The organism is Streptomyces sp. NBC_00490 (genome assembly GCF_036013645.1).
GTDB lineage: Bacteria > Actinomycetota > Actinomycetes > Streptomycetales > Streptomycetaceae > Streptomyces > Streptomyces canus_F.
In genome coordinates, this window is the sequence record NZ_CP107869.1 from 7,394,855 (window position 1) to 7,509,363 (window position 114,509).

Genomic DNA, 114,509 nt, shown 5'->3' on the forward strand with positions numbered 1-114,509 from the left:
GCCGTCGGTATCGGCGTGGTGGCGATCGGGCTCGGCCTCCTGGCCCGCGACCTCAACGTCGCCTTCCTGGTGGGTCTCGCCTTCGCGGTCGCCGCGTCGGCCAACCTGCCGGTGCTGCTCTACTCGCTGTTCTGGCGCGGCTTCACCACCCGGGGCGCGGTGTGGGCGGTGTACGGCGGGCTGATTCCGGCCGTCGTCCTCGTGCTGCTGTCGCCGGTGGTGTCGGGAAGCCCCGCGTCCCTGTTCCCGGGTGTCGACTTCCAGTACTTCCCGTTGCAGAACCCCGGCCTCGTCTCGATCCCGCTGGGCTTCCTCGCCGGGTGGCTCGGCACGGTCACCTCCGCGGAGGTGGCGGACGAGGCCAAGCACGCGGAGACCGAGGTGCGGTCGCTCACGGGGGCGGGAGCCGCCTAGGCCGTCGAGACGAGGACGGGGTGCCATCCGTAAGAGGGGAGGGCACGGTTCCCTTCCCCCGCCCCCACGGGCCGTGCCCTCTCAGGCGCGGGTCGCCCACACGTAACGGTGTTCCGGGCGGCCCGCGTCGCCGTATTTCAGGGTGAGGCGGGCACGTCCTGTGCGTTCCAGGAGCTTCAGATAGCGCTGAGCGGTCTGGCGGCTCACTCCGGTCCGTTCGGCGATCTCCTGGGCCGACAGGGGGCCTTCGGCGTTCATCAGGGACTGGCGTACGAGCTCCGCGGTCGTGGGGGAGTGGCCTTTGGGCAGGTCCGGCTCCGAGGGTGCGGACAGGGCACCGAAGATGCGGTCCACCTCGGCCTGCTCCGCCTCGCCGCCGCCGTCGAGGGTGCGGCGCAGCTCCGCGTACGCCTCCAGCTTGGCGCGCAGGCCCGCGAAGGCGAACGGCTTGACCAGGTACTGCAGCGCACCTTGCCGCATCGCCGCCTGCACGGTGGTGATGTCGCGGGCCGCCGTCACCATGATCACGTCGGTCTGGTGGCCGCGGCGGCGCATCTCCTGGACGACCGACAGACCCGTCTCGTCGGGCAGGTAGTGGTCCATGAGGACCAGGTCGAGCCGGGGCAGCAGCTCCACCTGGCGCAGCGCCTCCGCCGCGCTGTGCGCCTCGCCCGCCACATGGAAGCCCGGCACCTTCTCGACATAGGCGGCGTTGACCCGCGCGACACGCGTGTCGTCGTCCACGACAAGGACCTCGATCATCACGACTCCTCCTCGACGACTGCGGGTACGGTGAGCGCCGGTTCCAGGCCGGGGCCCGCCAGGGCCTCCGGCAGGACGACGGTGAACTCCGCGCCCCCGCCGTCGGCCTCGGTCACGGTCGCGCTGCCGCCCTGGCGTTCGGCCAGCCTGCGCACCAGGGAGAGCCCGATGCCGCGCTTGCCGTGGGCCGGCGGCTTCTTCGTGGACCAGCCTTCGGTGAAGACCAGTTCACGCTGTTCCGCGGGGATCCCGGGCCCCGTGTCACGCACCCTGAGAACGGCCGTACGTCCCTCGGCGCGCAACTCGACCTCCACGCGCGCGTGCGGTGTGCCCGCGACGGCGTCCAGCGCGTTGTCCACCAGGTTGCCGACGACCGTGACGATGCCCCGGGGATCGATCAGCCGATCGGGAAGCCAGGTCCGGTCCGAGATCCACAGCGCGACCGCGCGCTCCGCCGCGACGGTCGCCTTGCCGACCAGCAGGGCCGCGAGCAGCGGGTCCCTGATCTTCTCCGTGACCTGCTCCGCGGTGGCGCGATGGTCGCCGACCACCTCTCCGACGAACTCCACGGCGTCGTCGTACATCTCCAGTTCGAGCAGCCCGAGGACCGTGTGCATCCGATTGGCGTGCTCGTGGTCCTGGGCCCGCAGGGCGTCGATGAGACCACGCGTCGAGTCGAGCTCCCGGCCCAGCTGCTCCAGCTCGGTGCGGTCGCGCAGGGTGGCGACGGCGCCGCCGTCGTCGGTGGGCATGCGGTTGGCGATCAGGACCCGCTGGCCACGCACCGTGAGCAGGTCGGTGCCGGTCACCCGGCCGGCCAGTACGTCGGTCGTACGGCCCTCGCCGAGCGCCTCGTCCAGGGAGCGGCCGACGGCCTCGTCGCCGATGCCCAGCAGACGCCGCGCCTCGTCGTTGAGGAGGCGGATGCGGCCGCCGCGATCCAGCGCGACGACGCCCTCCCTGATGCCGTGCAGCATCGCCTCGCGCTCCGCGAGCAGCGCCGAGATGTCGGAGAAGGCCAGGTCACGGGTCTGCCGCTGGACCCGCCGGGAGATGAGCCAGGCGGCGAGCGCGCCGACGGCCAGGGCACCGCCCGCGTAGGCGAGCAGCCCCGGGATCGCGTGGATCAGCCGGGCCCGCACGCTGTCGTACGCGATGCCCACCGAGACCGCGCCGATGATGTCGCCGTCGCTGTCGCGCAACGGCACCTTGCCGCGGGCCGAGCGGCCCAGGGTGCCGTCGTCGATCTCCATGACCTGCTCGCCGGCCAGCGCCCGCGCGGGGTCGGTGGAGACGATCCCGCCGATCTGCCGCGGGTCGGTGTGCGACCAGCGCACGCCCCTCGTGTTCATGATCACGACGTACTCGGCCTGGGTGGCCCTCCGGATCCGCTCGGCCTCCACCTGCACCGGGCCGTCGACCGAGGGCGAGGTGCTCTGCAGGTCCTTCGCGATCTGCGGCTGCTCGGCGGTCGTCTGTGCGATCGCGAGGGCCCGGCGCATCGCCTGGTCGTCCAGCTGGTCGCTCAGCGGCGCGAGGAAGAGCCCGGTCGCGAGCACCGTGACCCCGGCGGCGATCGCGAGCTGCATCAGCAGCAGCTGCGAGAACATCCGCCGCGGCAGACCGAGGCGGAGGCGTCGTGCGGGGGGAGTGGGGCTCATACCCATGACGGTACGCGGACGGGTACGAGCTGCTGTAGGGGTGTGGCGTGGATCTCTTGATCAACACATGAAGGCCGTACGACCCTCATCGCACGGAGTCGTACGCCCAGGTCAGCTCGCCAGCGCTGTCGACGGTGCCAGCTCGCGCACCGCCACCACGTCCATCCGCGCGGGCGAGCCCAGCACCGACGTCCCGCAGCTCTCCGCGCGGGGCGGCAGGGACGCGCTCTGGGCCACGGCGACCCGCCAGTGGCGCCCGTCGACATGCGCGACGGTCACCTCCCAGCGGGGAGCCGCGCCGTCCATCCGTACGACGGTCAGCGCGTCCGCCGTGTACTCGCCCGCCGCCGCGCGCACCGCCAGCTCCGCCGCCTGGCCGGGCCGCTCCCAGGCCGAGCCTCCGCGGCAGCCCTCCACGACGATCCGTCCGTCCTGGACGCTGTGCAGGATCTCCTTGACGGCATGGGCCCCTACCCGGCCGTACGCGTAGCCGTACGGCAGGACGAGCAGCGTCGGCGAGAAGCGATGTCCACCCAGATGGGTGACCTCCCAGACCCCGTCGACCCCGGAGGCGGACAGCTCGGCGGCCAGGGGCCGGCCGAGGAGTGCGCAGCAGCGGTCGCGCTTGCCGTTGGTGCAGACGAGCGCGAGCGGGTCACCTGTGTGGGGCCGCCCGTCGAGCGCCGAGCCGAAGCTGTCGTGGTCACCGGCGCCCAGCGCGGCGAAGTCGAGATCGAGCAGGCGCCGCGGGTCGTGGACCTCGGCGCTGTGCAGCCAGACGTTGCCGGGAGCCGTGTGGGACGCGTACACCCGGCGTACGGACGGTGTGCCGCAGTCCGCGTGCCGCCCGGGGCGGCGGATGAGCGCGATCCGCACGCCCGTGCCCTTCGCCGCCCGTTCCAGGGCTCGGCCCAGGGCGGGGTCCAGATGGCTCGAGGTGAGCGCATGCGCGCCCCACGGACCGGGCTGTTCGAGGAGCAGCCAGGTCTTCGCGGTCGCCGCGGTCCCGGAAATGGGCTCGTCGAGGTCGCGGGAGACGGATGCACACGTACTCACAGAGGTGAGCCTAACCTGACTTGGCTCGGGGCGACTTCCGGCGGTGCCGGTGTCCCGCTACGGCAGCGCTTGAGGCGGCTTGGTGCCCACGTAGAGACCGCTCGGCCGCATGCGCAGCGGGCGCTCCCCGTACTCCTCCAGGGTGTGGGCGATCCAGCCCGCCGTACGGGCGACAGCGAAGATTGTCTCGCCTGCCGTGGCGGGCATCCCGGAGGAGGCGGTGAGCACGGCGAGGGCGAGGTCCACGTTGGCGTGCAGCGGGGTGTGGCGGGCGGTGGTGGCCACCACGTCGCGGGCCGCGGCGAGGGCGGGTGCCGCGCGAGGGATCTCCTCCAGGAGGCCGAACAGGGCACGCGCGCGTGGGTCCTCGCCCGGGTAGAGCCGGTGGCCCAGTCCCGGGATGCGGCGTCCGGCCCGCAGCTCGTCCGCGATCACGGGGCCCGCGTCGCCGCGGTCGAGCACGTCCAGCAGCAGGCGGTGGGCGAGCCCGCTGGCCGCGCCGTGCAGCGGGCCCTCGAGCACGCCGAGCCCGGCGGAGACGGCCGCGTAGGCGTGTGCGCGGGCCGAGGCGGCGACCCGCACGGCGAGGGTGGAGGCGGCCAGGTCGTGGTCGACGAGCAGGCCCAGAGCGGTGTCCAGGGCACGCAGGGACGCCTCGTCGGGCTTGCGCGCGCTGAGCCGCGCCCACAGGCGCTCGGCCAGCGAGCCCTCGTCGCGGTGACCGATCCGCACCGGTGGCAGGGCGGCGACGAGGGTGGGGATGAGGATGCGCGCGGTGCCCAGTACGGCGCTCTCGGACAGGTCGAAGCGCAGCGGGTCCGCGGTCGCGGCGGCGATCGCCGCGACCCGCAACCGGTCGGTGGGCGAGGTGTGTTCGGGCAGCGCGTCGACGGCGCGTCGGGCGACGGAGACGGAGGTGTCGGGGGCCGTGAACGTCGTGCCGGGAAGCATCCGCCCCGTCCACAGCCACTCGGCGATCTCCTCGTAGGAATGGCGCGCGGCCAGTTCGGTCGCGTCGACGCCCCGGAAGTAGTACCGGTCCGTGTCGATGAGCGTGATGCGGGTCCGCACGGACAGCTCGCCGCCGGAGCCCGGACTCCCGCCGCTGTCCCGCCTGTTGCGCCGGGCGAGCGCCTGCACCTCCTTGGCGTCGAAGGTGCTGCCGCGGCCGCCGGACACCCGTCGGCTGCCGAGCTGACCGCGGCTCACATAGGCGTAGACGGTCTCGGGCTTCACGCCGAGCAGCTCGGCGGCCTCCTTGGTGGTCAGCCGCCGTCCCTCGAGGTCGGGAACGGGTTCGTGATCGCTCATGAGGTCACCGTATCGGCGCTGAGTGAATGTTGATTCAGTCAATAGTGACGACGGGTGAGTCATCCATGCACAGTCGAATCCATTCCAGGGGGAGACATGTCAGGCCATCGTCGGTACCGCCACCGGCGCTTCAGGCCCCACGTACCGCGCCGCCGGACGGATGATCTTCGAGTCCTCTGCCTGTTCCAGGATGTTCGCTCCCCAGCCGACCACGCGCGCCGCCGCGAACGTCGGGGTGAACATCTGCCGCGGCAGGCCGCACAGTTCCATGACCACGCCCGCGTAGAACTCGACGTTGGTGTGGAGTTCGCGGCCGGGCTTGAGCTCCGCCAGGATCGCCTCCACGCGCTGTTCGACCTCGGTCGCGAAGTCGACCAGCGGGCCGCCGAACTGTTCCGCGATGCCACGCAGCATGCGGGAACGGGGATCCTCGGTGCGGTAGACAGGGTGGCCGAAGCCCATGATGCGGTCCCCGGCAAGGACGTGTTGCCGGATCCACGGGTCGATACGGTCCCGGCTGCCGATCGCGTCCAGCGTGTCCAGCGCGCGGCTCGGAGCGCCGCCGTGGAGGGGGCCGGAGAGTGCCCCCACCGCGCCGGCCAGGGCGGCCGCCACGTCCGCCCCGGTCGATGCGATCACTCTCGCCGTGAACGTTGATGCGTTGAATCCATGGTCAATGGTCGAGATCAAGTACTGCTCGATCGCCCTCGCCCGGTCCGCGTCCGGTTCCGAACCGGTCAGCATGTAGAGGTAGTTCGCGGCGTACGGCAGATCCGCCCGCGGTTCCACCGGTTCGAGGCCCTGCCCGAGCCGGTACAGCGCCGTCAGCAGCGTGGGTACGGCCGCCGCGGCCGCGATGGTGTCCGCGCGCCGCTGGTCGGTGTCGATGTCGTACACCGGCCGGAACCCCTTGGAGGCCCCGAACAGGGACAGTGCGGTCCGTAGACCGGCGAGCGGGCCGGATGCGCCGCTCGCCGCGGCGAGGGCGGGCAGTACGGCGCGCACGTCCTCGGGCAGGCGGCGGAGTTCCGCTGTCTGCGCCGTGAACGCGGACAGTTGCGCAGCGTCCGGCAGGTCGCCGCCGTGGACCATCAAGTACCAGACGTCCTCGAAGCCGCGGGTCCGCGCGAGGTCGACTGCCGAGTACTGGCGATAGTGATAGAAGCCCTCCAGCCCTCTGACGTCCCCGAGTGCGGTGTCGGTGACGACGACACCCGCGAGGCCTCGCGGCACGTTGACGGTGGCGGACGCGGTCTGGTTGATCGGCATGTTCCCTCCTTGAACTTGATTCGACTGTCCATGCTTGACTGATTCTCTGTCAATATTGATTGAATCAATATACGGAGGGATGTCGGGCGACGGTTGTGCGATCATGGCATGGTAGTTGATGTAGCAACTAGATCCCTGGGAGGTGATCTCGGTGAGCAACGTGGAAGCCGAGTCGGCAGTGATGAGATGCGGGGCGCCGGTCGACGACGTACGGCCGGCCGGGGCGCCCCGGGTCGACGTGCTCTCCGCGCGGGACGTGCCCCTGGGGGGACCCCGGTCGATGACGGTGCGGCGGACGCTGCCGCAGCGGGACCGGACGCTGATCGGAGCCTGGTGCTTCGCCGACCATTACGGCCCCGACCAGGTCGCCGACAGCGGTGGCATGGCGCTGCCGCCGCACCCGCACACCGGGCTGCAGACGGTGACCTGGCTGTTCGGCGGGGAGGTCGAGCACCGCGACACGCTCGGCACCCACGCCGTGGTGCGCCCCGGCGAGATCAACCTCATGACCGGCGGATACGGCATCGCCCACTCGGAGGTCTCCACCCCGCGCACGACCGTCGTCCATGGCGTGCAGCTGTGGGTGGCGCTGCCGGAGGAGCACCGGAACGCCGACCGGGACTTCCAGCACCACGCGCCCGAGCCGGTGCGGATCCAAGGGGCCGAGATCAGGGTCTTTCTCGGCTCGCTCGCGGGTGAAGTCTCACCGGTGCGGACGTTCACGCCGCTGCTCGGCGCCGAGATCGTCCTCGAACCGGGTATGACGATCACCCTCTCCGTGGACGCCGAGTTCGAGCACGGTGTTCTCGTGGACAGCGGGGACGTCCGTGTGGCCGACACCCTGCTGCACCGGGCGGAGCTGGGCTATGTCCCGCCGGGCGCCGACGCGTTGACGCTGACGAACGAGTCGGACGCTCCGGCGCGGGCCATTCTGCTCGGCGGCACCCCGTTCGAGGAGGAGATCGTCATGTGGTGGAACTTCATCGGCCGCACCCACGAGGACATCGCCAAGGCCCGCGAGGACTGGGAGACCTCCTCCGAACGCTTCGGCACCATCGAGAGCTTTCCCGGTGGCCGCCTTCCCGCGCCCGCCCTGCCCAACGCCACGATCAGGCCGCGCCGCAACCCTCCGCGTCGCTGACCTCCCTCGGAAAGGTCCACTCATGAGCCAGCCTTCTGCCGACCCGGTCGTCGAGCGCGCGGACGCACACCATCGGTACGAGATCGTGGTCGACGGCAAGCGTGCCGGTCTGACCGAGTACCGCGACCACGGTGAGCAGCGCGTCTTCTTCCACACGGAGGTCGACGACGCCTACGCCGGACAAGGCCTGGCCGCGCAACTGGTGCGCCAGGCGCTCACCGACACGCGCGCCTCCGGCAAGCGGATCGTGCCGGTCTGCCCGTACGTGGCCAAGTTCCTGAAGAGGCATGACGAGTTCGCCGACATCGCCGACCCGGTGACTCCCGAGATCCTGCGGTGGCTGGAGGCTCACCTGGACTGACCGGTCGTCGTTGGCCGACCCCTGCCGAGGTTGATGTGTCATCAGAGTCGATGGGGCATGGATGACACATCAATCAAGCGGAGGTGAAGCCGATGCGGCTGAGGCGTTCCGATGCCTACGACGGCTCAGGCGCCGGTTCCGCGAGGGCGGCCCGTGCGGCGGCGACGGCCCGTCCGCGCTCCGACTCGGGGAAGCGGTCGAGCATCGCGCGCAGCTCCTCGGTGTCCGAAGGCGAGATCAGACATGGCTGGATTCCTTCGTGAGTAGGTGTTGTGCGTCAGGGGTGGCTGCGCGGCGCCAACGGTTGACGTGTCAAGGGTGGTCCGCTCTAATTGATGTGTCAACTAAATGGTGGTGAAGCGATAGAAGGGTCAACAAAATCGGAATGGGTAGGCGCCGGACGACACGGCGTACAGCTCACGAGGAGAAGCCCGGCGATGCGAAACGTGACCGTAGCCCAGCAGATGGTGGACATCCTGCGCCAGGCGGGCGTGGAGCGGATCTACGGAGTGGTGGGCGACAGTCTGAACCCCGTGGTCGACGCGGTGCGGCGCACCGACGGCATCGAGTGGGTGCACGTACGCAACGAGGAGGCCGCCGCGTTCGCCGCGTCGGCGGAGGCACAGCTGACCGGCAAGCTCGCGGTGTGCGCGGGAAGCTGCGGCCCCGGCAACACTCATCTGATCCAGGGCCTGTACGACGCGCACCGCTCCGGCGCGCCCGTGCTGGCGATCGCCTCGCACATCCCCTCGCACCAGATCGGCACCGGCTTCTTCCAGGAGACGCACCCCGAGCGCGTGTTCACCGACTGCAGCGACTACTGCGAGATGATCAGCACCCCCGAGCAGATGCCCCGCGTCCTGCGAATCGCCCTGCAGCGCGCCCTCGGGCACAGCGCGGTCTCGGTGCTCGTCGTCCCGGGCGATGTCACCCACGCCCAGGCGACCCAACCGACCGGGAGCAGTGACCTGGTCGCCGAACGCGGCCGGGTGATCCCGCCGGACACGCAGGTGCGGGCCCTGGCCGAGAAGCTGAACGCGGCGCGGAAGGTGATGCTGTTCGCCGGCGCCGGAGTCCGGGACGCGCACGCCGAGGTCATGGCACTCGCCGAGAAGGCCGCCGCCCCCGTCGGGCACACGCTGCGCGGCAAGGAGTGGATCCAGTTCGACAACCCCTATGACGTCGGCATGAGCGGACTGCTGGGCTACGGGGCGTGCTTCGACGCGATGCACGAGGCCGACCTGGTCGTCCTGCTGGGTACGGACTTCCCGTACAACGACTTCCTGCCGCAGGCGCGGACCGTACAGATCGATCACGACGCGGGGCGCCTGGGCCGCCGTACGGTGCTGGAGCTCGGTGTCCACGGCGACGTACGGGAGACACTGCGCGCGGTGCTGCCGCTGGTGGAAGCGGAGCGGGACCGTTCCTATCTGGACCGCAGTCTGCGCAAGCACGCCAAGTCCCTGGAGACGGTGGTCGGCGCCTATACGCGCGACGTCGAGCGGCACCTCCCGATCCACCCCGAGTACGCGGCCTCCGTCCTGGACGAACTCGCCGCCGACGACGCCGTGTTCACCGTCGACACCGGCATGTCCAACGTCTGGGCGGCCCGCTATCTGACCCCCAACGGGCGGCGCCGGGTGATCGGTTCCTTCCTGCACGGCACCATGGCCAACGCGCTGCCGCACGCCATCGGCGCACAGTTCGCCGACCGCGGCCGCCAGGTGATCTCGATGTCGGGCGACGGCGGACTCGGCATGCTGATGGGCGAACTGCTCACCGCGAAGTTGCACGACCTGCCGGTGAAGACGATCGTGTTCAACAACTCCTCCCTCGGGATGGTGAAGTTGGAGATGCTGGTCGACGGACTGCCCGACTACGAGACCGACCACGAGCCGGTGGACTTCGCGGCGATCGCCCGCGGCGCCGGCATCGAGGCGATCCGCGTCGAACGGCCCGAGGACGTCACCGCCGGCCTCAAGCAGGCCTTCGCCCACGACGGCCCCTTCCTGGTCGACCTGGTGACCGACCCCAACGCGCTGTCGATCCCGCCCCACATCTCGGCCGGTCAGGTGAAGGGTTTCGCGTTCGCGGCAGGTCGGACCGTGCTCGACGGAGGGGTCGGCAAGATGCTGGACCTGGCGCGCGCCAACCTGCGCAACATCCCCCGCCCCTGAAGCCCGCCCACCGTGGACCTGTGAGGAAGCGTCATGACGTCGACCAACCCGGCTTCCGCCCGCGGGGCGGCCCTGCTCGCCGACCCGCTGCTCAACAAGGGCACCGCCTTCAGCCCGCAAGAACGCGCCGAACTCGGCCTGGACGGGCTGCTGCCGCCCGCGACGGAGAGCCTCGAGGAACAGGCGGACCGGGCGCACAAGGCGTTCCTCGCGTACGACAAGCCGCTCAACCGGCACATCTACCTGCGCCAGCTCCAGGACACCAACGAGGTGCTCTTCTACGACCTGCTCACCCGCCACCTGGAGGAGATGCTGCCGGTCGTCTACACCCCGACGGTCGGCGAGGCGTGCCGGCGCTTCAGCCAGATCTACCGCAGGCCGCGCGGCCTGTTCCTGTCCTACGAGGACCGCCACCGCTTCCGGGAGATCCTCCGCAACCGGCCCAACCCCGATGTCGACGTCATCGTCGTCACCGACGGCCAGCGCATCCTGGGCCTGGGCGACCAGGGGGTGGGCGGCATGGGCATCCCGATCGGCAAGCTCAGCCTCTACACCGCCATCGGCGGCATCCACCCCGCGCGCACCCTGCCGATCCTGCTCGACGCCGGCACCGACAACGAGCAGCTGCTGACCGGCGAGCACTATCTCGGCCGCAGGCAGCATCGCGTCACCGGGGACGCCTACGACGAGATGATCGAGGCGTTCGTCTCCGCCGTGGAAGCCGAACTCCCCGGCACCCTCCTCCAATGGGAGGACTTCGCGACCGCGCACGCCCGCCCGATCCTCGGCCGCTACCAGGACCGGCTGCTGACCTTCAACGACGACATCCAGGGCACCGCGGCCGTGGCACTCGGCGCGCTGACCACCGCCACGAAGGTCGCCGGGACGCGGCTGACCGACCACCGCGTCGTGGTCCTCGGCGCGGGATCGGCGGCGATCGGGGTCGCCGACATGATCCGCACCGCGCTCGTCGAGGAAGGCCTCTCCGAGCAGCAGGCGGCCGACCGCTTCTGGTTCGTCGACATCGACGGCCTGCTGGTGAGCTCCCGCACCGACCTCACTCCCGAGCAGCGGGTCTACGCGCGCGACGACGCGGAGGTACGACAGTGGGGTGGGAGCGATCTGGCTCAGGTCGTGGACGAGGTGAAGCCGACGGTGCTGATCGGGCTGTCCACCGCGCACGGCGCGTTCACCGAGGAGATCGTGCGGACCATGGCCGACGCCTGTGACCGGCCGGTGATCCTGCCGCTGTCCAACCCGACCTCGAACGCCGAGGCCGAGCCCGCCGACCTCGCCCGCTGGACCGACGGCAGGGCCCTGATCGCCGCCGGTTCGCCCTTCCCGCCGCTGAAGGTGGACGGGCGGGAGGTGCCGGTCGCTCAGGCCAACAACGTCTACGTCTTCCCCGCCGTCGGCCTGGCCGTGGCCGCCTGCCGGGCCTCCCGGGTGACCGACCGCATGATGGTGGCCGCGGCGCGGGCCGTGGGGGAGTGCGCGGCACGAGCCGGCACGGACGAGGCCACCCCGCTGCTGCCACCGCTGGCGGGCATGCGGGAGGCGGCCCGCGAGATCGCTCTGGCCGTGGCCGAGGCCGCGGTGGAGGACGGGGTGGCCCCCCAGGCCACGGAGGCCGAGCTGCGCGAGGCGATCTCGGCGACACAGTGGACACCGCGATACGCGTCCTGACCACGAGGTCTCGGACGCCGTGCACGTGCTCGTGCTGGTGTTCGGTGGGTCGCCCTTCGTCAGCTGGATGACTTGTCAACTCCTCTACACTCGCTTGTATGGATGACGAGGTGCGGTGGTTGACGGCGGAGGAGCAGCACGCCTGGCGGAGCTTTGTCCGGCTGCACGAGCGGCTGGTGGGCCGTCTGTCACGCATGCTCCAGAGCGAGTCGAAACTCTCGGCCGCGGACTTCGCCGTACTGGTCAACCTGACGGATGTGCCGGAAGGCCGGCAGCGCTACCAGGATCTGTCCCGGGCGCTTGAGTGGGAGAAGAGCAGGATGTCCCACCACATCGCGCGGATGGCCGGGCGAGGGCTCGTGATCCGCGAGGAGTGCCCCGAGGACGCGCGAGGAGCGTTCGTGGTGATCACGGACGCCGGGCGGGCGGCGATCGCGGCGGCGGCTCCGATGCACGTCGAGGCGGTGCGGGAGCTGTTCCTGGACCATGTCACCCCGGCGGAGCTGCGGACGCTGGCCGACATCTCCGACCGGGTGGTGGCGAAGCTGGACGAGGACCCCGCCTGATCGACCGCAGGGCCTTCGTGGCATGACACGCGTGTGGCCTGGTGCCGTTCTGGCGCCAGGCCTCATCGAGGGAGATCGAGCAGGGACGGGGTGACGGGCTGCTCGCCGGTGGGCGCCCGGGACGCTTCTTGGTGAGGTGCGGCCGGGCGGGGCTCTTTCACGTGACGAGTCCGGTGCGGACGCGCGCCCGTGGTTCAGGCGTCGGGGATGTCCGCTTTGGCGCGGATCAGGGTCTCCCGGCTCACGATGACGATGCGTTCGTAGTCGGCACGGGAGGCATCGGCGGGGAGTTCACGCTCAAGCGCCTCGGTGGCTTCGGTTCCGATGACGGCGAAGTTGCCGTCGCTCAGCTCGAACACGTCCGGGCAGCTGGCGCCCGTGTTGGAGCCTCGGGCGCTTGGAGGCACACCGATGCGGCGCACGATTTTCAAGGGGTATCGGTCCTTCGCTGTGTGGGGCACAGTGCTGGCAGAACCGTACTGGGGTTGATGAGCGCTGCGCGTTCATGCGGCCAAAGTCGCAGGCTCGTGTTGGCGGGGCGCCTGAGCGGGATGATGCGGCGGGGCGGGCGGGGATCACTCGGACGGAGGGTTGCCCACCACCCACCACTCGTCGGTGTCCGCCTCGTCCAGGTCCCGTACGAGACCGTCGATCATGCGCCCGACGCGTGCCTCGTCGGACGACTGCTTCAGGTTCGCCCGCTGGGCCTTCGATGCGTCCCAGTACTCACGGAACAGCGGATTCTGCAGCAACTCGCGCATGGCTATGTACAGCTCCTCCTGGTCCAGGACCTCGGCCCGGAACAGATGGAACAGGTAGGCGTACCACGCGTTGGCGTAGAGGAACTGGCGACGCTTCGCCGCCGGGATGCTCTTGTCGTACGTGTCGATCACCGCGAAGAGGGTGGGGTCGTCGATCGCCCTGGACAGCAGCTCCCAGTGCATGCGCTGCTGATGCGCGTACCCCTTGCGCCGAACCGCCAGCGCTTGGAGCTCCAGTCGCCGCTCGTCCAGCCGGGTCGCGTCGAGACGCCGTTGGCGTGCTGCCATCGTCACCGTGGCGGCCAGGAGCGCGAGCGTGGCGGCGCTCATCCTCCCCGCGAAGTGCCTAAGTGTGGCCATGTCAACCCCCGAATCAGGCGGCCGTCCGCCGGTCGTCGGGGTGCGGGTCGACGGAAGGGGACCGGCGAGCGATGGGCGGCGCTTGCCGTCTCCCAGAATGCCGAGCGGCTCTGATCGGCGGGGAGGCGGAGAGGCGGCGCACGGAAGGAAGCGAGGGTCGCACGAACCGGCGCCTTGCCCAACGTCTGCCCCGCAAGTGCTGCTAACAATCGTTCACTTCGCGGTGATTCTTCCGGCTCGTATCCTGGTCCGGCATTCAATCCTCGTACGTGCGCCGGGCCCACGATCCGGTGCACGCGTCGGTGTCAGAGAGGTCGCACGTTGAGTCAGCCGAGTCACACCCTTCGGCAGATCCCGGTCGTCGTACTCGCCGGATTCCTCGGTTCCGGCAAGACCACCCTCCTCAACCATCTCCTGCACCGCAGCGGAGGCAGCCGTATCGGTGCGATCGTCAACGACTTCGGGGCCATCGAGATCGACGCCATGGCCGTCGCGGGCGCTCTCGGCGACTCCACCGTCTCCCTCGGCAACGGCTGCCTGTGCTGCGCCGTCGACGTCGGCGAGCTGGACGAGTACCTCGCACGGCTGGCCCGTCCGGACACCGGCATCGACGTGATCGTCATCGAGGCCAGCGGACTCGCCGAACCCCAGGAACTCGTGCGCATGGTGCTCGCGAGCGAGCATCCGGGGATCGTCTACGGCGGACTCGTCGAAGTCGTCGACGCCGCCGAGTTCGACGACACCCGCGCCAAGCACCCCGAGATCGACCGGCATCTCGCCCTCGCCGACCTCGTCGTGGTCAACAAGCTCGACCGGGCGGTCGACGGCGAGCGCGTCCTCGGACTCGTACGGTCCCTCGTCGACCGTGCCGCCGTGGTGCCCGCCGCCTACGGCCGCATCGACCCCGAGTTCCTCTTCGACTGCCGGCCCGGCGAGGAGCGGATCGGGCAGCTCTCCTTCGACGACCTGCACCACCACGAGGACGACCCGCACGACGGCCATCTGCACGCCGCGTACGAGAGCCTCTCCTTCGCCTCCGGGACGCCGCTCGACCCGCGCCGGCTGATGCGGTTCCTCGACAGCCGCCCCGAGGGGCTGTACCGGATCAAGGGGTACGTCGACTTCGGCGCGTACGACACCCGGAACCGTTACGCCGTCCATGCCGTCGGGCGGTTCCTGCGCTTCTACCCGGAACCCTGGCCGGCGGACGCCGAGCGCCTCAGCCAGCTGGTTCTCATCGGCTCCGGCATCGACGTGCCCGGACTCGGCAAGGAACTGGGGGAGTGCGCGAGCGACGCCCCGCACACCGCCGACGAGCACGGAATGTGGGGCGTCCTGCGCTACGTACAGGATCCCGAAGCGGACCTTCAGGACCCCGCGTTCTAGACCGGTCCCGCCACCACCGACACCGTCTTCGCCAGGGACACACCCGAACCGTCGCGGCGCGGGTCGATCTCCGGCAGGTCCGCCGGTGTGCCGTTCTTCTGCGCGGCGCGGGCCGGTACCGGACCCGCCCAGGCCAGGGACAGGCAGTCCTCGCCCTTCAGGAACCGCTGGCAGCGGACACCGCCGGTGGCGCGGCCCTTGCGCGGATACTGGTCGAACGGGGTCAGCTTCGCCGTCGTCTGGACGGAGTCGTCCAGCGTGCCGCGCGAGCCCGCGACCGTGAACACGACCGCGTCCACCGCCGGGTCCACCGCGGTGAAGGAGATGACCTTCGCGCCGTCCGTGAGCTTGACGCCCGTCATGCCTCCCGCGGGCCGACCCTGCGGGCGGACCTGCGAGGCCTGGTAGCGCAGCAACTGCGCGTCGTCCGTGATGAAGACCAGGTCCTCCTCACCGGTGCGCAGCTCGACCGCGCCGACGATCCGGTCACCGTCCTTCAGCGTGATGACCTCCAACTCGTCCTTGTTGGACGGATAGTCGGGCACCACACGCTTGACGACACCCTGCTCGGTGCCGAGCGCCAGACCCGGCGACGACTCGTCGAGGGTCATCAGGCAGACCAGCGTCTCGCCGTCCACCAGGGAGACGAACTCCGTCAGCGGAGCCCCTCCGGCGAGGTTCGGCGCCGACGCCGTGTCGGGCAGTTGCGGCAGGTCGATGACGCTGATCCGCAGCAACCGGCCGCTCGACGTCACCGCCCCCACCTCGCCGCGCGCGGTCGCCGGGACCGCCGAGACGATCACGTCGTGCTTCACGCGCCGGCTGTCCGCGTCCTCCGGGAAGGGCTCACCGTTCGCCGTACGGGCCAGCAGACCCGTCGAGGACAGCAGCACCCGGCACGGGTCGTCCGCCACCTGCAGCGGAACACCGGCCGCGGGGGCGACCGCGCCAGCCTCCAGCAGGACCGTACGCCGGTCGGTGCCGAACTTCTTGGCCACCGCGGCCAGTTCGGTGGAGACCAGCTTGCGCAGCTCGGTGTCCGAGTCGAGGATCCGGGTCAGCTCCTCGATCTCCGCGTTGAGCCGGTCCTTCTCGGACTCCAGCTCGATGCGGTCGAACTTGGTGAGACGGCGCAGCGGCGTGTCCAGGATGTACTGCGTCTGGATCTCGCTCAGCGAGAAGCGCTCCATCAGGCGCTGCTTGGCCTGCGCGGAGTTGTCGCTGGAGCGGATGAGGCGGATGACCTCGTCGATGTCGACGAGCGCCGTGAGCAGGCCCTCCACCAGGTGCAGACGGTCGCGGCGCTTGGTGCGGCGGAACTCGCTGCGCCGGCGCACGACCTCGAAGCGGTGGTCGAGGTAGACCTCCAGGAGCTCCTTGAGGCCCAGCGTCAGCGGCTGGCCGTCGACCAGCGCGACGTTGTTGATGCCGAAGGACTCCTCCATCGGCGTCAGCTTGTACAGCTGCTCCAGGACCGCCTCCGGCACGAAGCCGTTCTTGATCTCGATGACCAGACGCAGGCCGTGCGCGCGGTCGGTGAGGTCCTTGACGTCGGCGATGCCCTGGATCTTCTTCGAGCCGACCAGGTCCTTGATCTTGGCGATGACCTTCTCCGGGCCCACCGCGAAGGGAAGCTCGGTGATGACCAGACCCTTGCGGCGGGCCGTGACGGTGTCCACCGACACCGTGGCGCGGATCTTGAAGGTGCCGCGGCCCGTCTCGTAGGCGTCCCGGATACCGGCCAGACCCACGATCCGGCCGCCGGTGGGCAGGTCGGGGCCCGGAACGTACTTCATCAGGGTCTCGAGATCCGCGTTGGGATGGCGGATCAGATGGCGGGCGGCCGCGATGACCTCGGAGAGGTTGTGCGGGGGCATGTTGGTGGCCATGCCGACCGCGATGCCCGACGCGCCGTTCACCAGCAGGTTCGGGAACGCGGCGGGCAGCGCCACCGGCTCCTGCTCCTGGCCGTCGTAGTTGGGGGCGAAGTCGACCGTGTCCTCGTCGATCGACTCGGTCATCAGGCTCGTCGCCTCGGCCTGGCGGCACTCGGTGTACCGCATGGCGGCCGGCGGGTCGTCGTTGCCCAGCGAACCGAAGTTGCCGTGGCCGTCGACCAGCGGCACCCGCATGGAGAAGGGCTGGGCCATGCGCACCAGGGCGTCGTAGATCGACGCGTCGCCGTGCGGGTGCAGCTTGCCCATGACCTCGCCGACGACACGGGCGCACTTCACATAGCCGCGGTCGGGGCGCAGGCCCATCTCGTTCATCTGGTAGACGATGCGGCGGTGCACCGGCTTGAGGCCGTCGCGGGCGTCCGGCAGGGCGCGGGAGTAGATGACCGAGTACGCGTACTCGAGGAAGGAGCCCTGCATCTCGTCGACGACGTCGATGTCGAGGATCTTCTCCTCGAACGAGTCGTCGGGCGGCGGGGTCTTCGTGCTACGGCGGGCCATCGCTGCCGGCTCCTCTTTTCTGGTCGCTCGCCTTCGGGTCGCGCCCCTTCGGCTCACTCTTGCTGAAGCGTGAACGGGATCTGACGCGGACCATTGTGGACCGTGGCACTGACAACGCGGACGACGACCCGGCGTCAGCCGTCCCGCCGTGTGTTCACCCGTACGGCGCGCGGCCCCCGCCCGCAGGCTACGGGATCTCGCTGTCGGCGTACGACCACCGGGAACTTCACCGGCGCTCCGCACGCTTGCATACAGTGGCAGGACCGGCAGAAAAACGCGGTTCAGATCAACCGCACCGCGATCGAAGGGACGTACATGCCCATGGGTCACACGGCCACAGACCAGGCAGGCACCGGAGGCCTGACAGCAACGGAGCACCGCCTGGCCAACGGGCTGCGCGTGGTGCTCTCCGAGGACCACCTGACCCCGGTCGCGGCGGTGTGCCTCTGGTACGACGTCGGCTCGCGTCACGAGGTCAAGGGCCGTACCGGCCTGGCTCACCTCTTCGAGCACCTGATGTTCCAGGGCTCCGGACAGGTCAAGGGCAACGGCCACTTCGAGCTCGTCCAGGGCGCGGGCGGCTCGCTCAACGGCACCACCAGTTTCGAGCGCACCAACTACTTCGAGACCATGCCCACCCACCAGCTGGAGCTCGCCCTCTGGCTGGAGGCCGACCGCATGGGCTCGCTGCTCGCCGCCCTCGACGACGAGTCGATGGAGAACCAGCGGGACGTCGTCAAGAACGAGCGCCGGCAGCGCTACGACAACGTGCCCTACGGCACGGCGTTCGAGAAGCTGACCGCCCTCGCCTATCCCGAGGGCCACCCGTACCACCACACGCCGATCGGTTCGATGGCCGACCTGGACGCGGCCACGCTGGAGGACGCGCGCGCGTTCTTCCGGACGTACTACGCGCCCAACAACGCGGTGCTGTCCGTGGTCGGCGACATCGACCCCGAGCAGACGCTCGCCTGGATCGAGAAGTACTTCGGCTCGATCGCGTCCCACGACGGCAAGCCCGCCCCGCGCGACGGCTCGCTGCCGGAGATCATCGGCGAGCAGCTGCGCGAGGTCGTCGAGGAGGAGGTCCCCGCGCGCGCGTTGATGGCGGCCTACCGGCTGCCGCACGACGGCACGCGCGAGGCCGACGCGGCTGACCTGGCGCTCACCGTCCTCGGCGGCGGCGAGTCCTCCCGCCTCTACAACCGGCTGGTACGCCGCGACCGTACGGCCGTCGCCGCCGGCTTCGGCTTGCTGCGGCTCGCCGGGGCGCCCTCCCTGGGGTGGCTGGACGTGAAGACGTCCGGTGACGTCGAGGTGCCGGTCATCGAGACGGCGATCGACGAGGAGCTCGCCCGGTTCGCCGCGGAGGGCCCCACGGCCGAGGAAATGGAGCGCGCCCAGGCCCAGTTGGAGCGCGAGTGGCTGGACCGGCTCGGCACCGTCGCGGGCCGCGCCGACGAACTGTGCCGCTACGCCGTGCTGTTCGGCGACCCGCAGCTCGCCCTCACCGCCGTCAACCGGGTGCTCGAAGTGAGCGCCAAGGAAGTGCAGGCGGTCGCCAAGGCCTGCCTGCGTCCCGACAACCGCGCGGTGCTCGTCTACGAGCCCGTCTCCGCGGAGACCGCCGAGGACGCGGATCCCCCGGAGGACCCCGAGGCCGAGGCCACCGTCGAGGCCGGCGACAAGAACGAGGAGGCGGCCAAGTGACCGAGCTCGCCACGATGGAGTTCCACCCCCGGCCGCAGGCGGGCGAGGCGCGGCCGTGGGCCTTCCCGGCCCCCGAGCGCGGCACGCTCGACAACGGCCTGACGGTCCTGCGCTGCCACCGCCCCGGCCAGCAGGTCGTCGCCGTCGAGGTCCTTCTCGACGCCCCGCTGGACGCCGAGCCGGCCGGCCTGGACGGCGTCGCCACGATCATGGCGCGGGCCTTCTCGGAGGGCACCGACAAGCACACCGCCGAGGAGTTCGCCGCCGAGCTGGAGCGGGCCGGCGCCACGCTCGACGCCCACGCCGACCACCCCGGCGTACGGCTGAGCCTGGAGGTCCCGGCGTCGCGTCTGCCCAAGGCGCTCGGTCTGCTGGCCGACGCCCTCAGGGCGCCCGCGTTCGCGGACAGCGAGGTCGAGCGCCTCGTCACCAACCGCCTCGACGAGATCCCGCACGAGCTGGCCAACCCCTCCCGCCGGGCCGCCAAGGAGCTCTCCAGGACCCTGTTCCCGGTGGACCTGCGCATGTCCCGCCCGCGCCAGGGCACCGAGGAGACCGTCCGGAACATCGACTCCGCGGCCGTACGCGCCTTCTACGAGAAGCACGTCCGCCCGGCCACCGGCACCGTCGTGGTCGTCGGTGACCTCACCGGCATCGACCTGGACGCGCTGCTCTCCGACACCCTCGGCTCGTGGACCGGTTCCCAGGCCGAGCCGCGTCCGGTGCCGCCGATCACCGCCGACGACACGGGCCGTGTCGTCATCGTGGACCGCCCCGGTGCCGTCCAGACGCAGCTGCTGATCGGCCGGATCGGCGCCGACCGGCACGACCGGGTGTGGGCCGCGCAGGTGCTCGGCACGTACTGCCTCGGCGGCACCCTCACCTCCCGCCTGGACCGCGTCCTGCGTGAGGAGAAGGGCTACACCTACGGCGTGCGCTCGTTCGGGCAGGTCCTCAGGTCCGCCCCCGACGGGACGGGCGCCGCGATGCTCGCCATCAGCGGCTCCGTCGACACCCCGAACACCGGTCCGGCCCTGGAGGACCTGTGGACGGTGCTGCGCACCCTCGCCGCGGAGGGGCTGACCGACGCCGAGCGGGACGTCGCCGTGCAGAACCTCGTCGGCGTGGCCCCGCTGAAGTACGAGACCGCGGCGGCCGTCGCGAGCACGCTGGCCGACCAGGTCGAGCAGCACCTGCCCGACGACTACCAGGCCACGCTGTACCGGCAGCTCGCCGCGACCGGCACCGTGGAGGCCACCGCGGCGGCCGTCAACGCCTTCCCGGTGGACCGGCTGGTGACGATCCTGGTCGGCGACGCGTCGGCCATCAAGGCGCCCGTGGAGGCCCTCGGGATCGGTGAAGTGAGCGTCGTGTCCGCGGAGTAGCGGCACGCGCGTGAAGGGGCCCTGGTGACTGACGCGTCACCAGGGCCCCTTAATGTCCGAATTAGGGGAGAGGTTGCCTGTCTGCCCTGTGGCATGCGCTACAAAACCCCTGATCCGTTTGGGGATTGAAAGTCGTCCCGCTTAGCGTCATCCGGGCTGTTCGTCAGGCAGTGCGCCGCGCCCGCGGCACCGGACAGCCATCGCCGAGTCCCCGTACGGCGCGAGCCAGGGGAGCCGGGGACCCACATTCATGTAGTCCCTGGGGTGAATCGGACGCCCGCGCGCGCAGCGAGGGGGTCCGTAGGAGACCTTCCTGCTCCGAACCCGTCAGCTAACCCGGTAGGCGAGAAGGAAGGAAAGGACCAGCCACCACATGGCGTTCACGCGCGCCACCGGGAAGCACCGTCGTCCCAGCAGGATGAAGCGCACCACCGCCCACGTGGCGGGGGTCGCGGCCCTCACCACCACCGGCGTCATCGGCACCCTCGCTGCCCCGGCCCTCGCAGCGGAGCCCGCGGCCGAGCAGACCGGCCTCACCCCGGTCGTCACCATCGGCGACTCGGTCGCCGCCCAGATCGACGCCCAGGCCGAGGCCCAGCAGCAGGCGGCCATCGAGGCCGCCGAGCAGAAGGCCCGCCAGAAGGCCGAGGAGGCGGCGCTCAAGAAGGCCGCCGCCAAGGCCGAGAAGGAGCGCGAGGCCAAGGAGCGCGTCGCCCGCGCCGCCGCCGAGCGCAAGCGCCTCAACAGCTATGTCGCCCCGATATCCGGCTCGTACATCTCCACCGGCTACAAGGCCGGCGGCGGCGTCTGGTCCTCCGGCAGCCACACCGGCGTCGACTTCCACGCCGCCACCGGCACCTCCGTCCACGCGGTCGGCTCCGGCACGGTCGTCGAGGCCGGCTGGGGCGGGTCGTACGGCAACAACGTCGTGATCAAGATGAACGACGGCACGTACACCCAGTACGGGCACCTGTCGTCCATCGGTGTCTCGGTGGGCCAGACGGTCACCCCGGGCCAGCAGATCGGCCTCTCCGGCGCGACCGGCAACGTCACCGGGCCGCACCTGCACTTCGAGGCCCGCACGACCGCGGAGTACGGCTCGGACATCGACCCGGTCTCCTACCTGCGTTCGCATGGCGTGAACGTCTGACGACGGACCGCGAGATCTTCTGAAACCCCGGCTCACCGAGCCGGGGTTTTGCCGTTTCTGTCGCCCTGTTGTCCAAAAAATATCCATGGATTCCGGCCCGCCATCGGAAATTCCCGCTCTTTGCAATAGAGTCACTGAACACACGTCAATCATCGACGTTTCACGGGGATTAAGGCGGAGGTCGGTCATGCGTATTCCGGCGCACTCGGTATGCACCGCGATCAGGGACGACATCGTCGCCGGTGTCTACGAGCGCGGCAGCCGCCTCACCGAGGAACTCCTCGCCCGTCGCTACGGGGTCTCCCGTGTTCCCGTCCGGGAGGCGCTGCGCACCCTGGAGGCCGAGGGCTTCGTGGTGACGCGGCGCCACGCGGGCGCGTGCGTGGCCGAACCGACCGAGCAGGAGGCCGCCGACCTGCTGGAGATGCGGATGCTCCTGGAGCCCCTGGGCGCCTCCCGGGCCGCCCAGCGGCGCACCGAGGCGCACCTGAAGGTCCTGCGCGGTCTGGTGAGGCTGGGTCAGGAGCGGGCCAGGCGGGGCAACAGCGATGACCTGCGGTCCCTGGGCGGCTGGTTCCACGAGACGCTCGCCCAGGCCTCCGGCAGCCCCGCGCTGACCTCGATGCTGACCCAGCTGCGGCACAAGATCTCCTGGATGTACGCCGTGGACGCCCCGGTCAGCCCCGTCGAGTCCTGGGCGGAGCACGGCGCCATCGTCGACGCCGTGGCGCGCGGCGACGGGGAGCGCGCGCGGGCGGTCACCGCTCTGCACACCGAGCGCTCGACCGCCGCGCACCGGCTCCGATTCAACGGCGCGGGAGATCGGCCGGAGCGTGTGAGGAACTCGCAACATCCCGTAAACATGCCGAGCCTGCGGCATTAACACAAGAGCCGTATACAAAGAGGCAGTAATTCGCGGGGGACTATTTCCGCTGCCTGTGAACGGGAAATGCAAAGGGCTCGCCCGATAAATTCGGACGAGCCCTTCTGTGGTGCCGTGAATCAGTCGGCCCCGGTAAATCAGACGGTCTCGGGAAGCTCCTCGAGACCCTCGGAGACCAGCTTCGCCAGCCGGTCGAGGGCGGCGTCCGCGCCCTCGGCGTCGGAGGCGAGGACGATCTCCTCGCCGCCCTGGGCGCCGAGGCCCAGAACCGCCAGCATGGAGGCCGCGTTGACGGGGTTGCCGTCGGCCTTGGCGATCGTCACGGGGATACCGGAGGCCGTGGTGGCCCGGACGAAGATGGAAGCGGGGCGGGCGTGGAGACCCTCGGCCCAGCCGACGTTGACGCGGCGCTCAGCCATGTGATGCTGCCCTTCGGTGTTCAGGGTTGTCTAGACCAGTTTCCCACAACGTGAAGCTTCTCCGGAGCGGAGCTGCTCCCGTCCGGGGTGAGTCGCCGGACCGCGGCCTCGGTCCGGCTTCCGTCCTTGCGATCCTCTTGCGTTCTCCACAGACTGCCTCGCGCCGTTGTCGTACGCGAGCCGTAATCTGGGGCCCATGCAGACCTCGCCGGACCGGCACGAGTACCCCGCGCACTGGGAGGCCGACGTGGTGCTGCGCGACGGCGGCACCGCGCGCATCCGCCCCATCACCGTCGATGACGCCGAGCGCCTGGTCAGCTTCTACGAGCAGGTGTCGGACGAGTCGAAGTACTACCGCTTCTTCGCGCCCTACCCTCGCCTGTCCGCCAAGGACGTCCACCGCTTCACGCACCACGACTTTGTGGACCGGGTGGGACTCGCCGCCACGGTCGGCGGTGAGTTCATCGCCACCGTACGCTACGACCGCATCGGCACCGACGGAATGCCCGCGTCCGCACCGGCCGACGAGGCCGAGGTCGCCTTCCTCGTGCAGGACGCCCACCAGGGCCGGGGCGTCGCCTCCGCCCTCCTCGAACACATCGGGGCCGTCGCCCGCGAGCGCGGCATCCGCCGCTTCGCCGCCGAGGTGCTGCCCGCCAACAACAAGATGATCAAGGTGTTCAGGGACGCCGGGTACACCCAGAAGCGCAGCTTCGAGGACGGCGTCGTCCGCCTGGAGTTCGACCTCGAACCCACCGACCGCTCCCTGGCCGTGCAGTACGCGCGCGAGCAGCGCGCCGAGGCGAGGTCGGTGCAGCGGCTGCTGACGCCCGGCTCGGTCGCCGTGATCGGCGTCGGCCGCACCCGTGGCGGCGTGGGCCGCGGCATCTTCGACAACATCCGCGACGCCGGCTTCACGGGCCGGCTGTACGCCGTGAACAAGGCCTTCCCCGACAAGGAGCTCGACGGGGTCCCCGCCTACCGCTCGGTGCGCGACATCGAGGGGCCCGTCGACCTCGCGGTCGTCGCCGTGCCCGCCGAACACGTCCCCCAGGTCGTCACCGAGTGCGGCGAGCACGGCGTACAGGGACTCGTGGTGATCTCCGCCGGGTACGCCGAGAGCGGCCCCGAGGGACGCGAACGGCAGCGCGAACTCGTACGGCACGCGCGCGCGTACGGCATGCGGATCATCGGGCCCAACGCCTTCGGCATCATCAACACCAACCCGGACGTGCGGCTGAACGCGTCCCTGGCCAACGAGAAGCCCCGCCCCGGCCGCATCGGCCTCTTCGCCCAGTCCGGCGCCATCGGCATCGCCCTGCTGTCCCGCCTGCACCGGCGCGGCGGCGGCGTCACGGGGACCACGGGCGTGTCCACCTTCGTCTCCTCCGGCAACCGCGCGGACGTGTCCGGCAACGATGTCCTGCAGTACTGGTACGACGACCCGGACACCGACGTCGTCCTCATGTACCTGGAGTCCATCGGCAACCCGCGCAAGTTCACCCGCCTCGCCCGCCGCACCGCGGCCGCCAAGCCGCTGGTCGTCGTCCAGAGCGCCGGCGCCGCCCCCCAGGGGCACGCCGTCCGGGCCACCCGGCTGCCGCACTCGACGGTGTCCGCCCTGCTCGCGCAGGCCGGTGTGATCCGCGTGGACACGATCACCGAGCTCGTCGACACCGGCCTGCTGCTCGCCCGGCAGCCCCTCCCGGGCGGCCCGCGCGTGGCGATCCTCGGCAACTCCGAGTCCCTGGGCCTGCTGACCTACGACGCCTGCCTCTCCGAGGGGCTCAGCCCGCTGACCCCGCTGGACCTGACGACGGCCGCCTCGCCCGCGGACTTCCACACCGCCCTGTCGCGCGCGCTGGCGGACGACACCTGCGACGCGGTGGTCGTGACCGCGATACCCGCCGTGGGGGAGGGCTCCGCCGGGGACGCGGCGCTCGCCGAGGCGCTCAGGTCGGCGGCCGAGCGGGTGCCGGGCAAGCCGGTGCTGGTGGTCCACGTCGAGCTGGGCGGACTCGCGGAGGCCCTGTCCGCCGCGGCCAGCACGGCACCGCAGGCCGTCACGCCGAGCGCCTCCCACCCCTTCCGCGCCCTGGACCGCCTCGCCGCCAAGGCCCCCGAAGAGGCACCCCGCAACTGCTCCCGCCTCATCCCCGCCTACCCCGCCGCGGAGCGTGCCGTCCGCGCCCTCGGCGAAGCCGTGAAGTACGCCCAATGGCGACGCGACGCCGCCGAGCCCGGCAAGGTGCCCGAGTACATCGACGCGGCCATCGACGAGAAGGGCGCCGCCGAACTCATCGACGGCCTCCTCGCGCGCGGACAGGGCCTGACCCTCGGCACCGAAGAGACCTGCGAACTCCTCGGCACCTACGGCGTCCAGGTGCACCGGGCCCTGCCCGCACCCACCCCCGACGAGGCCGCCGGGGCCGCCCGCACCCTCGGCTACCCCGTCGCCCTCAAGGCCACCGCCCCGCACCTCCGGCACCGCGCCGACCTGGGCGGCGTACGGCTCGACCTCGCGGACGAGGAGCAACTGCGGCGGGCGTACGCCGAGTTGGCCGAGCTGTTCGGGACGCCCGAGGAGCTGCGCCCGGTCGTCCAGCGGATGGCGCCACGCGGCGTGGACACCGTCGTACGGGCCGTCATCGACCCCGCGGCCGGAGCCGTGCTCTCCTTCGGGCTCGCCGGGGCCGCCTCGCAGCTGCTCGGGGACGTCGCGCACCGGCTGATTCCGGTCACCGACCGTGAGGCGACCTCCCTGGTCCGCTCCATCCGGACGGCACCGCTCCTGTTCGGCTGGAGAGGCTCGGCGCCGGTCGACACGGCGGCCCTGGAGGAGCTGCTGCTGAGGGTGTCCCGCCTCGTCGACGATCACCCCGAGGTCGTCGCGGTGACCCTGGAACCTGTCGTCGTCGCCCCGCACGGCCTGAGCGTCCTCGGCGCGTCCGTACGCCTGGCACCCCCGCCCGCCCGCGACGACCTCGGCCCGCGGACCCTGCCCGCGTACTGAGAACACCCCTGAGCGGTGCCTCGCAGTCAGTCGCCCCCCGTAGGATGGGGGTCATGGCCAAGACCAGTACGACGACCCAGGGGCTGCGAGCGGCGATCGAGCGCAGCGGCTACTACCCGGCCCTCGTGGCCGAGGCGGTGGAGGCCGCTGTGGGCGGCGAGCCCATCCGGTCGTACCTGGTCCACCAGGAGACGACGTTCGACCAGAACGAGGTGCGGCGGCATGTGACCGTGCTCGTCCTCACCGGCAACCGCTTCATCGTCAGCCACACCGACGAGCAGGCCGCCGACACCACCTCCCCGACGCCGTACGCCACGACGTCCACGGAGTCCGTGAAGCTCGGCCGGATCTCCTCGGTCGTGCTCAGCCGAGTGGTCGCCAACCCGGAGCAGTACCAGCCGGGCACCCTGCCCCGCGAGGTCGTGCTCACCATCGGCTGGGGCGCCGTCTCCCGGATCGACCTGGAGCCGGCCGCCTGCGGCGACCCCAACTGCGAGGCCGACCACGGCTACACGGGCAACTCGACCGCCGACGACCTCAGCCTGCGGGTCAGCGAGGCCGGCGACGGCCCCGACACGGTGCGCCAGACCCTCGCCTTCGCCCAGTCCCTCTCCGAGGCGACCGCGGACACCGCGCACTGATGGCGCAGCCCACCGCCTGGGAGCCCTACCCGGAACCACTGGCCGTCGACTCCGCACCGCTGCCCGAGTACGGCAGCGGTTCCCTCGCTGACCTCCTGCCCACGCTCGCCGCGGGCATGGGCGTACCCGGCACGACCGCCACGATCACCGAGCTGACCCCCGCCGACCGGAACTGCGTGTTCCTGATCGACGGCCTCGGCTGGGAGCAGCTGCTGGCGCACCCGGACGAGGCCCCCTTCCTGGCCTCGCTGCTCGCGGGCTCGCGCGGCGGCACCGGCCGGCCGATCACCGCAGGCTTCCCGGCGACCACCGCGACCTCCCTCGCCTCCGTCGGCACCGGACTGCCGCCGGGCGCACACGGACTGCCCGGGTACACCGTGCGCAACCCCGACACCGGCGAGCTGATGAACCAGCTGCGCTGGCAGCCGTGGACGAAGCCGCACGTGTGGCAGCCGTACCCCACGGTCTTCCAGCTCGCCCAGGACGCGGGCGTGCACGCGGCGCAGGTGTCCTCACCGACCTTCGAGAACACCCCGCTGACCAAGGTCGCGCTGAGCGGCGGCACGTTCCTCGGCCGGCTGCCGGGCGAGGACCGCATGGACCTCGCGGCCGAGCAACTGGCCGCCGCCGACCGCGCGCTCGTCTACACGTACTACGCCGAACTCGACGGCGCGGGGCACCGCTTCGGCGTCGACTCCGACACCTGGCGTGGTCAGCTCATGCACGTGGACCGTCTGGTGCAGCGCCTCGCGGAGCAGCTCCCGCCGCGCAGCGCGCTCTACGTCACCGCCGATCACGGCATGGTCGACATCCCCTTCGACGAGCAGCACCGCATCGACTTCGACGAGGACTGGGAGCTGCGCGCCGGGGTCGCCCTGCTGGGCGGCGAGGGCCGGGCCCGCCATGTCTACGCGGTGCCGGGCGCCGAGAACGATGTCGTGACCTGCTGGCGCGAGGTGCTCGGCGAGCAGTTCTGGGTGGCCTCGCGGGACGAGGCGATCGCGGCGGGCTGGTTCGGCCCCCGGGTCGACGACCGGGTGTACGCCCGCCTCGGTGACGTGATCGCGGCCGCGCGGGACGACGTCCTGATCATCGCGTCCGAGCGGGAGCCCAAGGAGTCGGCGATGGTCGGCAACCATGGTTCGATGACCCCCGCGGAGCAGCTGGTCCCGCTGCTCGAAGTACGCTCCTGAAGCCTCCCTCTGCCGTCCTCCGTTGCCGAAAGGTGCTCAACTCCCCATGCCCGAGCTGGTGTTCTTCTCCGGAACCATGGACTGCGGGAAGTCGACCCTGGCGCTCCAGATCGAGCACAACCGCTCCGCGCGCGGCCTGCAGGGCATGATCTTCACCCGGGACGACCGCGCGGGCGAGGGCAAACTCTCCTCCCGCCTCGGCCTGGTCACGGACGCGGTGGAGGTCGAGGACGGCCAGGACCTGTACGCCTACCTGGTCGACCACCTCTCCCAGGGCGGCCGCGCCGACTACGTCATCGCCGACGAGGCCCAGTTCCTGGCCCCCGCTCAGATCGACCAGCTCGCCCGCGTCGTCGACGACCTGGGCCTCGACGTCTATGCCTTCGGCATCACGACCGACTTCCGCTCCAAACTCTTCCCGGGCTCCCAGCGCCTGGTGGAACTGGCCGACCGCGTAGAGGTGTTGCAGGTCGAGGCCCTCTGCTGGTGCGGCGCCCGCGCCACGCACAACGCCCGCACCATAGGGGGCGAGATGGTCGTGGAAGGCGCTCAGGTGGTCGTGGGGGACGTCAACCAGGCGGAGGCGATCGGGTACGAGGTCCTGTGCCGTCGCCACCACCGCCGCCGGATGACCTCGGCCACGGCACGGGCGGCGGCGTTGTCCCCCGACGTGCTGCCGGTCACTACCGGCTGAGGGCCCGGCACCACGCTCACCTGCTCGCCCGTCCCGGCTCACGCATGCCCTGACCGTCTCTCGAGTCGATCTCCAGCAATGCTCGGCGGATCTTCGAGAAGCCCCTCCTACGTTTGACCTGTCCCCGAAAACCCCAGGGGCCGCAGTCGACACAGGAGGTTCAGACATGGACGCCGAGCAGATCACCGAGGTCGAGGTCGAGACGGACGAGCTGGCCGAGGAGTTCGGTCTCACGGTCTCGGGCGTGGCCTACTACGCCCCGGCCGTCTGATCTCCGACATCAGGCGACCTGCCCTCCTGGTGACCAGGCGGGCTCGCGATGGCCGCAAAGGGCGAACTCCCTTTGCGGCCATCACGCTTCGTAGCGCGCACCCAGCGGATCACCACAGCTGATCAACGACAGCCGATCGACGACCGAGGACCACGACGGAGGAGCCGGCGGTGGAGAAGTTTCTGCGGACCAAGGGAGACGCCGGCGACCTGCCCCCGATGCAGGAGCCGCCGAGGGGCACCTTCGCACCGGAGCCGGCCCCCCGGTCACGTGAACTCCTCGCCTCGTACTTCGATCTGGAGAGCCCCGGCGGTCCCCTGCACGCCCAGTGCACCGCCGACGTCGGCCGCCGCCTCGCACAGGACCTCCCCGTTCCCGTGTACCAGATCGCCTCGCTCGGACTGCTCAGGCAGGCGCTGAGGACCGAGGAGCCCGGCCGGCCCCACCCGGACGACCCCCGCGACCTGCCCGTCTCCTCGAGGTCGGCCCGCTGGCAGCACCTGTGCGCCCTGACCGAGAACTGGTCCGCACTGTCCATCGGCGACCGGTCCCGCCTGGTGACCGCGCTGGCCAAGCTCGGCTTCTGGAAGACCATCGCGGCCCTCGTCCCCGGCGACCCGGCCGGCCGCGATCTGGACGCCCTGCGGCTGGCCTACTTCCGGCACAACGCCGACGCACAGCTCGCCGGGGACGCCCGGAGCGCGGCCGCGGCGTTCGTACGGGCCCGCGGTGTCATGGAGAGCATCGCCCGCACCGAGGAGTTCGACCCGGCCGTACGGTACGGGGCCGCCGCCCACATGATCGTGCTGTGCGCCAAGGGCGACAAGCAGAAGGCACTGGCCGACATGCGGTACTGGCTGGCCGCCGCCGACGAGGTGGCCGACCGGGCGGGCGTGGAGATGGAGCCGCTGCACACCTCCATCTACTGGCGCGGAGTTGCGTTCATACCGTTCTTCGAGGGTGACCACGCGGAGGTCGACCGGCAGCTGCGACTCGCCGAGAAATACGCCCTGGAGGCCGTGGCGCTCGCGGACGGGGACACCCGGCTCCTGGCGCTGGAGAACGTCCACCCGGTCCTGGAGACCTCTGGGCGGTCGGCCAAGGCCCGCGGGGACATCGAGGGCGCGGAGCGGTTCTACCGACGGATGACCGAGTGGGACCCGCTCGATCCCAAGGCGCACGTACGGCTGGCCGACTTCCTGATGGGGGAGAGCAGGGTCGCCGAGGCGCGCGAGGCGTACCGCACCGCCGCCGGGTTGGGCGCGCCGTACGCCTCCTACGCCCACTGTCAGGCCGCCCGCTGCTCCCTGCGGCTGGAGCAGCCGGACCAGGCCCACGGCGCCCTGGTCGCGTCGGCCTCCCTCGACCGGCAGGCGCTGTCCCCGCTGATCCTGCTGCGTGACATCTGCACCGACGGCGGGACCGGCCCGCTGCGCCAGTGGGCCGTGGACGAACTGGCCGTACGGATGCGGGCGGCCCGATGAGTCCGAACCCGCTTCTGGCGCCTCCCGCCGCCCACGGGATGCAGCCGTTCGCCGACATCCGCCCGGAGCACTACCGGCCCGCGCTGGAGCAGGCCATCGCCGAGCGCGAGGCCCGGGTCGACGCCATCGCCGCCGACCCGGCGCCGCCGGACTTCGCCAACACCGTCGAGGCGCTCGAGTTCTCCGGCACCCGGGTGCAGTACATCCACGACGCGTTCACCCACCAGGTGACCGCGGGCGGCGGGGCGGCACTGACCGACCTGGAGCAGGACATCGCCGTCCTGCTCTCCCGCCACGAAGGGCGCATCGTCCGCAACCGGCGTCTGGTCGCCCGTATCGACGCGGTGCACGCCGGGCGCGACCGGATCACCGACCCGCAGTCCCGGGCCCTGACCGTGCACTGGTGGCGTCGCATGCGGCGGGTGGGCGCCATGCTGCCCGCCGACGCCGCCCGGGAACTCGGCGAGGTCAATCGCGAGCTCTCCCGGGAGTGCGCCGCCTACCGGCAGACCCTGATCGAGGACGCCCACCGCCAGGCTCTGGCGGTGCCCGGACCCGACGCCCTGCGTGGTCTGCCCGCCGACCGGCTCGCGGCCGCGGCGGACGAGGCCGCGCGCCGGGGCAGGGCAGCACCCTGGCACGTTCTGCCGCTCGCCTCGTCCACCAGCCAGCCGGCGCTCGTGCAGCTACGGGACCAGGACACGCGGAGAACACTCTTCGAACGCTCGCTCGGGAGAGGGGCGGACAACGAGCAGCGGGCCGCCCGGATCGCCCGGTTACGCGCCCGCCAGGCCCGCATCCTGGGCTACCCGTCGTACGCCGCCTGGGCGACCGAGGATCAGACGACGGGCACCCCGCAGGCCGTGGAGGCGATGTTCCGGCGGCTTGCGGAGCCGCTCCTGCACGCGGCACGCACCGAGCGCCGCGCCCTGCGGGCCAGGGCCGGCCACCGGATCCGGGCCTGGGACTGGACCCACCACGCGGCAGCGCCACCCGCGGCCGACGGAGGTGAGGCCGGCGCCGAAGGACCCACCGCGGACGAGCTCCGCGCCCACTTCGAACTGGACTCCGTCATCACCCGCGGCCTCTTCCACAGCGCCCGCCTCCTGTACGGCCTCGAGTTCACCGAACGCCCTGACCTCACCGCCCACCACCCCGACGCCCGCGTCTTCCAGGTCACCGACGAACACGCCGGCGCGGTGGGCCTCTTCCTGATCGACGTCTTCTCCCGGCCCGGCAAACGAGGCGGCGCGTGGACGGGCATCCTGCGCCCCCAGGCACACACCACCGCGACCCGGCCCGTCGTGGTGAACACCTTCAACCTCGCCCCGCCCGGTGCCGGGCGCCCCTGCCTCCTCGACATGCCCGAAGTCGTCACCCTCTTCCACGAGTTCGGACACGCCCTGCACGCACTGCTCTCCGACGTCCGCTATCCGGCGCACTCGGCCCCCGGCGTCCCCCGTGACTTCTCCGAGGCTCCCGCCCAGGTCCACGAGACCTGGGCCTTCGACGAGCGACTCCTCGAGCACTACGCACGGCATCACCGCACCGGTCAGCCGCTGCCCCCGGACTGGATCAAGCAGGTGAGCGAGCGTCACAGCACCGGCGGAGTGCACCTGCTGGTGGAGATCCTGGGCGCGGCCGCGATGGACTGGTCCTGGCACACGCTTCCCGACGGACCCGACGACCAGGGCGGGAACGCGGACTGGGACGCCGCGCGGATCGAGGCGCGGGGCGCCGCTCGCTGGGGGCTGGACACCGTGCCCGAGATTCCGCCGCGCTACCGTTCCGGCTACTTCGACCACGTCTTCCACGGCCCCTACGGCGCGGGCTTCTACGCCTATCTCTGGTCCGAGATCATCGCCGCGAACCTGGTCGAGGCGCTGGAGAAGCGCGGCGGCCTCACCCGCGCGAGCGGCGAGGCGCTCCGCACGATGCTCGCCGCCGGCGGATCCCGCGCCGCGATGACCCTGTTCCACGAGCTCACCGGCCTGGACCAGCCGCGCATCGAGCCCTTCCTCCGCCGCCGCGGCCTGCCGGACGTCGCACCGTCGCCCCTCTCTCCGAACAGGACCTCACCATGACCACCACCGACTTCCTCGGCGGCCATCTGGCCCTCGCCGGGGACGACGACCCCGTCCTGCCCGCCTACGTGGCCAAGCTCCGCGCCTCCGTCCCGCGGGTCACCAAGCGGCTGGGGCAGCTCGCGGGCGAGCCGGCCGAGGCCGAACTGACCCTGTGGGGGCAGCGGTTCGCGGCGCTGGACGACGACTGCGCGCACCGGCTCCTGTCCCATCCGGTCTTCCCCTACCTGTGGCGGCAGTTGATGCTCGCGGCCCAGCGCAAGGACGCCGACTTCATCCGCGCCTGGTCCGCGCACTTCGCGCGGTTCGTCGCCCTGCCCCACGCCACCGGCCCCGCCGCGGACCCCGAAGGCACCGAACTGCGGCTGGCCGCGCCCGTCACCGAGGTGCGGTTCCCCCAGGTGCGCCATCACCTGGTCTTCGACACCCCCGTGCACCGGCTGGTGATCCGCGAGGACGGCGACGGCACCGTCCGCGACGGCTCCGCAGCCGTGCCCGCCTCCTACATGCACGGTGCGGGCGATCCCCGGCTGGGGAACGCCCGGCGTGTGCGGCGACCGGTCATCGCCGGAACCGACATCGAGATCGACAACGCCGGTCCCTGGATCGGGCGCCACTTCACGTCCATGAACTCCCATGAGCCGCAGCCCGGTTACCCCCGCTCCGACCTCGCCGTACGGGAGATAGGCGAGGACGACATCACCGACATCTCCCGGGCCTTCGCCCTCATTGAGGACGTCTGGCCCGAGCTCGCCACCGAGATCCGCGCCTACACCCGGGTGGTCGTCCCCTACGCCTCCGAGTTCCACTCCTCGTTCACCGAGGCGATCCTGATGGGCGCGGTGTTCCTGTCGGAGGCGGCTCAGCCGTTCAGCGCCACCCACTACACCGCCGAGCACCTGTTGCACGAGAGTTCACACCTTCGGCTGATGCTGCTCCTGGAACTCGACCCGCTGGTGACCGTCGCGGACGGGGCGACCTTCAACTCCCCGGTGCGCAAGGACCCGCGCCCCCTGTGGGGCATGCTCATGGCCGTCCACGCGTTCGCCCGCATCACCGCCTTCCACCGTCGCGCCCACGAACGCACCGGTCAGGAGATCCACCGCGAACTGACGCGGCAGAACGCGGATCTGCTCGCCAAGGGCCTAGACGAGATCGAGGGCGAGCCCACGGCGGAGTTCACCGAGGCCGGCAAGGTGCTGTGGGCGCAGATGCGCGCGGAGACGGATCGGGTCCCGCGATGACGACGACGACCACGCAGGTGCGCCAGGCGGGCTTCGCGGACCTCATCGGGGACCGGACGGTCCGCGTCCTGGCACTCTGCTCGCTGATCAACTCCTGTGCCTTCTTCGGCATGATGCCCTTCCTGGCGCTCTATCTCGCCGACATCACCTCGCTGCCGCCGGCCGCGATCGGAGCCTTCACCGGCTCCGTCGCCCTGGTCGGTGCGGTGGGGGCGCTGGCGGGCGGAGCCATCACCGACCGAGCCGGAGCCGGGACTCTCCTGCGCGCGGGGCTCGTCCTCTACACGCTGCTGGCCGCAGCCCTCGCCACCGTCACCGCGCCGGTGCTGGTGCTGCCCCTGATCGTGTGCCTGGGCGGCGCGCTGATGCTGGTCGGGCCGTCCTTGAAGAAGCTGATGAGCCTCGCCGCGGGCGAGGGCGGCGAACTGGTCTTCCGCATACGGTTCATGACCGTGTCGGCCGGCGCCGCGCTCGGCCCGCTCGCGGGTGCCGCGGCCTACAGCGTCTCCCACCGGGCGCTCTTCGCCGTCTCCGCGGCGCTGTTCGCCTGCTGCGTGCTGCTGGTCCATGCCCGGCGCGACTCCCTGCGGGTGCTGGACGTCCGTGTACCGGCCGCCCGTCAGGGGCGCTGGACCTGGACGCACTCCCTGCGCGACGGGCGGTTCCGGCTCGTGCTGGTCTCGGCCGTCCTGATCACCCTGGTCTTCGCCCAGCTCGAGTCGGTGATCCCCCTTTACCTCAAGGGAGAGTCCGGTGACCGTGCTCCGACGCTGTTCGCGGTGGTGTTCGCCGTGCACGCCGTCCTGGGCTTCGCCTACCAGTGGCCGGCCGCGTGGCTCGCCCGGCGGACCACGCTCCCGGCACAGGCCGGGGTGGGCTGCACCGGCTTCGCCGTCGCCTTCGTGTGCTGGGGCACCTCCGACGGCCGACTGTGGGTCCTGCTGGCCGGGGTGCTCGCCTGGACCGTCGGGGAGGCGCTCCTGATGCCGATGGCTGACCTCGTCACCCACCGCCTCGCGCCCGACGCGGAGAAGGGAGCGTTCTTCGGCGCGCTGGAACTGCGCTACCTGGGCTTCTTCGCCGGACCGATCCTCGGCGGCGCGCTGCTCGACAGCGGCACCTGGCACTACTTCGGTGTGATGGCGGCCCTGTCCTTCGCCGCCTGGCCGGTGCTCCGCGCCCGCTCCCTGGGCCTGGACGGCCGATGACCGTCGTCGGCCCGGTCACCGACCCCGCACACGTCCCGAGCCGGCGGAGACGAGCCTCAGCGAGGTACCTGTACCAGCGAGAAGCGTGCCCCCTCGGGATCCGCCACCGTCGCCACGCGGCCGTGGGGGCTCTCGTGGGCCGGTTTCAGGATGTGGCCGCCGAGGCCGGTGAGGCGGGAGAGGGTCTCGTCGGTGTCGGCCACCTCGAAGTACGTCATCCAGTGCGGGCCCCGGTCGCGGGGGAGGCAGTTGCCGACGCCGTGGACTCCGGCAACCGGGTGACCGGCGACTTGGAGGGTGACGTAGTCGAGGTCGGCGGAGACCACCGGCTCCTCGTCGTAGCCGAAGACCGTTTCGTAGAACTTGGTGACGCTCGCCGTCTCGAAGGTGAGCAGCTCGTGCCAGGCCGGTGTGCCGGGGACGCCGGAGATGCCCGTGCCGCGGTGCGCTCCCGCCTGCCAGATGCCGAAGACCGCGCCGGAGGGGTCGGATCCGATCGCCAGCCGGCCCGCGTCCTCCGCGTCCAGCGGGCCTACCCCGACCGTGCCGCCGCACAGCCGTACCGTCTCCGCGGTCAGGTCGACGTCGTCCGAGGCGAGGTAGGGCGTCCAGGCGACCGGGAGGTGGCGGTCGGGCGGAAGCTGGCCGATTCCGGCGACCTCCTCGCCGTCCAGCAGGGCCCGGACGTAGGGGCCGAGCTGCTTGGGACCGGGTTGGAACTCCCAGCCGAACAGTTCGCCGTAGAAGTCCTGGGTCGTGGTCAGTCCGTGCACCATCAGGCTCACCCAGCAGGGTGTGCCGGGGGTGTGCGTCTCGCCGGTCATCGTCACTCTCTCCTCGACCCCTCGCGGCGGCCGCGTCGCCGCCGCTCTCCGGAACCCCGTGCCGATGCTCGCACCACCCGTGGCACGGCGCGCTCCGGGCGCGCCGCCGCTCCGTGGCCCGTGTCCGCAGAATGCCCGGTGTGCGGTTTCCCGTCCGCTTCTGCGCGATTGCCCACAGGTGTCGATCGGCTGTACAGCATGTGCCCGATCCCGTACGCCTCGTGATCGGGCCTGCCCGGCGGAGCAGAGTAGCCGGACATGGGCGATGCGGCCACCCCGTACGCGAGGATGGTGGCCATGAACGCCATCATCTCCGCATCCGAACTCGTGAGCGAACTCGCGGGCGAGAACCCGCCAGTACTGCTCGACGTCCGCTGGCAGTTGAGCGTGGCCAAGGCGGCCGGGGAACCCCCCTTCGACGGCCGGGCCGAGTACGCGGCCGGGCACATCCCGGGTGCCGTCTTCGTCGACCTGGACAGGGAACTTGCCTCCGCCGCCGGTCCGCGCGGCCGGCATCCCCTGCCCGATGTCGCGGAGTTCGGCGCCGTGATGCGCCGGGCGGGTGTGTCGGCCTCCGTGCCGGTGGTCGTGTACGACGGGGGACAGGGCTGGGCGGCCGCCCGCGCGTGGTGGTTGCTGCGCTGGACGGGTCACCCGGACGTGCGGGTCCTCGACGGCGGGTTGCCGGCGTGGGAGGGGCCCCTGCAGTCGTCGGTGCCCGGTCCCGCTCTCGCCGAGGGCGACTTCCGGCCGATGCCGGGACCCGCGGGGCTGCTCGACGCCGACGCGGCGGCGGCGCTGGCGCGGTCCGGGGTGCTGTTCGACGCGCGGGCGGGGGAGCGGTACCGGGGCGAGGTCGAGCCGATCGACCGGGTCGGCGGGCACATCCCGGGCGCCGTGTCCGCGCCGACGAACGAGAACGTGGGGCCGGACGGGCGTTTCCTGCCCGCCGAGGAGCTGGGCGCACGCTTCAAGGCCCTCGGGGCGGGCGACGGCTCCGAGGTCGGGGTGTACTGCGGTTCGGGCGTCTCCGGGGCGCACGAGGTGCTGGCCCTGGCGGTCGCCGGGATCCCGGCGGCTCTGTACGTCGGGTCCTGGTCGGAGTGGTCGTCGGACCCGTCCCGGCCGGTCGCCGTGGGCCCCGACCCCCAGTGACCCGGCGCGAGGACTGAGCGGCCTCTTCAGCCGCCCGGCCGTACTCGTGCCGCACAAGCCGGAGGGCCCGCTGCCGATCGGCGCGGGCCCTCGTCCTCGTACGGCCGTCTCCAAGCCGTACGACCGGCTACTCCTGCTTCTTGCGGCGGGTGCCGAACACGATCTCGTCCCAGCTCGGGACCGCCGCGCGGCGGCCGGGGCGGACGCCGTCGGCCTCGGCCTGGCGGTCGGTGGAGCCGGTGAGGCGGTCGCGGTGGCTGCCGACCGAACGGGGCATGAGGACATCCGCGTAGGCCGAACCGGCCGAGGCCGCCGGGGCCGGGGGCTCCTCCACCTCGGGTTCGGCGGGGGGCTCCTCCATGGGCGGGGCGGGCTCCGGGGGGCGCTCCGGGACCACCAGGTCGCCCCGGAAGCTCGGCACCGCCTCCAGCAGGCTGGTCAGCGAGTCCCGCTCGGCCGTGGCCTCCTCGACCGGATCGGTCGACGGCACGGGCAGGCTCGGCCCCCGTTCGAGGGCGCGGTCCAGCGGACGGTCGCGCGGCAGCCGCGCGATCCGCGGGACGAACGGAAAGCTGGGCTCCGGCACGGCGAGGTCGTCGGACTCGCCGATCAGCGAGCGTGCTTCCTCGTCGACGGCCTGGACGAGCCGCCGAGGCGGGTCGTACGTCCAGCTCGCCGAGTGCGGTTCGCCCGCGACCCGGTAGACCAGCAGGACTTCCCAGGTGCCGTCGTCGCGGCGCCACGAGTCCCACTGGACGGTGTCCTTCTCGACGCCGCGCAGCAACAGGCGCTCCTGGACGGCCTCGCCGAGCTGGGGGCCCGCGTTCTCGCCGGGGCGGCGGACGGGTGTCTTGCGTGCCCGCTCGGCCATGAACGCGCGCTCCGCGAGCACAGGGCCCTCGAAGCGGCGTACGCGGTCCACGGGGATGCCGGCCATCTGCGCGACCTCTTCGGCCGTCGCACCGGCGCGTATACGTGCCTGAATGTCACGGGGGCGGAGATGGCTCTCCACCTCGATCTCGATCTGGCCGAGGCGGGGACGGTCGCCGCGTACCGCGGCGCGCAGACGCTCGTCAATCGGAAGCGTGTACTCCGTGCTGTCCGCAGCCTTCAGCACCAGCCGTGTGCCGTCATTCGAGACGGCCACGACACGCAGTTCGGGCATGGGGACCTCCCGGGTGGTGCCTGCCGACGTCACGTGCGTCGCTGCTTCCGCTAGTCGAGTGTGGCCTGCCCGGGTGCAGCCTGCCACAACCTTGCCGAGTTGCCCGGCGTGTCGGGCACGGGCCCTGGAACGCCGTTATGGCACGGTTACCTATTCGCAACGCTAAGTGACCAACTCCGTCACCCTGTGCAACTAGCCCCCTCCTGGCGGTCCTTGGAGCCATGGACGCCCTGGCGGGAGACCGGATCCAGGGCTCGCAACAGTACTCCATTTGGACCACGTGCGTGGATTGGCGCGCCGCCCAACTTCTGGCAACAGACCGGACTTGACGGCCTCCCGCGCGAATTCGGGGATCTTGAACGTGGCGCACTTCACGTAATCACCCGAAACGGAACGCGAAGTCCGGTGACGGCACGCTCACTTCACCCGGCCCCGAGATCCCGCCCGCCGCGCCCACCGAGCGCTACGGGCCCAACACCCTGCGCAAGTAGTCGTTCTGGAACCGGCGTTCAGGATCGAGCCGGTCCCGCAGCGCGGTGAACTCGCCGAAGCGGGGATAGACCCCGGCGAAGTACTCGGCGTCGCGCGTGTGCACCTTGCCCCAGTGCGGACGCCCCTCGTGCGCGGTGAAGATGCGCTCGGCGGCGGTGAAGTACGCCTGGTAGGGCGTGCCCTTGACCATGTGCACCGCGATGTAGGCGCTGTCGCGGCCCGACGCCGTGGACAGGGTGATGTCGTCGGCCGGCGCCGTGCGCACCTCGACCGGGAAGCTCACCTTGAGGCCGGAGCGCTCGACCATGGCCCTCAGCTCGCGCAGCGTCTCGGCGACGGCCGCGCGCGGGACGGCGTACTCCATCTCCACGAAGCGCACCCGGCGCGGCGATGTGAAGACCTTGTACGGGATGTCCGTGTAGGTCCGCGCGGACAGGGCCTTGCTGGAGATCCGGGCGATCGCCGGGATCGTCCCGGGCGCCGCGCGGCCGACCCACTGGGCGACCTGGAAGACGCCGTTGGAGAGGAACTCGTCCTCGATCCAGCCCTGGATCTGCGGCACCGGCTTCTCCGGGCCCGCGCTGCGGTTGTTGCGCTTGGTGTTGGTGCTGCCGGTGTGCGGGAACCAGTAGAACTCGAAGTGCTCGTTCTCGGCCCACAGTTCGTCGAACTCGGCGAGCACCCTGTCGAAGGGCATCGGCTCCTCGAGGGCCGTCAGCAGGAAGATCGGCTCCACGGCGAAGGTGATCGCGGTGACGATGCCGAGCGCGCCGAGGCCTATCCGGGCGGCCGCGAAGACCTCGGGGTTCTCCTTCTCGGAACAGCTGAGCACCGAACCGTCGGCCGTGACCAGCTCCAGGCCCTTGATCTGGGCGGCGATCGAACCGGACTCACGGCCGGTGCCGTGCGTGCCGGTGCTGGTGGCGCCGGAGACGGTCTGCTCCATGATGTCGCCCATGTTCGTGAGCGACAGGCCCTCCCGCGCGAGAGCGATGTTGAGCCGCTTGAGCGGGGTCCCGGCCTCCACGGTGACCGTCCCGGCCTCACGGTCGATGTCGCGGATACCGGTCAGCAGTTGAGGGCGTATCAACACACCGTCGGTGGCGGCGATCGAGGTGAAGGAGTGCCCGGTGCCGACGGCCTTCACCTTCAGGCCGTCCGCGGCCGCTTTCCGTACGGCGTCCGCGAGCTCCTCGACCGAGGCGGGCGTGACCTCCCGCGCGGGCCGGGCGGCGACGTTCCCACCCCAGTTACGCCACGTGCCGTTCCTGCCGCTCGCTGTGCTGCTCAACGGTGCCTCCCCGACCCGGAGCCGGCCCCTTGAGCCGGCGGTACCCCAGAAAACCGACCGCGACCGCGACGGCCCCGGACACCGCCGGGACCCCGTACCCGGCGCGCGCCCCGGCCGCGTCGATGACCCAGCCGGCCGCGGAGGAGCCGAGTGCGACCCCGACCGCCAGCCCGGTACTGATCCAGGTCATGCCCTCGGTCAGCTGCGCGCGTGGTACGTGCTGCTCGATGAGGGACATCGTGGTGATCATCGTGGGAGCGATGGCCAGGCCCGCCAGGAACAGCGCCACGGCCAGAAACGGCAAGTTTCCGACCAGTAGGAGGGGGATCATACTCACGGCCATCGCGCATATGCCCAGCAGCCAGCGAGGTTCGGGCGCCCCCTTGAAGTGCAGCAACCCGAAGACGAGGCCGGCCGCGCAGGAGCCCGCCGCGTACAGGGCGAGCACGATGCTGGCGGCGCCCTTGTGGCCCTGCTCGTCGGCGAAGGCCACGGTGACCACGTCGACGCCGCCGAAGATGGCCCCGGTCGCCACGAAGGTGGCCACCAAAACCTGGAGCCCGGCGGAGCGCAGGGCGCTGCCGCCGTCACCGTGCTTCTCGCGCGGGTGCGGCGCGGGCTCGGTGGCGCGCTGAGCGGTCAGCCAGAAGACGCCGACCGCCAGGAAGCAGGCGGCGAGCAGCGGGCCCGCCTCCGGGAACCAGGCCGTGGACAGCCCGATCGAGATGATCGGCCCGAAGATGAAGCAGACCTCGTCGATCACCGACTCGAACGAGTAGGCGGTGTGCAGCTGCGGCGTCCCGCCGTACAGCGCGGCCCACCGCGCGCGGATCATCGCGCCGATGCTCGGTACGCATCCGATGCCGGCGCTGAACACGTACAGCGTCCAGTCGGGCCACCGGTAGTGCGCGGCGAACAGCAGCCCGGCCGCCGAGGCGAGTGCGATCAGCGTCGCCGGGCGCAGCACCCGCCGCTGCCCGTGCTGGTCCACCAGCCGCGAGACCTGGGGGCCCGCCACCGCCGCGGCCAGCGCCATGGTGGCCGACAGCGCGCCGGCGAGCCCGTACCGCCCGGTGAGCTGGGAGACCATGGTCACCACGCCGATGCCCATCATCGACAACGGCATCCTGCCGAGGAACCCCGCGGCGGAGAAGCCCTTACTGCCGGGGGCGGCGAAGAGGGCGAGGTAGGGGCTCGGCACGAGGGTCTCCGGTCGGACGGGATCGGCGGTGGATGCCGACAGTCCAGTAAGGCGTGAAGGCAGCGGATACAGCTTACGAGTTAGGTGACCCTAATGCACCTGGCGGTCCGGCCCCGGAACTCCGTCCGGCACCCCGCCGTTTTCCGGCTGTCAGTACCGGATGACAGGATCGACCCATGCCAGACGCGCTCGATGCCACCCCCTACGACGCCCTGCTCCTGCTCTCGTTCGGCGGCCCGGAGGGCCCGGACGACGTCGTCCCGTTCCTGGAGAACGTGACGCGAGGGCGCGGCATCCCCAAGGAACGCCTGAAGGAAGTCGGGCAGCACTACTTCCTGTTCGGCGGGGTCAGCCCCATCAACGACCAGAACCGCGCCCTGCTGGACGCCCTGCGCAAGGACTTCGCCGAGCACGGCCTGGGCCTGCCGATCTACTGGGGCAACCGCAACTGGGCCCCGTACCTGACGGACACCCTGCGCGAGATGGTCGCCGACGGTCACCGCCGCATCCTGGTCCTGGCCACGAGCGCGTACGCCTCGTACTCGGGCTGCCGCCAGTACCGGGAGAACCTCGCCGACTCGCTGGCGGCACTGGAGGCCGAGGGCGTCGAGCTCCCCCGGATCGACAAGCTGCGGCACTACTTCAACCACGAGGGCTTCCTGGAGCCCATGATCGAGGGCGTCCTGCGGTCCCTCGCCGACCTCCCCGCGGACGTCCGGGACGGCGCGCACCTCGCCTTCTCGACCCACTCCATCCCGAACGCGTCGGCGGACACCTCCGGCCCCGTCGAGGGCCACGGCGACGGCGGCGCGTACGTGGAGCAGCACCTGGAGGTCTCGCGGCTGATCGCCGAGGCGGTCCGCGAGCGCACCGGCGTGGACCACCCCTGGCAGCTCGTCTACCAGTCCCGCTCGGGCGCCCCGCACATCCCGTGGCTGGAGCCGGACATCTGCGACCACCTGGAGGAGCGCCACGCGTCCGGCGCCCCCGCGGTGGTGATCGCCCCCATCGGCTTCGTCTCCGACCACATGGAGGTCCTGTACGACCTCGACACGGAGGCCAAGGCCAAGGCGGAGGAGCTGGGGCTGCCGATGCGCCGCTCGGCCACGGTCGGCTCCGACCCGCGGTTCGCCGCCGCGATCCGCGACCTGGTCCTGGAGCGATCCGCGGTCGAGCGCGGCCAGGCGGTCACGCCCTGCGCCCTCGGCGCACTCGGCGCGAGCCACAACCTCTGCCCGGTCGGCTGCTGCCCGTCCCGTGCCCCCCACCCCGCCGCCGCGGGCGCCGACAGCCCCTACGCGTGAGGAACCCCGTGACCGCCCCTCTGCACACGGAACTGCTTCAGCTCGCCCAGGAGGCCGCCCGCAAGGCCGGTGCCCTCCTCAGGGACGGCCGCCCGGCCGATCTGGCGGTGGCCGCCACCAAGTCGAGCCCCATCGACGTGGTCACCGAGATGGACATCGCGGCGGAGAAACTGATCACGGACCTGATCGCCTCCCACCGCCCCGACGACGGCTTCCTCGGCGAGGAGGGCGCCTCCAGCGAGGGCACCAGCGGCATCCGCTGGGTGATCGACCCGCTCGACGGCACGGTCAACTACCTGTACGGCCTGCCCACTTGGGCCGTCTCCATCGCGGCCGAGCAGGACGGCGAGACGGTCGCCGGAGTGGTGGCGGCCCCGATGCGCGGCGAGACGTACCACGCGGTGAAGGGCGAGGGCGCCTGGGCCACGGGCGCGTGGGAGGGCGAACGCAGGCTGGCCTGCCGCCCGGCACCTCCCCTGGACCAGGCGCTGGTCTCGACGGGCTTCAACTACGTCCTGGAGGTCCGGGCCCATCAGGCCGAGGTCGCCCGGAAACTGATCCCGCTGCTCCGGGACATCCGCCGCAGCGGATCGGCCGCGGTGGACCTGTGCGACGTGGCCGCGGGCCGCCTCGACGGCTACTACGAACGCGGCCTGAACCCCTGGGACCTCGCGGCGGGCGACCTGATCGCCCGGGAGGCGGGTGCCCTGACCGGTGGACGCCCCGGAGAGCGCCCCGCACGGGATCTGGCGATCGCCGGCACCCCGGGCGTCTTCGAGCCCCTCCAGCGGCTCCTGGAGGACTTCGGCGCCTGGCACGACTGACGGGCACCGACACCACGCAAGCCAGTGGGCCCCGGCGCTGGATTCACCGGGGCCCACGGTCGTGCTCAAAGCCGATCAGACGCTAGGCGCTGACCTCCACACCATGTTCGGCGGCAAGGCGGCGCAGGTCTTCGAGCTCGCCCTGCTCCACCTCGACGAGGAAGTCGTCGCCCTCGTTACGAGCCCGCGTCAGGTCGGTCTCGGTCGCCCTTATGCGCTGCAGAAGTCCTGCGGTGAATGCGTCCATGCTGCGCCCCCTCGTCCTGGGTCGTGGGTCGGTGGCACGGGGGTGTGCCGTTGGGAAGGGGCGATCACGCCTCCAGCAGATGCCCAGCGCTGCCCTGCTGGGCGGCGGCGGCGCCGGACACCCACGCCCGCTCTGCGGAAAGCGGATTGCGGTGCACCGCATGGTGCTGCGGCACATGCAGAGCGTGATCGCGGGGTGTAAAGCCGTCCTCCCCGCGCTCTCTTCCACGGAAACCTCAACCCGACGAGAAAATCTCGCATTCCCCGGCTTCACACCTGACCTTCACCCGGGCCCACACCTGGCCTTCAGACGGCCCTTCCCCGTCTTACAGCCGACTTATGACCGAAAAGGGCAGGATGGAGGTCAACACACTCACCAAGGCCCCTGCCCGCGTGCCCTTGCGGCGCTACGCGGGTGGACACAGGAAGGACAAGCGACGTGCGCGTACTCGTCGTCGAGGACGAGCAACTGCTCGCCGATGCGGTGGCCACCGGACTGCGCCGGGAGGCCATGGCCGTCGACGTCGTGTACGACGGCGCGGCCGCCCTGGAGCGCATCGGCGTCAACGACTACGACGTGGTCGTCCTCGACCGTGACCTCCCGCTGGTGCACGGCGACGACGTCTGCCGCAAGATCGTCGAGCTCGGCATGCCCACGCGCGTGCTGATGCTCACGGCGTCCGGCGACGTCAGCGACCGTGTCGAGGGCCTGGAGATCGGCGCCGACGACTACCTGCCCAAGCCCTTCGCGTTCAGCGAGCTGACGGCACGCGTGCGTGCCCTCGGCCGCCGCACCAGCATGCCGCTGCCGCCCGTCCTGGAGCGCGCCGGCATCAAACTCGACCCGAACCGCCGCGAGGTCTTCCGGGACGGCAAGGAGGTGCAGCTCGCGCCCAAGGAGTTCGCCGTCCTGGAGGTGCTGATGCGCTCCGAGGGCGCGGTCGTCTCCGCGGAGCAGCTCCTGGAGAAGGCCTGGGACGAGAACACCGACCCGTTCACCAACGTCGTCCGGGTCACCGTCATGACCCTGCGCCGCAAGCTGGGCGAGCCGCCGGTCATCGTCACCGTGCCCGGCTCCGGCTACCGGATCTGATCCGCCGTGGCCGCCGCTCCCGCGCCTCCCGGGGCGCCTCCGAAGCCCACCTGGGACCCGCGACGGGTCGAAGCGCCGTTCCCCTGGCTGCGCCCGACCATCCGCATACGTCTCACGCTGCTGTACGGCGGCATGTTCCTGATCGCCGGCATCCTGCTCCTGTCGATCATCTACCTGCTGGCCGCGAACGCGCTGAAGGTCGGCAGCGACCTGCCCTTCAAGATCGTCACCGGCACGGTGTCCAGCGAGAACTGCAACATCGTGTCCACCCAGCTGTCGGCGGCCGAGCTCAACCACGCGCTCAACGAGTGTGTGAACGAGCAGCGCCAGCACGCCCTCGACAACCTCCTCAGCCGTTCCCTCCTCGCCCTCCTCGGCCTCGCGATCATCGCCTTCGCGTTCGGTTACGCCATGGCCGGCCGGGTCCTGTCGCCGCTGGGCCGGATCACCCGGACCGCACGCGCGGTGGCCGGCTCGGACCTGGCCCGGCGGATCGAGCTGGACGGCCCGGACGACGAGCTGAAGGAGCTGGCCGACACCTTCGACGACATGCTGGAGCGCCTGGAGCGGGCCTTCACGGCCCAGCAGAGGTTCGTCGGCAACGCCTCGCACGAACTGAGGACGCCCCTCGCGATCAACCGCACACTGCTCGAGGTGCACCTCTCCGACCCGGGCGCGCCGATGGAGCTCCAGCAGCTGGGCAAGACGCTGCTGGCCACCAACGAGCGCAGTGAGCAGCTCGTGGAGGGCCTGCTGCTGCTCGCCCGCAGCGACAACCAGATCATCGAACGCAAGCCCGTGGACCTCGCCGAGGTCGCCGAGCAGGCGGTCGACCAGGTGTACGGGGAGGCCGAGGCGAAGGGCGTCGTGATCCGCGGTGAGCGGCAGTCCGCGGTCGTCCAGGGCAACGGCGTGCTGCTGGAGCGGATCGCGCTGAACCTCGTGCAGAACGCCGTGCGGTACAACGTGCAGAAGGACGGCTGGGTCGAGGTCACCACCGAGGTCCTGCACGGCCAGGCGGTTCTGGTCGTGTCGAACACGGGCCCGGTCGTTCCGGCGTACGAGATCGACAACCTCTTCGAGCCGTTCAAGCGGCTCCGGGGTGCCGATCGCACCGGCAGCGACAAGGGTGTCGGTCTGGGATTGTCCATCGTCCGCTCGGTTGCCCGGGCGCACGGCGGGCACATTTATGCACAGCCGCGAGAGGGGGGAGGCCTCGTGATGCGGGTCACCCTGCCGATCTGAGATCATGTCGCCGACACACGGGGATGTTCGCTTTGCGCGGAATTTTCTGGGCACTCGTCGAGCTGTCCCGTGTGTGATCGATCACAAGGGCGAATTTCCGGCCATCTACTGTCAGTGATCAGGAATGCTGTCGGAAAGCCGGGAAAGTCCGGGTTTTCGAGGGGCTTGATCACGGGAAGTACACGGTGAGACGCCTTTGAAGTGCGGCATTCGGACCGTGTACGGTCCCCATCGCCATCCCAGCCGATCACTCATGAGGAGTCCGGTTGGGTGTCGATTGAGTAACAGACCTTGATGTGAGGCAAAATCTCCGCCTCGGGTCGGGCACAAGTCCGGCCTCTCACGCGTTACGTGCGCTGGAGACACCGCAGACACCCAGAGGGGGAGAGCGACATGGCAACGGATTACGACACCCCACGCAAGACCGACGACGACGTCGACTCGGACAGCCTTGAAGAACTGAAGGCTCGCCGGAACGACAAGTCGACCTCCGCAGTGGATGTCGACGAGTTCGAAGCCGCCGAAGGCCTCGAACTGCCCGGCGCGGACCTCTCGAACGAAGAGCTGGCCGTCCGGGTACTGCCCAAGCAGCAGGACGAGTTCACTTGCATGAGCTGCTTCCTGGTGCACCACCGCAGCCAGCTGGCCCGAGAGAAGAACGGTCAGCCGATCTGCCGCGACTGCGACTGAGGGCGGGTCGGCCGTGACTGGCTCGACCCCTCCTTGGAAGCGCCGCTCCCCCCTGCCGGGAGCGGACCAAGGGCCGTCCGACGGCCCTCACGGTGCGCGTGACGACGAGCGGGGCTCATCAGGTACGGGAGCCTCGCTCGAACCCGCGGCCGGCCGGGGTGACTTCCCGGCGTCCGCGGACCATCCCGCGCCCGTCGCCAGGCGACGGGTCGCGGTGATGCGCGAGAAGGTCGGGGAAGGCGTCCGCAGAAGCGGCAGCCGCGCCAGGGCGGGCTTGGCGTACCTCGCCGACCGAATCATCGACAATGCCCCGCGGATCCCCGTACGCGACCTCCAGACGCTCCGCAGGCAGTTCCCCGGCCTCGGGCCCGAGCAGCTCGCCGACAAGCTCGTGGCGGGTGCCGCGAACGCCTCCTCGACCGTCGGAGCCGGGATCGGCGCGGCGGCGATGCTGCCTGTCCCGCCGGCCATGCCGACGGAGCTGGCCGCGGAGATCACCGGGGTCGCGGCGATCGAGCTGAAGCTGATCGCCGAGCTCCACGAGGTCTACGGCCTGCGGCCGCCGGGCGGTCTCAAGGACCGCAGCACCGTGTATCTGAACTCCTGGTCGGGGGAGCGCGGCATCGACGTGACCAAGCCGTCGACGATCAACTCCGCTCTCAGCGGCCCGATGAAGCAGCAGCTGCGGCAGCAGATCATGAAGCGGATGGTCCGGAACCTGCCGAACCTGATGCCGTTCATGGTCGGCGCCGCCGTGGGCGCGGTCATGAACCGCAGGGACACCAGGAAGCTCGCCGCGCGCATCCGCGCGGACCTGCGCAAGATCCAGGTGCCCTGGGACACCCTCGACGCGCTCCCGCCGCTGGAGGCGCCGGCGCACCCCCTGGAGATCGGGGACATCGCGAAGGAGCTCGGGCGGGGACACGGGGAGGACGGCGGAACCCGGTAAGAGTTCCGTGAGATTACGGGCCCGTCGGAAAACGGGTCAGTGCGGAGTGAAGCCTCGCGCGAACGTTCTAGGCGGCGTCCCGCGCCTGCTTGATCGCCTCCGCCAGCCGCTCCGGCTCCCGCGTCGACAGATACAGGTACGGCGTCGGGTCCTCGGGGTCCGTGACCTCCACGCGCAACGCCGTCGGGATGTAGGCGCGCAGCAGCAGGAAGGCGCGGGTGTCGGCCTTGTACGTGCGCCAGGCGCGCGCCTCCTCCGCGTCCAGTACCTCCGCCGCACCCAGCGCCGTGACCGGGATCTTCGCCTCGCCGGCGATCAGCGAGCCGCCGACCACGCGGATGCGGAGCGAGCCGTACGAGCTGGCGGCGACGGCCGCGACCGCGGTGCCGCCGACCAGGCCGCCGAGCAGCGGCAGCGTGCCGAACGGCAGCAGGATCAGAGCGAAGGAGACCCCCACCAGGAACGAGATGAGCCACCACGAGCGGGGGGCGGTGAGGCGTTCTTCGTAGGGGGCGGCGGAAAGCTGCATGAGGCCAAGCTTGGCACGGTGTGAGAACCGGGCCGCTGTCAGGGGGAGCCAGTGCGAAGCGCTGTCAGGCAGGGTGGCGGTGGGAGGCGGGCGGACGGGTAAGGTCTGCGGCTGTGAGTGGTAGTTCCGCAGCTCTTCAGCCTCCCGCCGACGCCGTGCAGCCGGTGCGTCACCCCGACGCGCCCGCACCCGGCGAGCTCCTCGGCGCGCACTACGGCCAGTGCTTCGGCTGCGGCGGCGAGCAGGCCCACGGACTGCACCTGGAGGCCCGGGCCGGCGAAGGGGTCTCGGTGACCGCCGAGTTCACCGTGCGGTCCGCCCACCAGGGCGCACCGGGCCTCGCGCACGGCGGCGTGCTCGCGACCGCCCTCGACGAGACGCTCGGCTCGCTGAACTGGTTGCTGCGGACGATCGCGGTGACCGGACGCCTGGAGACCGACTTCGTGCGGCCCGTCCCGGTCGGCACGGTGCTCCATCTGGAGGCCGAGGTGACGGCCGTCGCGGGACGGAAGATCTACTCGACTGCCACCGGACGGATCGGCGGCCCCGACGGGCCCGTCGCCGTCCGTGCCGAGGCGCTCTTCATCGAGGTGAAGGTCGACCACTTCATCGACAACGGCCGCCCGGAGGAGATCCGGGCCGCCATGGACGACCCGGACCAGGTCCGGCGTGCCCGTGCCTTCGAGGTGAACCCGTGAGCCGTGAACCCCTGAGCGTGCTGATCCGGCGCGTCGACCCCGACGTACCGCTTCCGTCGTACGCGCACCCCGGTGACGCGGGGGCCGATCTGCGCACCACCGAGAGCTGTGAACTGAAGCCTGGCGAGCGGGCCGTGCTGCCCACCGGGGTGTCTGTGGCGCTCCCGGCGGGGTACGCGGCCTTCGTGCACCCCCGATCCGGCCTCGCCGCCCGCTGCGGTGTCGCTCTCGTGAATGCCCCAGGGACGGTTGATGCCGGGTACCGTGGGGAGATCAAGGTGATCGTGGTGAATCTCGACCCGCGCGAGGTGGTGCGGTTCGAGCGCTTCGACCGGATCGCCCAACTGGTCGTCCAGCAGGTCGAACGGGTCCGCTTCCAGGAGGTCGCGGAACTTCCCGACTCGGCGCGGGCCGAAGGGGGCTTCGGGTCCACCGGAGGCCATGCCGCGGTGGCCGGGGCGAGCAGCACAAGCGGTCAGGCCGCCGACGGCGGCACAACGGGTGGGAATCGATACGCTTCGGTCGTATCCGACCGGGAAGGACAGTGACGTGTTCGGACGTCGCAAGAAGAAGGGTGCCGCCGAGGACGCGGCCGGCGAGGCCGAGCAGGTCGTCGACAGTGTCGACACTGAGGCGGACGACGAGAACGGCGCGCGCGAGCGCGTGAGGCTCGAGCCCGAGCCGCGGCCCGACGGGCCCTGGGACGACACCGAGGTGCGCGAGCCCGGCGAGGGCCGCGTGGACCTGGGCGGTCTCTTCGTGCCCGGCGTCGACGGCATGGAGCTGCGGGTCGAGGTCGCGGGTGACGCGATCGTCGCGGCGACCGTCGTGCTGCGCGACAGCGCCGTCCAGCTGCAGGCCTTCGCCGCTCCCAAGCGCGAGGGCATCTGGGGCGAGGTGCGCGAGGAGATCGCCACCGGCATCACCCAGCAGGGCGGCATCGTCGACGAGGTCGAGGGTCCGCTGGGCTGGGAGCTGCGGGCCCAGGTGCCGGTGCAGCTGCCGGACGGCACGGGCGGCTTCCAGGTCGTGCGGTTCGTCGGTGTGGACGGTCCGCGCTGGTTCCTGCGCGGTGTGATCTCGGGCCAGGGCGCGGTGCAGCCGCAGGCCGCGGGTCTTCTCGAGCAGATCTTCCGGGACACGGTCGTGGTCCGCGGCGAGGGCCCGATGGCTCCGCGCGATCCGATCGTCCTCAAGCTGCCGAACGACGCCCAGATGGTCCCCGAGGGCGTCCAGCAGCAGGAACAGGAGGGCTCCCGCTTCTCCGGCGGCATGGGCCAGCTCCAGCGCGGCCCGGAGATCACCGAGGTCCGCTGAGCGTCGTAGAACCACGAGGGCCGCACCCCCACCGGGGGTGCGGCCCTTTCTCGTGCGTGAACCCTTGACGGCGCATTGGTCTGTACCTACCGTCTCCGGCCAACGCGTCTGTTCATAAAGGCGCTTCGCGTTCATATACGAGAACGGAAGGCCCCCCACGTATGCGCAGAACCGCTCTCCTCGCCGCCGTCGCCGCGCTCGTCGCCGGCGCCCTCGTCCGGCCCGCCGACGCCGCTCCCGCCACCTTCGCCCATCCCGGAGTCACCGTCTCCCAGGGGCAGTTGGACTTCGCCCGAGCCAAGGTCAACGCCGGCGCCCAGCCCTGGAAGGGCGCCTACGACCAGATGATGGCGAGCAGGTACGCCGATCTGAACCGCACCCCCAAGCCCCGCGCGGTCGTCGAGTGCGGCTCGTACTCGAACCCCAACTACGGCTGCACCGACGAGCGCGAGGACGCCATCGCCGCGTACACACAGGCGCTCGCCTGGTACATCACCCGCGACGAGCGTTACGCGAAGAAGTCGATCCAGCTGATGGACGCCTGGTCGGCGGTGATCACGGACCACACCAACAGCAACGCGCCCCTCCAGACCGGCTGGGCCGGCTCCTCCTGGCCGAAGGCGGCCGAGATCATCAAGCACACGTACACGGGCGGCTGGGCCAACTCCGGGCGCTTCGCGACCATGCTCCGCGATGTCTACCTCCCGGAGATCATCAACGGCTCGAACTCCAACGGCAATTGGGAGCTGTCGATGATGGAGGCCGCCGTCGGCATCTCCGTCTTCCTGGAGGACCGGACGTCCTACGACAAGGCCATGGCGAAGTTCCGCACCCGCACCGCCGCCTACGTCTATCTCGCCTCCGACGGCGATCTGCCGAAGACCGTTCCGAGCCAGAACCTCGACACCCGGGACAAGGTCGTCAGGTACTGGCAGGGGCAGTCCACGTTCGTCGCCGGCCTCACCCAGGAGACCTGCCGCGACTTCACGCACACCGGGTACGGCATCTCCGCGATCTCGCACATCGCCGAGACCAGCCGCATCCAGGGGCAGGATCTGTACGGCACCGACGTGGGCGAGCGGCTGCGGCAGGCGCTCGGGTTCCAGGCCAAGTACGAGCTGGGTACGGCCGTGCCGAGCTGGCTGTGCGGCGGGTCGCTGCATCTGGGCCTCGGGCCGGTCACCGAGGTCGGCTACAACGCCCTGCACAACAGGCTTGGCATGGGCATGACTAATACGCAGACGCTGACCGAGCGGAACCGCCCGGCCGGCAGCAACAACCTGTTCGTGGCCTGGGAGACCCTCACCCACGGGGACAACCTGAGCTGAAACCGTTGATCGGCCGGGCGTCCGGTGGGGATACTGGCGCCCGGTCGAAGGCGTCACGGGGGAGCGGCAGATGAGCCAGGTGGTCACCGAGACCATGGTGCGGGTCGAGAACGTCCACAAGTCCTTCGGGCGCGGAGCGGGCATCGTCCACGCCCTGCGCGGGGTCTCCCTGGAGGTGCCGCGCGGTGAACTCGTCGCCCTGAAGGGACGGTCGGGGTCCGGGAAGACCACGCTCCTCAACATCGTCGGCGGACTCGACACCCCCGACGAGGGGCGTGTCGAGGTCGACGGCCGCGACCTCGCCGGGCTCGACGAGGACGGGCTGCTCGCCCTGCGCCGCGACAGCATCGGCTTCGTCTTCCAGTCCTTCGGGCTCATCCCGATCCTCACCGCCGCCGAGAACGTCGGCGTCCCGATGCGGCTGCGCCGGGCCGAGGCACGCGCGCGTGAGGAGCGCGTCGAGCTGCTGCTGTCCCTGGTGGGCCTCGCCGACCACGCGGCGCAGCGGCCCACCGAGCTCTCCGGCGGCCAGCAGCAGCGCGTCGCCATCGCCCGCGCCCTCGCCAACAGCCCCTCGCTGCTGATCGCCGACGAGCCCACCGGCCAGCTCGACGCGGAGACCGGACACGCCGTGATGGAGCTGCTGCGGGCCGTCGTACGCAGCGAGAACGTCACCGCGCTGGTCGCCACGCACGACGCGACCCTGCTGGATCTCGCCGACCGGGTGCTGGAGCTGGGCGACGGGGAGATCGTCGAGGTCTAGACGGGGAGACCGCGCAGGGCCGGCCGTCGCGGGTGTGCCGTCAGGGTTGCGTCAAAGACGGCTCCGGCGGCGCCCCTCCGCCCCGTTTGCCGCGATTGCTGGTCGTAAGGTCGACGCTGCGCAGGCAGTGATGACCGAAAGACAATGGGACCCATGGGACGCGGCAGGCTTCGGATCTACCTCGGTGCGGCACCGGGCGTCGGCAAGACGTACGCGATGCTGTCCGAGGGACACCGCAGGACCGAGCGGGGCACCGACTGCGTGGTGGCGTTCGTCGAGCACCACGGCCGGCCCCGTACCGAGGTGATGCTGCACGGTCTGGAGCGGATCCCGCGCCGGGAGCTCGCGTATCGGGGGAGCGCCTTCACCGAGATGGACGTGGACGCCGTACTGCGCCGCGCCCCCGCCGTCGCCCTGGTGGACGAACTCGCCCACACCAATGTCCCCGGCTCCCGCAACGCCAAGCGGTGGCAGGACGTGGAGGAGCTCCTCGCGGCCGGGATCGACGTGGTGTCCACCGTCAACATCCAGCATCTGGAGTCGCTGGGGGACGTCGTCGAGTCGATCACCGGGGTACGGCAGCGCGAGACCGTGCCGGACGAGGTGGTGCGGCGGGCGGATCAGATCGAGCTTGTCGACATGTCGCCGCAGGCGCTGCGGAGGCGGATGGCGCACGGCAACATCTACCGGTCCGACAAGGTCGACGCGGCGCTGTCGAACTACTTCCGGCCGGGGAACCTCACCGCCCTGCGGGAGCTGGCGCTGCTGTGGGTGGCGGACCGGGTCGACGAGTACCTCACGCAGTACCGCAGTGAGCACCGGGTGTCGAAGATCTGGGGTTCGCGGGAGCGGATCGTGGTCGGGCTGACCGGCGGCCCGGAGGGACGGACGCTGATCCGGCGGGCCGCACGGCTCGCCGAGAAGGGCGCCGGCGGGGAAGTGCTCGCCGTGTACATAGCCCGCAGCGACGGACTCACCGCCGCCTCGCCCAAGGAACTCGCCGTCCAGCGCACCCTCGTCGAGGACCTCGGCGGCACCTTCCACCACGTCGTCGGCGACGACATACCCGCGGCGCTGCTCGACTTCGCACGCGGTGCCAACGCCACCCAGATCGTCCTCGGGTCCTCCCGCCGCAAGACCTGGCAGTACGTCTTCGGCCCCGGAGTCGGCGCCACGGTCGCCCGCGAGTCAGGGCCCGACCTGGACGTCCACATCGTCACCCACGACGAGGTCGCCAAGGGGCGCGGACTGCCCGTGGCCCGGGGCGCCCGGCTCGGACGGGCCCGGAACATCTGGGGCTGGGCGGTCGGGGTGGCCGGCCCACCGGTCCTGGCCGTGCTGCTCAGCACCGTCGACCTCGGCCTGGCCAACGACATGCTGCTGTTCCTGACCGTCACGGTCGCGGCCGCCCTGCTCGGCGGACTGGCGCCCGCGCTGGCCTCGGCCGCCGTCGGCTCCCTGCTGCTGAACTACTTCTACACACCACCGCTGCACCACTGGACCATCGCCGACCCCAAGAACATCGTCGCCATCGCGATCTTCGTCGGCGTCGGTGTCTCGGTCTCCTCGGTGGTCGACCTCGCTGCCCGGCGCACACATCAGGCGGCGCGGCTGCGGGCCGAGTCGGAGATCCTCTCCTTCCTCGCGGGCAACGTGCTGCGCGGCGAGACCGGCCTGGAGGAGCTGCTGGAGCGGGTCCGGGAGACCTTCGCGATGGAGTCGGCGGCCCTGCTGGAGCGCGTGAGCGACGTCGAACCGTGGACCTGCGCGGGCCGGGCCGGGCTCGGGCGCCCGGTGGAGCGGCCGGAGGACGCGGACGTGGACGTGCCGGTCGGCGACCACATGGCCCTCGCGCTGACCGGGCGGGTGCTGCCCGCGGAGGACCGCCGGGTACTGGCCGCCTTCGCCGCGCAGGCGGCCGTCGCGCTGGACCGGCGGCGGCTCCGGGAGGAAGCCGACCGGGCCCGCACGCTGGCGGAGGGCAACCGGATCCGGACGGCGCTGCTCGCCGCCGTGAGCCATGATCTGCGGACGCCCCTGGCCGGGATCAAGGCGGCGGTGTCCTCCCTGCGGTCCGACGACGTGGCGTGGTCCGAGGAGGACCAGGCGGAATTGCTGGAGGGCATCGAGGAAGGGGCCGACCGGCTCGACCACCTCGTCGGGAACCTCCTCGACATGTCCCGGCTCCAGACCGGCACCGTCACCCCGCTGATCCGGGAGATCGACCTCGACGAGGTCGTCCCCATGGCGCTGGGCGGGGTTCCCGAGGACAGCGTCGAGCTGGACATTCCCGAGACGCTGCCCATGGTCGCCGTGGACCCCGGACTGCTGGAGCGGTCCGTGGCCAACCTCGTCGAGAACGCCGTCAAGTACAGCCCGCCCGGCCAGGCCGTCCTGGTGGCCGCCAGCGCCATCGCCGACCGGGTCGAGGTCCGGGTGGTCGACGGCGGCCCCGGCGTCCCCGACGAGGCCAAGGAGCGCATCTTCGCGCCCTTCCAGCGCTACGGCGACGCCCCGCGCGGCGCCGGGGTCGGGCTGGGCCTCGCGGTGGCCCGGGGCTTCGCCGAGGCGATGAGCGGCACGCTGACCGCCGAGGACACGCCGGGCGGCGGCCTGACGATGGTCCTCACGCTCAGGGCGGCAGGATCGCAGCCTGAGCCACAACCGGTCGTACAACCCGAAAGGCAGGTCACATGACCCGGGTGCTCGTGATCGAAGACGAGCCGCAGATCGTGCGCGCCCTCGTGATCAACCTCAAGGCCCGCAAGTACGAGGTCGACGCGGCCCACGACGGCGCCACCGCCCTCGAGCTGGCCGCCGCCCGCCACCCCGACGTGGTCGTCCTCGACCTCGGCCTGCCCGACATGGACGGCGTCGAGGTGATCCGCGGCCTGCGCGGCTGGACCCGGGTGCCGATCCTGGTGCTGTCCGCCCGGCACTCCTCCGACGAGAAGGTCGAGGCCCTCGACGCGGGCGCCGACGACTACGTCACCAAGCCCTTCGGCATGGACGAGCTGCTGGCCCGGCTGCGGGCGGCGGTCCGGCGGGCCGAGCCGGTCGGACCGGGCGAGGACGACGTGACGACGGTGGAGACCGAGGAGTTCACCGTCGACCTCGCCGCCAAGAAGGTCAACCGGGCCGGCAAGGACGTACGCCTGACCCCCACGGAGTGGCATCTGCTGGAGGTGCTGGTGCGCAACACCGGCCGTCTGGTCAGCCAGAAACAGCTGCTCCAGGAGGTGTGGGGGCCCTCGTACGGAACCGAGACGAACTACCTGCGGGTCTACATGGCCCAACTGCGCAGAAAGCTGGAGGCGGACCCCTCGCATCCCCGGCACTTCATTACCGAGCCTGGTATGGGCTATCGGTTCGAGGGCTAGTACTGCGGGTACGAACGTGTCAGTGCACCCCGGTACGCTTCACATATGAGTGCTGTTCCGCGTTCCGAAAAGCCGGTGGGCCGGTTCCGGCGCATGCTCGACAGGCTCTCCTCGTCGCAGGAGGACCTGGAGTCGGAGGAGCTGCGGGAGGACGCCGAGACCGCAGGCTGCATCAAGATCGGTGACTGCCACGACCGACAGATCGTGACCGTTACTGGTACCTTGCGCACGGTCACGCTGCGTCCCAGAGCCGGTGTCCCCGCGCTGGAGGCCGAGCTGTTCGACGGCTCCGCCGCACTGGACGTGGTGTGGCTCGGCAGGCGCTCCATCGTGGGGATCGAACCGGGGCGCAAGCTGATCGCATCGGGCCGGATCTCGATGAGCCGGGGCCGCCGGGTGCTGTTCAACCCGAAATACGAACTGAGACCCCTCGGTAGGGAGTAGCCGGTGACGTCGCTCGACAAGCCGACCGAAGACACTGAGCAGCACGACGCCCGGGCGGTGACCGAGGCCGCGCTGTTCGAGGCCTTCGGAGGCCTGCGGGGCATGGTGGAGACGGTGCTGCCGGGCCTCCTCTTCGTCACGATCTACACGATCAACAAGGACCTCCACATGTCCGCGATCGCCGCGCTCGCGGTGTCGCTGATCCTGGTCGTGGTCCGCCTGGTGACGAAGGACACCGTCAAGCACGCCTTCAGCGGCGTCTTCGGCGTCGCCTTCGGTGTCGTCTTCGCGATGATGACGGGCAACGCCAAGGACTTCTACCTGCCCGGCATGCTCTACACACTGGGCCTGGGCCTGGCCTACATCATCACCACGCTCTGCGGGGTCCCGCTGATCGGCCTGATCCTCGGCCCGGTCTTCAAGGAGAACCTCTCCTGGCGCACGCGCAACCCGGGCCGCAAGAAGGCGTACGCCAAGGCCAGTTTCGCGTGGGGCGCGATCCTGCTCGCCAAGTGCGCCATCCTCTTCCCGCTGTACTGGTGGGCCGACACGGCACAGCTGGGCTGGGTACTGGTCGGGCTGAAGATCCCCCCCTTCCTGCTCGCCGTCTGGCTGACCTGGGTCTTCCTGGCGAAGGCCCCGGCGCCCATCGACGTGTTCGCGGAGATGGAGGCGGCCGAGAAGGCGGAGGAGGAGCGCAAGGCGGCACGGGACGAGGAGCGCGGCGAGACGACCGGCGCCGCCCGGCACCGGCGCGACGCGTAGGTCGAGGACTTCCGTCACGACGAGGGAGGGCGCCCCGGGATTCCCGGGGCGCCCTCCCTCGTCGTCACGCCGGACGACGTCAGCTCGCGGTGTCCTCGCGGCGCACCGACAGCAGGTCCTCCAGCTGCTCCTCGCGGGCCGGGGCGGCCACGAAGAGGAGTTCGTCGCCGGCCTCCAGGGAGTCGTCCGGGGTCGGGGTCAGGACACGGGTGCCGCGGATGATCGTCACCAGGGACGTGTCCTGCGGCCACTCGACGTCGCCGACCTGGGTGCCGGCCAGGGCCGACTCCTCGGGCAGGGTCAGCTCGACGAGGTTGGCGTCACCGTGGCTGAAGCGGAGCAGCCGGACCAGATCGCCGACGCTCACCGCCTCCTCGACCAGGGCCGACATCAGACGCGGGGTGGAGACGGCGACGTCCACGCCCCAGGACTCGTTGAAGAGCCACTCGTTCTTCGGGTTGTTCACCCGGGCGACGACGCGCGGGACGCCGTACTCCGTCTTCGCGAGCAGTGAGACGACCAGGTTCACCTTGTCGTCACCCGTCGCGGCGATCACCACGTTGCAGCGCTGCAGCGCCGCCTCGTCCAGGGACGTGATCTCGCAGGCGTCGGCCAGCAGCCACTCCGCCTGGGGGACGCGCTCGACCGAGATGGCGGTCGGCGCCTTGTCGACGAGCAGGACCTCGTGGCCGTTCTCCAGCAGTTCGCCCGCGATCGAGCGGCCCACCGCACCGGCACCGGCAATGGCGACCCTCATCAGTGACCGCCCTCGTCTTCGGGACCCTTGGCGAATGACGCCTCGACCTTGTCGACCTCGTCGGTGCGCATCATCACGTGCACCAGGTCGCCTTCCTGCAACACCGTCTGCGAGCTGGGCAGGATCGCCTCGCCGAGGCGGGTCAGGAACGCCACGCGGACGCCCGTCTCCTCCTGGAGCCGGCTGATCCGCTGGCCCACCCAGGCGGCGGAGGTGTGCACCTCGGCCAGCTGGACGCCACCGGTGGGGTCGCGCCACAGCGGCTCGGCACCCGAGGGCAGCAGCCGGCGCAGCATCTGGTCGGCTGTCCAGCGGACCGTGGCCACCGTCGGGATGCCCAGACGCTGGTAGACCTCGGCGCGGCGGGGGTCGTAGATCCGGGCCGCGACGTTCTCGATGCCGAACATCTCGCGGGCCACCCGGGCGGCGATGATGTTGGAGTTGTCACCGCTGGAGACGGCGGCGAAGGCACCGGCCTCCTCGATGCCGGCCTCGCGCAGGGTGTCCTGGTCGAAGCCGACTCCGGTGACACGCCGGCCTCCGAACCCGGAGCCCAGTCGTCGGAAGGCGGTGGGGTCCTGGTCGATCACGGCGACCGTGTGCCCCTGTTGCTCCAGGGTCTGGGCGAGAGCGGAACCCACTCTGCCGCAGCCCATGATGACGATGTGCACGACCGTCCTTCCGGTGTCAAGAGATACTGCTCAGCCCCATCAGGGTCTCAGACCGTCGCCCAAGCTACACACGCACGGTAGGACGGCGGCACCCCTGTGCACGGTTGTCCCGGGGATCGGGACGATCAGCGGCGGCTGATGCTGCGGACACTCACCAGGGTCAGGATTCCGAGGCCGACGAGGGTGCCGGCGGCACCGATCAGCTCCGCGGTGGCGTGCATGGGACCTCCAGGGGGCGGCGAGAGGCAGGTACTGCCCGGGCGACAGACGGGTTTTTGTCATATAGGCATGCGCATCCGGCCACCTGCGGAATCCGCAGCCGGGGCGCCTCGTGTTTTCACCCGGAGGGCACAAGCGGGGTGGCGGGTGGTTGGGCACCCGTTCGAACGCCTACGATGTTCTGTCGTGTCCAAACTGACCGACGTGCCCAAGCGGATTCTGATCGGGCGCGCACTGCGCAGTGACCGGCTGGGGGAAACGCTCCTGCCGAAGCGCATCGCCCTCCCCGTCTTCGCCTCCGACCCGCTGTCCTCCGTGGCGTACGCGCCTGGCGAGGTCCTGCTGGTCCTGTCCATCGCGGGTGTGTCGGCCTACCACTTCAGCCCCTGGATCGCCCTCGCGGTCGTCGTGCTGATGTTCACGGTGGTCGCCTCCTATCGACAGAACGTCCACGCCTACCCGAGCGGGGGCGGTGACTACGAGGTCGCCAACACCAACCTCGGCCCCAAGGCCGGCCTCACCGTCGCCAGCGCCCTGCTCGTCGACTACGTCCTGACCGTGGCCGTCTCGATCTCCTCCGGCATCGAGAACCTCGGCTCCGCGGTGCCCTTCGTCGTCGAGCACAAGGTGCTCTGCGCGACCGCCGTGATCGTGCTGCTCACCGTGATGAACCTGCGGGGCGTGCGGGAGTCCGGCTCGCTGTTCGCGATCCCGACGTACGTCTTCGTCGTGGGCGTCTTCATCATGATCGCGTGGGGGGCGTTCCGCGGACTGGTCCTCGACGAGACCATGCGGGCGCCGACGGCGTCGTACGAGATCAAGGCCGAACACCAGGGCCTGGCGGGCTTCGCCCTGGTCTTCCTGCTGCTGCGCGCCTTCTCCTCCGGCTGTGCCGCCCTCACCGGCGTCGAGGCCATCTCCAACGGCGTCCCGGCCTTCCGCAAGCCCAAGTCGAAGAACGCCGCCACCACGCTCGCGGCGATGGGTCTGCTCGCCGTCACCATGTTCTGCGGCATCATCGCGCTGGCCATGGTGACCAAGGTCCGCATGGCCGAGAACCCGGCCGTGGACCTGCTGAAGGACGGCGCCGCCGTCGGCGCCGACTACGTCCAGAACCCGGTGATCTCCCAGGTCGCCGAGGCCGTCTTCGGCAAGGGCAGCTTCCTGTTCATCGTGCTGGCCGCGGCGACCGCGCTGGTGCTGTTCCTCGCCGCGAACACGGCGTACAACGGCTTCCCGCTGCTCGGCTCGATCCTCGCCCAGGACCGCTACCTCCCGCGCCAGCTGCACACCCGCGGCGACCGGCTCGCCTTCTCCAACGGCATCGTGCTGCTCGCCGGCGCCGCCGGACTGCTGGTGTGGATCTACGGCGCCGACTCGACCCGCCTGATCCAGCTCTACATCGTCGGCGTGTTCGTGTCCTTCACGCTGAGCCAGACCGGCATGGTCCGGCACTGGAACCGCCACCTGGCCGCCGAGAAGGACGAGGCCAAGCGCCGCCACATGGTCCGCTCCCGGGCCATCAACGCCTTCGGCGCCTTCTTCACCGGCCTGGTGCTGGTCGTCGTCCTGGTCACCAAGTTCACGCACGGTGCCTGGGTCGCCCTGCTCGGCATGGTGATCTTCTACGCGACGATGTCCGCGATCCGTAAGCACTACGACCGGGTGGCCGAGGAGATCGCGGCCCCCGAGGGCCCGAGCGACGACAGCGTACGACCGTCCCGCGTGCACTCCGTCGTCCTCATCTCCAAGATCCACCGCCCCACGCTGCGGGCCCTGGCGTACGCCAAGCTGATGCGCTCGGACACGCTGGAGGCCCTGAGCGTCAACGTCGACCCGGCGGAGACCAAGGCGCTGCGCGAGGAGTGGGAGCGGCGCGGGATCGACGTACCGCTGAAGGTGCTGGACTCGCCGTACCGCGAGATCACGCGACCGGTCATCGAGTACGTGAAGAGCCTGCGCAAGGAGTCGCCGCGGGACGCGGTGTCCGTGATCATCCCGGAGTACGTGGTCGGTCACTGGTACGAGCATCTGCTGCACAACCAGAGCGCGCTGCGGCTCAAGGGCCGGCTGCTGTTCACGCCGGGGGTCATGGTGACCTCGGTGCCGTACCAGTTGCAGTCCTCGGAGGCGGCGAAGAAGCGGGCCCGCAAGCGGCAGGACTGGAACGCGCCGGGTGCGGTGCGGCGGGGACCCGCGGAGGAGCGGGCGAAGGAGGCGTCGACGCCGAAGTAGAGTGGTGGGTTGTTGTCGGCCCATCCCGTGGGCCGGTCCCGTGGTCCATCCCTCACTCGATCGTTGTGGAGTCTCCCCGCCATGCAGGCAGAACCGAAGAAATCACTGGTGGGGGTCGACTACGAGGTCGAGGTCGGCCCCGTCGCGCACGGCGGGCACTGCATCGCCCGTACGTCCGACGGCCAGGTGCTGTTCGTCCGGCACACCCTTCCCGGTGAGCGGGTCGTGGCCCGGGTGACCGACGGCGAGGAGGGCGCCCGGTTCCTGCGGGCGGACGCCGTCGAGGTCCTGGAAGCCTCCAAGGACCGTATCGAGGCGCCCTGTCCCTACGCCGGGCCCGGCCGCTGCGGCGGCTGCGACTGGCAGCACGCCAAGCCCGGGGCGCAGCGCCGGCTCAAGGGCGAGGTCGTCGCCGAGCAGTTGCAGCGGCTCGCGGGGCTCACGCCCGAGGAGGCCGGCTGGGACGGCACCGTGCTGCCCGCCGAGGGCGACAAGCTCCCGGCGGGCCAGGTGCCCCAGTGGCGGACCCGGGTGCAGTACGCGGTGGACGCCGACGGCAACGCGGGGCTCCGCCGCCACCGCTCGCACGAGGTCGAGCCGGTCGAGCACTGCATGATCGCGGCGCCGGGCGTCAGCGAGCTGGGCATCGAGGACCGTGACTGGTCCGGGATGGCCTCGGTCGAGGCGATCGCCGCGACGGGTTCGCAGGACCGCATGGTGATCCTGGAACCCCGTCCGGGCGCCCGCCTTCCCCTCGTGGAGCTCGACAAGCCCGTCTCCGTGATGCGCGTCGAGGAGCACGACGGCGGCATCCACCGGGTCCACGGCCGCGCCTTCGTGCGCGAGCGGGCCGACGGCCGTACCCACCGGGTGGGCAGCGGCGGCTTCTGGCAGGTCCACCCGATGGCCGCCGACACGCTGGTCAAGGCCGTCATGCAGGGCCTGCTGCCGCGCAAGGGCGACATGGCGCTGGACCTGTACTGCGGCGTCGGCCTGTTCGCGGGCGCCCTCGCCGACCGGCTCGGCGACAAGGGCGCCGTCCTCGGCATCGAGTCCGGCAAGCGCGCGGTGGAGGACGCCCGGCACAACCTCGCCGCCTTCGACCGCGTCCGCATCGAACAGGGCAAGGTCGAGACCGTCCTCCCGCGCACCGGGATCACCGAGGTCGACCTCATCGTCCTGGACCCGCCGCGCGCGGGGGCGGGGCGCAAGACGGTCGAGCAGCTGGTGAAGCTGGGGGCGAGGAAGATCGCGTACGTGGCATGCGATCCGGCGGCGCTGGCGAGGGACTTGGGGTACTTCCGGGACGGGGGGTATCGGGTGCGGTCGCTGCGGGTGTTCGATCTGTTCCCGATGACCCATCACATGGAGTGCGTGGCGATTCTGGAGCCTGCCTCCAAGGGGCGCTGAACCGGGTCCTGGAAGCCCTCCCCTCCCCGGATCCGGGCGCGGGCCGCGTTGTCAGTGGTGACCTCTATTTTGGAATCACTGGGGATCGGCCGTCGCGGTCGACCGGGGTCTTGGGGAGGGGTGTGCTGTGTCCGCTGCGCAGGGACGACAGTCGGGGAGCACGACGTATCTGGAGCTGTCTCAGGAGAGCGGCGGTGCCCACAAGTTCTACGAGGTGACCGTCGAGGGGACCACCGTCTCCGTGCGGTACGGGCGGATCGGTGTGGACGGGCAGCGTCAGACCTCCGCGTTCCCGACGGTGGAGAAGGCGAACGCGGCGGCGGCGAAGAAGATCGCCGAGAAGGTGCGCAAGGGGTACGCGCCGGCGGTGCGGGGGCAGCGTGCGGCCCGGCCCGTGACGCGCCGTCAGGTGACGTCGGCGCCGTCCACGGCGCGGGCGACCGCCCCGGTGCTGTGGCGGTTCCGTACGGGCGCGTCGGCGTTCGGAATCCATGTCGACGAGGACCGCTGCTGGGTCGGCAACCAGCACGGCAGTGTCTACAACCTGAGCCACGACGGCGAGGTGCTGGCCCACTACTCCCTGCCCGACGGTGTGAAGTGCCTGGTGGCGGACGACTTCTGGATCTACGCGGGCTGTGACGACGGCCGGGTGTACGACCTCTCGGCGAAGGTCCCGTTCGCCGCCTACGAGATCGCGGCCGAGGTGGACATCTTCTGGCTGGACATCCACGCGGGCGTGCTGAACGTCTCCGACCGCAACGGTGGTCTGACCGTCATCGACCACGAGGACGAGCTCCAGTGGTCGCGCAACTCCTCCGGCGAGCAGGGGTGGATGGTGCGGGCCGACGACCGCGCCGTCTACCACGGGCACAGCAGCGGTGTGACGGCCTACGCGGCGAACGGCACCGGTCAGCTCTGGCACACCGCGACCAGCGGAAATGTGCTCTTCGGCTGGCAGGAGGCGGACGCGGTCTACGCCGGGACGGGGCGGCGGGTCGTGCAGCGGCTCGCGAAGTCCTCCGGGTGGGTCGAGGCCACCTACCAGTGCGATGCCGCCGTGTACTCGTGCGCCACCTCCCCCGGCGGGCGGTACGTCTTCGCGGGCGACTCCGCCTCCTCGGTCTACTGCTTCACCGCGGACGGCACCCGGCTGTGGAAGCTCGGCACGGGTGGTGGCTCGGCGCTCTCGATGCAGTACCACGACGAAAGGCTGTACATCGTCTCCACGGACGGCTCGCTCGCCTGCATCGACGCGAGCGAGGCCGCGATCAACGCCGCCCAGTCGGGCACCGTCCCGGTCGCCGCGGACGTCAAACTGGCGGCTGCCCTGCCGACGTACGCGCCGCTGACCACCGCCGCCTCCGTCGCCACGGTCAGCGCCGTGCCCGCGGCGGGGAGCGGAGTCGTCGTGGAGTGCGTCGAGCACGGAGGCCGTGTGCGGGTGCATGTGGTCTCCGAGGGCTACGAGCCGAGTTGGAACGTCCAGTTCCCCCGTGCGATACGCCAGCCCGGCGCACGGTATGTGGTGGACGCGCTGCACTCCTCCTCGGGCGGCTTCTACCGGGTGCGCGGAGAGATCAGGCGGCTGGTGTGACGGGTGGTTTGTCGCGGTCCGCGCCGGGCAGGCGGACCGAGTTCGCCTCGCGGACAGGCCCAATGCGTCGCGCGAACGGTGCTTTCCTGTAAGGCTCGCTCCTGTGACGTACGTAGTGACCGTGGACACCTGCATCCCGGAGGGCACTCCGGAGATGGACCCGCTTCAGCGTGCCGGAGCCGTGGCGATCGTCGAGGACGGATTCGATTCCGTCCGGGCGATCGAAGGGCCCGACGGCGTGGCGGTCGAACTGCTGGACACCATCGTGGCCGTCCACCCCGGTGGCGCGCTGCTGAAGGTGATCGTGGACGCTCCGGCACTGGAGTTCGCCGAGGACTCGGTGCGGGCGCTCGTGGACGAACTGCTGGAGCGCTCCGAACTGTTGGCGGACTGGACGATCGAGCGATGCGAGGTGGAGCTGCACCAGGACCTGGCGAGGAAGAGCCTCGACGCGGCCGAAGGCCCCGATGCCCCGCCCGACGATCCCGCCACCCGCAAGGCACGGCACACCGGGGGCCTCACGCCGGAAGGCGCCGGGGAGGCGTCCGACGGTGAGGCGAAGGCCGCCGCGGTGCGGAGCCGGATGCTGGGGGTGGCGGCCGAACTGCGGTCCTTTCCACCGGCCGTGTTCGGTGTGCCCGGCGAGGAAGGCGACGGGAGGGCGGACGGCGAGGGCGAGTTCACCGTTTCGCCGGCGAGCGCCGCACTCGCCGCCGGCGCGTTGGTCCACGCGATCGACATCCTGGTGGACGAGCTGTTCGAGGACGTGCAGGTCCTGACGCAGGAGGACGCCACCGTCGCGGAATGCGAGGGCCCCCTGTGGCACTTGGAACGCCTGCCCGACCGGTACGCGCTCCAGTACGACGCCCGCTTCGCCCGCCGCTTCCTGGTGACGGTGATCGCCATGACCACCCGCTTCACCGACGGGAGCTTCGAGCGGCTCAGCTGTGTCGCCGAGGAACTCGCCCTGCGGTTCCTCCTGAGCCGGGCCATCGTGACCCTGGAGCTGCACGGGCTGCTCGACGACGAGGTGTCGGCCGCCCTCGACGCGTTCGCCGGGAACGTGTACGAGGACATGGACCACGAGTGGCTCTACGACGGCGCGACGGACGGGATCGACGCCTCCGCCCTGGGGGTCGGGCTCGACGGCGCGCCCATCGCGTTCGGTTCGTGGTTCACCCCGTTCGGCGAGGACGGGTACGTCCACCCGTCCGCGACGGACGAACCCGAGGCGGCGGCACGCTGAGCCAGGGGGCGGACTTCCGGTGGGCAGCGTGGGGGAGGCTTCGGCCGCATGACAGCATCGGGTGGCATGAGTGCGTCCCTGGGGGTGCGGAGCCTGCGCGCGGCGGTGTTCGCCGTGCTGTGCGTGCTGCTGGCCACCGGAGGACATGCGCTGGCCGTGGGGGTGGCCCCGCCGGTGCCGGTGCAGGGCGCCGGGGGCTGGCGGTCTTCGTGGCCGCGCTGCTGCTGGGCGGGCGTGAGCGGTCGCTGGGCGGCATCGGTGGCGGGACGTCGGCCGCCCAGGGCGGGCTGCACCTCGCGTTCGGCGCCGCCCGGCCGCACACCGGGACGGTCATGCACGGCATGCGGATGGCTCCGCACCTCCATGCGTCGGCACCCCACGCCACCGCCGCCCACGTCGGGGCGGCGCTCCTGCTGACCTGGTGGCTGCGGCGCGGCGAGGCCGCGCTGTGGTCCCTGCTGCGGTGGGCGGTCGCCTTCGTGCCGGGGCTCGCCGCCTGGTGGCGGGCGGCCGATGGCTTCCGGGGCGTGCCGAGCGGACCGCAGCCCGTGCGCCGGGCCGGCGACCGGACGTGGTCGCCGCGGCAGGAGTGGCTGCGCCACGCCGTTCACCGGCGCGGGCCGCCCACCGGGATGTCGTACGCCGTCTGATTCCCGACATCCCTTCCGCAGTACGGAGATCCACTCAGCCATGTCCACCACCCCGCGCCGCGCCGGCGCCGTCGTCGCCCTCGCCGCGGTCGCAGTCCTCACCGCCGCCAGTGCCGCCTCCGCGCATGTCACCGTCCACCCGGAGAGCTACGCCAGGGGAGCCACCGACGGCACCCTGACCTTCCGCGTCCCCGACGAGGAGGACTCCGCCTCCACCACCAAGGTCCAGATCTTCCTGCCCACCGACCACCCCCTCCTCGGTGTCCTCGTCGCGCCGCGGGACGGCTGGACCGCGAAGGTCACCGACACCAGGCTCAAGACGCCGGTCAAGACGGACGACGGCACCATCACCGACGCCGTCTCCGAGATCACCTGGACCGGAGGGAAGATCGGAGCCGGGCAGTACGAGGACTTCGACGTCGCCTTCGGACAGTTGCCCGACGACGCCGGCCGGCTGGCCTTCAAGGCCCTGCAGACCTACTCCGACGGCAAGACCGTCCGCTGGATCGAGGAGGCCGCGCAGGGCGACGAGGAACCGGAGAACCCGGCGCCGGTCGTGAAGCTCACCGCCAAGGAGGGCGGTGGCGGTACCGCTGCCACTCCGGCGAAGGCCCAGGAGGCCGCCGCCGACAGCAGCGACTCGACGGCGCGCGGGCTCGGCGTCGCCGGGCTGATCGTGGGCGTGCTCGGGCTGGCCGCGGCCGCGTTCGCCGTCGTGCGGACGCGGTCAGCCGGATCCAGGGACGCGTGAGGCGCCTGCCCTGCCGGCGGAATCCCGTCGGCAGGGCAGGGCAGGGCAGGTCCGGCTCCGTGACGTGCGCGAACGGCGCGGCTTCGGGGCGTCGAGGACCAGCCTGCGGACGCCTCGACGGGTTCGGGCGTGTTTCGCATACGATCGGGACGAGGCTCCGACATATGTGCAGGATGCGCACTTGCGCAGAACTTAGGTAAGCCTTACCGTTCACAATCGCACCACTCAGGGCCCTGGCCGGAACACCGGCCCCGCCCGCGGCGAGCGCTTCACCGACGCAGCCTGGCCGTCCGATGCCGGAACTCGCTGCTCCCAGGACGCCCCCTTGAATCACAGCACCTTCGGTCTGTACGACCCTGCCCTCGACCACAGCGACTGCGGCGTCGGCTTCATCACCCGGCTCGACGGGACACCGAGCCACGACGTCATCCGCAAGGGCGACGAAGCGCTCCGCGCCATCCCGCACCGCGGCGGCAAGTCCGCCGAGGGTGTCGGGGACGGCGCGGGCGTGAACGTGGACCTGTCGGCGGAGTTCTTCGGCGCGATCACCGGCGAGGAACTGCGTGCCGGGCACTTCGGCGTCGCCAACTGCTTCGTGCCGGCCGACGGCGAACGCCGGGCCGCCGCGATCGACCTCGTGGGCCGGAGCATCGCCGAGCAGGGCTTCGACGTCCTCCTCGTCCGCGACGTACCCGTCGACCACGCCGTCGCCTGCCCCGCCGCCGAGCAGTACCAACTGCCCATCGTGCAGTGGGTGTTCCGGGCGCCCGTGAGCTGGGAGCGCGCAGACACCGACTCGGCCGCCAACCGTGCCCTGCTCGCCGTGGAGGCCGTGGCCTACGCCGACGAGGCGACGTACGCGGGGCTGTACGTGCTGTCGCTCAGCGCCCGCACCCAGGTGCTCAAGGGACGGCTCAACTCCGCGGAGGTCATCGGGTACTTCCGCGACCTCGTCGACCCCCGGCACTCCGTGCGCTCGCTCTACTTCCACACCCGGTTCTCCACCAACACCGAGCCGCACCCGACCATGGCCCAGCCGTTCCGGCTCATGGCGCACAACGGCGAGCTCAACACCGACCGCAAGAACCGCCTCAGCGACGAGGCCCTCGCACGGGCCCGGACCCGGAGCATCGTGCGCCCGCCGGGGCAGTCCGACTCCAGCCGGCTCGACCAGACCCTCCAGAGCCGCGTGTTCGACGACGGCCTGGACCTCGTCGAGGCGGTCGTGTCCCTCATGCCGCCCGCCTGGGAGAACGACCGCACACTGCCCGCGGCCACCCGGGACATGCTGGAGTTCTTCTCCCTGTACGAGGAGAAGAACGACGGCCCCGCCGCCCTCATCTTCAGCGACGGCGACGTCGTCGGCGCCCGCCTGGACCGGCTCGGCCTGCGCCCGCTGCGCACCGTGGAGACCGCCGAGTACCTGATGGTCGCCTCGGAGGCCGGCCAGGTCGCCTTCCCCGACGACGAGGTCGTGCACCGGGGCCGTATCGAGGCCGGCGGCATGCTCGTCGTCGACCACCGCACCGGACGCCGGCTGCGCACCCGCGAGGTGCTGGACGCCCTCGCCGCGCGCCGCCCGTACAGCGAACTGCTCACCTCCGCCCGGGTGAACCTCGACGACCTGCCCGCCCCCGACTACTACCGCGGCACCACGACACTCGGCTACGACGGCGACCTCACCCTCGCCGGGCGGTACGTGGCGTACTCGCTGAACCAGGAGAGCTTCCGGTTCATGCTCGACCCGATGCTCGCCGACGGGTCGGAGCGGATCTCGGCGATGGGCTACGGCAACGCCATCAACGCGCTCAGCGACACCGAGGGCGGCATGGCGAAGTACTTCTCGCAGCGCTTCGCCCAGGTGACCAACCCGCCGCTGGACAGCATCCGCGAGGCCGACGGCATGAGCATGCGGGTCGCGCTCGGCCCCAAGCCCGACGGGACCCCGCACAGCGCCGGCCGCCAGCTCGTCGTCTCCTCGCCCGTGCTCGGGCACCTCGACATGGTCCGGCTGCGGGACCAGCGGATCGTGCCGCTGAAGCGGTTCGCCATGCTTTACGAGCCGGTGGCCGGGGACGAGACCGCCAACGCCGACGCCCTGCGCACCGCGCTCGGGCAACTCTGCGACGACGTCGAGCGGTTCGCGTCCGAGCAGGGCGGCATCGCGCTCCTCACCGACCGCGCGGTCTCCTCGACGCGGGCGCCGCTGCCGGTCATCCTCGCCGTCGCCGCCGTCAACCAGCGGCTCATCGAGACCGGGCTGCGGCTGCGCGTCTCGCTCGTCGCGGAGAGCGGCCAGCTGGCCTCCTCGCACCACGTGGCGACCGCGCTCGGCTTCGGCGCCTCCGCCGTCTACAGCCTCAGCGCACGGCTGCGCGCCGAGGAGAAGTTCCCGAGCGCACCGGCCCCCGCCGGCGAGATCACCGCGACCGACCGGGCGCTGGCGAAGTTCCGCAAGGCCGCCGAGAAGTCCCTCGCCAAGACCATGGGCCGGGTCGGCCTGTGCACCGCCGAGAGCTACATCGGCGGCGAGTTCTTCGAACCCAACTACCTCGACACCCGCGACGACGTCTTCGCCCGGACCTTCCCGCACATGGACGCCCCGGTCGGCGGTGTCGGGTTCGCCCGGATCGCGCAGGCCGCCACGGACTGGCACGAGCGGGCCCGTACGGTCCAGGGCGAGCAGCAGATCCCGCTGCTCGGGCTGTTCAAGGAGCGCTCGGACGGCGCCGGGCACTCCTTCGGTGTCACGGCCGTGCGCGGCTTCGGCGACATGGTCGAGGAGAAGCCGGAGTTCGGGAAGCCCGAGGACTCCGACGCGCTCCGGCTGCTCACGCTCGGCCAGCTCGACGACGCGTTCGGCATCACCGACGCCGCGTACCGCAACACCGGGTACGACGCGCTCAGCGACGCCGAGATCGACGCGTTCCGGATCACCCCCGGGTACCGCGCCTTCCTGCGGACCACGCACGAGGAGCGCTCCCGCCGCCCGGCCGCGCTGCGGGACGTGCTCGCGCTGCCCGCGGACGTCACCGGACTGCGTACGGCCGAGGACTTCGCCCGGGAGCTGGGCCGGTTCTCGACGGACGGGAACGCGAGCGTCACGGTCCGGGGTGTCGCCGTCTCCCGAACGGAACAGGGCACCTTCCGACTGCGTCTCGCCGCACCGGACCTGGACCGTCACACCGCCCTCGCCGAAGCGCTCGCGCGCCTGGGCGAGGCCGAGATCCTCGCGGTGGGCGCCGACGGCATCGACGTGGCCCCCGCCGGTACCGAAGCCCGCCTCCTGGCCCTCCTCGACAGCGACAGCGCCCCCGCCGGCGTTCCGCTCGACGAGGTCCAGCCCGCGCACGAGATCACCCGGTCCCTCGCCTCCGGCGCCATGAGCCACGGCGCGCTCGTGGCGACCGCGCACGAAGCCGTCGCGCACGGCACGAACATGGTCGGCGGCATGTCGAACAGCGGTGAGGGCGGCGAGCACCACACCCGGTACGGCACCATCCGCGGCTCCCGGATCAAGCAGTTCGCGTCCGGCCGGTTCGGCATCTGGGCGGGCTATCTCGCCGACCCGATGCTCGAAGAGCTGGAGATCAAGATCGGGCAGGGCGCGAAGCCCGGCGAGGGCGGCCAGCTGCCCGCGCCGAAGGTCACCGTCGACATCGCGGCGGCGCGCGGCGGCACCCCCGGCATCGAGCTGATCTCCCCGCCCCCGCACCACGACACGTACTCCATCGAGGACCTCGCGCAGCTCATCCACGACTGCAAGGCGGCCCGGGTCCGGGTCGTCGTCAAGCTGGTGTCCTCGGAGGGCATCGGCACCATCGCGGTCGGTGTCGCCAAGGCCGGCGCGGATGTCATCAACGTCGCCGGGAACACCGGCGGCACGGGTGCCGCGGCCGTCACCAGCCTCAAGTACGCGGGCCGTTCGGCGGAGATCGGCGTCGCCGAGGTGCACCAGGCGCTCGTCGCGAACGGGCTCCGGCAGAAGGTCGTGCTGCGCTGCTCCGGCGCGCACCAGACCGGCGGCGACGTCGTCACCTCGGCCCTCCTCGGCGCCGACAGCTTCGAGTTCGGTACGACCGCGCTGATGATGCTCGGCTGTGTCATGGCGAAGAACTGCAACGTGAAGTGTCCCGCCGGACTCACCACGAACCCCGAGGTCTTCGAGGGCGACCCGCGCGCACTCGCCCAGTACCTGCTCAACATCGCCCACGACGTACGGCAGATCCTCGCCCGCCTCGGACTGCGGTCCCTGCGCGAGGCCCGGGGCCGCACGGACCTGCTCCAGCTGCTGGACCACCCCGCGAGCGTGGGCCGCCTGGACGTGCGCCGTCTGCTCGCGCGCGTGCCCGAGAAGGTCGTGGCGGACCCGGAGTACCTGGAGAAGAACTTCACCACCGACGACGCCCTCGTCGAGCGGGTGCGGACGGCGCTCCTCGACCGGCGCGAGCCGTCCCTGCTCGTCGAGGGCATCCGCCTCGGCAACAGCGACAAGTCGGTGGGCGGACAGCTGAGCATCGACATCGAGCGGCTGCTCAACCACGAGAGCGCCGCCGACGGACCCGCCGTCACCACCGACGACCGCGGCCGCCGCCGCCTCGTCGACGACGCGGTCCGCATCCGCACCACGGGGTCCGCCGGTCAGTCGTACGGCGTGTTCTGCAACGACGGCATCACCCTCGAACACACCGGCACCGCCAACGACGGCGTCGGCAAGAGCCAGAGCGGCGGCCGGATCATCGTCCGGGCTCCCGGCGGTGGCAGCGCCGAACGCGGCGGCAACGTGCTCATCGGCAACTTCGCGCTGTTCGGCGCGACCGGCGGGCGGACGTTCGTGCAGGGCGAGGCCGGTGACCGGTTCGCCGTGCGCAACTCCGGCGCGACCGCGGTCGTCGAGGGCGTCGGCGACTTCGGCTGCGAGTACATGACCGGCGGCACCGTGCTCAACCTCGGCGGTTTCGGCAAGGGCCTCGGCAACGGGATGAGCGGGGGGTTCCTGTACCAGTACGACCCCTCGGGCGAGCTGGCCGGACGGGTGAGCGCCGACTCGCTGCTGGTGTTCCCGGTGACGGACACCGCGCGCGGTGCCTTCCACGAGGAGGCCGTACGACTGCTGCTGACCTGGCATGTCGAGGCCACCGGCTCCGAACTGGCGGCCCGGCTCCTGCACGACTGGGACACCGAGCGGCAGCACGTGTACTGCGGGATGCCCCGCGCGCTGCTGCTCTACCAGGACTCCACGGAGATCCTCGCCGCGGCGACCCGGTCCCAGCTCCTCGACGAGCTGGCGACCTCCATCGCCACCGACAAGCTCCGCGCGTTCAAGGTCGACTACCGCGACCGCCGCACCGTCCTCGACGGCCGGGCCCCGGCCTTCGGCGACCAGGGCAGCGACGACATGTTCTCGCTGCTGTCCTCGTACACGGTGCTCGGCGTCGCGCAGGACCTCGCGCTCCAGCGGGTGCCGGGCGCGAGCGGACCGGAGGACCCGCGCATCGCCGAAGCCGTGCGCAACCTCGTGCTCACCGAGGACTTCTTCGTCAAGCAGCGCGTGGTGAAGTACCTGCGCGGCACGCTCGACCGCTTCGACGGCGCCGAACTCGCCACCCTCATCGCGATCAAGCGCCTCGACGACTACAAGCGCGCGCTCAAGCAGCGCAACAACCTCAGCGTGGACGCCCCCGGCACCTACGGCTGGATCATCCACCAGACCACCAAGAACGCCGGTCGCGTCCGCGCCGCCCGGTTCGACGAACTGCTCGCGAACGCCGCGCTGGAGGACATCGCCTCCCGCCGCGCCCCGCAGGCCCCGACCGAGGCGGTGACCGCATGACCGTCATGCCCCCGACCGGATCCCTCATCCCGGCCGACGCGCCCTTCTCCGCCCAGCAGGAGTCCTGGCTGGCCGGGTTCATCGCCGGCATCGCGGCCGCCGGACGCCGGGACAGCGCCGGCGCCGACGCGCCCGCGGCCACCGTCGACGTGCTGATCGGCACCCAGACCGGCAACGCCGAACTCGTGGCCGACGACGTCGTCGCCGGTGCCCGCGCCCGCGGACTCGGCGGCCGGGCCACCGCCCTCGACGACGTCACCCCCGAGGCGCTCGCCGCGATGTCCCACGTCATCGTCGTCACCTCGACGTACGGCGAGGGCGAGATGCCCGACAACGCCGGGCTGTTCTGGGAGGCGCTCCAGTCCGACACGGCCCCGCGCCTCGAAGGCGTGCGCTACTCGGTCCTCGGGCTCGGCGACCGCGGCTACGACGACTTCTGCCAGGCCGCCAAGCTCATCGACACGCGTCTGGAGCAGCTCGGGGCGACCCGGCTGCACGAACGCGTGGACTGCGACGTGGACTTCGAGGAGCCCGCGGGGCAGTGGACGGCCGCGGTCCTGGACCTGGTCGCCGCCGAGACCGGCGCGAAGGGCACGGGCGCCGCGGAGGCACCGAAGAAGCCCCGCTCCCAGTGGAACAAGCGCACCCCCTACCCGTCCCGGCTCGCCACCAACAGGCTCCTGTCCGCCCCGCACAGCGCGAAGGAGATCCGCCACTACGAGTTCGACCTCGGCGACAGCGGCATCACCTACGAGGCGGGCGACGCGCTGGCCGTCGTACCGGTGAACGACGCCGCACTGGTCGAAGCGCTGCTGGAGCACCTGGGCGCGAGCGGCGACCGGGAGAGCGCCGAACTGCTGCGCACCGAACGCGAGATCCGCACCCCCTCCAAGGAGTTGATCGCCGACCTCGTCGAGCGGGCGCCCGCGAGCGAGCTGGCCTCGGTCGTCGCCCACGGCGACCGGTCCGACCTCGACTCCTGGCTCTGGGGCCGGGACGTGCTCGACCTGCTCCGGGATGCCGGTCCGGCCGCCCCCGGCCTCGCCGAACTGCTGCCGTTCCTGCGGCCGTTGCAGGCACGCCAGTACTCGATCTCGTCGAGCCCGCTCGCCCACCCGGGCAGCGTCCACCTCACGGTGGCGTCGGTGCGGTACGGCAGGTACGAGGGCGTCACGTCGACGTACCTGGCGGACCGGGTCGGTGAGTCCCCGGTGGGCATCTACCTCCAGCCGAACGCCTCCTTCAGCGTCCCGGCGGACGACGACGCCCCGATGGTCATGATCGGCCCCGGCACCGGCATCGCCCCCTTCCGCGGCTTCCTGCACGAGCGGGCCGCGCGCGGCGCCTCCGGACGGAACTGGCTGTTCTTCGGGGACCAGCACCGCGAGACCGACTTCGTCTACGAGGACGAGCTGACCGAGCTGCGAACGCGCGGCGTGCTCACCGAACTCGACCTCGCCTTCTCGCGCGACCAGGCCGAGAAGGTCTACGTACAGACGCGGATGCGGGAGCGGTCGCGGGAGCTGTACGCGTGGCTGGAGGAGGGCGCGCACCTCTACGTCTGCGGCGACGCCTCCCGCATGGCGAAGGACGTGGAGACGGCCCTGCTGGGCGTCATCGCCGAGCAGCGCGGACGCGGGGACGACGACGCCGCGGAGTACCTCGCGGATCTGCGCCGGGCCAAGCGCTACGTCCGGGACGTGTACTGAGCATGACGGACCAGCACGGGTGCGCGTTCGAGGGCTGCCGCCCCCGGCGGAACACCGGCGCGCGGCTGATCGACCCGCGCATGCCGGAACTGGCGCGCTGCCTGACCCTCTTCCAGTACGTCCAGGCCGTCACCGGGGGACCGGTCGCGCGCATCGACCAGGCCGGCAGCTACGCCGTCCCGAGCCTGCGCGGCGACGCGTTCGCCGTGCACCCGGGCGAGATCGCGCTGCGTCTGGACGCGGACGGGGTGGACACGGCCGTCGTCGCGCGGGACGAGGGCTCGGTCGCCGTGCGCCTGCTCGACGCGCAGGGCCGGATCGTGCACGAGGGGCGGCTGCTCTCCGACGGGGACCGGCTGCTGGCCGGGCTCGCCCCCACGGTCCACGCCGGGTCGACGGCCGCGGCACCTTCCCCGGTCCGCGACGTACCGGCGTGGGAGAACGGCGACCAGCTCGCCCAGCTCGACGCGATCCTCGCGGACGGCGGGCTCGCCCGGCGTGCCGCGTTCGACCGCTACCGGGGCGAGCACCGGGACATCGACGTCGATGTCGTGCCCGCGGTCCTCGACCACGTCTGCTCCGTCGGACTGCCGATCGGCGTCGCGGTGTTCGCCCCCTCGGCCATGCAGGCATGCGCCGGCCGGGTCCACGTCACCGACCGGACCACCGGCGGGCGGGTGTTCGCGGCGATCGCGCGGAGCTCGGTGGAGATCGACCTCGCGGGCGTCCGGGCCTGCCGGCTGGTCCGCTCCACGGCGGCCCAAGGCCCGACCTCGGCGCTCGAACTCGACGACGCCGACGGCCGCTGCGCCGCGGTCGTCACCCAGTTCGGGATCGTGGGCGAGCAGGTGCACACGGCGTGGGAGCACCTCGCGGCGTCGCTGCCCGGCGCATAGCCCGGGCGCACGGAAATTCAGGATCAACTTCCTTTGTCCTCAGGTAGGTTCGGGCGCGACCAGTTGTTCGAAGAGAGGAACGCTGTCTTGCGCACGTCCCATCGCCGACTGACGACCGTTCTCGGGCTCGCCGCGGCCTCCGCATCGGCGCTCGCCCTCGGCATCGCCCCGGCCCAGGCCGCCGGCGAGGTCTACGAGGCCTCCAACTCCATCATCTCGTCGAACGTCACCGCGAAGACGTACTTCGCCGCCGACGGCGAGATCCTCACCGCCCTCGACATGGCGAAGGACGGCCACGGCACCGCCGCCCAGTGGCGGTACAACTCCAGCTCCGCCACCCACTCGTACTACAACGGCTCCGGCTACGCCGTCGCCCACGACTGGAACCTGTCCTTCGCGGAGGGCACCACCCTCCAGATCCGCGCCTGTCTCCAGGAAGGCTCCGACGGCACCCCGTACAGCTGCGGTGGCTGGGAGTACGCCAAGGCCTGAGCACCAGGTCCGACGGTCGCACGGCAGTGAAGGGGCGGGCCCGCGGGCCCGCCCCTTCCGTGACCGCTTAGGGTCGAGGCGTTCCGTCCCTCGTCGAGCCGGAGGTCGCCGCATGCGGATCTCGCAGCGGGCCCAGTCCGTCGCCCCGTTCTACGCCATGGAGTTCGGCAAGCATGCCGCCGCCCTGGAGGCCCAGGGCCACCACGTCGTCAAGCTCAGCCTCGGGGAGCCCGACTTCGGCGCGCCCCCGGCCGTCGTCGAGGCGATGCGGACGGCCATGGACGGGCGGCCCATGAGCTACACCGAGGCCCTCGGGATGCCGTCCCTGCGGCAGGCGATCGCGGGGTTCTACGGGGAGCGGCACGGCGTCGACGTCGACCCGGGCCGTGTCGTCGTGACCGCCGGGGCCTCGGCCGCCCTGGTGCTGGGCGCGGCCGCCCTGGTCGACGCCGGGGACGAGGTGCTCATCGGCGACCCGTCCTACCCCTGCAACCGGCAGATCATGGAGAGCTTCGGCGCCCGGGTCACGCTCGTCCCGACCAGCGCGGCCTCCCGTTTCCAGCTGGACGCGGAGTCCGTGCGGTCGCACTGGACGGACGGCACGCGCGGGATCATGGTCGCCACCCCCTCCAACCCGACCGGCACCTCCATCCCGGAGGGCGAACTGGCCGCGCTGTGCGACCTCGCCCGGGAGCGGGACGCGTGGCGGATCGTCGACGAGATCTACCTGGACCTCGGTGACCACGACGACCAGGGCCGGCCGCCGCGCAGCGCGCTGGCGTACGACCCCGACGCCGTCGTCATCAACAGCTTCTCGAAGTACTTCGGCATGACCGGCTGGCGGCTCGGCTGGTGCGTCGTCCCGGAGATCCTCGTACCGGCGCTGGAACGTCTGGCGCAGAACTACTTCCTGTGCGCCTCGACCCCCGCCCAGCACGCCGCGCTGGCCTGCTTCACCCCCGACTCCCTCGCCGTCTGCGAGGAGCGGCGCGCCGAGTTCGGGCGCCGGCGCGCGCTCGTCCTCGACGGCCTGGCACAGCTCGGACTGCCGGTGCCCGTGCCGCCCGACGGGGCGTTCTACGTCTACTTCGACGTCAGCGGAACCGGGCTCACCTCGTGGGAGTTCTGCGCCCGGGCCCTCCAGGAGGCGCATGTCGCGCTCACCCCGGGGCGGGACTTCGGGGTGGGCACGGCGGAGACGCATGTACGCCTGTCGTACGCGGCCTCCGCCGGGGAACTGCGCGAAGGGATCGCCCGCCTGGGGAAGTTCGTCGCGGCGCTGCGGTAGCGCGTCGCTTCACGGAACGCACACACACCTCACCCTTTAGCTTTAAAGTTCAAGCGATAGGCTCGACGCCAGTCGAGTGGGGGCGACGGAGCCCACGCGCCGCGCTGCTCACTTCCCCCCACATGCACAGGAGAGTCGTGTGAGCGACGGCGACGTAGTGGTGATCGGCGGCGGCTACGCGGGAGTCCGCCTGGCGAAAAAGCTGGACGGCACGGCGCGGGTCACGCTGGTGGACCGCAAGGAGGTCTTCTTCCACCGCATCGCCTCACTGCGCGCCGGGATCCGGCCGGAGTGGTCGGTGACGCCGTTCATCCCGTACGACCGGCTGCTGAACGGCGGCCGGGTGGTGCTGGGCAAGGCGCTGCGCATCGACACGGAGGCCCGGCAGGTCGTCCTGGCGACGGGGGAGCGGCTGCCGTACGACGTGGTGGTGATCGCCACCGGCGCCGACTATCCCGAACCGGCCCGCTTCAACGGCACCACCCCGGACGAGGCGGTGAAGGCCTTCGCCGGGCACCAGCAGGCGGTCGCCCGTGCCGGGCACGTCCTCGTGGTCGGCGGCGGGCCCTCCGGCGTGGAGCTCAGTGCGGAGATACGGCTGGCCCGGCCGGACGCCCGCGTCACGCTGGCCCACTCCGGGTCGGCGCTGCTGCACGGCACGGGCAGTGAGCGCGCCGGGCGCAGGGCGCTGGCCTGGCTGGAGGCGCACGACGTGGACGTGCGGCTGAACTCCTTCATGTCGCCCGGCTTCGACTTCGGCACCTATCGCGACGCGCACGGCAACGTCATGGAGGCCGACCTCTCCTTCTGGGCCACCGGCACCACCCCCAACACGCTCTGGCTACGACTCGGCGGCCACGGCGACTGGCTGAACCACTCCGGACACGTCAAGGTCGACCGCACGCTCCGGGTCGACGGGCGCCCGGACGTCTTCGCGGTCGGTGACGTCAACGACGCTACGGAGCTGAAGATCACCCCGGCCGCGCTGGCCCAGGCCGACCTGGCGTTCCACAACATCCGCGCCCACCTCCAGAGCGGCAGGCACCGCAAGGAACCCCGCTTCTACCGGCCTCTCCACCGCACCCCCCTCATCGTCCCCTTCGGCTCGGCCGACGGCATGACCCTGCTGCCGGTGCCGGGCGGGGAGAGCGCGGTGCTGGGAGGACGGACGTCGGTGCTGGCGAAGGCGAAGACGCTGATGACGCCTTATATGCGGCGGCAGTTGGGGTACACGGCGGCCTGAGGCGACGGAGCGGCCGGCCGGCCACCCGCGGAGGAACGGGGAACGCCCCGGCCGACCCGTGAGGGCCGGCCGGGGCGTCCCGGCGATCGGATCAGGCTCAGACCAGGTCGAAGCGGTCCGCGTTCGACACCTTGACCCACGCGGCGACGAAGTCCTTCACGAACTTCTCCTTCGCGTCGTCGCTCGCGTAGACCTCGGCGACCGCGCGGAGCTCGGAGTTCGAGCCGAAGACGAGGTCGGCACGCGTACCGGTCCACTTGACCGCGCCCGAGGCGTCACGGGCCTCGAAGTGGTTCTGGTCCTCGGAGGTCGACTTCCACTCGATGCCCAGGTCGAGCAGGTTGACGAAGAAGTCGTTGCTGAGGACGCCGGGGGTCTCGGTGAGGACACCGAGGGACGTCCCGCCGTGGTTGGCGCCCAGGACGCGCAGACCGCCGACGAGGACGGTCAGCTCGGGGGCGCTCAGGCCGAGCAGGTTCGCCTTGTCGAGCAGCAGGTACTCGGCCGGGAGGCGGTTGCCCTTGCCCTGGTAGTTGCGGAAGCCGTCCGCGGTCGGCTCGAGGGCGGCGAACGACTCGGCGTCCGTGTGCTCCTCGGTCGCGTCGACACGGCCCGGGGTGAAGGGCACCTCGACGGCGTGGCCGGCGTCCTTGGCGGCCTTCTCGACCGCGGCGGCACCGCCGAGGACGATCAGGTCGGCCAGGGAGACCTTCTTGGCGCCGGAGCCCGCGTTGAACTCGGACTGGACGCCCTCCAGGACCCGCAGGACCTGGGCCAGCTCGTCGGGCTGGTTGACCTCCCAGCCGGCCTGCGGCTGCAGACGGATGCGGGCACCGTTGGCACCGCCGCGCTTGTCGCTGCTGCGGAAGGTGGACGCGGACGCCCACGCGGTCGACACCAGCTGCGAGACGGTCAGACCCGAGTCGAGGAGCTTGGCCTTGAGGGCCGTGACGTCGGCGGCGTCGATGGTCTCGCCCTCGGCCTGCGGCAGCGGGTCCTGCCACAGCAGGGTCTCCGCCGGGACCTCCGGGCCGAGGTACAGGGACTTCGGGCCCAGGTCACGGTGGGTCAGCTTGTACCAGGCGCGGGCGAAGGCGTCCGCGAACTGGTCCGGGTTCTCGTGGAAGCGCTTCGAGATCTCGCCGTAGATCGGGTCGAAGCGCAGCGAGAGGTCGGTGGTGAGCATCGTGGGCAGACGCTTCTTCGACGGGTCGTGCGCGTCGGGGATGATCGCCTCGGCGTCCTTGGCCACCCACTGGTTGGCGCCGGCGGGGGACTGGGTCAGCTCCCACTCGTAGCCGAAGAGGATGTCGAAGAAGTCGTTGCTCCACTGGGTGGGCTTGGTGGTCCAGGTGACCTCGAGCCCGGAGGTGATGGCGTCGCCGCCCTTGCCGGTGCCGTAGGTGCTGGCCCAGCCGAGGCCCTGGGCCTCGATCGGGGCGGCCTCGGGGTCGGCGCCGACGTTGTCCGCCGGGCCGGCGCCGTGGGTCTTGCCGAAGGTGTGACCACCGGCGATGAGAGCGACGGTCTCCTCGTCGTTCATCGCCATGCGGCGGAACGTCTCGCGGATGTCGCGGGCCGCGGCGAGCGGGTCCGGGTTGCCGTTGGGGCCCTCGGGGTTGACGTAGATGAGGCCCATCTGGACGGCGCCGAGCGGGCTCTCCAGCTCACGGTCGCCGGAGTAGCGCTGGTCGTCGAGCCAGGTGGTCTCGGGACCCCAGTACACGTCCTCGTCGGCCTCCCAGACGTCGGCGCGGCCGCCGCCGAAGCCGAAGGTCTCGAAGCCCATCGTCTCCAGCGCCACGTTGCCCGTGAGGATCATGAGGTCGGCCCAGGAGATGGACTGGCCGTACTTCTTCTTGACCGGCCACAGCAGCCGGCGGGCCTTGTCCAGGTTGCCGTTGTCCGGCCAGCTGTTCAGCGGAGCGAAGCGCTGCTGGCCACGGCCGCCACCGCCACGGCCGTCGCTGATGCGGTAGGTGCCGGCGCTGTGCCAGGCCATCCGGACCATCAGCGGGCCGTAGTTGCCGAAGTCCGCCGGCCACCAGTCCTGCGAGGTGGTCAGGACCTCGGCGATGTCCTGCTTGACGGCCGCGAGGTCGAGGTTGCCGAACGCCTCGGCGTAGTCGAACTCCTCACCGAGCGGGTTCGCGACGACCGGGTCCTTCGCGAGGATCTTCAGGTTGAGGCGCTCCGGCCACCACTGACGGTTTCCGCCGCCCTGGGTGGGGTGTGCGGCGCGCTCGTGCGCGACCGGGCATTTACCTTCAGCGGCGCTGTTCTCGGACATGAGGGGTAATTCCTTCCGGGGTGTGGTGCTCAAGCCTTGCGGGCGGTGGAACAGGAGGGGCACAGGCCCCAGTAGATGACCTCGGCCTCGTCGATGGCGAAGCCCTGGTCGTCCGAAGCGGTCAGACAGGGCGCGTGCCCGACCGCGCAGTCGACGTCGACGACGGCCACGCACTCCCGGCAGACCAGGTGGTGGTGGTTGTCGCCGACCCGGCCCTCGTAGCGGGCGGGACTGCCCGGTGGCTCGATACGGCGGACGAGTCCCGCCGCGGTGAGCGCGTGAAGGGCGTCGTAGACGGCTTGTACGGAAATGTGGCCGACCCGGTCCCGGACCCCGGAGGTGAGGGCGTCGACCCCGAGGTGGTCACCTGCGCGGACGGTCTCCAGAAGCGCGACGCGGGCGGCCGTCACCCGCAGGCCGGCCCCCCGCAGATCCCCTGCGGTGGTCGGAGGCTGCGGTGAAGTCATGGGGGCCAACCTACCCCCACAAACACGAATGGTTCAAGAAATGGATTCGTTCCAACTCTGTGCCATGTCGTGTCGCCGTGCGTTCACCTTCCGGACCGGTCCCTCGCGGGCGTGAAGGCGGGCCTCAGCGCCGCGACCGGCGCACGAGTCCCGCCGCCGCCCCTGCCGCGGCCAGCCCGACGCCCGCCAGCGCGATGCCCTGCGCCCGGCGTCCTGGGGCCGCCGGCCGGGCGCCGGGGGCGACTCCGTACGCGCTGCCGTCCGCACCGGGCAACCCGCAGGCCAGCAGCTCCGCCAAGTGCACCGCCTCATGGCCCCCGCTGTCGAATTCGTGGATCTGGGTGCGGCAGCTGAACCCGTCCGCCAGTACCGCCGTGCCCGCGTCCGCCTCCCGCAGCCGGGGCAGCAGCACCCGCTCCGCGCACGCCTCGCTGACGTCGAGATGGCCGGGCTCGAAGCCGAAGTTCCCGGCGAGTCCGCAGCAGCCGGAGTCCAGCCGCTCGGCGTCGACCCCGGCGCGGCGCAGCAGCTCGCGGTCGGCGTCCCAGCCCAGGACCGCGTGCTGGTGGCAGTGCACCTGGGCGAGCGCCCGCGCGGAGCGGTCCGGCACCTGGGGCGGCTCGTAGCCGGGGGAGTGCGCGGTGAGGAGTTCGGCGAGGGTGACGGTCTGTGCGCGCAGCCGCCGTACGTCCGGGTCGCCGGGGAACAGGTCGCCCGCGTCCGAGCGGAACACGGCCGTGCAGCTCGGTTCCAGGCCGACCACGAGGCCGCCGTCGCGCAGATGCCCGGCCAGCCGGCGCACGGTACGGCCCAACACCCGCTCGGCGACACCGAGTTGTCCCGTGGAGATCCAGGTCAGCCCGCAGCACAGCGGCTCTTCGGGCAGCTCGACGCGCCAGCCCGCGTGCTCCAGCAACCGCACGGCCGCGCGGCCGACGTGCGGGTGGAAGTGGTTGGTGAAGGTGTCCGGCCAGAGCAGGACGCTGCCGCGCGCCCCGTCGCCGTACGGCTCATGCCCCGCGAACCACTGCTGCAGCGTCTGCCCGGCGAACAGCGGCACCTCCCGGTTCTCCACGCCCGCGACGGCGACGGCCGCCCGGGACAGCAGCGGCGTGTGGGTGAGGGCGTTGACGACCGGCCCGAGCCGGGCGCGGCCGACGGTCTGCGCGAGGAGCGGCAGCCAGCCCATGGACAGATGCGCGCGCGGCCTGCGCCACCAGCGGCCCTCGTAGTGGTGGGACAGGAACTCCGCCTTGTAGGTGGCCATGTCGACGTCGGCCGGGCAGTCCTTCTTGCACCCCTTGCAGGCCAGGCACAGGTCGAGCGCGTCCCGTACCGCCTCGGAGCGCCAGCCGTCCTGGATCGCGCTGTCGCCGTGCCCGTCGAGCATCTCGAACAGCAGCCGGGCCCGTCCGCGCGTGGAGTGCTCCTCCTCCCGGGTGACCTGGTACGAGGGGCACATCACGGAGCCCTTGGTCTCCAGCTGGCGGCATTTGCCCACGCCCACGCACCGGTTGGCGGCCGAGGCGAAGGAGCCGCCGTCCTCCGGGAAGCCGAAGTGCAGGTCGAGGGGGTCGTACGGGGTCCAGTCGCCGCCGAGGCGCAGGTTCTCGTCGAGCCGGTACGGGGCCACGACCTTCCCGGGGTTCATCCGGTCGCGGGGATCGAAGACCGCCTTCAACTGCCCGAAGACCGCCACCAGTTGCTCCCCGAACATCCTGGGGAGCAGCTCGCCCCGGCTCTGGCCGTCCCCGTGTTCGCCGGAGAAGGAGCCGCCGAACTCGACGACGAGGTCGGCGGCGCGTTCCATGAACCGCCGGTAGGCGGCGACCCCGTCGGCGGAGTACAGGTCGAAGGGGATCCGGGTGTGCACGCACCCCTGCCCGAAGTGGCCGTACAGGCTCGGCCCCGCGTCGCTCTGGTAGCCGAACTCCTCGTACAGGCCCCGCAGTCGGCGCAGGTAGTCGCCGAGCCGCTCGGGCGGCACCGCCGAGTCCTCCCAGCCCTCGAAGGTGTCCGGCCGGTCGGGCACATGGGCGGTGGCCCCGAGCCCGGCCTCCCGCACCTGCCACAACTCCGCCTGGTGCGCGGGTTCGTCGAGGAAGGCGACCTCCGGGTCGTGCTCGGACTCATGGAGCGCGTCCAGCATCCGGTGCGCCCGTTCGTCCACCTCCCCGACGGTGTCGCCGCCGAACTGCACCATCAAGTAGGCGCCTCCCTCGGGGAGTTGGGCGCGCGCCTTGGGGTTGAGGTGCTTGAGCTGCTCGTCGTGCAGGAGGTAGGAGTCGAGGCCCTCCAGGGCGATCGGCTCGTACGGCAGGATCTCCGGTACGGCGTCGGCGGCCCGGTCGATACCGGGGAACCCCAGGACCACCAGCGCGCGTTCCTTCACCACCGGCACCAGTTTCAGTTCCGCCCGCAGGACGGTGACGAGCGTCGACTCGCTGCCGACGAGGAGCCCGGCGACGTCGAAGCCGTGCTCGGGGAGCAGGGAGTCGAGGTTGTAGCCGGAGACGCGGCGCGGGATGTCGGGGTAACGGCGGCGGATCTCGTCGGCGTGGGCGTCGCGCAGGGCGCGCAACTGCCGGTAGACCGCGGCCCGCAGATCACCTTGCCGCTCGATCTCGGCGTACTCCTCGTCACTCGTCCTGCCGCACCAGAACCGGGTGCCGTCGTAGAGCAGCACCTCCAGACGGGCGACGCCGTCGACGACCTTGCCGTACGCCTGTGCCGTGGCTCCGCAGGAGTTGTTGCCGATCATGCCGCCGATCGTGCAGTTGGCGTGGGTCGCGGGCTCGGGTCCGAAACGCAGTCCGGTCGGGGCGAGTCGCCGATTGAGCTCGTCGAGGACGATGCCGGGCTGGACGACACAGGTACGGGCTTCGGTGTCCACGGACTCCAGCGTGTTGCCGTACTTGGACCAGTCGATCACCACGGCCGTGTTGGTGCACTGCCCGGCCAGACTGGTCCCCCCGCCCCGCGACAGCACGGGCGCGTCGTGCTCCCGGGCGACGGCGACCGCCTCCACCGCCGCCTCGGGTGTGTGCGGCACGACCACCCCGATCGGTGTCTGCCGGAAGTTGGAGGCATCGGTGGAGTAGGCGGCCCGGCTCCCGTCGTCGAAGCGGACCTCACCGTCGACACGGTCGCGCAGGGCGGCCTCCAGGGACCTCGCGTCGACCCTCGCCCCTCGTCGTACGACGGGAGCGGGCAGCTCCGACCCGCCCATGATCGCCTCCTCCGCTGCGGCCCGCGACAAGGTGCGCCACGGGTACCCGGCGCGGTACGGGGCAATCAGCGGACGGTGATCACCGGCCCTGGCAGGCCCGGGAGCGGAAGCCCTCGACGGACCCCGTCTCGCAGCCGCCGCCGGCCGTGTCGAGCGGCCAGGTCGCGGATCCCTTCACGGACACGTCGCCGCTCCACCTCCCGACCTCGACCGACCTGCTCGCATCCGAGTCGGCGGGCTTGCTGTCGGTGTACAACGTGGCGCCGTCGATGTGATCGTGACAGACCATCAGCACCCCCATCGGCGAGATCCGGGAACAGGCCCCGCGCCCGCGACTACTCCGGTGCCGCGCCCTCGGCGAAGTCGGGCATCAGCGCGCCCATCGCCTCGCGCTGGGTGGGTCCCATGATGCGGGCCAGCGCCTCCTTGACCGTCTGCGCCAGGACCCCCGAGGCGTCCTTCAGCAGGCCCCGGGCCTTCTCGGTGAGGGCGACCTCGATGCCGCGCTTGTCGCCGCAGACCGATTGGCGGGTGACGAGGCCGGCGTGCTGGAGGCAGGCGATCTGGTAGGTGAGGCGGGTCTTGGGGCGGCCCAGGAGTTCGGCGATCCGCGTCATGCGCAGACCTTCCGAGGGGTTCCCGGCCAGCAGACACAGGACCAGGAACTCGTCGTGCGAGACGTCCAGCCGCTCCTTGACCACGGAGCGCAGCTCCTGCTCGACGGCTCCGGTCGCGGCCAGCATCAGCATCCAGGCGTGCAGCTCTGCGGGCAGGAGCCCGTCACCTGCGGTGGAGGGGCAGTCGGAGTGGTCGGCCATGACACCCAGTCTACCTGTTGTCCAATTTTGAATCAGATGACTCGGAGGGGTTGTTCATATTTGGATGACCCGATAGCGTGAGGTCATTCAAATTTGGATGACCTCTGGACATGAACATCAGCACGAAGGAGACCCCGCCATGACCGTCGCCGTGGAAACAGGCCTGTGGCAGCTCGACACCGCCGCCTCGACCGTCGCGATCAAGCACAAGTCGATCTGGGGGCTCGTCACCGTGAAGGGCGCCTTCACCGCCGTCACCGGCCAGGGCGAGGTCCGCCCCGACGGATCCGCCGTCGGCACCCTGACCCTGGCCGTCGCGTCCCTGGACACCAAGAACCCCAAGCGCGACACCCACCTGAAGGGCCCCGACTTCTTCGACGCCGACAACCACCCCGAGCTCACCTTCGCGGTCCGCAGCGCCGAACTCCGCGACGGCGACCAGGTCCACGTCGTCGGCCAGCTCACCGCGCGCGGCATCAGCCGCCCCCAGACCTTCACCGCCCGCCTCACCGGCGCGGACGCCGACGCCCTCACCCTGGACGCCGAATTCTCCGTGGACCGCAACCAGTTCGGGATGGGCTGGAACCAACTCGGCATGATCGCCCGCCTCACCACGGTCACCGCCACCCTCCGCTTCATCCGGACGGCAGCCTGACGTACACGCTCGACAGCGTCTGCGGTACGGCGGTGAAGGCCCGCAGCCGGATTCGCGCGCCCGCGCGGGGCAGCCCGTACCCCCCGGCGGGCGGCCGGAGTTCATAACGCGCCGTGGCGTGGGCGGGCAGCGTCGCCGGCCCCCGGACGACCGTCCAGTACCGGCTCATGCCCTGTCCCACGGTCAGCATGAAGTGGGGCGTGAGGGCGCTGTCGGCCGTGTTGACGACCCGGATCGTCAGCCGGGAGCCGTCGGCAGGCCTGGCCCGCTGCAACCCGGTGACCCGCATCCGCAGCGGCGGCGTGCCCGTCACCGCCAGGGCCGCGCTGACCAGCGCCGGCGACAGCACGAGCAGGGCCACCGCGATCCGTGCCGCACGGGAGCCCGGTCGCGGGCCCGGCTGCCACGCGTCCGCGAACTCCGACGCGGGGGCGGTGACGGCCGCCGCCAGCCACAGCGGCGTCATCATCAGGTAGTAACCGTCCTGCGAACGCGTCGCCAGGAAGAAGGCACACCACGGCAGCACGGTCGCGGCGGGCCCCAACCGCCGTACGAACAGCACGAACAGCACCAGCAGACCCGCCGCCAGCAGCATGCTCGCGTGCCCGTACCAGTCCAGCCGGTCGCTGCCGCCCGTGAGATACGCGGACACGTCCACCAGGCCCTGCCCGTGCAGCACCGCGCCCTGGGTCAACGGCAGGGCGACACCGGTGAGCCAGGGGCCCGGCTCGCTCACGAGGAAGTACGTGTCGATCAGCAGCCACACGGTGGCGGCGACCCCGACGACCCGCAGCACGACCAGCGCCGCGCCCCGGCCGCCGAGCTCCCCGCGGCGCACCGCGTAGATCCCGGCCAGCAGGAACGGCGCGAGGAACCACGGCAGTTGCTGCGCCGCACACGCCGCTCCCAGGCACACGGCCCGCGCCACCCCGGCCGCGCCCAGCAGCCCGCCCCGCCCGATCCGCGGCCAGCGCACCACCACCGGCACCAACAGGGCGAGCGCGAGGATCGCGGGATAGCCGAGCCGGCCGTACTGCGGCAGCATCGCGAAGCCCAGGCACACCATGGTCGCCGCCGGACGCCACGGCACCGGCAGCATCCGCCACAGCACCACCGCGCCGACGACCAGCGCACCCGTGCTCACCGCCGTCGCCGGGGTGCCGCCGTGGCCCAGCCACAGCAGGGGCGCGGTCAGCAGCGGGGCGAGCGGGGGATAGCCGTACGTGAAGTCGTAGCCGCCGGTCACCGTGGGGGTCAGGGCGACGCCGTGACCGAAGAGCCAGGGCCACGACCGGCCGTAGACGGGGTGCCCCGCGACCAGCTCCCGGGCGGCCTGCGTGGTCAGGAGCGCCTCGTCGCTGCCCTGGTGGAGCACCGACCAGGCGCACAGCGTCAGGGTCACGGCCGTCACCAGCACGCACAGGTCGACGCGGGCAAGCGAACGGGTCCGGCGCACCACCAGCGCCAGCACCCCGCACACCAGGATCGAGGCGTAGCAGACCGAGATGACCGCGGCCACGGCGACCTGGTGCGAGGCCGCCTGTGTCCACACCGCGCGGGTCCCGATGAGGAGGCTGATGTCGGCGAGCAGCGTCAGGACGCGATGCCACTGCGCGGGTGTTTCCGGACCGGGGGAGGACACCGCCGACTGTGTGCGCCGACCGGGTGTCACCGGCTTCAGTTCTGCCAAGTGCACGGCACCGGACCGTAATCGCGCCCGGTGAGCGAGGTGGTGGGGGAGGTGAAGAGTCCGGTAGGAGAGGGGTAAGAAAGCGAGGTTTGTCAGTAGACGTCCCGCACATACCTTTTCGCCGCGGCCAACTGCTTCACATACGCCGACGCCTCCTGCTCGCCCAGCCCGCCGTGCGCGACCGCGATGTCCTTCAGCGCCCGGTCCACGTCCTTGGCCATCCGGGAGGCGTCCCCGCACACATAGAAGTGGGCACCGTCCTGGAGCCAGCGCCACAGCTCGGGGCCGTGCTCGCGCATCCGGTCCTGGACGTAGACCTTCCGGCGCTGGTCGCGGGAGAAGGCGGTGTCGAGACGGGCGAGGGTGCCCTCGTCGAGCAGCTCGGTCAGCTCCTGCTCGTAGTAGAAGTCGCTGGCCCGGTGCTGCTCCCCGAAGAACAGCCAGTTGGGCGCCCGGTGCCCGAGCGCGCGCCGCTCCTGGAGGAAGCCCACGAACGGCGCGACCCCCGTGCCGGGACCGACCATCACCATCGGCGTCGCCGGGTCGGCTGGCGGCCTGAAGTGCGGGGAGGCCTGGACGAACACCGGCACCTCGGTGCCCGCCTCGGCGTCCGCGAGGAACGGCGAGCAGACCCCGCCGCGCGGTGTGCCGCGCAGGTTCTCGTACCGCACGACGGACACCGTCAGCGAGACCAGGTTCGCGTCGACGAGGGGGCTGGAGGATATGGAGTACAGGCGCGGCTGAAGCTTCTTGAGGACGGCCGCCCAGTCCCGCGCGTCCGCCCGCACCGGATGCTCGGCGAGCACATCCACCGCCTGCCGTCCCCAACTCCACTGCGCCAGGCCGTCCTTGTTGTCGGGCCGCAGGAGCTTCTTCAACTCCCGCCCGTCACGGACGCGTTCACCGACGAAGCGGAGGAAGTCGGGGGTGATACGGGTGATGTCGAGGTGCCGGTGCAGGGCCTCCGCGAAGGGGACCTCGCCGACCCCGTCCAGGTCCACGGCGGTCGATCCGTCGACACCGGTGACCGCCAGCCACTCCTCCACCAGGGCGGCCGAGTTGACCGGCCGCACGCCGAGCGCGTCCCCCGCCTCGTACGTCAGCGGGGTCCCGCTCGTGTCAAAGGTGAACCGCCGGACCTCCTTGACCGCGCCGGGCAGGCTCAGCAGCCGGTTGCCGACGAGGCGGGCTGTGGTGACGGCGGGCCTGGGGGAGCGGGCGGGCCGCTTCGGCGCCTCGGTGGCGGCGGTGGGGCGGGTGCTGGTCTCGCTTCCCAGCGCGGAGAGCACCTCGTCCAGCCAGGCGTCCGCGGACGGCTCGAAGTCCGGCTCGCAGTCGGTACGCGGCGCCAGCCGCACCCCGCCCAGCTCGTCGAGGCGGTCGTCGAGCCGTCGCCCGTGCCCGCAGAAGTCGTCGTAGGAGGAGTCGCCGAAGGCCAGGACGGAGTAGCGGACGCCGTCCAGGCGCGGGGCCTGCTCGGCGGCGAGCCGGTCCCAGAAGCCGGAGCCGTTGTCGGGCGCGTCGCCGTCCCCGAAGGTGCTGGTGACCAGCAGCAGGTCGGCGCCCCGGGGCAGCGCGCCCGGGTCGGTGTCGTCCATGCCGACCAGCAGGGGGCGGTGTCCGCTCGCGGAGAGCCGGTCGGCGACGGCACCGGCGAACTCCTCCGCGTTCCCGGTCTGCGAGGCCCACAGCACGACCACCTCACGGCCGGGCTGCGTGCGGGGCGCCTGGGCCGTCCGCGAGTACATGCCGGCCAGCACCCCGTTGACCCACAGCGCGTGCTCGGGACTGAACGGCGCGTCCGGCGGCAGCACCGGGACGCCGGGGGCGCCGGAGTCGATGCCCGCGAGGAAGCCGGTCAGATACAGGCGCTCCTGGGCGGTCAGGACGGGCGGCGGGGCGGGGTCGAGGCCGAAGGGATCGGCGCCGGGGGTGACGGAGGTGGGGGTGACGGAGGTGGGGACGAGGACCGCGGGTGCGGGCACCGGCGCGGGAGCGGCGGAGACCCGGGTCAGCGACACCGCGCACACCTTGAACTCCGGCTGGAAGGAGATCGGGTCCACCGCGTCGCTGGTCACGGCGTTGACGCTCAGATACTCGCCGAAGAGGTCGTTCCAGTGGAACGGCGCGAAACAGCACCCCGGCCGCACCCGGTCCGTCACCACCGCGGGCAGCACCGCCCGCCCCCGCCGCGAGGCCACCTCCACCCGGTCGCCCTCGGCGATCCCGAGTGCGCCGGCGTCCTCGGGGTGCAGTTCCACGAACGGCCCGGGGTTCAGCTTGTTGAGCTTGGCGACCCTTCCGGTCTTGGTCAGCGTGTGCCACTGGTGCTGCACCCGCCCCGTGTTCAGCACGAAGGGGAAGTCGTCGTCCGGCATCTCCGCGGCGGGTAGGTGCGGCCGCGCGTGGAAGACGGCCCGGCCGCTCGCGGTGGGGAAGCGCAGCCCGTCGTCGCTGACGTACCGGATCGGATTGCGCGCGGGCCCGCCCTCGGCGGCCGGCCACTGCACGGGGGTCTCCCGCAGCCGCTCGTAGGTCACCCCGCGCAGGTCCCAGCCCGTGACGGGGTTCCAGGCCCGCCGGATCTCCTCGAAGACCTGCTCGGCGCTGTCGTACGAGAACCCCTTCTCGTACCCCATCTCCCGCGCGACGGCCGCGATGATCCGCCAGTCCGCCATCGCCTCGCCCGGCGGGTCGGCGACCGGCTGGGTCAGGGTGAGGTTGCGCTCGCTGTTGACGAAGACGCCCTCGCCCTCGGTCCACATCGCCCCGGGGAGCACGACATCGGCGTAGGCATTGGTCTCCGTCTCCCCGAACACGTCCTGGGTGACGACGAACTCGGCGGCCTCCAGGCCCTCGATGACGGTACGGCGGTTGGCGACCGAGGCGACCGGGTTGGTGCAGATGATCCAGCAGGCCTTGATCTCGCCGTCGGCCATCTTCTGGAACATCTCGACGGTGCCCTTGCCGACGCCGTCCTTGCGGACGGTGCCCGCCGGCAGCTCCCAGAGCTCCTCGACGAACTCCCTCTCGGAGTCGACGAGGACGGACCGCTGACCGGGGAGACCGGGCCCCATGTACCCCATCTCGCGCCCGCCCATGGCGTTCGGCTGGCCGGTGAGGGAGAAGGGGCCGCTGCCGGGGCGGCAGATGGCGCCGGTCGCGAGATGCAGGTTGACCAGGGCGTTGGTGTTCCAGGTGCCGTGCGTGGACTGGTTGAGGCCCATGGTCCACAGGCTCATCCACTCACTGGCCGAGCCAATGAGCCGGGCGGCCTCGCGAAGGTCGTCCTCGTCCAGTCCCGTGATCTCGGCGACGACGTCGGGCGCGTAGTCGGCGAGGAACTCCGGCATCGCCTCCCAGCCCTCGGTGTGGGCGGCGACGAACTCGGGGTCGGTGTGCCCCTCCTCGACCAGAAGGTGCAGCAGACCGTTCAGCAGCGCCAGGTCGGTACCCGGCTTGAGCTGCAGAAACAGATCGGCTTTGGCGGCGGTCGCGGTGCGCCGCGGATCGACGACGATCAGCTTCGCGCCCGCCTTGACCCGCTCCATCATCCGCAGGAAGAGGATCGGATGGCAGTCGGCCATGTTCGACCCGATGACGAGGAAGGCATCGGCCCGGTCGAAGTCCTCGTACGACCCGGGCGGCCCGTCGGCGCCCAGCGACAGCTTGTAACCGGCTCCGGCGCTGGCCATGCACAGCCGGGAGTTCGACTCGATCTGATTGGTGCGGACGAACCCCTTGGCGAGCTTGTTGGTGAGGTACTGGGCCTCCAGGCTCATCTGCCCGGACACATAGAAGGCGACCGAGTCCGGACCGTGCTCGTCGATGACCGCGCGCAGCCGCCGCGCGGTCTCGGCGATGGCGTCGCCGATGGGCGCCGGGACCGGCTCCGCTCCGCGGTCGTCCCGGACCAGCGCGGTGGTCAGCCTCCCGGGCGCGGAGAGCATCTCGGCCGTGGTGGCGCCCTTGGTGCACAGCCGGCCCGCGTTCGCCGGGTGCGCCTTGTCCCCGGAGGCCTTCAGGACCGTACGCCGCCCGTCGGGCCCCATGCCGACGTCCAGCAGGATGCCGCAGCCCACTCCGCAGTAGGAGCAGACCGAGCGCACCTGGGACGTGGGAGTGGTGGGGGTCACACGGGGCCCTTTCCGCGGTCGGTTCTTGCCCCCAGAGCGTACGAATCGCCCATTACGCCGATGTCACATGGCTTGATCATGAGGAGTTACGTCGGACACACACCCGTTCGTGGCGCGATGTGAGGGGGGCGGGTCTGTCGCGGTCCGTGTCGCTGTTGGGCCGAACAGGTGACTTGGCGTAAGAATTGGCCGGTGCAGGCAATCAAGGCGAGCGAGTCCGGGGGGAACCGGTGAGCAGGTACGACGTCACCGATGAACAGTGGGAAGGGCTCGCCCAGGTCGTTCCGTTGCGCGGCCGGGACGCCTGGCCGTCCGCGGTGGACCACCGGGTGCCGCCCGAAGCGGTGACGGAACCGCGCCGCCGCTTCGTCGTGCTGAGGGTGAATGTCTTCGGCGACGCCCGCGAGGTCGCCGAGACCCTGATGGCGGGCATCCCGGTGCTGCTCGACCTGACCGGGGCGGAGGGCGAGGTCGCGAAACGGGTCCTCGACTTCAGTACGGGCGTCGTCTTCGGCCTCGCCAGCGGCATGCACCGCGTGGACCGCAACGTCTTCCTGTTGACCCCGCCCGGCACGGAGGTCAGCGGCCTGATGGAGACCGCGGGCGCCCCCAGCGCCTGAGCCCGGTCCCCCGATCGTAGGAAGCGGCGTCCGGCGGAACGGTTCGCCTCGTTCCGGAGGCTTACGGTCCGGACATGTGCGCCACTTCTGTGCCGGCGGGTTCCGCGGCTCATGCGGTTCCGGAGACTTCCAGCGACCGGCGGGTGCCGTCCCAGGGACGGTCGGCGGGTGACGGGAAGCATCCAGGGACGTCCGGCGAATCGACGGCCGCGAGACACGCGGAGCCGTCCGCCGAGACGCCCCCGGGGGTGTCCGCAGACGACCGCCCGGCGGCCCCGCTGCCCGGCTCGCCCGGCGTCCGGGTCGCGGCCGGTCACCACCCCAGCCGTCCCCACCTCACCGAGCTGCGGCTGTCCGCCTTCGCCGCGCACCGGCGGGCGAGCTTCCCGCTGGGCCCGCTCACCCTGCTCGTCGGGCCCAGCGGATCCGGCAAGTCGAGTGCGCTGCGGGCGTACGAGGCGCTGGCGCGGCTTGCCGCCGGGGCGGAACTGGGGGAGGTGTTCCCCGATCCGCTCGCGTGCGTCCCGGAGTGGGCGCGCCCCGACGCGCAGCGGCGGCGCGGGTTTCGGATCGGGTGCACGACGGACGGTCCCGAGGGGCCGGTCCGGCTCGACGTCGCCGTCCAGGCCGAGCCCGAGCTCCGGGTCGTGGGGGAGCGGCTGGCCGTCGGCGGACAGATCCTGCTGGAGACGGCGCTGCGCGACCCCTCGCGACGGGCCGTACAGGCCGCCTGGCACACGGCCGGCTCCGCGACGGTGACCCGCGCCCCGTTCCCGGACGACCGGCTCGGCACCGCACTGCTCCCGCTGAGGGTGGCCGGCAAGACCGACGGCCAGCGCCGGGTGCTCGCCGCCGCCGAACAGACGGTCGTCGCCCTGCGTTCCGTGTTCGCCTGCGACCCCCGCCCCGACCGGATGCGCGCCCCGGTGCCCACCGGCTCCGGGCGCCTCCTCGGCGGCTGCGACAACCTCGCCGACGTGCTGTGGCGCACCCGCTCCGAATGCGGGCGCCGCCACGCGCAGTTCGTCGCGGCGGTGCACACCGGATGCGCGGGCCCGGTGGCGGACGTCCTCGCCGAACTGCTCGGCGACGGCAGGGTCCGGGCCGTGCTCGACCGCGGCGAGGGTGCCCGTACGGAACTCGCGCGGCTCGGCGACGGCGAGCTGAGGTACCTCGCGCTCGCCCTCGTGCTGTTCACCGGACCCGGCGTCCTGGAGGTCGACGCCGCCGGCGAGGTGCCCGCGGCGATGCAGACGCTCACCGTGCTCGCCGACGGGCTCGACCGGCGGCTGGACCCGCGCCAGCGGGACGAAGTCCTGGGGCTCGCCGCCCGGATGTGCGACCGCGGGCACATCCGGCTGCTCGGCACGGCGACCGACGCGTCCTGGGCCACGAGGACCGAGGGGCTCACGGTGGTACACCTGGACCCGTGACAGACCCTCTCGATGTGGCGAAACTGCAGCGCAGGCTGGCCGAGTTCGCGGCGGCGCGCGACTGGCAGCCCTACCACACCCCCAAGAACCTCGTCGCCGCGCTCAGCGTGGAGGCCTCCGAACTCGTCGAGATCTTCCAGTGGTTGACCCCGGAGGAGTCGGCCCGCGTCATGGACGACGCCGACACCGCGCACCGGGTCACGGACGAGGTCGCCGACGTGCTCGCGTATCTGCTGCAACTGTGCGAGGTGCTGGGCATCGACCCGTTGGCGGCACTGGACGCGAAGATCGATCGGAACGAGCGGAGGTTTCCGGCGCCGTAGCAGGGGCGGCAACTCCGGTGCACAGGGAGTAGCTCGGTCCGTTTTCACTCTCCGGAGTCAAAATCCGGCCCGAAATCGATTCGTTGTCCACAGATTTCCGCCTTCCTCTGGCTTTTCGTCCCGCCGACCCTCACTCTGGGTAGTGGACAACGGAGTTCGGGCGGCAGACGGGGGCAGCGCATGGATGCGGTGCGGCTCATAGTGACGAGCAGGCGGGCCCTCGCGGGGAGCGGCGCGGCGCCTCAGGTGCTGACGGAGGTGTGGCAGGCGCAGGCGCTGGCCCAGGCGATAGGCAGCAGGCTGGCGGTCTCCGGCCCTCCCCGACTCCGCGGCGAGGCACTGGGGTTGACCGAGCTGGCGGGCAGAGGCTGCGGGGTCCTGGACCGTCCCGACCTGGACACCGCCGACCTGCGCGCCGCCCAGCTCACCGAACTGGGCGACGCCCGCCAGGTTCTGCTCTGCCTCGGCGGACTGCTCGGCGAGGTGGGCATCGCCCTCGTCGGCCTCGCCTGCGCGGTGGAGGACGAGGGCACGTACTGGCAGTGCATGGAGGCGATCGACGCGGCGGACGAGTCCCGGGACCGCGTCCTGGAAATGCTCAACAAGCTCGCGGACCGGGATCAGGTCTTACCGGAGCGGGAGGCGGGGTGAGCACTCAGCGGATCCCGGCCCCGGGGTGAGCGACGTCGGCGCTTTCCTCAGCGGCTCTCGGCCTCGTCCGCACCGCGCCCCGCCGACTGCAGATCCGCGTCCAGGGCGGAGAGGTCCGCGTTGAGCGACGCCATCAGCTCCTCCATCTGCTGCAGCAAGCCTTTCGGCTGACCGGTCGGCCCGGCCCCTTGCTGCGGGACGGATTCTTCGGACATGACGGCCTCCTCGGCCCAGGCCTCCGCGGGAGGCCGACACGGGTGACGCCCGGCGCTGACCGGCCGGGCGCGGGTGCCGGTCGGTCCGGCTCCGCCCGAGCAACGATCATCACCTTCGCCGGGTCACTGGCCCGGGCAGCCCCCGTGCGCCGCGTTGACGGAATTTCACCCGACCGGGCAGGGGAGGGACGGCGGGGGCAGGTGGGGTTGACCGGCGGGACGGCGTGCAGGATGGAGGTATGGATCTTCGCATCTTCACCGAGCCCCAGCAGGGGGCCACCTACGACACCCTTCTCACGGTCGCCAAGGCCACCGAGGACCTCGGCTTCGACGCCTTCTTCCGGTCGGACCACTATCTGAAGATGGGCTCCGCGGACGGCCTGCCCGGTCCCACCGACGCCTGGATCACCCTCGCCGGCCTCGCCCGCGAGACCAAGCGCATCCGCCTCGGCACGCTGATGACCGCCGGCACCTTCCGGCTGCCCGGTGTGCTCGCCATCCAGGTCGCGCAGATCGACCAGATGTCCGGCGGCCGCGTCGAACTGGGCCTGGGTGCGGGCTGGTTCGAGGAGGAGCACAAGGCGTACGGCATCCCCTTCCCGAAGGAGAAGTTCGGCCGCCTGGAGGAGCAGCTGGAGATCGTCACCGGGCTCTGGGCGACCGAGGCCGGCAGCACCTTCGACTTCCACGGCACGTACTACGACCTCACCGACTCGCCCGCGCTGCCCAAGCCGGCCCAGGCGAAGATCCCCGTCCTCGTCGGCGGCCACGGCCCCTCCCGTACCCCGGCGCTGGCCGCGAAGTACGCCGACGAGTTCAAGGATTCGGGCATGGTGCGCACGTGAAAGTCAGTCACACCTCTTGGCCGCCTGACCTGCACAAACCCAAGGCCCCCGCCGGAGCGGGGGCCTTCGTCATGGGAGGAACCGTGGCCGCACCGGAGTGGCTGATCAAGGCCCGCAACGAGCTGGGCAGGGCGATACGGGCAGGGCACGGCACCCACGGGACGTCACCCTGCCGACACTGCGAGGCCGTCACGTCAGAGGTCGCCCTGATCTTCAGCCGCGAGACCGCGGCTGCGTACCAGCGAGGCCTGATGGCCGGGCGGAGCCAGGAGGGCTACCGCACCACCCGCCGCAAGTCGAAGGAGGAATGATGGTCTGCCCGTTCTGCCACCGCATGAAGTGCATTTGCGGGTGAGCCCGTGATTCACCTCAACCGCCTTCAGAAAGCAATCATCGTGGCCGCCTTCGTGGCGGCCTTCGTCATGAACGGGGTGCCGTATTGGAACTGATCAAGCGCGCCGGTCGGGCGCTGTACGAAAGCCAGGTGGGGTGGACGATCACCAGCGGCGTGCTTGGCGCTGCCATCGGCCTGTTCTTCGTCACGCTCTACTTGAGGGCCCAGTGATGCTGTACGACCCTCACCGGCGCTGGGCTCCGCGCGGCATCTGCCGCCCGGAAGACCTCAATCTCTTCTTCGCCCGGCACGGTCAGCCCGACCGTGCACCGTCAGCCAAGACCCGGGCCCGATGGGCCCAGGCCAAGGAGATCTGCGCGGCCTGCCCCGTCCTGGCGGAGTGCCGCAGAGACACCCTGGGTGAGGAGTACGGGGTGTTCGGGGGCCTGGACGAGCACGAGCGCTACCGAGTGCGGCGCAGCCTGAGTCAGGCTGTCTGGCGCTGGCCTGAAGAACGGCGCCTGGCCTGGGCGCAGGAGATACACCGCCTGCGCATGGCGGGGCTCTCCGCCGCGGTGATCCGCACACGGACGGGCATACCGCAGGGCACCGCAGAGAAGCTCAACAAGCTGTGGGCAGAGCACCTGGAGAAGCGGGGCAGCAAGGGCCAGGTCGTGAACCTGGAGCTGCCCGAGCCCAACAAGACCCCCTTTCCCGTGCGTTCCGGGCAGCGCCACGCCTGGACCCGGGACCGCGCCATCGTCCGGGACGCCTGGTACCGGGGTGAGACCCCGGACGGCGAGTGGATCTGCGTCACCACGACCGGCGCCCACGGCGGGGGAACGATCAAGTGGTTCCCCCGCGATGACGTGCACCTCTACCAGCCGCAGCCGGTAGTGATCCTCAACCGCTACGAGAAAGGAGTGAGCCGTGCTCCAGCTGCCTGACCACACCAGCCACAGCGCCAGGGAGACGCTGGAGCGCTGCGCTCGGGCCTACTTCCTTACCCGCGTCGCCAAGGCCCCGCAGGCGCCCTCTCTGTGGCTTGCGGGCGGCAGTGCGGTGCACGAGACGACAGAGTTCTACGACCTGCTCAGGGTCGGAGAAGCGGGCGACGGAACCCCCGAAGAGCTGATGGCCTTCGAAGTGGCCGGGATCTGGGAATCCTGCTTCAACGTCCAGTTGGGCAAGGCATGGGAGCGGGAGGACGACGAGAGTAAGTGGCGCTCCTCCAAGACCGAGCCCATAGAGGTCTGGCGGAGCATGGGCCTGCAATTCGTCCAGGCCTACATCGAGTGGCGGGAACGCTCCCCGTGGGAGATCTGGATTGCCCCGGATGGCCAGCCGGCCATCGAGCTGGACGTGTCGGGCAAGCTGCCCGGCTGCGACGTCGAGATCAAGGCCTTCCTCGACCGGGTCTTCTGGGACCCCGTCATGAAGAAGCTGGTCATTGTCGACATCAAGACCAGCAAGAAACCGCCCAAGACCGCGGCCCAGTTCGGCACGTACGCGGCCCTGCTCAAGGTCAAGTACGACGTGGACGTGACCATGGGCGCCCCGTTCATGAACCGTAAGGCGGCGCTGGGCACGCCCTTCGATCTCGCCGAGTACACGCCAGAGTTCGTGGGCGAGATCTTTGCTGCCGCTTGGAAGCAGATCCAGAGCGGCTACTTCCCCGCCAACGGCTTCCCGGGCGAGTGCTTCATCTGCGACGTGAAGTCCTCGTGCGCCGCCCAGAACGGGCCGTTGGCCCCGCAGTACGACCCGGCATCGCCGGGCTACCCACCCCCTTTCTGAGGAGAGGCATGAACAAGACCGCGGGCGCCCTGGTGGGCGCCCTTCTGCTGTTCGGCGCTGTTGGCTGTTCCGAGTACAACGACGAGCGCGGCAAGGGCGACGCCCCCGTGGCGGGCAGGGGAGGCGACGACTCGGCGAAGCACGTGACCAACAACCCGGACGGCTTCGGGAACGTCGCTACCGGCTGCGTCTACGGAGCCCCCGGCTTCCGGTACTTCGTCACGACGAACACCGGTAGCGCCCCGTCGAACCTGGTGGTCCGCGTGGACGAAGCGTGCAAGTGAGAGCCCGGCTCCACCTGGTGGCCACGCTCCAGACCACATGGACGTGCGTGTACCCGGGCTGCGGCGCGTCCTTCTCGGCGTACGTGGACATGGCGGCCCACCTGAGCACGCACTACAGCTGAGCCGTGCTCCCCAACTGTGACTGTGGCGCCTGCTGCGAGAGCTGCGGGCATTACAGCGACTGCATACGCAACGAGAACGAGAAAGAGGATCAGTTGACCGACCACGCTGACGCTGTTGAGCCTGACAACGAGGCCGAGGGCTGGGACGGCACCGTAGATGGTGTGTCGTACCCGGAGACCCCGGACAACCCGCACAACCACCCGTACACCCTCTCCCTCACCCCGAAAGAGGCGCCCTTCCTGGTGGTCCGCGCGTCCACCGAGGGCGAGCTGAAGGAGAGGCTCGACAGCCTGGAGACGTCCGGCACGATGGCCGCCATCGGGGCGGCCTGGTCGGCCTACAAGGGCCACGCGACCCTGGGCGCAGGCATGGGCCCGACGACCCCCGTCCCGGCCGCTCCCGCGGCCCCCGGCGTCCCTGCACCGCCTCCCATGCCGGGAGCCCCGGCGATGCCCCCGCCTCCGGCTGCGCCCGCGGTGAGCAACAGGACTGCCGAGTACGCGCAAGCCGGCTGGTACCGGCTGAACGTGCCCTTCAAGGACAAGGCGACCTTCGACGGGATCACGGCGCAGTACGGCATGACCAAGGGCCGCCCCTCCGAGGGAGGGCAGTTCTCCTTCCACAAGGACACCAAGGCCTGGTACGTCCACCCGCAATATGCGGGAGCCTTCCCGCAGTTCTCGCCCGTTCCGGCATGATGTCCGGCGGGAGAGGGGGTGTCATGACGAACTACAGGTTGTCCGAGTACGACCGGCAGCGCATCGAGGAGATGAAGCGGGCCAACTTGGCGGGCTTCTGGCTGGTCTTCGCAGCGCTGGCTGGCGTTGCGCTGGTCCTGCTAGCGATCAACGGCGGGTTGTAGGTGCTCACCCTCTCCCGCTCCGTGAAGCGGGGGGCAGTCGGCAAAGAGCCGCTGCCCCCCGCTTTTGCTTCCTGGGAGTCGAGGGCGATCCGCTTCAGGCGGGCCTCTGTGTCGATGCTGTTCGGGCAGTCCGGGTCTCACAAGACCCGGATCGTCCTGAACGCCGTGCTCAACATGCGGGTGCCGACCCTCGCTTACTCGACCGACAGCGACCAGGACACGGTGGCCAGCCGTCTGCTGGCCATCTCCACTCGCACCTCCACGGAGGTGACTGAGCAATGGCTCAGGACTGAGCCCGACAAGTGCGCCCAGCTCCTTGGGGCGTTCGACTTTCTGCGGTGGGACTTCAGGCCTGACCCGACCATGGATGACGTCTGGCTCGGGGCGTACGCGTACCACGAGGCCGAGGGGCGCTGGCCCGAACAGATCGTCATCGACATTGCCTCTGACGTCGGTCACGACGTCGGCGACGAGTGGGCCTCCCTGCGGGATCTGCTGCGGCAATCCAAAGTCTTGGCTCGCGAGACAGGCGCACACGTGCTGCTGGTGCACCACGCCTCGGATGCCGAGCGCACCAAGCGGCCCTGCCCCCGCAAGGGGGACATGCAGGGCAAGGTTTCCGCCCTGCCCGAGGTCATCATCACGTGCGGCCTGACCATGACCGGTGACCTGCACGTGGCGTGCGTGAAAAACAGGCACGCCAAGGCGGACGCCGACGCCAGCAACCACTTCCCCATGCATCTGGACGCCGCAACGTCCTTCGTCGGGGACTACGTACAGCGGATCGCCCCACCCGCCTATGCGGGCTGGGATCAAGAACAGGAGGGCTGGGGGTGAAACACGTGGTGATGTGGTCCGGCGGGATCACATCGTGGGCAACGGCCCGCATCGTTGTCGAACGTCACGGCTCAGAAGCCGTGACGTTCTTGTTTGCGGACACTAACTCTGAGGACGAAGACCTACACCGCTTCAACGAGGAGGCCGCCGCCATGCTGGGCGGCCAGGTCGTACGCGTCGCCGATCCGCAAGAGCGGGACACGTGGGACGTCTTCGACGATGAGCGGTACATCGGCAACACGCGACTCGCCCCGTGCGCCAAGCTGCTGAAGCAGGTCCCCGCGCGGCGGTGGATCGTTGCGAACACCACCCCCGAGGACTCCATCATCTACGTCGGTATGGACTGGATGGAGCCTCACCGCATCCCGGGCAACCGGGCGCACTGGGCGCCGTGGCGGGTCGAGTACCCGCTGACCGAGCCGCCGTTGTTCGGCAAGGATCATTGGATGGAGGAGGCCCGCAGAGCGGGCCTGAGACCTCCGCGGTTGTACGAGTTGGGCTTCTCGCATAACAACTGCGCCGGGGCCTGCGTGAAGGGCGGCCAGGGCCAATGGGCCCTTCTCCTGAAGACCTTCCCTGAGCGCTACGCCTACCACGAAGAGCGCGAGCGACAGTGGCGGGCCAAGACCGGCAAGGACGTGACGATCCTCCGGGATCGGCGAGGAGGCATCACTAGGCCGCTCACGCTCGAAGCGCTGCGTCAGCGGATCGAGGCCAAGGAGGCCGTGGACATGGATGACATCGGCGGATGCGGCTGCTTCACGGATGCGGCATGAGGCGTCGTAGGGTCCGCCGGACGTGCCGAGTGATGCACCGCTTCGGCAAGTGGGCGTACATCAAGACCGAGACCGCGCCGGGCCTGCTGCCCGACGTCGAGCCCGACATGCAGTTCCGGATGTGCCACCGGTGTGGCTACCAGGATCTCAGGGAGGTTATATGCGCGTGATCGTCAGAGGGTCAGCCACCTGGACCGACCGGGGCGCCGTGTTCGAGACGCTGAACCGGCTCTATCTCCAGCACGGTCCGTTCGTGCTGGTCCACGGGGCCGGGGCCACCGGCTCCGATGACGCCGCCCACGTATGGATGCAGACAGCCGGCCGGGATCTGGGGTGCTTCGAAGTCCCGCATCCCGCGGACTTCGAGAAGCACGGGAAGGCCGCCCGCTCCATCAGGGACAAGGCGCTGACCGAGACGGGCGCCGATCTGGCCGTCGTCTTCTCGACCCTCGGGGACGAGGAGTCAAAGCAGGTCGTAGACCTGGCCACGGAAGCAGGCATCCCCGTGCAGGAGATCGCCGCGTGAGCGCCTCCAAGCAGAAAGGCACCGCCGCGGAAACGGCGGTCGTGCGATTCCTCCAGCACTGGTGGCCCGACGCTGAGCGGCGGGCCCTGTCCGGCAACAAGGACAAGGGCGACGTCGCGGGAGTGCCCGGCGTGGCCGTGGAGATCAAGGCGGCAGCCCGCCTGGCGCTGGCCAAGTGGCAGCGCGAAACGCTCGACGAGCAGGAGAACGCCGGGGCGCTGCGCTGCGTGCTGGTGGTCAAGCGGCCGTACAAGCCAGTCGCTCAGTGGGACGCCTACCTGCCCGCCTGGCAGGTAGGCATAGAGACGGAGGCCTCGGAATGGGTGCGTATGGATCTGCTCGTGGCCGTGCTGTTCCTGACCTGCCCATCACCCCCGTACTTGCTCACTACGGTGTCTCCCTGAACGAGGGTCGCTGGGGCAACGAAATGGTGTGCTGCCCCGTGCACGGGGAGCGCCGCCCGTCCATGTCCGTCTCTTCGGAGAAGGGCGTCTTCCACTGCTTCGCCTGCGGTGCCACCGGCACCGCTGTGACGCTCGTCAAGCTCATGGAGGCCTGCGACCTTGCAGACGCTCTCCGCCGCACAGAGGACATTCTTCGAGCAGGCGGCATCGACGTACCAAGCCGATCTAGCGGGCGATACCGCCGTCCAGGAGTATCTGGCGAAGAGGGGGCTCAGCCCCGCACTCGCTACGTTCCGCCTGGGCGTCGTACGGAGACCGCTGGTCGGCCATGAGCAGTACCAGGGCCGTCTGGCCATCCCGTACCTGACCCCCGCGGGGGTCGTGAACCTCCGCTTTCGCTGCCTTGAGCCCCACGACTGCCATGCGCTGGGCTGCCCGAAGTACCTGTCCCTGCCCGACGCAGGGACGAACCTCTTCGGCGTCCTGGACCTCAAGCGGGACTCACCCCACATCGTGGTGTGTGAGGGCGAGATCGATGCCATCTCCTGGTCCCTGGCGGGCGTGCCCGCCGTGGGCATCCCCGGCGTGGACGCCTGGCAAAAGCACTTCGGGCGCTGCCTGGAGGACTTCGACGTCGTCTACAGCGCCGGTGACGGGGACAAGGCGGGCGCCAAGTTCAACAGCCTGATGGCCCGCGAGGTCAAGGCCCGTCCGCTCCGCATCCCGCGGGGCCTGGACAGCAACGCTCTGTACGCGCAAGGAGGGGCCGATGGCCTCCGACGACTCATCGAGTGACCACGACTTCGTATCCCCGGCGCACTGCGTGCAGTGCGCGCAGTCGTGGCTGCCGCCGCGGGCCGCCCCGGAGGAGGAGCCCCCCATGACCGCCGAGGAGGAAGAGGAGGCCGAGGCCCTAGACGAACGCTGGGCCGAGGCCATGGGGGATGACGAGCCTCCCCCGCCGCAGCCCGCACGACGGCCACCGTACGCCGTCACGTATTCCGTCTCGGGCCACCTCTATGAGGTGGCCCTTCCTGGTGACGCCACCGTGAGGGCCGTAGACGGAGCCCTTGTCATTCAGCACCACTTGGGCCCCGTCGCCGGGATCGTCCAGGTGCTCCCCGTCCTCAACGAAGGAGGCGCCAATGGCGCTGAGTCTGACGGCCGGTAGAGGCGCCGTCACGTTCACGTACGTCGATGACAACCTCACCGCCTCCTGGACCGTCAAGGCCGACGACGGCGAAGAGAAGCTGATCGGCACCATGAAGCGGGTCATCGCCTTCGTGGAGGGCGAGAGCGCGGCACCGGCGCTCCCCGCGCGCACGCCTGGCGTGGCGCTGGAGATGACACAGATGACCCACCCGCCCATGGTCGAGGTCACGGAAGAGGAGGGCATGGCCCTCAAAAAGGCCAAGCCGGGATCGGTCGTCAACGGCTGGGCCGCCTACGCCGGCCAGGCCCCGCCCGCGCCCGAGATCCCCGCACGCCTCGCGAACGAGGTCGAGATGATCCCCCCGGAGGAGCAGGAGTGAACAAGCCCAAGCCGTTCGAGGTGCCCGAGATTAAGGGCATCGTCGGCTTCCGGCCGACAGAGGAGGACAAGCGCAACTTGCGTGTCCTGATGGCCACGAAGGGTGAGGCGAGCTTCTCGAAGCTCCTGCGGGATCTGGTGGCCGAGGCCGCGGTGCCCGCCCGTCGTCGGATGCGCGAGGCCGCAACGCGTATCGCAGCGATGGAGGACTGATGGCCGAGCAAGAGTGGTGGGCCGTGGAGACGTCCAGCGGAACGCAGTTGGCCAAGCCGGGGGAGCTGCCTACGGTCTCGCGGTTCGCCAATCGCGAGGAGGCCACGGCAGTGGCTAAGCAGGCTGCCCCGCAGTACGACGACACGCTGTCTCTCGTGAAGTACACGCGCAAGGAAGTCCGGACCTACAGGCGGACCGTCTCCGTCGCCGAAACGGACGTTCCCGCGTCGTAGAGTGCGGAGGCCCCTCCGGCCTCCGGACTCGTCCCCCGGAACCTCTCCCCGGAGAGGGTGGGCGCGCAGCGCCAGGCCCACTGCCTCGGGTACTGGAAACGTGGTCCGCCCCAAGGGAAAGCCCCCCTGATCTTCGGATCAGGGGGGCTTCTCTATGCCCGCCGGGACCAGCACGGGCATTGGCTGCCATGCCACTTACGACATTACCCGCGGCATACGACAATCGGTTCACTCTGTGCTCGTGTCTTCACGGCGTGTCAACTCCGCGCGCACGTCCTCCACGGCGACCTTGATCCCTTCCGTCACTGCATCGTTGATCCGTTGCGTCAGAACTCCGTTGGTCTGGTGCGTAATCTGCGCCAGGGCCTCGTCCTGCTGGGCAAGCTGCTCGTCCTGCTTGTCCGTGCGGTGGTCCAGGTGCTGAATGACGAACACAGCGGCCAGGATGGGCGCCACCAGGGCGACGTACCCCGTCGTCTCCGCGCCCTTCAGGGTCAGCACGACGAAGCCGCCGACGACCAGGCCGGCTGTGCCGAGCTGAAGGAATGTCGACCTCACTTGGGCAGCACCCCCAGTACCTGGAGGAGCACCATCACGAAGATGCCCACGATCAGCAGGAACGTTACGTTTCCTTCGGACATGTCAGTCCTCCCTGAGAGATGGGTGCTTGAGCTGATCCAGGGCCTCTGCTGTGGCCCTGTCGAGTACCCCGGTTACGGGGAGCTTGAAGAGGTGCTGTACGGCCCGCAGGGAGGCCTTCGTGGCCTCGTCCATCGCTCCTGTCACGTTGAGCCGCAGGGCCCGCTGCGCGGTGCGTACGGCATCCCTCTCGCCCTCGTTCGCGGGGGCGATAATCACGCGATCAGGCGGCCACATGGCGCCCCTCCTGCTTTACTGGTCCCCGGGTTGATCCCTGGTGGGTCCTGACCCTCTTCGATGGGCCCCGCGGCTGGTGACTGCGGGGCCCATCGGTCTGTGCGGCCATCAGTGGCCCCCGCAGGGCCAGTGCCAGGAGCCCTGAGCCTTCGTGCCCTCGATGTGCGGGACATCCCGCACCGGCCGCAAGGACGTCTCGCCGGGGGCGACGCAGGAGAGCCAGACAGAGAAGAGGTCGTCTCTGGTGACGAGTGCCGCCCAGCACTCGTCACCGGTCCAGTAGTGGACCCAATCGCCCACGTCGGGGTCCCGCTCGTCCTTGTCCGTACGCCGGGCGCGGGCGTAGTTCAGGAAGGGGGCGGGGTCGTACCTGTCCTGCTCGTCGGGCTTGATCAGTTCGTAGTCCACGTCGTACCTCAGCTTGTGATCACGTCTGCGATGGTCCGCAGCTCCACCCACAACACCCCGCCGTACACGGAGCGGTTGTTGCCGGGCTGGGCTGCCTGCTCGAAGCGGTAGTCATCGATCACCACCAGGTCAGAGGTGCCGTTCTTCAGGTCCTGGAAGGCGACGGCATCGCCGCGAGAGAAGATCTGCTCAAACATGGCCAGGCGCGCGAGGCTACGACCCTCGTAGCCGACTTGCTGCCCTGAACTCGTCATCTCCTTGTCCCAGCACGCCAGCGGGATAGTGATCACGCGCTGGCGCACGGCCCCCGGCATGGCCTTGAGCTGCCATCCGTTGACCTCACCGCCCTTGGTCGTGTCCGTCCCGGACCTGCTCAGGGTCAGCTTCAGCTGCACCCACTCCGAGGCGGAGGAGGGCGCGGGCAGGATGACGTCCTGAATGACCTGAGAGCCGCCCTGCGAGACGGTGAGGACCGAGGTATCCCCGCCTCCCGGATCGAGCACGGAGACGCCCACGGACCCCCATAGAGGGGTCGGGGTCTTCACGGAGACGAACTTGAAGATCTTGTTTTCGAGCGTGTTGTAGCGCACCCGACCCGTGGTCAGGGTGCCGCTGGACTCCAGCACGGTGGCGGACTCCAGGTAGGCCGCCTGGCCCGAGACGGCCACCACCATGCGGTCCGAATTGCCAAAGTTGGTGGCCCCGGTGACCTCACCGGTCACGTGCGTCTGAAGGTCCGTCGCGTAGGCGAAGCGCACGGACGGACTGATGTCGCCGCCCTGGAGCGGCTGGCCGAGATCTACCCGATACAGCCCGCTGTTGCCAGAGATGGCGTTCGTTGCCCCGACGAAGAAGAAGCGGTCATAGGCCGCGATGGCCTTCACGCCCGAGGAGTTGGTGAAGAGCAGCGGCCCGTACTGAATGTCCCCGTTGTCGTCGATCTGCCCGACCCGGAAGCCCCTGTTGGTGCCGATGCCCACGAAGCTGCCCAGGTACGTGGTGATGGCGTAGACGATCTCGCCGCGCGGCAGCTGGGCGGCGAGTACGCCGCCCGAGGACAGCACCGGCACCGCCCCGCTGGTGTCCAGGCCGAATTTGAGGATCTCGCCCTGGCTCCCGGCATGGCCGGCCGCGTAGATGGCGTTGGTGCCCTCCGCGAAGTCGGTGAAGACGAAGGCCGAGTTGAGGTGCGTGAACCTCAAGTTCTTCGCGGGCGTGTTGTCGCACTCGTAGATCTTGTTGTCCAGGGCCAGCATGAGGCGGCCCTTCACCCACCGGCACACCACGGCCGTGGTGCCCGTGGTCACGAACGAAGCGCCGACGCCGTTCCCGGCGCCCTTGTAGACCGCCACGTCGTCCGCGGCGAAGTAGTTCGTGCCGTCGCTCGTCAGAGAGCGGATGACGTTCGCCCCGCCCCACGTGATGGTCGTGGTGGCGGCGCCCGTGTCGCTCTTCAAGGCCGTGCCCGCGGCCGACCAGAAGCGGTCAGTGCCGTCGTTCCAGCCCACCACGAAGTGGGGGTTGGCGGTGCCGTCAGAGACTCGCAGAGACGTGGAGCGCAAGAGCGTGAGCCGGCCGTTCACCCACGGGTTCAGGCCCACGGATTCCCCGTAGCGGATGGCGTACTGGTTGTCCGCCGAAGGGTCCTGGTAGAGGACCCCGGCGCCGCCGATCCAGGACGACTGAGAGCGCAGCCACCAGGAGGCGAGCGACTGTTCGCCAGGTACCTGCTGGTTGTCGAACTGTTCCTTTTTGATGGGCGCTCCGGCCCTGGTCATCTTCCGCTCATCGGAGATGGCGGAGAGCCAGGGCATCCCGCTCAGGGCGAACTGGTACTGAACGCCCGACAGGGCGAAACTCGATGCTGCGGCGGTCATCCGCCCGGACAGGGCGAAGGGCAGCCGGCTCACGATGCCTGCCATTACGCCTCCCGGTACCAGCCCTGAAGAGTGATGATCGTGCCGGACTGGATATAGCCGGACTGCATGCCCTGGTTGTCGTACATGTTCACGGCCATGGCCGTACCGGCACCGCCCGCCAGGATCTGGCCCATGACCATGCCGGGGCTGATCACGTTCGTCCCGGTGATGAAGCCGGAGACGAACTGCCGCGTGCTCGCCGCCCCGTTGCCCTCACGGAACGGCGTGCTCGGCAGGTTCCCTTGGATGTTGACCGCACCGGAACCGCTGGCGCTCCATACCGTGTAGATCTCGAAGAAGACGATCTTGCCCAGCTTCTTGTACCAGCCCACGTTCGTGGTCGTCGCCGGAGAGCCGGTGATCGTCCACGTCGGCGTGAAGGGCGTCCATGTGGTGGTGCCGACCGAGAGGTCTGCGCCCACGGAGAAGGCGTCGTCCGTGGCCAGGACGTTGGCCGCGGAGCGGTACAGGTTCGTGTCCACGGCAGCGGCGCCAGAGCCCCACTGCAACCCGCCCCCCGCCAGGATCTCGACCCTGTTCTGTGCGTCACCCGTGACCGAGGCGCGCAGCGCCAGGTTCGTGTCCGCACCACGCTGGAAGAGCACACCAGCACTGGTCAGGAAGGTCGGGGCACCGGTGAAGTTCACGTTGCCGGACAGCGTGGGGTTCCCGGTGAACATCCCGGCCAGGGCTGCGCCGCTGGAGATGCTCGGGGTGCCGGACAGCACCGCCGCACCCGAGAGAGTCACGGCCCCGGAGAAGGTGGGCGCACCGGTGAAGGTGCCCGACAGGGCACCACCGTTGACGGTCGGGGAGGTCAGCGTCTTGTTCGTCAGCGTCTGCGTCTGCGTGGCGCCCACCAGGGCGCCGGTGACCCCGTGCACGGACGCCGTGGCGTCCTCGTGCGTGCGGAAGTCCACGGCATCCTGGGCGTTGTAGACGTGCCGGACCACGGCGCCGATCGAGTGCGACTGCGCAGAGGTCCCGGAGAAGCCGCGGGTCACCGTGAGCGTGGTCCCGGCCACGCCCGTGACCACCACCAGCTCCTCCGCGGAGGCCCCGTAGTCCAGCGCCAGGACGTAGGGCGTGGTGCCGGGGAAGCCCGTGGTTGCGGCGACCGTCACGGACGTGGCGGCGCCGGAGATGTTGCCGGACAGCGTGGTCTGAATGGCCGTGTTGGAGTAGTTGTAGGCGTTCGCCACGTCAGCTCCCCTGGAATGTCGCGAAGTTGGGGACCTCGTCGAACTGCCGAGTGCGCTCCTCTTGGAGCCGCTCGGCGTACAGGCTGGCGTACAGGGACGCGGCCTTGGCGGCCGACTGCGGAGGCACCAGGGCGGCCCGCTCGGTCGTCTCGACGCTCTGGAGCTGGAGGCGCGCGGCCTCCAGGCCGGGGATCAGGCGCTTGCAGGCGCCGTACGTGATCAGGTCCGCGAAACGCTCCGGGTAGCCCGTGGTCGTCAGCTCGTCGGAGCCGTTGACGAGAGCAGTCGGAGCCTTGGAGTAGACGACCTTGATGGCCTGGCCGGCTGTGACGTAGTCGAAGACCTGAAGCGACTTCCCCGAGGGGAAGTTGGCGCTCCGGGCCTCGGGGTTGTAGCGCCAGTTCGGCAGCGGCTGCGCCACCTTGGACGGGCCGATCAGCTGGCCCGTCACGTACCAGACGCCCTCGACTTCCGAGGGAAGCTCGTACTCGATGACGGGTGCGAGCTTGGTCAGCTCCGTGGAGCCGAAGACCACAAGGTCCGGGTACAGGCAGCGGATCGTTTCGTTGACGGCCTCCTTGATCCGGACCTTGGGGAAGGCCGGGGAGGAGGTGATCAACGAGTTGACCGCGTGGGAGGCCGCCGTGGTGCCTTCGTACCCGCGGCCATTCGTCAGGCCCATGACGGAGACGACACCGCTCGTCGAGTCGTAGGCCTTGACCAGGATCAGTTCGTCGTCGATCTCGACCAGGCCGCGCGAGAGGTTGTTCACCGTCTCCGTGTCGCACGTGAAGGTCGTGTCCCCGGCGCCCATGGGCGCGGACAGCTCCGAGACGCTCTCCTGGCTCAGGGCGTAGCCCAGGAGATTCTGGCGGACCTTGCGGACGAGCTGATCGAAGGTCGTCATGTCACGCCGCCATCATGGTGGCGGTGCAGGTACCGGCGCCCGAGATGCCAGACAGGGACGTGCGGTAGTAGCGGAACGCCTTGTCGACGCTGGTGGCGGTCACCGTTCCCGCGGCGGTCAGCGCCACGGTGGCGCCCGTGGAGACCCACGTGGCCCCGTCCAGGGACCCTTCGATCGTCAGCGTCCCCGCCAGGGTTGCCGTACCCACGGCCACTACCGTGGCCACGGTCTTTGCGGAGCCGTAGGACACCGTGCCGCCCGTAGCGGCACCGGTCACGGCGTTGAGCGTCAGCGAGGCGTTCTGCGCGCCCGTGCTGACCTGAAGCGCGTTATCCGCACCGGCGTTCACGCCGTCGATGGAGACCTTCATCTCTGCCGACATGTCAGGCCCCTTCCGGCATCGGAGTGGCCAGGGAGAAGTCCTTGCCGTATGCCGCACCCGCGGCATCCGAGAGCTTCACGGCTTCCGTGATCTTGTTCATGGTGGTGCCGTCCGGCTGGATACCCTCCTTGCGCACCGTGCGGTACGCCTCCAGCTCCGCGTCCCACTTCTTCTGTGTGGTGCCGTCCAGCCCCTTGGAGGGGCTCGCGAGGTACGTACGCACACCGGCGTCACGCAGGCAGTCACCCCACGTGGCGTGATCCTTCGTCTTGCATCCCTTACGGCACATCAGTGACGCCCCGGCTCCTGCATGCCTTCAGCACGCGTGTGGCACCCCTCGGTCGTGCGGGTGAGGATCTCTTGCTCGTCCTGGTTGGTGAGCTGGTGGTTGCCGCCCGGCCCGACCGGGCAGCACTTCTGGTCATCCATGGGGATCTCCTAGGAGAGGGCGGCCCAGCGGGCCCCGGACGTGACGGTCTGGCTGGCGAGCGTGATCGAGGCAGGAAGCGACGTCTGGGCGGTCGGCCCGGTCAGGAACCGGGACGCAGCCGTGGACAGCCCGGCGCTCACGGTGGTGGCGCCACCGGCGCCCATGGCGAACTGCGGCGGCGTGGTGCCGACGCTGAGAATCGCGACGTAGTAGGAGCCCACGGCCAGGGTCTGGGGGGCGGACAGGGCGATCGTCTTCAGGCCCGTGCTCGTCCAGTTGGCCGACTGGTCCGCGGAGGCGGACAACAGGGTCCCGGAGCTGTTGTAGAGGCCCACGAAGGACTGGCCGGCTGTGAGCGTGACCCCGGCCGCCTCGATGCCCACGATGACGTTCGTGGCCACAGAGCTGCGGTTGACGACCTTGACCTTGCAGAGATAGACGGTGCCGCTCGTCGTCGCGTTCGAGGCCGAACGCAGCGTTGCCGGGTCGTGGGTCCAGGCCACCAGGCCGTGATCCGCAGGCGTGAAGGTCGCGTCATTGACGTTGGTCAGCGGGTACTGAAGCAGCCCCGCAGGCATCGCGTTGCCCGTGTTGAAGGTCGTGATGTCCCTGAAGACGCTGCTGTTCTGCTTGGTGTACGTGACCGTGCCAGTGGCGTTGTTCTCGATCCGGATGGACTCGAATCGGTTCGGCGCGTTCGAGGTGGTGTTGTTGTCCTGGATGATCTCGACCGTGTTGCCCGAAGCGTTGTTGAACCACTTCGCACTGAAGCTGTTGTTGTAGGCGTTCGAGCCGCAGCGGAAGCCGACGTTGCCCGCGCCTCCCGTGTCGGCTGTGACGTAGTTGCAGTCGAAAACATTCGACTCGCCGTTGTCCACGTTGATCAGGGTCTGGAATTGTTCGAGGTTCAAGCCCCAGAACCTCTGCGAGGCGCCGCCCGAGGCGCCGTCAATCAGGATTCCCGTACAGCCGGTGCTATTCGCCCCGGCCTCGACCATGTTCCAGTTGTTCTGATTCAGATTGTTCGATGGCGAGCTGATGTGGATCGCCGTGCCACCCGTGCCGACGATCTCAATGAACATCCTGGTGAACGTGTTGTCACCGGCATTCTGGACGGAGCCCTGATTGCTCAGCCTGATCCCGTTCCGGGTGCCCTCGATCTCGATATTTTCGAAGGTCGAGCGCCACGGCATCGCGAGGTCCATGCCCCAGCCGGTGTAGGCGGCGTTGAAGCCGCCGTTGATCCGCAGGTTCCGGAAGCTGCTGTGCCAGAAGGAGACTTCGTTGCCGCTCAGTACAGCCGTGGAGTGAATCCCCACGCCGGAGCCGGAGATGAAAAGACAGAGATCCTCGACGGCGCACGTCGCCCAGTCAGTGATCTCGATGCCGATCTGATTCGACGCCACGGTGATCTCCGTGGCCTGCTGGCCCACGCCGTACAGCCCGATCGTGGGCGCGTCGTCCTCGTCGTTGTTGCCCCGGATCGTGACCGGGGCGGCCCAGTTGAAGGAGCCGCGGGAGAGCTGCACCCGGCCGCCCCCGGCGGCCTTCACTGCATCGACAGCGGCCTGTACCTCCACGTTGTCCGCGCTGCCATCGCAGATGTACTGCGCCCTGTCCTTGACGGACTGCGGGGCATTGCTGGCCGCAACCAGCGTGTAGTACGTCGCCGCGGAGACGCCCGTCTGGAGGGCGGAGATGCTGCCCTCATTGGCCGTAACGGCGCTCTCCAGCGTCGTCAGAGCCGTGTTGAGAATGCCGCCCCAGGCGTCGGTGTCGCTGCCCACCGTGGGCGTCGTGATGTCGACCATGTCTACGCTCCGTAGGGCCCGGCGCCGTATGCCCCGGCGCCGTAAGCGTCCGCGGGGATCGTGAAGTTCGCGGAGGTCACGCCCACGCCGGCCGCGATAAGCGCGGCCCTGGTGGCGTCGTCGACCTCGTACTCATGGCCGCCCATGTAGAAGAAGAAGGCGTCCGCGATCTCGTCCTGAGTCGGGAACCGCAGGGCGCGGTAACTGCCCTGCGGAAGCTCCTGAATCGAGATGCCGCGGGCCAGCTTGATCCGCAGAAACAGGCGGTCGTCCCAGGACGCCGGACCCTCGTCGACTGACGGGGTCCGGAACGTCCAGGTAGCCATCAGCTGGAGTTGATCGTGCTCGTCGTCTCGGCGCGGATGAGCGCCTCGTTGCGGTAGATCTTCCAGCCCGCCACGCCGTACCAGCCGAGCGGACGGAACCGCGCCAGCTTGTCGACGATCGGGCCCGCCACGATGTGGAACTCATCGGCGACGGCCTCGGCGAGAGCCTGCTGACCTGCGTAGTAGGTCCGGAAGCGGCGGATCGTGTTGTCGCCCGTTCCGGCATCGACCGCGTTGTAGCAACGCGGGGACTCGATGTAGAAGGCGCCCTCGTACGCGCCGATCTCACCGGCCCAGATGTTGCCCGCTGCCGAGTAGTTGTGCGGGTCGCGCCAGGCGGCAGCGCCGGTCTCCGCCCGGAGGTCGTGAGAGACCTCGGGGTGGATCGCGCACCAGTACAGCGAGCCCTTACGGGGCACGGCCTTGTTGGCGCGGAGCTTCACCGGCGCAAGGCGTGCGATGGCCGAGTTAAAGGAGTCCGTGGCCGCCATCGTGGTGCCCACCGGGACGCTCACGGTGCCGTTGGTGACGTAGGAGACCGTGCCAGCCTTGCGCTGGATCACGTTCGTGCCCGAGCGAAGCTCGGTCTGGACGATCGTGTCCACCGAGTCCGCGGCGTTGAACGCCACGATGTTGGCGATGGCCGGGTCCACGTCGGTCAGCGAGTACAGGAAGAGCTTCCTCGTCCTCAACACCGGGTTGCCGTACTCGTTGAGGGTGATCGTGACGGTGGTGGGATTGCCCATCGCGACCGAGTCAGGGTCGGTCGTCTCGGTCAGGGCCGTGGTCGCCACGGCCAGATCCTGGTAGCGCTCCAGGACGATGGAGCCGCCGGGCGCCGTGGTGTCCACGGGCCGCTTGTCCGCGACAGCGCGGAACATGGGCTGGGAGCGAAGAGCGAACTCGAAGCGCTTGTCATACGCGGTCTGCACCGCGTTCGACATCGCTGAAGTGTCGGTATAGGCGTTAGCCATGGGGACCTCTCACCCCTTCCGGGGTGCCGCAGGGACGGGGAGAGGTCAGGCGGACGTCACTGCCAGTCGTACTGACTGCCGTGCGATCTCATCAGCGTCTCGAACTCCTCGGGGGTCTGGCACGCCTTGATGGCCGCTGCCAGTTCCTTGTCAGAGCCCTGCGGAGGAGCGACACCCTGTGTCCCCGCCTCCTGCATGCGCTGCATCTGCGCCTGACCGTCAGCCGGCACGGTGGTGGGAGGCGGCCCCGTAGGGGCCTGCTGCTCGCCCGGCTGCTCCTGGCCCTCGGGGGCCAGCTTCGCCAGGGCACCGCCATTGGCGGTCAGCCACTCGTCCAGCTTGTCGGGCTCACCCGCGTACAGGCCTGCGGCCTGCGGGGCATAGCCCTTCGCCTTGAGCGCGTCTGCTACGGCCTGCTGCTTCTGTGCGGCCTTCAGGCGGTCGTTCTCCGCCTTCAGCTCGCTCACCTGGCTGGAGAGCTTGTCCAGTCCCTCGCGGAACCACTTGGGTCCCTGCTGGTTCTGGTTGCCTGTCTCGCCCAGGCCCGACATGTCGTCAGGGTCTTCGAAGCCACCGAAGCTGTACTCGCCCACTGCGCACTCCCGTTCACTTGCGCGGCCTACTCGCCCTCCGGGGAAGGGGTCGTGCTCCGCTACCGGCCTTGTCGTGGACGGGGCCGGTCGGTCCGTCAGTGAACGACTGTAAGCCCTGCTAGCACAAAAGCGCTAGCACTGGTAGTTGAAGGGCGTACGAAATCTTCGAGGGCAGCACAAAGCCCCCGGCTCGAAAGCCGAGGGCTTGTCACCCCCGCCAGTGCGGGGAGCAGTGCTGACCGGGTCTCTCCGGCATGGCATGGGCCACCCCCGCTTGCGCGGGGAGCAACGTTCTTACGGGAAAAACCGTAGCGCACGCATAGGGGTCACGTCTGCGAGTAGCCCGCATTGAGGCCCTGGACCGACGAACCCTTGCCCCCTGCGAACAACCCCCGCTCCTGGCTCTTGAGGCGCTTACCCTTCTCGGCCGCGGACTCGTTGCCGTAGGAGCCGGCCGCTCCGGGAGTGAACAGCTCCTGTTCCGCCTCGCGCTGGTTCCAGGTGGAGCCGTAGCGGCCAGCAATGCCGAGCATCGATTCGAAGCCCTCCGCGATCTGCGAGTAGGCCTGCTCGGCCTGGTCGGCAGTGATGCCGAGCGTGGCGTAGCCCTCCAAATCCAACACATTGGCGGCGAAGCCCCGCCTGATGGCCGCCGCGCCGATGGCGCCCGCGGCTGCCTGCTTCTTCAGGATCGGTTCAGCCCGCTTGCGGTCCAGGAAGTACGCGGTCAAGTCAGACTCGTTGATGCCGTACATCTGCCAGAGGGCCTCTTTGTACTGCGGGTTGGCCTGGCCGGTCGCGGCCACGGCCAGGTCCACGCGGCCCTTGATCTCCGTGGGGGAGACGTCGTCGGCGATCCACTTGGTGAAGTCCGCGGGGTTGTCGTAGAAGCCCTTCGGCAGCCCGGAGCTGGACAGGATCTGCCGGTACGCGGCCTCTGTCGAGAGGTAGTCCGCGGGGTTCAGCACGGCCAGGCCCGCCTTCGCGCGGGCCTCGTTCCCGGCGAACCTGGTTTTGTACTCCTTCGTGTCCTGAAGGAGTATCGCGATCGTGTCGGCCCCGTAGCCCTGCTTGACGAAGTCGTAGATTTTCCCAGCAAGGGAGCCCAGGCCGTACTGGCCAAACAGGCTCTTGAGCGCCATGTAGGCGTCGCGGTTCTCGCCCTTGAGCAGCTTGTCGTACTGCCCCGAGACCTCATAGACCTTGTTCTGAGCGGTCGTGACGCTCGTCTGTGAGGTCTTGAGGTCCGCTTGCTGCTTCTTGATCACCGCTTCCTGGCGCTTGATGTCCAGGTCATAGCGCTTGCGCTGCGCGTCGGTCAGCTTCCCGCCCGCGCGGGCTTTCTTGAGGCGGTTGAGCGCCTCAAGGTTCCGCTTAAGCATGTCCTTCTCGCGGGCGACGCTGCCCTTGGCCTTGGTCAGGCCCTTGTTCGCCGCGTCGATGGCGCCCTGGTCGACCGCGTCCGGCGCGGGCAGATCCATGACGTCCTGGAAGTCATCGGGAACGTTCTGCTCAACGGCCATCAGTACGCCAATCCGAAGTCCTTGGCCACCTGGCGAGCCACGGACATCATGCTTTCGCGAGCGTTGTTGGTCTTGCGCCAGCGCGGGTCATTGCGAACCTGGTTCTCGAACTCCCACAGGGGGAAGTTCGCCCCGGCCTTGCTGCCGTTCATGGCGCCATAGATGTGCTTGTCGAAGAGATCCACGTCAGTCTCCGGCAGCTCCAGGAGCGTCGCCATCGACTTGATGTAGGGGGCCGCCAGGTCCAACGCGTCCTGCCCGGCAAGGATCTGCGCGCCGAAGGCAGAGAACCGCGCAGCCGAACTCTTACGGATCTGCGCCTCAAGGGTCTCCATCGTGGTCTTCCCCGAGGCGACCGCGACGGCGTTTTTCTTGTACCAGTCCTGCGAGTAGCGCATGCCGTTGAGGTAGGCAAGCTGGTGC

At 70.6% G+C, this 114,509-nt stretch carries 109 protein-coding genes, 2 pseudogenes and 1 riboswitch (2 of these 112 running past the window's edge); of the genes and pseudogenes, 71 read left to right on the top strand and 40 right to left on the bottom strand.

Features of this window, described 5'->3' with window-relative positions:
- Nucleotides 1-414, top strand: partial view of a solute symporter family protein gene (locus tag OG381_RS33840; protein WP_327719786.1) — the 3' portion only. It extends 1,179 nt beyond the left edge of the window; 414 of the gene's 1,593 nt are visible here — the last part of the coding sequence; its start codon lies beyond the left edge, outside the window; its stop codon occupies nucleotides 412-414.
- A gap of 81 nt (nucleotides 415-495) precedes the next feature.
- On the opposite strand, the gene OG381_RS33845 is transcribed toward OG381_RS33840, so the two are convergent.
- From OG381_RS33845 to OG381_RS33865, 5 genes are all read right to left on the bottom strand, one after another.
- Complete coding sequence (locus OG381_RS33845; RefSeq protein WP_046257064.1) at nucleotides 496-1,176, bottom strand: response regulator; 681 nt, start codon at nucleotides 1,174-1,176, stop codon at nucleotides 496-498.
- Nucleotides 1,176-2,837: a sensor histidine kinase gene (locus OG381_RS33850; protein WP_327719787.1), complete on the bottom strand. Its 1,662-nt coding sequence runs from the start codon at nucleotides 2,835-2,837 to the stop codon at nucleotides 1,176-1,178. Before OG381_RS33850 ends, OG381_RS33845 begins: the two co-directional genes overlap by 1 nt.
- Before the next feature lie 111 nt (nucleotides 2,838-2,948).
- Entirely contained in the window at nucleotides 2,949-3,893 is a 945-nt protein-coding gene (locus OG381_RS33855) for a sucrase ferredoxin (protein WP_327719788.1), read from the bottom strand.
- Nucleotides 3,894-3,950: 57 nt separating this feature from the next.
- On the bottom strand, nucleotides 3,951-5,204 hold the full coding sequence (locus OG381_RS33860) for a citrate synthase (RefSeq protein WP_327719789.1): 1,254 nt from the start codon (nucleotides 5,202-5,204) through the stop codon (nucleotides 3,951-3,953).
- A gap of 99 nt (nucleotides 5,205-5,303) precedes the next feature.
- The gene (locus OG381_RS33865) at nucleotides 5,304-6,473 is read right to left on the bottom strand and encodes a citrate synthase (protein WP_327719790.1); all 1,170 of its coding nucleotides are present in this window, start codon (nucleotides 6,471-6,473) and stop codon (nucleotides 5,304-5,306) included.
- 151 nt (nucleotides 6,474-6,624) lie between these two features.
- Between OG381_RS33865 and OG381_RS33870 the strand changes: the two genes are divergently transcribed.
- From OG381_RS33870 to OG381_RS33890, 5 genes are all read left to right on the top strand, one after another.
- On the top strand, nucleotides 6,625-7,614 hold the full coding sequence (locus OG381_RS33870; protein ID WP_327719792.1) for a pirin family protein: 990 nt from the start codon (nucleotides 6,625-6,627) through the stop codon (nucleotides 7,612-7,614).
- A gap of 22 nt (nucleotides 7,615-7,636) precedes the next feature.
- The gene (locus tag OG381_RS33875; RefSeq protein ID WP_327719793.1) at nucleotides 7,637-7,975 is read left to right on the top strand and encodes a GNAT family N-acetyltransferase; all 339 of its coding nucleotides are present in this window, start codon (nucleotides 7,637-7,639) and stop codon (nucleotides 7,973-7,975) included.
- 437 nt (nucleotides 7,976-8,412) lie between these two features.
- Nucleotides 8,413-10,152 carry a pyruvate dehydrogenase gene (locus OG381_RS33880; RefSeq protein ID WP_327719794.1) on the top strand — a complete coding sequence of 580 codons (1,740 nt, stop codon included), beginning with the start codon at nucleotides 8,413-8,415 and terminating at the stop codon, nucleotides 10,150-10,152.
- Nucleotides 10,153-10,185: 33 nt separating this feature from the next.
- Nucleotides 10,186-11,838, top strand: a complete 1,653-nt coding sequence (locus tag OG381_RS33885) for an NAD-dependent malic enzyme (protein WP_327719795.1) — start codon at nucleotides 10,186-10,188, stop codon at nucleotides 11,836-11,838.
- Between the two features lie 98 nt (nucleotides 11,839-11,936).
- Nucleotides 11,937-12,404 carry a MarR family winged helix-turn-helix transcriptional regulator gene (locus OG381_RS33890; RefSeq protein WP_307024972.1) on the top strand — a complete coding sequence of 156 codons (468 nt, stop codon included), beginning with the start codon at nucleotides 11,937-11,939 and terminating at the stop codon, nucleotides 12,402-12,404.
- A gap of 194 nt (nucleotides 12,405-12,598) precedes the next feature.
- Here OG381_RS33890 and OG381_RS33895 read toward each other — a convergent pair whose 3' ends face one another.
- Both OG381_RS33895 and OG381_RS33900 read right to left on the bottom strand, forming a co-directional pair.
- Nucleotides 12,599-12,835 (bottom strand): hypothetical protein, encoded by a 237-nt coding sequence (locus OG381_RS33895; protein WP_307024969.1) that lies wholly within the window; start codon nucleotides 12,833-12,835, stop codon nucleotides 12,599-12,601.
- Nucleotides 12,836-12,979: 144 nt separating this feature from the next.
- The gene (locus tag OG381_RS33900) at nucleotides 12,980-13,495 is read right to left on the bottom strand and encodes a DUF6082 family protein (protein WP_327719796.1); all 516 of its coding nucleotides are present in this window, start codon (nucleotides 13,493-13,495) and stop codon (nucleotides 12,980-12,982) included.
- A 351-nt stretch (nucleotides 13,496-13,846) separates the two neighbouring features.
- Here OG381_RS33900 and OG381_RS33905 point away from each other — a divergent pair, with 351 nt between their 5' ends.
- Nucleotides 13,847-14,911, top strand: a complete 1,065-nt coding sequence (locus OG381_RS33905; RefSeq protein WP_327719797.1) for a CobW family GTP-binding protein — start codon at nucleotides 13,847-13,849, stop codon at nucleotides 14,909-14,911.
- Here OG381_RS33905 and OG381_RS33910 read toward each other — a convergent pair.
- Nucleotides 14,908-17,367: a DNA gyrase/topoisomerase IV subunit A gene (locus OG381_RS33910; RefSeq protein WP_327719798.1), complete on the bottom strand. Its 2,460-nt coding sequence runs from the start codon at nucleotides 17,365-17,367 to the stop codon at nucleotides 14,908-14,910. The two genes, OG381_RS33905 and OG381_RS33910, sit on opposite strands and share 4 nt — an antisense overlap.
- A gap of 315 nt (nucleotides 17,368-17,682) precedes the next feature.
- On the opposite strand from OG381_RS33910, the gene OG381_RS33915 reads away from it, so the two are divergent.
- The 4 genes from OG381_RS33915 to OG381_RS33930 all read left to right on the top strand — a co-directional run bounded on the left by OG381_RS33915 (nucleotide 17,683) and on the right by OG381_RS33930 (nucleotide 22,495).
- A complete protein-coding gene (locus OG381_RS33915) occupies nucleotides 17,683-19,077 on the top strand; it encodes a M16 family metallopeptidase (RefSeq protein ID WP_327719799.1) in 1,395 nt (464 codons plus the stop codon).
- A complete protein-coding gene (locus OG381_RS33920) occupies nucleotides 19,074-20,462 on the top strand; it encodes a M16 family metallopeptidase (protein WP_327719800.1) in 1,389 nt (462 codons plus the stop codon). The genes OG381_RS33915 and OG381_RS33920 overlap by 4 nt, the downstream gene beginning before the upstream one ends.
- A gap of 191 nt (nucleotides 20,463-20,653) precedes the next feature.
- Nucleotides 20,654-20,822: riboswitch (cyclic di-AMP (ydaO/yuaA leader) on the top strand.
- A 13-nt stretch (nucleotides 20,823-20,835) separates the two neighbouring features.
- Entirely contained in the window at nucleotides 20,836-21,612 is a 777-nt protein-coding gene (locus OG381_RS33925; RefSeq protein ID WP_327719801.1) for a M23 family metallopeptidase, read from the top strand.
- 187 nt (nucleotides 21,613-21,799) lie between these two features.
- A complete protein-coding gene (locus OG381_RS33930) occupies nucleotides 21,800-22,495 on the top strand; it encodes a GntR family transcriptional regulator (protein WP_327719802.1) in 696 nt (231 codons plus the stop codon).
- Nucleotides 22,496-22,632: 137 nt separating this feature from the next.
- On the opposite strand, the gene OG381_RS33935 is transcribed toward OG381_RS33930, so the two are convergent.
- Nucleotides 22,633-22,914 (bottom strand): HPr family phosphocarrier protein, encoded by a 282-nt coding sequence (locus OG381_RS33935; RefSeq protein WP_059198592.1) that lies wholly within the window; start codon nucleotides 22,912-22,914, stop codon nucleotides 22,633-22,635.
- Between the two features lie 196 nt (nucleotides 22,915-23,110).
- Between OG381_RS33935 and OG381_RS33940 the strand changes: the two genes are divergently transcribed.
- The 8 genes from OG381_RS33940 (at nucleotide 23,111) to OG381_RS33975 (ending at nucleotide 34,746) form a co-directional block, all read left to right on the top strand.
- Nucleotides 23,111-25,927, top strand: coding sequence for a bifunctional acetate--CoA ligase family protein/GNAT family N-acetyltransferase (locus OG381_RS33940; protein WP_327719803.1), 2,817 nt, complete (start codon nucleotides 23,111-23,113; stop codon nucleotides 25,925-25,927).
- 53 nt (nucleotides 25,928-25,980) lie between these two features.
- Nucleotides 25,981-26,568, top strand: a complete 588-nt coding sequence (locus tag OG381_RS33945; RefSeq protein WP_327719804.1) for a DUF5998 family protein — start codon at nucleotides 25,981-25,983, stop codon at nucleotides 26,566-26,568.
- Entirely contained in the window at nucleotides 26,568-27,761 is a 1,194-nt protein-coding gene (locus OG381_RS33950) for an alkaline phosphatase family protein (RefSeq protein ID WP_327719805.1), read from the top strand. The genes OG381_RS33945 and OG381_RS33950 overlap by 1 nt, the downstream gene beginning before the upstream one ends.
- A gap of 46 nt (nucleotides 27,762-27,807) precedes the next feature.
- Nucleotides 27,808-28,455 carry a thymidine kinase gene (locus OG381_RS33955; protein ID WP_327719806.1) on the top strand — a complete coding sequence of 216 codons (648 nt, stop codon included), beginning with the start codon at nucleotides 27,808-27,810 and terminating at the stop codon, nucleotides 28,453-28,455.
- Between the two features lie 441 nt (nucleotides 28,456-28,896).
- Entirely contained in the window at nucleotides 28,897-30,210 is a 1,314-nt protein-coding gene (locus OG381_RS33960) for a tetratricopeptide repeat protein (RefSeq protein ID WP_327719807.1), read from the top strand.
- A complete protein-coding gene (locus OG381_RS33965) occupies nucleotides 30,207-32,294 on the top strand; it encodes a M3 family metallopeptidase (RefSeq protein ID WP_327719808.1) in 2,088 nt (695 codons plus the stop codon). Before OG381_RS33960 ends, OG381_RS33965 begins: the two co-directional genes overlap by 4 nt.
- Nucleotides 32,291-33,538: an aKG-HExxH-type peptide beta-hydroxylase gene (locus OG381_RS33970; RefSeq protein WP_327719809.1), complete on the top strand. Its 1,248-nt coding sequence runs from the start codon at nucleotides 32,291-32,293 to the stop codon at nucleotides 33,536-33,538. Before OG381_RS33965 ends, OG381_RS33970 begins: the two co-directional genes overlap by 4 nt.
- Nucleotides 33,535-34,746: an MFS transporter gene (locus OG381_RS33975; protein WP_327719810.1), complete on the top strand. Its 1,212-nt coding sequence runs from the start codon at nucleotides 33,535-33,537 to the stop codon at nucleotides 34,744-34,746. The genes OG381_RS33970 and OG381_RS33975 overlap by 4 nt, the downstream gene beginning before the upstream one ends.
- A gap of 56 nt (nucleotides 34,747-34,802) precedes the next feature.
- Here the strand turns inward: OG381_RS33975 and OG381_RS33980 are convergent, their stop codons facing one another.
- A complete protein-coding gene (locus OG381_RS33980; protein WP_327719811.1) occupies nucleotides 34,803-35,570 on the bottom strand; it encodes a VOC family protein in 768 nt (255 codons plus the stop codon).
- A gap of 297 nt (nucleotides 35,571-35,867) precedes the next feature.
- Between OG381_RS33980 and OG381_RS33985 the strand changes: the two genes are divergently transcribed.
- Nucleotides 35,868-36,725 carry a sulfurtransferase gene (locus OG381_RS33985; protein ID WP_327719812.1) on the top strand — a complete coding sequence of 286 codons (858 nt, stop codon included), beginning with the start codon at nucleotides 35,868-35,870 and terminating at the stop codon, nucleotides 36,723-36,725.
- 127 nt (nucleotides 36,726-36,852) lie between these two features.
- Here OG381_RS33985 and sepH read toward each other — a convergent pair whose 3' ends face one another.
- The 3 genes from sepH to OG381_RS34000 all read right to left on the bottom strand — a co-directional run bounded on the left by sepH (nucleotide 36,853) and on the right by OG381_RS34000 (nucleotide 40,874).
- Nucleotides 36,853-37,890, bottom strand: coding sequence for a septation protein SepH (sepH, locus tag OG381_RS33990; RefSeq protein WP_307024931.1), 1,038 nt, complete (start codon nucleotides 37,888-37,890; stop codon nucleotides 36,853-36,855).
- Nucleotides 37,891-38,353: 463 nt separating this feature from the next.
- A complete protein-coding gene (locus OG381_RS33995) occupies nucleotides 38,354-39,673 on the bottom strand; it encodes a D-arabinono-1,4-lactone oxidase (protein ID WP_327719813.1) in 1,320 nt (439 codons plus the stop codon).
- Nucleotides 39,633-40,874 (bottom strand): MFS transporter, encoded by a 1,242-nt coding sequence (locus OG381_RS34000; protein WP_327719814.1) that lies wholly within the window; start codon nucleotides 40,872-40,874, stop codon nucleotides 39,633-39,635. Before OG381_RS34000 ends, OG381_RS33995 begins: the two co-directional genes overlap by 41 nt.
- Nucleotides 40,875-41,050: 176 nt before the next feature.
- Here OG381_RS34000 and OG381_RS34005 point away from each other — a divergent pair, with 176 nt between their 5' ends.
- Both OG381_RS34005 and OG381_RS34010 read left to right on the top strand, forming a co-directional pair.
- A complete protein-coding gene (locus OG381_RS34005) occupies nucleotides 41,051-42,178 on the top strand; it encodes a ferrochelatase (RefSeq protein WP_327719815.1) in 1,128 nt (375 codons plus the stop codon).
- Nucleotides 42,179-42,186: 8 nt separating this feature from the next.
- The gene (locus OG381_RS34010; protein ID WP_327719816.1) at nucleotides 42,187-43,002 is read left to right on the top strand and encodes an inositol monophosphatase family protein; all 816 of its coding nucleotides are present in this window, start codon (nucleotides 42,187-42,189) and stop codon (nucleotides 43,000-43,002) included.
- An 82-nt stretch (nucleotides 43,003-43,084) separates the two neighbouring features.
- On the opposite strand, the gene OG381_RS34015 is transcribed toward OG381_RS34010, so the two are convergent.
- Nucleotides 43,085-43,249, bottom strand: a complete 165-nt coding sequence (locus tag OG381_RS34015; RefSeq protein ID WP_199924513.1) for a hypothetical protein — start codon at nucleotides 43,247-43,249, stop codon at nucleotides 43,085-43,087.
- 438 nt (nucleotides 43,250-43,687) lie between these two features.
- Here OG381_RS34015 and OG381_RS34020 point away from each other — a divergent pair, with 438 nt between their 5' ends.
- From OG381_RS34020 to OG381_RS34035, 4 genes are all read left to right on the top strand, one after another.
- On the top strand, nucleotides 43,688-44,341 hold the full coding sequence (locus OG381_RS34020; protein ID WP_046257092.1) for a response regulator transcription factor: 654 nt from the start codon (nucleotides 43,688-43,690) through the stop codon (nucleotides 44,339-44,341).
- 6 nt (nucleotides 44,342-44,347) lie between these two features.
- Nucleotides 44,348-45,586: a sensor histidine kinase gene (locus OG381_RS34025; RefSeq protein ID WP_327719817.1), complete on the top strand. Its 1,239-nt coding sequence runs from the start codon at nucleotides 44,348-44,350 to the stop codon at nucleotides 45,584-45,586.
- A gap of 393 nt (nucleotides 45,587-45,979) precedes the next feature.
- On the top strand, nucleotides 45,980-46,276 hold the full coding sequence (locus OG381_RS34030; protein ID WP_005481602.1) for a DUF4193 domain-containing protein: 297 nt from the start codon (nucleotides 45,980-45,982) through the stop codon (nucleotides 46,274-46,276).
- A 13-nt stretch (nucleotides 46,277-46,289) separates the two neighbouring features.
- The gene (locus OG381_RS34035) at nucleotides 46,290-47,225 is read left to right on the top strand and encodes a hypothetical protein (protein ID WP_327719819.1); all 936 of its coding nucleotides are present in this window, start codon (nucleotides 46,290-46,292) and stop codon (nucleotides 47,223-47,225) included.
- Between the two features lie 67 nt (nucleotides 47,226-47,292).
- On the opposite strand, the gene OG381_RS34040 is transcribed toward OG381_RS34035, so the two are convergent.
- Entirely contained in the window at nucleotides 47,293-47,754 is a 462-nt protein-coding gene (locus OG381_RS34040; protein ID WP_307024918.1) for a DUF3093 domain-containing protein, read from the bottom strand.
- Nucleotides 47,755-47,867: 113 nt separating this feature from the next.
- Here OG381_RS34040 and OG381_RS34045 point away from each other — a divergent pair, with 113 nt between their 5' ends.
- The 9 genes from OG381_RS34045 (at nucleotide 47,868) to OG381_RS34085 (ending at nucleotide 56,449) form a co-directional block, all read left to right on the top strand.
- Nucleotides 47,868-48,452 (top strand): PaaI family thioesterase, encoded by a 585-nt coding sequence (locus OG381_RS34045; RefSeq protein WP_327719820.1) that lies wholly within the window; start codon nucleotides 47,868-47,870, stop codon nucleotides 48,450-48,452.
- Nucleotides 48,449-49,000 (top strand): dUTP diphosphatase, encoded by a 552-nt coding sequence (dut, locus tag OG381_RS34050; protein ID WP_327719821.1) that lies wholly within the window; start codon nucleotides 48,449-48,451, stop codon nucleotides 48,998-49,000. The genes OG381_RS34045 and dut overlap by 4 nt, the downstream gene beginning before the upstream one ends.
- Nucleotide 49,001: 1 nt before the next feature.
- On the top strand, nucleotides 49,002-49,769 hold the full coding sequence (locus tag OG381_RS34055) for a DUF3710 domain-containing protein (RefSeq protein ID WP_327719822.1): 768 nt from the start codon (nucleotides 49,002-49,004) through the stop codon (nucleotides 49,767-49,769).
- Between the two features lie 161 nt (nucleotides 49,770-49,930).
- The gene (locus tag OG381_RS34060; protein ID WP_327719823.1) at nucleotides 49,931-51,097 is read left to right on the top strand and encodes an alginate lyase family protein; all 1,167 of its coding nucleotides are present in this window, start codon (nucleotides 49,931-49,933) and stop codon (nucleotides 51,095-51,097) included.
- Nucleotides 51,098-51,167: 70 nt separating this feature from the next.
- Nucleotides 51,168-51,860 (top strand): ABC transporter ATP-binding protein, encoded by a 693-nt coding sequence (locus OG381_RS34065; RefSeq protein ID WP_327719824.1) that lies wholly within the window; start codon nucleotides 51,168-51,170, stop codon nucleotides 51,858-51,860.
- 153 nt (nucleotides 51,861-52,013) lie between these two features.
- On the top strand, nucleotides 52,014-54,557 hold the full coding sequence (locus OG381_RS34070; RefSeq protein WP_327719825.1) for a sensor histidine kinase KdpD: 2,544 nt from the start codon (nucleotides 52,014-52,016) through the stop codon (nucleotides 54,555-54,557).
- Nucleotides 54,554-55,240 carry a response regulator gene (locus OG381_RS34075; protein ID WP_327719826.1) on the top strand — a complete coding sequence of 229 codons (687 nt, stop codon included), beginning with the start codon at nucleotides 54,554-54,556 and terminating at the stop codon, nucleotides 55,238-55,240. The genes OG381_RS34070 and OG381_RS34075 overlap by 4 nt, the downstream gene beginning before the upstream one ends.
- Nucleotides 55,241-55,285: 45 nt before the next feature.
- Nucleotides 55,286-55,684 carry an OB-fold nucleic acid binding domain-containing protein gene (locus OG381_RS34080; protein WP_046257102.1) on the top strand — a complete coding sequence of 133 codons (399 nt, stop codon included), beginning with the start codon at nucleotides 55,286-55,288 and terminating at the stop codon, nucleotides 55,682-55,684.
- Between the two features lie 3 nt (nucleotides 55,685-55,687).
- Nucleotides 55,688-56,449, top strand: coding sequence for a DUF3159 domain-containing protein (locus OG381_RS34085; protein WP_327719827.1), 762 nt, complete (start codon nucleotides 55,688-55,690; stop codon nucleotides 56,447-56,449).
- A 79-nt stretch (nucleotides 56,450-56,528) separates the two neighbouring features.
- Here OG381_RS34085 and OG381_RS34090 read toward each other — a convergent pair whose 3' ends face one another.
- A complete protein-coding gene (locus OG381_RS34090; RefSeq protein WP_327719828.1) occupies nucleotides 56,529-57,206 on the bottom strand; it encodes a potassium channel family protein in 678 nt (225 codons plus the stop codon).
- A complete protein-coding gene (locus tag OG381_RS34095) occupies nucleotides 57,206-57,877 on the bottom strand; it encodes a potassium channel family protein (protein ID WP_327719829.1) in 672 nt (223 codons plus the stop codon). Before OG381_RS34095 ends, OG381_RS34090 begins: the two co-directional genes overlap by 1 nt.
- Before the next feature lie 405 nt (nucleotides 57,878-58,282).
- Here OG381_RS34095 and OG381_RS34100 point away from each other — a divergent pair, with 405 nt between their 5' ends.
- The 12 genes from OG381_RS34100 to OG381_RS34155 all read left to right on the top strand — a co-directional run bounded on the left by OG381_RS34100 (nucleotide 58,283) and on the right by OG381_RS34155 (nucleotide 77,443).
- Nucleotides 58,283-60,331, top strand: coding sequence for an APC family permease (locus OG381_RS34100; RefSeq protein WP_327719830.1), 2,049 nt, complete (start codon nucleotides 58,283-58,285; stop codon nucleotides 60,329-60,331).
- A gap of 81 nt (nucleotides 60,332-60,412) precedes the next feature.
- Nucleotides 60,413-61,741, top strand: a complete 1,329-nt coding sequence (locus OG381_RS34105) for a class I SAM-dependent RNA methyltransferase (RefSeq protein ID WP_327719831.1) — start codon at nucleotides 60,413-60,415, stop codon at nucleotides 61,739-61,741.
- A 127-nt stretch (nucleotides 61,742-61,868) separates the two neighbouring features.
- The gene (locus tag OG381_RS34110) at nucleotides 61,869-63,335 is read left to right on the top strand and encodes a WGR domain-containing protein (protein WP_327719832.1); all 1,467 of its coding nucleotides are present in this window, start codon (nucleotides 61,869-61,871) and stop codon (nucleotides 63,333-63,335) included.
- Nucleotides 63,336-63,438: 103 nt separating this feature from the next.
- Nucleotides 63,439-64,581, top strand: coding sequence for a hypothetical protein (locus tag OG381_RS34115; protein ID WP_327719833.1), 1,143 nt, complete (start codon nucleotides 63,439-63,441; stop codon nucleotides 64,579-64,581).
- Nucleotides 64,582-64,790: 209 nt separating this feature from the next.
- Nucleotides 64,791-65,231: a hypothetical protein gene (locus OG381_RS34120; RefSeq protein WP_327719834.1), complete on the top strand. Its 441-nt coding sequence runs from the start codon at nucleotides 64,791-64,793 to the stop codon at nucleotides 65,229-65,231.
- 40 nt (nucleotides 65,232-65,271) lie between these two features.
- A complete protein-coding gene (locus tag OG381_RS34125; RefSeq protein WP_327719835.1) occupies nucleotides 65,272-65,982 on the top strand; it encodes a YcnI family protein in 711 nt (236 codons plus the stop codon).
- A gap of 325 nt (nucleotides 65,983-66,307) precedes the next feature.
- On the top strand, nucleotides 66,308-71,815 hold the full coding sequence (locus OG381_RS34130) for a glutamate synthase-related protein (RefSeq protein WP_327719836.1): 5,508 nt from the start codon (nucleotides 66,308-66,310) through the stop codon (nucleotides 71,813-71,815).
- A complete protein-coding gene (locus tag OG381_RS34135; protein ID WP_327719837.1) occupies nucleotides 71,812-73,524 on the top strand; it encodes a diflavin oxidoreductase in 1,713 nt (570 codons plus the stop codon). Before OG381_RS34130 ends, OG381_RS34135 begins: the two co-directional genes overlap by 4 nt.
- Before the next feature lie 2 nt (nucleotides 73,525-73,526).
- Nucleotides 73,527-74,420: a hypothetical protein gene (locus OG381_RS34140; RefSeq protein ID WP_327719838.1), complete on the top strand. Its 894-nt coding sequence runs from the start codon at nucleotides 73,527-73,529 to the stop codon at nucleotides 74,418-74,420.
- An 87-nt stretch (nucleotides 74,421-74,507) separates the two neighbouring features.
- Nucleotides 74,508-74,912: a hypothetical protein gene (locus OG381_RS34145; RefSeq protein WP_327719839.1), complete on the top strand. Its 405-nt coding sequence runs from the start codon at nucleotides 74,508-74,510 to the stop codon at nucleotides 74,910-74,912.
- A gap of 112 nt (nucleotides 74,913-75,024) precedes the next feature.
- Nucleotides 75,025-76,200: a pyridoxal phosphate-dependent aminotransferase gene (locus OG381_RS34150; protein ID WP_327719840.1), complete on the top strand. Its 1,176-nt coding sequence runs from the start codon at nucleotides 75,025-75,027 to the stop codon at nucleotides 76,198-76,200.
- A gap of 139 nt (nucleotides 76,201-76,339) precedes the next feature.
- Nucleotides 76,340-77,443 (top strand): NAD(P)/FAD-dependent oxidoreductase, encoded by a 1,104-nt coding sequence (locus OG381_RS34155; protein ID WP_327719841.1) that lies wholly within the window; start codon nucleotides 76,340-76,342, stop codon nucleotides 77,441-77,443.
- Nucleotides 77,444-77,540: 97 nt separating this feature from the next.
- On the opposite strand, the gene katG is transcribed toward OG381_RS34155, so the two are convergent.
- The 5 genes from katG to OG381_RS34180 form a co-directional block, all read right to left on the bottom strand.
- The gene (gene katG / locus OG381_RS34160) at nucleotides 77,541-79,733 is read right to left on the bottom strand and encodes a catalase/peroxidase HPI (RefSeq protein WP_327719842.1); all 2,193 of its coding nucleotides are present in this window, start codon (nucleotides 79,731-79,733) and stop codon (nucleotides 77,541-77,543) included.
- 29 nt (nucleotides 79,734-79,762) lie between these two features.
- Entirely contained in the window at nucleotides 79,763-80,200 is a 438-nt protein-coding gene (locus tag OG381_RS34165) for a Fur family transcriptional regulator (protein WP_327719843.1), read from the bottom strand.
- Nucleotides 80,201-80,324: 124 nt separating this feature from the next.
- Nucleotides 80,325-83,429 (bottom strand): FAD-binding and (Fe-S)-binding domain-containing protein, encoded by a 3,105-nt coding sequence (locus OG381_RS34170; RefSeq protein ID WP_327719844.1) that lies wholly within the window; start codon nucleotides 83,427-83,429, stop codon nucleotides 80,325-80,327.
- Nucleotides 83,430-83,508: 79 nt separating this feature from the next.
- Nucleotides 83,509-83,718, bottom strand: coding sequence for a hypothetical protein (locus OG381_RS34175; protein WP_327719845.1), 210 nt, complete (start codon nucleotides 83,716-83,718; stop codon nucleotides 83,509-83,511).
- 46 nt (nucleotides 83,719-83,764) lie between these two features.
- Nucleotides 83,765-84,247, bottom strand: a complete 483-nt coding sequence (locus tag OG381_RS34180; RefSeq protein WP_327719846.1) for a MarR family winged helix-turn-helix transcriptional regulator — start codon at nucleotides 84,245-84,247, stop codon at nucleotides 83,765-83,767.
- 139 nt (nucleotides 84,248-84,386) lie between these two features.
- On the opposite strand from OG381_RS34180, the gene OG381_RS34185 reads away from it, so the two are divergent.
- On the top strand, nucleotides 84,387-84,902 hold the full coding sequence (locus tag OG381_RS34185; protein WP_327719847.1) for a YceI family protein: 516 nt from the start codon (nucleotides 84,387-84,389) through the stop codon (nucleotides 84,900-84,902).
- Here the strand turns inward: OG381_RS34185 and OG381_RS34190 are convergent.
- A complete protein-coding gene (locus tag OG381_RS34190) occupies nucleotides 84,883-86,574 on the bottom strand; it encodes a hypothetical protein (protein WP_327722622.1) in 1,692 nt (563 codons plus the stop codon). The two genes, OG381_RS34185 and OG381_RS34190, sit on opposite strands and share 20 nt — an antisense overlap.
- 110 nt (nucleotides 86,575-86,684) lie before the next feature.
- Complete coding sequence (locus tag OG381_RS34195) at nucleotides 86,685-90,728, bottom strand: bifunctional nitrate reductase/sulfite reductase flavoprotein subunit alpha (protein ID WP_327719848.1); 4,044 nt, start codon at nucleotides 90,726-90,728, stop codon at nucleotides 86,685-86,687.
- A gap of 230 nt (nucleotides 90,729-90,958) precedes the next feature.
- Between OG381_RS34195 and OG381_RS34200 the strand changes: the two genes are divergently transcribed.
- The 4 genes from OG381_RS34200 to OG381_RS34215 all read left to right on the top strand — a co-directional run bounded on the left by OG381_RS34200 (nucleotide 90,959) and on the right by OG381_RS34215 (nucleotide 93,755).
- The gene (locus OG381_RS34200) at nucleotides 90,959-91,348 is read left to right on the top strand and encodes a cell division protein SepF (RefSeq protein WP_046263090.1); all 390 of its coding nucleotides are present in this window, start codon (nucleotides 90,959-90,961) and stop codon (nucleotides 91,346-91,348) included.
- Between the two features lie 248 nt (nucleotides 91,349-91,596).
- Nucleotides 91,597-92,781, top strand: a complete 1,185-nt coding sequence (locus OG381_RS34205; RefSeq protein WP_443061955.1) for an AAA family ATPase — start codon at nucleotides 91,597-91,599, stop codon at nucleotides 92,779-92,781.
- Entirely contained in the window at nucleotides 92,778-93,104 is a 327-nt protein-coding gene (locus OG381_RS34210) for a nucleotide pyrophosphohydrolase (protein WP_046263092.1), read from the top strand. Before OG381_RS34205 ends, OG381_RS34210 begins: the two co-directional genes overlap by 4 nt.
- 180 nt (nucleotides 93,105-93,284) lie before the next feature.
- Complete coding sequence (locus OG381_RS34215; RefSeq protein ID WP_327719849.1) at nucleotides 93,285-93,755, top strand: DUF6099 family protein; 471 nt, start codon at nucleotides 93,285-93,287, stop codon at nucleotides 93,753-93,755.
- Nucleotides 93,756-93,802: 47 nt separating this feature from the next.
- Here OG381_RS34215 and OG381_RS34220 read toward each other — a convergent pair whose 3' ends face one another.
- Nucleotides 93,803-93,970 carry a hypothetical protein gene (locus tag OG381_RS34220; RefSeq protein WP_327719850.1) on the bottom strand — a complete coding sequence of 56 codons (168 nt, stop codon included), beginning with the start codon at nucleotides 93,968-93,970 and terminating at the stop codon, nucleotides 93,803-93,805.
- A gap of 239 nt (nucleotides 93,971-94,209) precedes the next feature.
- Between OG381_RS34220 and OG381_RS34225 the strand changes: the two are divergent.
- The 19 genes and pseudogenes from OG381_RS34225 to OG381_RS34310 form a co-directional block, all read left to right on the top strand.
- Nucleotides 94,210-94,788 (top strand): annotated as a pseudogene (locus OG381_RS34225) (LLM class F420-dependent oxidoreductase); the annotation flags it as partial.
- A 110-nt stretch (nucleotides 94,789-94,898) separates the two neighbouring features.
- A complete protein-coding gene (locus OG381_RS34230; protein ID WP_327719851.1) occupies nucleotides 94,899-95,126 on the top strand; it encodes a hypothetical protein in 228 nt (75 codons plus the stop codon).
- A gap of 128 nt (nucleotides 95,127-95,254) precedes the next feature.
- Entirely contained in the window at nucleotides 95,255-95,380 is a 126-nt protein-coding gene (locus tag OG381_RS34235) for a hypothetical protein (protein ID WP_327719852.1), read from the top strand.
- On the top strand, nucleotides 95,380-96,096 hold the full coding sequence (locus tag OG381_RS34240; RefSeq protein ID WP_327719853.1) for a WhiB family transcriptional regulator: 717 nt from the start codon (nucleotides 95,380-95,382) through the stop codon (nucleotides 96,094-96,096). The genes OG381_RS34235 and OG381_RS34240 overlap by 1 nt, the downstream gene beginning before the upstream one ends.
- Complete coding sequence (locus tag OG381_RS34245) at nucleotides 96,080-96,946, top strand: RecB family exonuclease (protein ID WP_327719854.1); 867 nt, start codon at nucleotides 96,080-96,082, stop codon at nucleotides 96,944-96,946. The genes OG381_RS34240 and OG381_RS34245 overlap by 17 nt, the downstream gene beginning before the upstream one ends.
- Nucleotides 96,947-96,954: 8 nt before the next feature.
- Nucleotides 96,955-97,230 (top strand): hypothetical protein, encoded by a 276-nt coding sequence (locus OG381_RS34250; protein WP_327719855.1) that lies wholly within the window; start codon nucleotides 96,955-96,957, stop codon nucleotides 97,228-97,230.
- The gene (locus tag OG381_RS34255) at nucleotides 97,221-97,352 is read left to right on the top strand and encodes a hypothetical protein (protein WP_327719856.1); all 132 of its coding nucleotides are present in this window, start codon (nucleotides 97,221-97,223) and stop codon (nucleotides 97,350-97,352) included. The genes OG381_RS34250 and OG381_RS34255 overlap by 10 nt, the downstream gene beginning before the upstream one ends.
- 93 nt (nucleotides 97,353-97,445) lie before the next feature.
- A complete protein-coding gene (locus tag OG381_RS34260; protein WP_327719857.1) occupies nucleotides 97,446-98,051 on the top strand; it encodes a hypothetical protein in 606 nt (201 codons plus the stop codon).
- A gap of 23 nt (nucleotides 98,052-98,074) precedes the next feature.
- On the top strand, nucleotides 98,075-98,215 hold the full coding sequence (locus OG381_RS34265; RefSeq protein ID WP_327719858.1) for a hypothetical protein: 141 nt from the start codon (nucleotides 98,075-98,077) through the stop codon (nucleotides 98,213-98,215).
- Nucleotides 98,216-98,323: 108 nt separating this feature from the next.
- Complete coding sequence (locus tag OG381_RS34270) at nucleotides 98,324-99,052, top strand: hypothetical protein (RefSeq protein WP_327719859.1); 729 nt, start codon at nucleotides 98,324-98,326, stop codon at nucleotides 99,050-99,052.
- Entirely contained in the window at nucleotides 99,049-99,828 is a 780-nt protein-coding gene (locus OG381_RS34275; RefSeq protein ID WP_327719860.1) for a hypothetical protein, read from the top strand. The genes OG381_RS34270 and OG381_RS34275 overlap by 4 nt, the downstream gene beginning before the upstream one ends.
- Before the next feature lie 160 nt (nucleotides 99,829-99,988).
- Nucleotides 99,989-100,354, top strand: a complete 366-nt coding sequence (locus tag OG381_RS34280) for a DUF2493 domain-containing protein (protein ID WP_327719861.1) — start codon at nucleotides 99,989-99,991, stop codon at nucleotides 100,352-100,354.
- Nucleotides 100,351-100,758: a hypothetical protein gene (locus OG381_RS34285; protein ID WP_327719862.1), complete on the top strand. Its 408-nt coding sequence runs from the start codon at nucleotides 100,351-100,353 to the stop codon at nucleotides 100,756-100,758. The genes OG381_RS34280 and OG381_RS34285 overlap by 4 nt, the downstream gene beginning before the upstream one ends.
- A 23-nt stretch (nucleotides 100,759-100,781) precedes the next feature.
- Nucleotides 100,782-100,880: pseudogene (locus OG381_RS49695) on the top strand (CHC2 zinc finger domain-containing protein); the annotation flags it as partial.
- Between the two features lie 37 nt (nucleotides 100,881-100,917).
- Nucleotides 100,918-101,553 carry a toprim domain-containing protein gene (locus tag OG381_RS34290; RefSeq protein ID WP_327719863.1) on the top strand — a complete coding sequence of 212 codons (636 nt, stop codon included), beginning with the start codon at nucleotides 100,918-100,920 and terminating at the stop codon, nucleotides 101,551-101,553.
- An 85-nt stretch (nucleotides 101,554-101,638) separates the two neighbouring features.
- On the top strand, nucleotides 101,639-101,929 hold the full coding sequence (locus OG381_RS34295; RefSeq protein ID WP_327719864.1) for a hypothetical protein: 291 nt from the start codon (nucleotides 101,639-101,641) through the stop codon (nucleotides 101,927-101,929).
- The gene (locus tag OG381_RS34300) at nucleotides 101,904-102,290 is read left to right on the top strand and encodes a hypothetical protein (RefSeq protein WP_327719865.1); all 387 of its coding nucleotides are present in this window, start codon (nucleotides 101,904-101,906) and stop codon (nucleotides 102,288-102,290) included. The genes OG381_RS34295 and OG381_RS34300 overlap by 26 nt, the downstream gene beginning before the upstream one ends.
- Nucleotides 102,287-102,502 (top strand): hypothetical protein, encoded by a 216-nt coding sequence (locus tag OG381_RS34305; protein WP_327719866.1) that lies wholly within the window; start codon nucleotides 102,287-102,289, stop codon nucleotides 102,500-102,502. Before OG381_RS34300 ends, OG381_RS34305 begins: the two co-directional genes overlap by 4 nt.
- Nucleotides 102,502-102,735 (top strand): hypothetical protein, encoded by a 234-nt coding sequence (locus tag OG381_RS34310; RefSeq protein ID WP_327719867.1) that lies wholly within the window; start codon nucleotides 102,502-102,504, stop codon nucleotides 102,733-102,735. The genes OG381_RS34305 and OG381_RS34310 overlap by 1 nt, the downstream gene beginning before the upstream one ends.
- 228 nt (nucleotides 102,736-102,963) lie before the next feature.
- Here OG381_RS34310 and OG381_RS34315 read toward each other — a convergent pair whose 3' ends face one another.
- The 15 genes from OG381_RS34315 to OG381_RS34385 all read right to left on the bottom strand — a co-directional run.
- A complete protein-coding gene (locus tag OG381_RS34315; RefSeq protein ID WP_327719868.1) occupies nucleotides 102,964-103,293 on the bottom strand; it encodes a hypothetical protein in 330 nt (109 codons plus the stop codon).
- Nucleotides 103,294-103,377: 84 nt separating this feature from the next.
- Entirely contained in the window at nucleotides 103,378-103,593 is a 216-nt protein-coding gene (locus OG381_RS34320) for a peptidoglycan-binding domain-containing protein (RefSeq protein ID WP_327719869.1), read from the bottom strand.
- A 126-nt stretch (nucleotides 103,594-103,719) separates the two neighbouring features.
- Entirely contained in the window at nucleotides 103,720-104,019 is a 300-nt protein-coding gene (locus OG381_RS34325; protein ID WP_327719870.1) for a hypothetical protein, read from the bottom strand.
- Nucleotides 104,020-104,027: 8 nt separating this feature from the next.
- The gene (locus OG381_RS34330) at nucleotides 104,028-105,941 is read right to left on the bottom strand and encodes a hypothetical protein (RefSeq protein WP_327719871.1); all 1,914 of its coding nucleotides are present in this window, start codon (nucleotides 105,939-105,941) and stop codon (nucleotides 104,028-104,030) included.
- Entirely contained in the window at nucleotides 105,941-107,140 is a 1,200-nt protein-coding gene (locus OG381_RS34335; RefSeq protein ID WP_327719872.1) for a hypothetical protein, read from the bottom strand. The genes OG381_RS34330 and OG381_RS34335 overlap by 1 nt, the downstream gene beginning before the upstream one ends.
- A gap of 1 nt (nucleotide 107,141) precedes the next feature.
- Nucleotides 107,142-108,047 carry a phage adaptor protein gene (locus OG381_RS34340; RefSeq protein WP_327719873.1) on the bottom strand — a complete coding sequence of 302 codons (906 nt, stop codon included), beginning with the start codon at nucleotides 108,045-108,047 and terminating at the stop codon, nucleotides 107,142-107,144.
- A 1-nt stretch (nucleotide 108,048) separates the two neighbouring features.
- Nucleotides 108,049-108,429, bottom strand: coding sequence for a hypothetical protein (locus OG381_RS34345; RefSeq protein WP_327719874.1), 381 nt, complete (start codon nucleotides 108,427-108,429; stop codon nucleotides 108,049-108,051).
- Between the two features lies 1 nt (nucleotide 108,430).
- Complete coding sequence (locus OG381_RS34350; RefSeq protein ID WP_327719875.1) at nucleotides 108,431-108,652, bottom strand: hypothetical protein; 222 nt, start codon at nucleotides 108,650-108,652, stop codon at nucleotides 108,431-108,433.
- A gap of 65 nt (nucleotides 108,653-108,717) precedes the next feature.
- Complete coding sequence (locus OG381_RS34355) at nucleotides 108,718-108,858, bottom strand: hypothetical protein (RefSeq protein WP_327719876.1); 141 nt, start codon at nucleotides 108,856-108,858, stop codon at nucleotides 108,718-108,720.
- A gap of 9 nt (nucleotides 108,859-108,867) precedes the next feature.
- On the bottom strand, nucleotides 108,868-110,646 hold the full coding sequence (locus OG381_RS34360; protein WP_327719877.1) for a hypothetical protein: 1,779 nt from the start codon (nucleotides 110,644-110,646) through the stop codon (nucleotides 108,868-108,870).
- A gap of 26 nt (nucleotides 110,647-110,672) precedes the next feature.
- On the bottom strand, nucleotides 110,673-110,996 hold the full coding sequence (locus OG381_RS34365; protein ID WP_327719878.1) for a hypothetical protein: 324 nt from the start codon (nucleotides 110,994-110,996) through the stop codon (nucleotides 110,673-110,675).
- The gene (locus OG381_RS34370; protein WP_327719879.1) at nucleotides 110,996-111,970 is read right to left on the bottom strand and encodes a N4-gp56 family major capsid protein; all 975 of its coding nucleotides are present in this window, start codon (nucleotides 111,968-111,970) and stop codon (nucleotides 110,996-110,998) included. Before OG381_RS34370 ends, OG381_RS34365 begins: the two co-directional genes overlap by 1 nt.
- Nucleotides 111,971-112,026: 56 nt before the next feature.
- On the bottom strand, nucleotides 112,027-112,563 hold the full coding sequence (locus tag OG381_RS34375) for a hypothetical protein (RefSeq protein ID WP_327719880.1): 537 nt from the start codon (nucleotides 112,561-112,563) through the stop codon (nucleotides 112,027-112,029).
- A gap of 326 nt (nucleotides 112,564-112,889) precedes the next feature.
- A complete protein-coding gene (locus tag OG381_RS34380; RefSeq protein ID WP_327719881.1) occupies nucleotides 112,890-114,086 on the bottom strand; it encodes a hypothetical protein in 1,197 nt (398 codons plus the stop codon).
- Nucleotides 114,086-114,509 carry the final stretch of a transglycosylase SLT domain-containing protein gene (locus OG381_RS34385; protein ID WP_327719882.1) on the bottom strand. 872 nt of this gene lie beyond the right edge of the window, so the window shows 424 of its 1,296 coding nt (coding positions 873-1,296); its start codon lies off the right edge, out of view; it ends in the stop codon at nucleotides 114,086-114,088. The genes OG381_RS34380 and OG381_RS34385 overlap by 1 nt, the downstream gene beginning before the upstream one ends.

Bases quoted from the DNA above. Each gene is read 5' to 3' on its own strand.
- OG381_RS34040 (WP_307024918.1), bottom strand. From the start codon at position 47,754: ATGCAGCTTTCCGCCGCCCCCTACGAAGAACGCCTCACCGCCCCCCGC.
- OG381_RS33935 (WP_059198592.1), bottom strand. From the start codon at position 22,914: ATGGCTGAGCGCCGCGTCAACGTCGGCTGGGCCGAGGGTCTCCACGCC.
- OG381_RS34150 (WP_327719840.1), top strand. From the start codon at position 75,025: ATGCGGATCTCGCAGCGGGCCCAGTCCGTCGCCCCGTTCTACGCCATG.
- OG381_RS34005 (WP_327719815.1), top strand. From the start codon at position 41,051: ATGCCAGACGCGCTCGATGCCACCCCCTACGACGCCCTGCTCCTGCTC.
- OG381_RS34015 (WP_199924513.1), bottom strand. From the start codon at position 43,249: ATGGACGCATTCACCGCAGGACTTCTGCAGCGCATAAGGGCGACCGAG.
- OG381_RS34125 (WP_327719835.1), top strand. From the start codon at position 65,272: ATGTCCACCACCCCGCGCCGCGCCGGCGCCGTCGTCGCCCTCGCCGCG.
- OG381_RS34185 (WP_327719847.1), top strand. From the start codon at position 84,387: ATGACCGTCGCCGTGGAAACAGGCCTGTGGCAGCTCGACACCGCCGCC.
- OG381_RS34090 (WP_327719828.1), bottom strand. From the start codon at position 57,206: ATGAGGGTCGCCATTGCCGGTGCCGGTGCGGTGGGCCGCTCGATCGCG.
- OG381_RS34355 (WP_327719876.1), bottom strand. From the start codon at position 108,858: ATGGATGACCAGAAGTGCTGCCCGGTCGGGCCGGGCGGCAACCACCAG.
- OG381_RS33875 (WP_327719793.1), top strand. From the start codon at position 7,637: ATGAGCCAGCCTTCTGCCGACCCGGTCGTCGAGCGCGCGGACGCACAC.
- OG381_RS33890 (WP_307024972.1), top strand. From the start codon at position 11,937: ATGGATGACGAGGTGCGGTGGTTGACGGCGGAGGAGCAGCACGCCTGG.
- OG381_RS33940 (WP_327719803.1), top strand. From the start codon at position 23,111: ATGCAGACCTCGCCGGACCGGCACGAGTACCCCGCGCACTGGGAGGCC.
- OG381_RS33980 (WP_327719811.1), bottom strand. From the start codon at position 35,570: ATGACCGGCGAGACGCACACCCCCGGCACACCCTGCTGGGTGAGCCTG.
- OG381_RS33865 (WP_327719790.1), bottom strand. From the start codon at position 6,473: ATGCCGATCAACCAGACCGCGTCCGCCACCGTCAACGTGCCGCGAGGC.
- sepH (WP_307024931.1), bottom strand. From the start codon at position 37,890: ATGCCCGAACTGCGTGTCGTGGCCGTCTCGAATGACGGCACACGGCTG.
- OG381_RS34175 (WP_327719845.1), bottom strand. From the start codon at position 83,718: ATGGTCTGTCACGATCACATCGACGGCGCCACGTTGTACACCGACAGC.
- OG381_RS33945 (WP_327719804.1), top strand. From the start codon at position 25,981: ATGGCCAAGACCAGTACGACGACCCAGGGGCTGCGAGCGGCGATCGAG.
- OG381_RS33955 (WP_327719806.1), top strand. From the start codon at position 27,808: ATGCCCGAGCTGGTGTTCTTCTCCGGAACCATGGACTGCGGGAAGTCG.
- OG381_RS33845 (WP_046257064.1), bottom strand. From the start codon at position 1,176: ATGATCGAGGTCCTTGTCGTGGACGACGACACGCGTGTCGCGCGGGTC.
- OG381_RS33970 (WP_327719809.1), top strand. From the start codon at position 32,291: ATGACCACCACCGACTTCCTCGGCGGCCATCTGGCCCTCGCCGGGGAC.
- OG381_RS33900 (WP_327719796.1), bottom strand. From the start codon at position 13,495: ATGAGCGCCGCCACGCTCGCGCTCCTGGCCGCCACGGTGACGATGGCA.
- OG381_RS34065 (WP_327719824.1), top strand. From the start codon at position 51,168: ATGAGCCAGGTGGTCACCGAGACCATGGTGCGGGTCGAGAACGTCCAC.
- OG381_RS34240 (WP_327719853.1), top strand. From the start codon at position 95,380: ATGCTGTACGACCCTCACCGGCGCTGGGCTCCGCGCGGCATCTGCCGC.
- OG381_RS34070 (WP_327719825.1), top strand. From the start codon at position 52,014: ATGGGACGCGGCAGGCTTCGGATCTACCTCGGTGCGGCACCGGGCGTC.
- OG381_RS34060 (WP_327719823.1), top strand. From the start codon at position 49,931: ATGCGCAGAACCGCTCTCCTCGCCGCCGTCGCCGCGCTCGTCGCCGGC.
- OG381_RS34340 (WP_327719873.1), bottom strand. From the start codon at position 108,047: ATGACGACCTTCGATCAGCTCGTCCGCAAGGTCCGCCAGAATCTCCTG.
- OG381_RS33885 (WP_327719795.1), top strand. From the start codon at position 10,186: ATGACGTCGACCAACCCGGCTTCCGCCCGCGGGGCGGCCCTGCTCGCC.
- OG381_RS34280 (WP_327719861.1), top strand. From the start codon at position 99,989: ATGCGCGTGATCGTCAGAGGGTCAGCCACCTGGACCGACCGGGGCGCC.
- OG381_RS33930 (WP_327719802.1), top strand. From the start codon at position 21,800: ATGCGTATTCCGGCGCACTCGGTATGCACCGCGATCAGGGACGACATC.
- OG381_RS33860 (WP_327719789.1), bottom strand. From the start codon at position 5,204: ATGAGCGATCACGAACCCGTTCCCGACCTCGAGGGACGGCGGCTGACC.
- OG381_RS34310 (WP_327719867.1), top strand. From the start codon at position 102,502: ATGGCCGAGCAAGAGTGGTGGGCCGTGGAGACGTCCAGCGGAACGCAG.
- OG381_RS34330 (WP_327719871.1), bottom strand. From the start codon at position 105,941: ATGGCAGGCATCGTGAGCCGGCTGCCCTTCGCCCTGTCCGGGCGGATG.
- OG381_RS34135 (WP_327719837.1), top strand. From the start codon at position 71,812: ATGACCGTCATGCCCCCGACCGGATCCCTCATCCCGGCCGACGCGCCC.
- OG381_RS34370 (WP_327719879.1), bottom strand. From the start codon at position 111,970: ATGGCTAACGCCTATACCGACACTTCAGCGATGTCGAACGCGGTGCAG.
- OG381_RS34300 (WP_327719865.1), top strand. From the start codon at position 101,904: ATGGCGCTGAGTCTGACGGCCGGTAGAGGCGCCGTCACGTTCACGTAC.
- OG381_RS34165 (WP_327719843.1), bottom strand. From the start codon at position 80,200: ATGACTTCACCGCAGCCTCCGACCACCGCAGGGGATCTGCGGGGGGCC.
- OG381_RS34170 (WP_327719844.1), bottom strand. From the start codon at position 83,429: ATGGGCGGGTCGGAGCTGCCCGCTCCCGTCGTACGACGAGGGGCGAGG.
- OG381_RS34265 (WP_327719858.1), top strand. From the start codon at position 98,075: ATGACGAACTACAGGTTGTCCGAGTACGACCGGCAGCGCATCGAGGAG.
- OG381_RS34365 (WP_327719878.1), bottom strand. From the start codon at position 110,996: ATGGCTACCTGGACGTTCCGGACCCCGTCAGTCGACGAGGGTCCGGCG.
- OG381_RS33850 (WP_327719787.1), bottom strand. From the start codon at position 2,837: ATGAGCCCCACTCCCCCCGCACGACGCCTCCGCCTCGGTCTGCCGCGG.
- OG381_RS34250 (WP_327719855.1), top strand. From the start codon at position 96,955: ATGAACAAGACCGCGGGCGCCCTGGTGGGCGCCCTTCTGCTGTTCGGC.
- OG381_RS33915 (WP_327719799.1), top strand. From the start codon at position 17,683: ATGCCCATGGGTCACACGGCCACAGACCAGGCAGGCACCGGAGGCCTG.
- OG381_RS34220 (WP_327719850.1), bottom strand. From the start codon at position 93,970: ATGTCCGAAGAATCCGTCCCGCAGCAAGGGGCCGGGCCGACCGGTCAG.
- OG381_RS33880 (WP_327719794.1), top strand. From the start codon at position 8,413: ATGCGAAACGTGACCGTAGCCCAGCAGATGGTGGACATCCTGCGCCAG.
- OG381_RS33965 (WP_327719808.1), top strand. From the start codon at position 30,207: ATGAGTCCGAACCCGCTTCTGGCGCCTCCCGCCGCCCACGGGATGCAG.
- OG381_RS33975 (WP_327719810.1), top strand. From the start codon at position 33,535: ATGACGACGACGACCACGCAGGTGCGCCAGGCGGGCTTCGCGGACCTC.
- OG381_RS34345 (WP_327719874.1), bottom strand. From the start codon at position 108,429: ATGTCGGCAGAGATGAAGGTCTCCATCGACGGCGTGAACGCCGGTGCG.
- OG381_RS34380 (WP_327719881.1), bottom strand. From the start codon at position 114,086: ATGGCCGTTGAGCAGAACGTTCCCGATGACTTCCAGGACGTCATGGAT.
- OG381_RS33985 (WP_327719812.1), top strand. From the start codon at position 35,868: ATGAACGCCATCATCTCCGCATCCGAACTCGTGAGCGAACTCGCGGGC.
- katG (WP_327719842.1), bottom strand. From the start codon at position 79,733: ATGTCCGAGAACAGCGCCGCTGAAGGTAAATGCCCGGTCGCGCACGAG.
- OG381_RS34140 (WP_327719838.1), top strand. From the start codon at position 73,527: ATGACGGACCAGCACGGGTGCGCGTTCGAGGGCTGCCGCCCCCGGCGG.
- OG381_RS34080 (WP_046257102.1), top strand. From the start codon at position 55,286: ATGAGTGCTGTTCCGCGTTCCGAAAAGCCGGTGGGCCGGTTCCGGCGC.
- OG381_RS33950 (WP_327719805.1), top strand. From the start codon at position 26,568: ATGGCGCAGCCCACCGCCTGGGAGCCCTACCCGGAACCACTGGCCGTC.
- OG381_RS34215 (WP_327719849.1), top strand. From the start codon at position 93,285: ATGGATGCGGTGCGGCTCATAGTGACGAGCAGGCGGGCCCTCGCGGGG.
- OG381_RS34030 (WP_005481602.1), top strand. From the start codon at position 45,980: ATGGCAACGGATTACGACACCCCACGCAAGACCGACGACGACGTCGAC.
- OG381_RS33910 (WP_327719798.1), bottom strand. From the start codon at position 17,367: ATGGCCCGCCGTAGCACGAAGACCCCGCCGCCCGACGACTCGTTCGAG.
- OG381_RS34105 (WP_327719831.1), top strand. From the start codon at position 60,413: ATGCAGGCAGAACCGAAGAAATCACTGGTGGGGGTCGACTACGAGGTC.
- OG381_RS34075 (WP_327719826.1), top strand. From the start codon at position 54,554: ATGACCCGGGTGCTCGTGATCGAAGACGAGCCGCAGATCGTGCGCGCC.
- OG381_RS33925 (WP_327719801.1), top strand. From the start codon at position 20,836: ATGGCGTTCACGCGCGCCACCGGGAAGCACCGTCGTCCCAGCAGGATG.
- OG381_RS34180 (WP_327719846.1), bottom strand. From the start codon at position 84,247: ATGGCCGACCACTCCGACTGCCCCTCCACCGCAGGTGACGGGCTCCTG.
- OG381_RS34295 (WP_327719864.1), top strand. From the start codon at position 101,639: ATGACCGCCGAGGAGGAAGAGGAGGCCGAGGCCCTAGACGAACGCTGG.